Genomic DNA, 115343 nt, shown 5'->3' with positions numbered 1-115343 from the left:
ACCTCGGCGGCGTGCCATTCAGCCTGGCGTTCATCATCCTCAACTTGCCTTTCTACTGGCTTGCGTGGAAATACATGGGCAGGACGTTCACCTTCCGGACGTTTGTGGCCGTGCTGCTGCTTTCCGTCGAAGCCGACTTGCTGCCGCGCTGGCTCAGCTTCGCCACGCTCGATCCGACGCTTGCCGCGACACTGGGAGGCGCACTACTGGGCAACGGATTCCTGATCCTGTTCCGGCACAGGGCAAGCCTCGGTGGTGTGGGCATCCTTGCGCTCGTGCTTCAGGAACGGCTCAACTGGCGTGCTGGCCATATTCAGATGGCGGTGGATGCGGCGATCGTCGCAGCGGCACTGCTGACCGTTCCATGGCCGCGCGTCGCCCTCTCAATTCTCGGTGCCGTTGTCCTCAACTTCGTGCTGGCAACCAACCACCGGCCGGGACGCTACGTGGTCCAGTGACCATGGCTGGCGGATTCTCTCAGTCACCCGCCGGCGGGAGTGAGCCTTCCCACCGCTGCTCACTCCTGGTAGAGAGCGTCTGCTATCTCTTCACTGCCCGGATCCCAAGTCGCCGCTGTCGAGTGGGGCCATCTCCGGGAGGGATCCATTTGGCCGGCAAGGGACGGTGGCCGGCAGGTAGCGGCCGGCCGCTTCAACCCTTCGTTGTCATTCGCCCAGGGCTCAGTAGGCGACTTAACGCGCTCCGCTAACGACTGGTGAGCAGGTATGCGTCCGGGAGACAGGCGCCACCTCGAAAGGGTGATCGAGTTCATCGACCATTATCGCGAGGGCTGCGAGAGGTTCGTGTCTGCGCGCAGGGAGGCGCGCGTAGGCGCCCGCGCCTTTAACCCCGCATGTCAGCAGGACTCCGCCGCGGGCAATTGCAGGCGTAGCGCATCCATCCGCGCGTAGAAGTCGTTCACCTGCCGCTGTGCGTTGCATCGCATCGTCTCGTTGCGCGCCCTCAGGCTGGCCGCGTCTTCCTGCGCCCCGGTCTCGCCGACTTTGCGCGAGGTGTCCTGCACGAACTTGCACAGGGGATAGCGTGCCTCACCGAAGGCTCGCAGCGTGGCCTCCACGCCGACGTCGCGCGACAGCATTTCCGCCAGCAGCACCGCGTCTTCGAGCGCCATCGCGCCGCCTTGTCCCGTGAAAGGTGTGGAGGCGTGCGCGGCGTCACCGATCATGATCACACGGCCACGGTGCCAGGGCAGTGGGGCGGCGACCTCTTCCACGGCGGTGTAGAGCACTTTGGCGTCAGCCGAGAGCGCGTCCAGGAACTGGCGCGCCGGGCCGCCGAACTCCGCAAAGCGGGCTTGCATCATCGCCGGCCAATCGTCGCGCTCATACCATTGCCCGGCGGGCTCGGGCAGCGTGCCGAACAGGTACAGTTGGTCGTCGCTGATCGGCATGATGCCGAGCCGCTTGCCGGTACCCATCATCATGATCTTCGCGGTGAGGTCTTTCAGTCGCGCATGCACGCTGCGCCAGACGCCGAGTCCGGTATAGTCCGGCTCCAGCGGGCCTGCGACCAGGCGGCGGACTGACCGGCCAGTCGATGTACCTGGCCGGCGTCGTCCCGTCAGGCCAATTCCAACACCAGGTTGCGATAGATCTCCCGCGCCCCCTCCAGTTGTTCCAGTGCGATCGATTCATCGATGGTGTGCGCATCCTCCTCGCACCCCGGCCCCAGGCCGATGGTCGGAATACGGCGGCGTCCGGCGGACTCGGAGCCGTTTGTGCAAAACGCCCAGCTCCCGACCTGTGGTGAGCGGCCCGCCTGCGCGATCGCACGCACGGCGGCTTGCACGAGCGGGGCGCTGTCCGGCTGCTGCCATGCCGGTAGCCAGCGGGTCGGTCGCGCCGATTCGCCGGTAAAGGTTCGCACTTCGTCGGCTGACACCGCCAGCGAGAAGTTGTGCAGACCGGCGGCACGCAGGCAGGCGTCGATCTGACCGAGAACGTCCTCGCGCGTCTCGCCGTCGAGGGTACGGCGGTCGAAGCGAATGGTGGTGGAGGTCGGGATCATCGAGATCGATGGATAAGGCGACGAGACGATGTCCGTCGGCACCAGCAGCGCAGCGCCAAGCACCGGGTCGGTCGGCAGTTGCAGTCCTTCCAGCGCGGTTAGCGCGCGCGCGGCGGCGATCAGCGGATTGACACCGAGGTGGGGCGTCGCGGCATGCGCCGGTTTGCCGTGGAAAGTCAGCCCGATCTCGAGCCGGCCCTTTTGTCCCGTCTTGACCTGCAGTTTCGACGGTTCGCAGATGACCACCGCCGCGGGATCGCACCGGCCCAGCACCGACGCCAGCGCGTGCCCTTCGATGACTTCCTCCAGCACGCTGGCGGAAACCGCGATGCGCTTGCGCAGCGGCCGTGTCCGCGCTGCCGCCGCGACGCCGCAGATCGCCGCGGCGATGCCGCCCTTCATGTCGGTGCTGCCGCGCCCGTGCAGTCGACCGTCGTGGATCGTGCCGCCGAACGGGTCGAAGCGCCACTGACCGGTGACCGGCACGACGTCCATATGGCCGTCGAACAGCAGCGCCACGTCTGCATCCTCGGGGCCGATCAGCCCGAGCACGCTGCCGTTGCGATCCATCGTCACCGACGTGAAGCCGGCTTCGGACATGCGGCGCATCAGCAGCGCGGCGAGGTCGCCCTCCTGGCCCGAGAGGCTGGGAATGCGCACCATCTCGCGCGCCAGCGTGGCGACGTCACTGATATTGCATGCTTGATCGATCATGTCGGATTTCTCTTGTTGTCAGCGGTTGACCAGCGTGGCCGGCACACGGAGCACCAGCAGTGCGCCGATCACGGTGAAGGAGGCGAGGAAGTACATACCCCAGTCGGTCGAGCCGGTCAGGTCCTTGATCCAGCCGATCGCGTAGGGGCTGGCGAAGGCGGCGAGGCCGGCGAAGGCATTGATCGCCGCGATGCCGGCCGCCGCGCTGCGGCCTTCGAGGAATGCGGTCGGCAGGCTCCAGAACAGCGGCGAGCAGACCATGCAGCCCGCCGCAGCCACCGACAGCATCGCCACCGCGAGCGTGGGGTTGTGGCTGAACAGCGTGCTGAGCGCCAGCCCGGCGCCGCCGACGAGGAAAGGCACCACCATGTGCCAGCGCCGCTCGCGCGTCCGGTCCGAGTGGCGGCACACCAGGATCATCGACACCACCGCGAACGCGTTCGGGATCGCCGTCAGCAGTCCCACGTCCAGCAGCGAGACCACGCCTGTCGAGCGGATCACCGACGGAATCCAGAACGCCAGGCCCGACAGGCTGGAGACCGTGCAGTAGCAGATCAGCGCCATGTGGATCACGCGGCGGTCCCGGAACAGCTTCAGCAGCGACACGTGTTCGACCTTGGCCGCCTTTTCTGCCGCGATGTTGTGCGCAAGGCGGTGCTTCTCGGCTGCGCTCAGCCACTGCGCGTCGGCGATGCGGTCGTCGAGATACCACACCACGGCAAGCCCCAGCACGATCGATGGAATCGCCTCGAGCAGGAACATCCATTGCCAGCCGGCAAAGCCGTAGTGGTTGTGCATGCTCTCCATGATCCAGCCGGACAGCGGCCCGCCGAGGATGCCGGCCATCGGCACCGCGGTCATGAATACCGCGATGACCGCCCCGCGGCGGTGCGACGGGAACCAGTAGGTGAGGTACAGGATGATGCCGGGATAGAAGCCGGCCTCGGCGGCGCCGAGCAGGAAGCGCAGCACGTAGAACTGCGTCGGCGTTTTCGTCAGCGCCATGCAGGCCGAGATGCAGGCCCACAAGATCATGATGCGCGCCAGCGTCTTCTTCGCGCCGATGCGGTGCATCAGAACATTGCTGGGGACCTCGAACAGGAAGTAGCCGATGAAGAAGATGCCGGCGCCAAGACCGTACACCGTGTCGCTGAACTTCAACTGGTCCAGCATCTGGAGCTTGGCGAAGCCGACGTTGACGCGATCGAGGAAGGCAGCCACGTAGCAGGCCATCAGGAAAGGCAGCAGTCTCCAGGCCACCTTGCGGTACAGCGCGTGATCGTGCGCTGCCATCGTGTCCGTGGTCCCGGTGTTCGGGGTTGTGGCCGGGGTGCGCAGCGTCTGCGCGGAGTGCAGGGAATCGCTCACTATGTTCCTCCTTTGGATTTGGCGAGACAACAACGCCCCCTGCGGGCGCCCGGAAGCGCCTGCATCACGTTATTTTTTTATTCGCGAAGGGGGCGGGGAAGGGTGCCGGCTACGCGGCCACGGCTTGCGGCGGCGTGGCGCCCCGCTGGCTGGTGATGCGGCCGTAGGCCTCGGGGCGGCGGTGCCGGTCGAAGTTGAACGTCGTGGTCTTGTACGACTGGCACAGGTCAAGGTCGCAGCGCGCGATGGCCAGCTCGTCGCCCTTGGTCGAGCAGGCCGCGACGATCTCGCCGGACGGCGCGATGATGCAGGTGCCACCGATCATCTCGCAGCCTTCCTCCTTGCCGGCCTTTGCCACGCCGACCACCCACGTGCCATTCTGGTAGGCGCCGGCCTGCATCACCAGGTGGTTGTGGAACATCGACAGGTCGTCGTGTTCCGGCGCGGGCGGGTTGTGCACGGGCGTGTTGTAGCCGAGCAGGATCATTTCGGCGCCCTGCAGGCCCATCACGCGATAAGTTTCCGACCAGCGGCGGTCGTTGCACAGCGCCATGCCCATCACGCCGCCAAACGCCTGCCAGACGCCGAAGTCGTCGCCCGGCTCGAAGTAGCGCTTCTCGAGGTGCTGGAAGGCGCGCCACGGCTCATGCTGGTCGTGGCCGGGCAGATGCACCTTGCGGTACTTCCCGGCGATCCTGCCGTCGCGGCCGACGAGGATGGCAGTGTTGTAGCGGCGCTCGACGCCGCCCTCGACCGCCAGTTCCGCGTAGCCGAGGTAGAAGCCGATGCCGAGCCGCGCGGCGGTCTCGAACAGGATGCGGGTCTCGGGGCCGGGCATCTCGCGCTCGTAGAAGGCGTTGAGCTCCTCGGGGTCTTCCATGTACCAGCGCGGGAAGAACGTGGTCAGCGCCAGCTCGGGGAACACCACGAGGTGGCAGCCCATCTCGTGGGCGTGGTGCAGGTGGCCCAGCAAGCGGGCGACGACGTCGCGGCGCGAATCGCTGCGCTGGATGGGGCCGAGCTGGGCTGCGGCGACGTGGACGAAGCGGGACATGATGGGGTGTCTCCAGTTATGCGGTGAATGTCATGCGGCCAGCTCGAGCATCAGGTCGAGCAGCACGTCGGCGCCGGCCTGGATGTCGTGGTCGTGGGTCAGTTCGGCGACGTTGTGCGAAAGGCCGCCCACGCTCGGCACGAAGATCATGCCGGCGGGGCACATGCGGGCGAGCATCTGGGCGTCATGCCCGGCGCCGCTCGGCATGCGCCGCACGCTGTGGCCGTGGCGGCGCGCGATGGCCTCGACGCGGGCGACCATGCCTTCGTCGAACGCCACCGGTGCGAAGTCAGCCAGCGTACGTTGGGTGAGGCGCACGCCCTCGGCCTTCGCCATGTCCTGCGCATAGGCCAGCGTGCGCTGCACGGCCCCGGCAAGCACCGCGCCGTCGGTATTGCGCAGGTCGACCGTGAACACCGCGCGGTTCGGAATCACGTTGACCAGATTCGGGAAGAACTGCACCTGGCCGACCGTCGCGAGCTGCGCGCTGCCAAGTTCGCGCGACAGGTCCCGCACGAAGCAGGCGATCCGCGCGGCGACAAGGCCGGCGTCGTGGCGCAGCCGCATCGGCGTGGTGCCGGCATGGTTGGACGTGCCTTCGACGGTGAACTCGGTCCAGTGGATGCCTTGCACGCCGGTGACCGCGCCGATGGTGATGCCCTCATGCTCCAGCACCGGTCCCTGTTCCACGTGCAACTCGACAAAGGCATGGACGCGGTTGCGGCCCACCGGCGCCGGTCCGGCATAGCCGATCCGGGCGAGGTTCTCACCGACCGTGGTGCCGTCGATGCCCTTCGTATCCAACGCCTGCCGCAGCGGAAGGTCGCCCTGGAACACCAGGCTGCCCATCATGTCGGGGGCGAAGCGCGCGCCTTCCTCATTGGTGAAGAAGGCCGCTGCCAGCGGGCGACGCGTGACGATGCCGGCGTCGTCGAGCGCCGCCATGACCTCCAGGCCAGCGAGCACGCCGAGGTTGCCGTCGTAGCGGCCGCCGGTGCGGACGGTGTCGATGTGCGAGCCGGTCATCACGGGCGGGAGGTCTTCGCGGCCGGCACGTACGCCGACCACGTTGCCGATGCCGTCGATGCTGATCGACAAGCCCAGCTCGCGCATCCACGACACCACCAGGTCGCGCCCGGCGCCGTCCTCGTCGGTCAGGGCGAGCCTGCAGACGCCGCCGCCGTCGATGGCACCGACTTCGCCGAGCGCGGCGATCCGCCGCAGCAGGCGGGGCAGGTCGATTCGCGCCGTCTGTTCAAGGTCGAGGGTAGCGTTCACGCTGCCTTCCTCACGTCTTCCGGCAGGCGGCCGACGATGCGCTCGTAGAGTTCCACGTCGGTCGCGCCTTCGCTGCCGAACACCAGCACCCGGCTGGCAGCAGTCAGGCCGAGCGGTTCGCGCACGGCGGCATCGGCCATCGCGCCGAGGCAGCCGGCCAGCCCCGCGACCGCCGATTCGCCGGCCACGATGGGCGTATCGCCATAGCGGCCGTCGGCCAGGAGGCGCACGCTGTCGAGCGCGGAGGCATCGTCAATGGTCAGGAAGGCATGCGCGCCGGGATGCAGGACTTCCCACGCCAGCAGCGAGACTTCGCCGCAGGCGAGACCGGCCATCACCGTGTCGAGGTCGCCGTGGATCGCCACCGGCTTGCCGGCGCGCGCGCTTTCATACAGGCAGGCGGCCTTGTCCGGCTCGACCACGATAAAGCGCGGGCGCTTGTCGCCGAGTACTTCCCAGAAGTGCGCGCACACGGCGGCTGCGAGTCCACCCACGCCGCCCTGCAGGAAGACATGGGTCGGAAGCTGGCCGTCCGGCAACTGATGCAGCGCCTCGTCGGCCATCACCGCGTAGCCCTGCATCACGTCCTTCGGCACCTCCATATAGCCTTCGTAGGAAGTGTCGGACACCACGAAGCGGCCCAGCCGCGCCGCATCGTCGGCCGCCTGGCGCACCGAGTCGTCGTAGTTGCCGGCTGTGCGGGCCACCTGCGCGCCGTACTGCTCGATGGCCGCCTTGCGGCCTTCGCTGACGGTGGCGTGGACATAGATCACGCACTGGCAGCCGAAGCGCTGCGCGCCCCAGGCGACCGAGCGGCCGTGGTTGCCGTCGGTGGCGCAGGTCACGGTAATGTCGCGGACCACGTCGGCATAGCGGCCCGACAGGAGATCGTCTACCGACACGTCGCTCACGCCTAGCCGGCTGGCGATCTCGCGCAGCAGCAGGCGGCTGACCGCGTAGGCACCGCCCAGTGCCTTGAAGCTGCCCAGCCCGAAGCGGCCGCCTTCGTCCTTGTAGAGGATCTGGGCGACACCGGCGGCACGCGCGAGGCCGTCGAGGGCGACCAGTGGCGTCGGCGCGTAGCCCGGCCAGCGACGGATCTGCGCGGCCGCGCGGGTGAAGGCTTCGCCGCCGAGCACGGCTTGCTGGCGGGACCCGTAGGGGGCGCCGGGCGTGGCGGCCGGGTTCAGGGCGCACTGCAGCTTCAGGTTGGGGAGCGGATGATTCAAGACAGTCTCCTTGGTTGGGATCTAGCGATGGAGGTCGCCGTAGTGGTCATGGAGTGACTCGATTTCCTCGAGCCGCTCGCGCGCCGCGTCGCCGAGGACCAGCGCGAGGCATGTGCAAAGGTGGTTGATCAGGCTGACGGCGGCGACGTAGGAGTCGAATACCGCGGCGCCGTGGTTGACGCAGCGGAGCACTACGTCGGAGCGCGCCGGCAGATCCGTCGCGCTGGGGTCGGTCAGGATCACGACCTTGGCGCCGACGCGGTTGGCGTGGGCGACCATCGGCCACAGCAGCGTCACGCGTCGGCGGAAGTCCATCACCAGCAGCACGTCGCCGGCGCCCAGGTCCGCCAGGTCTTCGGCGAGGTTCAGGCCAGCGCCCGGCGCTAGCGTCACATGCGGCCGCAACTGGGTCAGTAACGCCCACGCGTATTGCGCAAGCACGCGGCCGTTGCGAAAGCCCGCGATGAAGACCCGCCGCGCATCGGCGAATATCGCGACGGCGCGCTCGACGTCGGCCGGATTCAGGCGGTCGAAGGTGTGGGCGAGGTTCTGCATGTCGTTGGCGAGGTGGCGCGCCAGCGGCGCCTGCTCGTCCGCTGGGGCCTGGACGCCGGCCAACTCATACAGCGGTGAGCCGCGGTCGGATTCGTCGCGCAGAAGGGACCGGACCTCGTTGAAATTCTCGTAGCCAAGGCGGCGGAAGAACCGTCCGGCCGTCGCCTTGGAAACGCCGGCCTTCTGCGCCAGCTCGGTTGCCGAGTAAGCCGCAAGGTTGCCGATGCACTCGAGGGTGACGGCGGCCAGGCGGCGCTCGCTTTCGGTGAGCTGGTCGTGGAGCGCGAGGATCTTGTCTTGCAACGATGGGGTCATGATTGGGTCCGGATGAAACTTCGGTTTCAGAAATATAGGTGAATGAAACTTTAGTGTCAAACAAAATTAAACGTGAAACTTTGGTTTCAGAGTATGCATTTTTACGCACATGACGTTGTGGGGGCGGGCTGGTGCACACAGCCGAGTAAGCATGTCTTAGAGAGGTTTGCACGCGCCGGTCAGGCGACCAGATCGCCGTTAGCGTCTGGGCGCAGTGCACCACGGCAAAGGTCCGGTAACAGAGAAACCGGGTGTGCGGGGTCTTGGTGATGACCGGCGGCTGGCCGTGCGCGAGAACGTGCGTGCAGTGGGCGCGAAAGCTATAGAATCCAAGGCATCTCTTTGGGGGAAGCCCATGTCATTACCCTGCACTGCCAGCTATCGAGAGGTCTCGCTTGGTCTCCGGTCGCGAGACGAGCGCGAGTTCATTCCGAAAGGCAATGCGCAATACGGGGGCAAGCGACAATGAGGGCTGAAATGCAGGGTGACTTGCTGGAGCGTACGGCCGCTTTCCACAAAGCGGCCGTCGCGTGCATCGGGAATTCGCAGCCGAGCGAAGATACGAGGGCGGTATCAGCCTATCAATGTGCGCTCATGTCGGTTGAGCATGCCACGGGGGCACTTGCCTTGCTCAGTATCGGCCTGCCGAACGCAGCAATGGCGCTGTTTCGTCCGCAGTTTGAGACATTGGTCCGGGGCGCCTGGCTTCTGGAAGCGGCTGACGAGAAGTGGGTTCTCCAGTATCACGAGCCACTGTCTCAGGATTCAGGGCGTGCAGCCGAAAAGGCGCCGGGGGTGAACGCCATGTTCGACCAGCTCCTCAAGCTGGGGGAGCCGCGAGTGCAGGATGTTATCGCCAATCTTGACCAGTATCGCGCGCTGGACTGGGGTGCACTACATAGCTTCACGCATGGCGGCATGCACCCAATGGCAAGATCCGGTGCCGGGTACACGGATGAACTTGTTGACAACGTCATCCGCAACGCGAACGTGCTGGTCTGCCTGGCGGCGCAGATGGCGGCGCTGGTATCCGCCGACCCACAGGCATGCATGGTGCCCGTGCGAAAGCTGCATGAGGACTTCCGGGACTGCATACCGCTTGCCTGAGACCTTACGTGGGTGGCTGGTGCTAGATGCGGGTGGCGGTAGTGGAGATCGTCGAAGCTGCGCTGTCACAGGCCCAATCGCAATAACAAGATATCGGCGCGGCCAGACAACTCTCTTTTGGTCATTGCAAAGTAATCAATACAACCGGGAGGTAAGGCGAGCGAGCCAACCGCGCAACTCATCTGCGCGAATATCTTGAAACTTCCCGCAGAGAACCAGGGCGAGATCCGACTGAAGCGTCCCGAACACGGCCGCTGCGTCGGACAAGGTAATGCCTGCGGCTCTCATACATACCGTAATGTCTTTCACGATTTCCGCCTTGAGCGGAATTTCCTCAGCGTCCGCGAAGCCAAGCTGCGCGTAGACATTGGTCGGCCCGTACTCGAATCGAAACATGTGGACCTCCTATGTTGTTGTTTTTGAACATGGCCATCGAGCGCGCTGTACCAATACAGTGCCGGCTGAGGGCAGGATTATTGGTGCATACATTCGATAAGACAATGGGGGAAACACTGAGACGCTTATGGCCACGGGTAGTTCACGGCGCCAAAGCGATTTCATCACCCCGTAACATTGAGCCAGGCAGCGCAGAGCATGGGCGACGGTGGAATGGGTCATGTCGCTTCCTGTGTGAGGGCCGCTGATCACCGCAGGGCAATGCCAGACGAGGCGATCACCGATGCGTATTTGGGCAGGTCGCGCGTGAGCGTGGCATCCAGTTCCTGCGCCGACGAGGCGACGACCACATAGCCCGCGTCTTCCAGTTGGCTGCGCGTAGCGGGGTCATGCAGGACCGCTGCCACATCGCGGTTGATGCGCTCGACCACGGCGGCCGGCGTTGCGGCGGGCGCAAGCAGGCCCTGCCAGCTCTCCACGGCAAAACCCGCCGCACCGGCTTCTGCCAGCGTGGGTACCTGCGGCAGCGCCTTGGAGCGGTAAGGCGTCGTGACCGCCAAGGCGGTGAGCTTGCCGGCGCGTACATAGTCTGTCACCGCCGCCAGCGTGATCAGCGTGGCGTCGATATGGCCGCCAAGCAGGTCGACAGTAGCCGGCGCGCCGCCGGGGTATGGGATGTAGTTGACTTTACTCAGCAGTCCCAAATATATGCGACAGATGGGGCATCAAAGAATGATCGAATGAGGGTGCGCTTTTTCTGCAGCCCACGCAGTTGTTGCTCGACGCGAATCTCCAGCTTCTCGCCGGTGCGCAGCGGATTGCGCGCCACGCCGGTGCGCTTGAGGTGACTCCATACCAGCTCGTCCGGATTGAGGTCCGGCGCGTAACCCGGCAGGAAGTGCAACGTTAATCTGCCGCCAGTGGATTCGACGTACTCGCGCACACTTGCCTTCTTATGGGCTGGCAAGCCGTCAATGACAAGATGCACCGGCTTGCGCCTGCCCCTCATCATCTTCCTGAGCAATTCGATGAACAGCTCCGCGGTGAGCGCGCCCTTGTACGTCGCGAACCAGAAGCCGCCCCGGGCGTTGACCGCCGAGGCTGCCGAGATCGATTGGCGCTGGCCGGGGCGCTCGATCACCGGACTCTGCCCTTTGAGCGCCCAAGTCTTGCCGTGCACCGTGTCGGCTCGAAACCCGGATTCATCCCAGAAGTAGATTTCCGCCCCACTACGTCGGGCCCTTGCTGCAAGGTCAGGATAGGTCTCACGCTGCCAGCGCTCAATCGCCTGCGGATCTCGCTGATAGGCGCGCTGCAGTGGTTTTTGTGGCGTCAGGCCCAAACGGGCCAGCAACCTCCCCACTGCGGTCAGACCCATGCGCACACCAAACTTTTGCTTAATCAAGGTGGCCACGATTTGCCGCGTCCACAGCCCGAAGTCCAATCCGAATTGCCGCGGGTCCCTGCCGTTAATCCAGCGTAGAACCTGGGCCTGCTGGTGCGCTGTGAGCTTGGGCGGTCGACCGGTGGCAGGCCGCGCTGCCAGTGCCCGCTCCCCATTGCCGCGCCCGCTGGCAGCCTTGAGCCATCGGTAGATCGAGGTGCGATTCATTCCCAGGGACTTCACTACCTCCGACGGCTTCTCGCCTTCCTTCACCCGGCGCAACGCCAGCAGCCGAAATTCTTCCTGCGTCGCGCGATCCAGTTGGCGGCCATCTCGTTTCATGGCTCATGAGACTACCGTCGATCCCATTCGTTCAATTTTTGTCGCCTTATTTTGGGACTGGTCAGTAATGCCGACCTGGCGCGAAAGCATTTCATGCGCGACGTGCGCGATGCCGCCATTGCCGGGTAGTCCCAGCGCCAGTTCGCCCGGCTTGCGGCGTGCCAGCGATACGTATTCCTGGAAGCTGCGCACGCCGAGATCAGGCCTGACCACCAGCACCTGCGGATTGACTACCGCCTTGGTGACGCCGCGGAAGGCGCGGCTGGTGTCATAGGGCAGGTTCTTGAACAGCGATGCATTGAGCGTTACGCCTTCGCCGCCGAGCAAGAGTACATGGCCGTCGGGTTTTGCCTTGGCTACCTGCGACGCGCCGATGGTGCCGCTGGCACCGACGACGTTGTCGACCACAACCGGCTGTTGCCATTTCTCGCTGAGCTTGGTGGCCAGCGTGCGCGCCAGCTTGTCGGCGCTGCCGCCGGGAGCGACCGGTACGACAATGCGTACCGGGCGCGAGGGATACACGGCGTCGGTGGCGAAGGCCTGCATGGAAGCGGCGGCCAGCGCGGCAGCGGAAAGACTCAGGGTGGCGCGAAGGAAGTTGCGGCGAAGCATCGTGATGGCCTGGAATGGGAAGCAGGCAGGCCGCCTGGCGCAAGTTTGCGCTGGGGCCTGCTCGGGACACCAGCATAAGAAGCCGGGCGCGCCGCACCAACGAATCTTTGAGCCTATGGATATGCGTTGATGCGGCTCGCGCTGAATTGCATGTCGATCCTTGGAAGCCTTCTTTTGCAGCGCTCGAGGGCGGCGTTACAGTCACCGCATGACCGAACAGAACCTATCCCCATCCGCGGTGCCGGGCAACGCTGTTGCCAGCCGGCGCCACGCGGCCGTGGCCGCCTTCCTCAACGAAGCCAGGCGCCTGCTGGACAGCGCGCCGCGGCGCGATCGCGAGACGCTGCAAGCGGTCGCAGGCGCGCTGGAGCGCCTGGGCCTGCAGCAAGACCTGTTCCCGCAGGCACACTTCCCGGTGACACCCGACAACCCGGCGCAGGTATATCGCTTGGCGGAAGACCTGGACGGGCGCTATGCGCTGTACGTGTCGGCCGGCTTGCCGGGCAAGGCGCAGCCGCCGCACGACCACACCATCTGGGCCATCATTGCCGGGATCCGCGGCAGCGAGCGCAACGTCTTCTACCGGCGCGAGCCGACGGCCAATCCGGCCCGCAACAAGCTGGTCGAGACCGGCAGCAGCGACGTGGTCGCGGGCACGTCGGTTACGCTGCTGCCAGAGGACGTGCACACCATCGAACTGACCGGCAGCGAGCACGGGCTGCACCTGCATTTCTATGGACTGGCGCTGGACCGGCTGAACGAACGCGTGGTGTTCGAGAGCACAGCGGGCGGGAGTTTCCGCCATTTCGGGCCGCCAGAACGCATCGCCCACGCGCTGATCGATCCGGTGGCGCTCAATGCCGCCCTCGCGGACGGTGAGGAAATTGCGTTGCTGGACGTACGCGAGACTGGTGTCTTCGTACGCGGCCACTTGCTGCGCGCGGCATCGGCGCCACTGTGGCGCCTGGAACTGCTGATCGACCGTCTGGTGCCGCGGCGCAACGCGCGCATCGTCCTGGCCGACAATGGCGAGGAGCGTGAGGGCCTGGCGCATGAGGCGGCCGCCAAGCTGGTGCGCCTTGGCTGGCGCAATGTGTCGGTCCTCGCCGGCGGCGTGGCGGGATGGGCCGAGGCGGGCTTCGAGGTTTTCAGCGGCAGCAATGTTCCCAGCAAGGCGTTCGGTGAAGTCATCGAACACCGCAAGCACACGCCTTGGATCAGCGCCGATGAACTGCAGCAGCGCATCGGGCGCGGCGACGACATCGTCGTCGTCGACAGCCGCACCACCGAAGAATTTGCCGATTTCAGTCTGCCCTTCGCGCACAGCCTGCCGGGCGCGGAGCTGGTGTACCGGATCGAGGAACTGGTTCCGCGTGCCGAGACGCTGGTGGTCGTCAACTGCGCCGGCCGCACGCGCAGCATCGTTGGCGCCCAGACGCTGATCGATGCCGGCCTGCCGAACCGCGTTGTCTCGCTCAAGGACGGCACCATGGCGTGGCTGCTTGCCGGCCGCGCGCTCGCCACAGGCCGCCATACCCCGCTGCCGGAGCCAAGCGAGGCGGCACGCGCCACAGCTCGCACCCGCGCCGAAGGCGTGGCCGCGCGCGCCGGCGTGCGCCGCATCGATGCGGATACGCTACAGCGCTTCGAGGCAGAAGCGGGCGAACGTACCTTGTATCGCTTCGATGTGCGCACCCGCGCGGAATACGAGGCTGGCCACCTGCCGGGCTGGCGCTGGGCACCCGGTGGCCAGCTGGTCCAGGCTACCGACGAGTACGCGGCCACGCGCCATGCGCGCGTGGTCCTGGCCGACTGGGATGGCGTGCGCGCGCTGACCACTGCTGCATGGCTGGCGCAGCTCGGCGCGCATGACGTGTTCGTGTACGCGCCGCCGCCGCACGCCGCGCTCGACACGGGGCCGGAACCGGTCCGCGTATTGTCGTCGCGACCGGCGGCGCGACAGGTGTCGGCCTTGCAAGCCGATTCGCTGCTCAAGGCAGGGCTGGCACATATCTTCGATGTCGAACGCCGCACCAGTTATGAGAAGCGCCACATCGCTGGCGCGCAGTTTGCCGTGCCGGGCAAGCTTGAGTCAATCCTTGACGGCCTGTCGCCGAAGGAGACGGTGCTGGTGACGTCGTCAGACGGCGTCCTGGCGCGTACGGTGGCGGCGGAGCTTGCGGCCCGCAGTGGACGCGATGTCAGAGCGCTGGCTGGCGGTACCCAGGCATGGGTGGCGGCGGGTCTGGCCACTGGCAGCGGGGCGCAAGGTGTGCTGACCGGGGACGATGACTACTGGTTCAGTCCTTACCAGCATAGCGATATCGCGCAGCGCAATGCCGGCTTCCAGGCCTACCTGGACTGGGAGGTGGGTCTGGTGGCGCAGCTTGAGCGTGAGGGTGATATTGGCATCCGGTTGGTGCCGGACGCGAACACTGCCGACGTGCCGGTTGTCGGCGAGCAGTCGAGGTCATAGGTCGCGGGCACTGGACGCAGCTGGCGCTGCGTCCTTAAGCCGCTCCTGCTACAAGCCAGGAATCCTTGCGAGCATCCCCTCTACCGACGTGGGGGAGAGGGGCGGAGGAGAGGGGCGGAGCATGAAGCGCGTCGGTATGCTTGCGCAAGCCTTCTCCCGACTTCATTCATCGGAAGGGCGTGGGCGCACAAACCGACAGCATCAGCTGACCGGTTCAGGAGTCCGGACACTGTCCGGCCCCTCGCCATCAAACGATAACCCGGTGAAATGCCTGATCCAGATCCACAATCAGATCCTGCGGATCCTCCAGGCCGACATGCAGTCGCACCACCGGCTCGTTCCCCTGCCATGCGCTATGCTCGCGCAGCCGTTCCGGCGCGGCAACCAGCGCAAGGCTCTCATAACCGCCCCATGACGCCCCCAGCGCAAACAGTCGCAGCGCGTCGACAAAGGCCGCGGCCTTGCTATCGGCATGGCGCAGCGTAAATGACACGAGCCCGCTGGCGCCACTGAAATCCCGCTGCCACAGCGCATGGCCGGGGTCATCCGGCAGCGCCGGATAAAACACACGTTCCACCTGCGGCTGCGTCTGCAGCCACTTCGCAATTTCCGTAGCATTGCGCTGATGCTGGGCCAGCCGCACTGGCAAGGTACGCAGGCCGCGCAATGCCAGGTAGGCGTCGTCGGCACCGATGGTCAGGCCCAGCGCTTCATGCGCCGTAGCGATTCGCTCGGCCAATGCCGCGCTGTCGACAATCACCGCGCCCTGCATCACATCGGAATGGCCGGCAATGTACTTGGTCGACGCCTGGATCGAGACGTTGGCGCCCAGCGTTAGCGGTTGCAGGAACCAGCCGCCGCTCCAGGTGTTGTCCACGGCGACCGGGATGTCATGTTCGCGCGCGATGCCGGCCAGCCGGGGCAGGTCCAGCACTTCATACAGCAGTGAGCTTGGGGATTCCAGGTAGACCAGCTTGGTCTGCGGCTGGATCAATGCAGCGAGATCGTCGCGACCGGGTGAAAAGTATTGCAGCGTGATGCCCAGCCGCTGTAGCAGCGTCTTGTCCACGCGCCTCAGCGGGGAGTAGACGCTGTCCGAGACTAGCGCATGATCGCCCGGCCCGAGCAGTCCCACCAGCACCAGCGTGATCGCGGACAGACCGGAAGGTGCGAGGAAGGCGCGATGGCCGCCTTCGAGCGTGCACAGCGCGTCTTCCAACGCCTGGTGGGTATCCAGGCCATGCCGCCCATACGAAGCCACGCGCTCGCCGGCCGCGCGGCGATGGTGGCGATCGTCCAGCTCGGCGTTGCTCGCGAAGCGCACGGTGCTGGTCCGGACCACGGGTACGTTGACCGGTCCGGCGCCATCGCGCAGCGACGGCGCGCCGGCGTGGAGCAGTCGAGTGTGCTTGCCGTCCACGCTCATGCCGCCACCTTGCTGGGCTGCATTTGGGTGGCGTTATAGTTCACGATTTCGCCGGTCTCCAACCGCACACCGTAGCGTCCGGTCAGAGTTTCCAGCGGTCGCCCATAGAGATGGAAGTGCAGCGTCGGGGTATCGCCGAGCACGTGGATGCTGTGGATGTCATCGGGCAGGAAGGCGATCGACGTACCTGGCTCGACCGTTAGCTCCTGCACCAGCTCGAGACGGGCGACGCCGGGCTCCTGGCCGTTGTCGGTGCGCCGGTAGACGCGGTTGTGCTCGCGGCCTTCCACGGCGACGATCACGGCCCAGGTGTCGTGGTTGTGCGGGATCGTGGTCTTGCCGGGGTTGATGGCATTCAGGTACAGGGCGATGCCGTCGTCGCCGTCGGCCGGGTTCAGGCGATAGCGCGTAGAGGCGCCGCTGCCTTCGGCGGCTGAGGGCGGTGGAAAGTCTTCATGTGTGAACAGCGTGCGCTGCGAGGCCAGCGCCAGCAGCCGCGTGGAAATCGATGCCAGTGTCTCACGGTCGGGCTGGGCGCCGGCGAGACGGCGGATCTCCGTCAGGGCCTCGGCAATCGCCTGGCGGCGCGCGGACTGGCGTTCTTGTGGTGTGGATTGGCTCATGGTGTCCGTCCTTCAATGGGCGAGTGGGGATGGGGCGGGAGAGAACGCGGCATCGAAGCCCGCCGGCAGGCGCGCTACGGCGCCCAGCGCGCGGCGCAGGAAGGCGCGCGTGCGCTCGTGCGTCGGTTGGCCGAAGATCTGTTCGGCGGGGCCGTGCTCGACGATCCGGCCTGCCTCGGTGAAATAGATCCGGTCGCTGATCTCGGCCGCGAATCGCATCTCGTGCGTGACCAGCACGCAGGTCATGCCGTCCTGCACCAGTTCGCGGATCACGGTTAAGACCTCGCCGACGGTCTCGGGATCGAGTGCGGAGGTGACCTCGTCGAACAGGATAAGCTCGGGCTGCATCGCCAGCGCGCGGGCGATGGCAACGCGCTGCTGCTGGCCGCCGGACAGTTCCCCGGGGTAGGCGCCGGCCTTTGCCGACAGCCCCACGCGCGCCAGCAGCGCATGCGCGTCGCGCTCGGCGTCGGCGCGTGGCCGGCCGATGACGCGGGTGGGAGCAATTACCAGGTTCTGCAGCACCGTCAGGTGCGGGAACAGGTTGTATTGCTGGAAGACAAAGCCCACTCGCTTGCGCAGCGCGATCAGCTCGCTTTCGCTGCGCAGCGCTGGCACATCGGTGTCGCCCACGCGGATCTCGCCGCGCTGTGGCCGCAGCAGGCCGGTGATGCAACGCAGGATCGTGCTCTTCCCGGACCCGGACGGCCCGATGATGGTAACGGCCTCGCCGCGCCGCACGTCGAGGTCGATGCCATTGAGCACGGCGTTGTCGCCGAAGCGTAGGTGCACGTCGCGCAGGCGTACCAGCGGGGCGGTGGCATGGATGTCGGGCGCGTGCGCATCGCTGCGCAGAAACGATTCAGTGGCGTTCATGGCGGCGCTCCAGCGCGCGGGTCGCACGCGCGATCGGGTAGCAATAGGCAAAAAAGAGGACCAGCAAGGTGAAATAGACCAGGATCGTGAAGTCGGTGCGTGCCACGGTGTTGCTGGCCACTTGCGCGGTGTCGACCACGTCGTGCACGCCTACCAGGGAGGCCAGAGACGTGCTCATGGTGATGCTGGCGTAGAGGTTCATCCATGGCGGCAGCATGCGCCGCAGGCACTGCGGCAGCACGATCAGGCGGAACACCTGGCGGCGCCGCAACGCGAGCGACTGCGCGGCTTCCCATTGCGCGCTGGGAATAGACTGGATGGCACCGCGGAAGATCTCGGCCACGTTGGCGCTGGCGGGCAGCGCCAGCCCGAGCACCACCTTGACCCAGTCCGGGAACGGCACGGTCCAGCGTAGCAGCGCAAGCTCGAACGGAAATACATAGGTGGTGAAATAGACCAGCACCAGTACTGGCGCATTGCGAAAGGCCTGGACCCAGAGACCTGCGGCGCCGCGCAGCACCCGATTCGGCGTCAGCAGCAGCGCGCCGATCACCAGGCCCACGGCGGTGCCCAGTGCCATCGCCAGCACGCTGATCTGGATGTTTGCCCACAAGCCGCGCAGCAGCGCGGGGGTCCAGGTCCACAGGCTGCGCAGTGCAGCCGGCGGTGGAACCACGAGCGTCCAGCAAACCAGCACCAGCAGCAAGGTGCCAAGGATCAGCGCCCAAGGCCCGCGCAGCCATGGTTGGGATCGGCCGCGGCCGTCATGCAGGGCGGTGTCACTGGCCATAACCGGGCATCCCTAAGCGAGCTTCGAGCCATCGGCCGGCCTTGCCGACCGGCCAGGTCAGCAAGCCAAACCAGGCAAGGATCAGCAACAGCAGTTCCAGCACGTTGTCCCGCTGGGTCCAGATCATGATGGATTCGTAGGTGACGTCGCCCACCGCGATCGCCGACGCGACCGCGGTCATCTTCACCAGGTCGACCAGGTTGTTGACCAGCGCGGGCAACGCAAAGCGCACCGCCAGCGGCAACTCGACGCGCCACAGCAACTGGCGCCGCGAGAAGCCCAGGGAGCGTGCCGCTTCCAGCGTCACGCGCGGCACCGCCTCGATGCCGGCGCGCAGTGCCTCCGCGTGAAATACCGCCTTATGCAGCCCGACCACCAGCACCACCCAGAAAAAGGGCGTGAGCGGGTTGCCCACGCCGCGGCTGTCCAGGTGCTGGGTGATCAGCATGTTCAGTACCAGGAAGGCGCAGTAGAGCTGGACCAGCGTGGGCGTGTTGCGCGTCAGTTCTACGAAGGCGCGCGCCGGTGCTACCAGAGCTCGCTGGCCACTGGTCAGCATCGCCGCAATGACCACGCCGGCCAGTAGGCTGCATGGAATGGTGAGCAGGCAAAGTTGCAGCGTGACGACCAACCCGCGCAGGAACGCGGCGCGCTCGCCTGGGTCGAGCACGAAGGCGTAGTTCAATCCCAGTGCCTTGAGTGCAGCAATCAGTCCGGGTAACCAATGTTCGGTCATGCCTCAGGAGGGATTCTTGAAACGCGACTGCAACTCCACCAATACCGGCTGCGGTGGCGTTATGCCCAGGCGCTTCTCAGTGGAAATCAGCCAGCCTGAGCGGTGCCATTCCTGCACCACCTTGTCGACCACCGCGATAATGTCGGTTTCGCCCTTGCGGGCCCACACCACCGACGGTGCGGGCAGAATCTCGGCGGCGATCGGGGCAGCGTAGTCGGCCCACTCCGGGTTGCTGCGCAACAGCGGGTGGATGAGCGTGGCGTCATGCACGGCCGCCACGCACTGGCCGCCGCGGAATGCCAGCAGCGATTCCGCGGCGGTCTTGTAACCGCGCACCTGCGCGCCGTACTGGTCTTGCAAGGGCTTGATATAGCTGCTGCCCTGCGAGGCACACACCGGCTTGCCGCGCAGGTCCTCCCACTGGCGGATACCGGTGCGCTTGAGCACGGCGGCGGTGCCGCCGACGCGGTAGAACGGCGTCGGCGCGTAGCTGAGCAGCTCGGCGCGCTCAGGGTTCAGTTCCATCGACGCGATAAGCAGGTCGACCTTGCCCTGCTGCAGGAACTGCACGCGGTTGGAAGGCTGCACATGGACCAGCTCGACCTCCGCACCGATGCGCTTGGCGAGGTCGCGTGCCAGTTCGGGGTTCCAGCCAACGAGCTGTTGCGTGGCGGGATCGATCGAGCCGAACGGGCCGCCGCTGGCGGCCACGCCGATGGTGACTTTGCCCCGCTGCTTAATGCGATCGAGCGTGGCGTCTGCCCAGGCGGTGTTCAGGCCGATGACGGAAAGTGCCATCGTGGCAAGCAGGCGGCGTGGGACGGTAATAGACATGAAGGCGAAGTAGGGAGCCGGAAAGGAGGAACGATGCTAGCGCGGCAGGGGCGCCGGTCCAACGAAGGCTTGCGGATATCGATATGGGTTTCTTTCGCTCCAGCGTGGCGTAGCGTTCCCTATCCTGTGAGGCCGTTGCTGGCGCTCTTCGAGTGCGCCTCGGTGGTGCGTGCGCAAACCCGTATATGGACGTGATCGCCGTGCGCTAGTCGGACAAGAATGCGCTGTGGGTGTCCGCGATGGGTGACGGCCTGGCAGTCCGAGGAATGCGCAAGTTCATCCAGGCCAAGTACAGGGCTTGGCGATCCCTCTGACCCGGTGCGCGCCGAGCCGCACTCAACCAGGGCTTCGCGCAACGCGAGCGAAGCTTTGCGCATGCCGATATGCGATCGCTGCGTCTATGCACATGCAAAATCGGCAGTTCGCCGGCACGATGCCTCACCGTACGATGCCGGCTGGCCGTCCCCCAACAGCGATCCGATACATGGCGGCCGAAGCACCGACGATACCCATGCCTTCCCTAAAGCTCCCCGCCTGGCCCCGCGCCTTCGCCTCTCTTCTGGTCGCTTTCTCCGTGGCCCCCGTCTATGCCGAGTCGAGCTTCCCGCAAAAACCCATTACTTATGTGGTGCCGTACACGCCGGGTGGCACGAACGACAACGTCGCGCGAATCATTACCAAGCGGCTTTCCGAGAAGACCGGGCAGCCGGTGGTGATCGAATACAAGCCCGGTGCCGGTGGGACGCTGGGCGCGGGCTTTGTCGCGGCGGCTGCCCCAGACGGCTACACGCTGCTCAGCACCTCGATCGGGAATCTGGCCATCGCCCCGCAGCTGATGCAGGTGAAGTTCGACCCGTTCACCGACCTGGTTCCGGTCTCCTATATCGGTAACTCGCTGGCAACCGTGGCGGTCAACCCGGCGGTGCCAGCGCAAACGCTGCTGCAGCTGATCGCTTACGCGCGCGCCCATCCCGGCACGCTGACGTACTCCAGCTCGGGCAACGGCACGCCCGGCCATCTTGCGGGCGAACTGCTCAAGCGCGTTGCGAATATCGACATCCGCCATGTCCCGTACAAAGGCAGTGCGCCAGCGGTGGCTGATGTGGTGGCCGGTCACGTCGATATCGTCTTCGATCCGCTGAGCGCGTCGTACATCAAGGCCGGCAAGCTTCGCGCGCTGGCTTACTTCGGGGGCGCCAAGGCACAGGGGCTGCCGAATGTGCCGTCGATCCGCGAAGCCGGCGTCAAGGGCTGGGAAGACGCGCTGGCCGGTGCCTTCTTTATCAGTGCGCCCAAGGGCGTGGCGCCGGAGGTGCTGGTCCAATTGCGCCGCCTGATTGGCGAGATTCTGAAGGAACCCGACACCATCGCTGCACTCAACCGCGTGCAGGTGGACGTGCAGCCGCTGACGCCGGAGCAGGCCTCGCAACGGATTCGCCAGGTCCACGACATTGCAGCGCGCGTGGTCAAGGACGGCGCGCTGCAACCCAACTAAGCGCCTGCCATTCCTGTTGTCTATTCATCCTAGCGTTTCCCCATGAAGCTTGGCCTGTTCCTGCTAGCCGCCGGCCACCACGCCGCCGGCTGGCGCTATCCCGACGCTGAATCCGGCACTGAAAACATCGACTTGGTGGTGCGCATGGCGCAGGCGGCCGAGCGCGCAAAATTCGACATGGTGTTCTTCGGCGACCGTCTGATCACATCCGCCGACGCGCACCCGTCGATGATCACGCGCCCGGACCCGCTGGCGATGCTGGCGGCATTGTCGATGGTGACCTCGCATATCGGCCTGGCCGGTACTGCATCGACTACGTACAGCGAGCCGTTTAACCTGGCGCGCACGTTGGCCACCGTCGACAAGCTGTCGCGCGGCCGCGCCGCCTGGAATATCGTCACCACCTTTGCCGACGGCTCGGTCAACTTCAGCCGCAGCCGGCACCCGGATCATGCCCAGCGCTATGAGATTGCCGATGAGTTCGTCACGGTGGTCAAGGGTCTGTGGCGCTCATGGGATGGCAATCCCTATGTGCAGGACAAGCGGGCTGGCATCTATGTCGATGTGGCGAAAATGCATGCGCTTAGTCATCAGGGCAGGCATTTCTCGGTGGCGGGGCCGCTGAACGTCACCGGCAGCGAGCAGGGCCATCCGGTGCTGATCCAGGCCGGCTCCTCCGGACCGGGCCAGGCGCTGGCGGCCCGCCATGCCGAGGTGGTGTTTACCGCCCAACAGGACCTGGAAGCGGCGCGTGATTTTGCCCAAGGGCTGAAGGCACAGGTCAGAGGGCAGGGCCGCAACCCGGCACATTGCCTGATCATGCCCGGGTTGATGCCGATCATCGGGCGCACCGAAGCCGAGGCGCACGACAAGCTCGCAACATTGCAGTCCTTTACCGACCAGTCCAATGCTCTGGCCATCCTGAGCGAGCAACTGGCCGTCGATGTTTCGGGCTACGACCTCGACAGGCCGCTGCCTCCGCTGGCGCCCGAGGAGGTGGTGCACAGCCGCAGCGCGCTGCTGTTGAAGCTCGCCGAGGAGCGCGGGCTGACGTTGCGCCAGCTCTATCATCTGGTAGCCAGCGCCCGCGGCCACCAGATCGTGGTCGGGACTGCGGAACAGGTTGCGCAACACATGATAGACTGGGTCGCCAGTGGTGCTGCAGACGGGTTCAACATCATGCCGGCGTACTTCCCCGGTGGCTTCGAAGATTTCACGGGCGAGGTTGTGCCGATCCTCCAGGCGCGCGGTGCCTTCCGGCGCGAGTATGAGGCTGACACACTGCGCGGTAATCTTGGTCTGCCGGTGCCGCCCGGCGCTGCCCTCACGGCATCCTCATGAGCGGCGGGCTCTGGGGCGCGTTGCGCTCGAGCGCGACAGTTCGTCGCGGCCTGGAGCGCACTCGCTGCTAAGCCAAGCCTCCTGCAAACCAACAGCAACTCGTCTGGCTTCTAAAACTCGCGTCGCGACACGCCACCTGCCGGGATCAGCGGGCACCGCTCGCAGATGTAACGGTCCTCGGCAGCGGCTGCGCGCGGGGAATCAGTCTGGGGCGACAGCCACACGTACCTGCTTCAATGCCTGGAACGGTTCCAACTGCGTTGCCGTGGCCGCCGCGTCGGTGATCAGCGTCCATGCGCGGTCTAGCGGCGTCCAGTGCTGCTGCTGTGCCCGGCCGAGCTTGGTGGCGTCGGCAAGCACGAAGATATCTGCCGCCTGGCGGATGATGCACTCCTTCAGGTAGGCCTGCTCCGCGCTGGCTTCGCACAATCCCACGCCCGCGACCACGCCGTCCGCGCCGAGGAACGCTTTGTCGACACTGATGCGCGACAGCGCCACCTGGGCCAGCGGGCCGAAGGTCCCCATGCTGGAAGGACGCACGTCGCCGCCGATCAAGGTCACGCGGATGCCGGGCAGGCCGGTCAGAGCGGTGACGGCCAGCAGGTTGGTGGTGTAGACATGGAGGTCCTCGCGCGCCCCCAGCTGCCGTGCCAGCGCAGCGGCGGTGGTGCCGCTGTCGAGCAACACGGCGTCGCCGTCCTGCACGAAGCTCGCCGCCATGCGGGCGATGGATTCCTTCTGCTCACGCTGCAGCGACTTGCGTTCCTCGAGCGAGGCCTCGGGCTCGTGGCCACCCACCTGCATCAGCGCGGCGGCACCGCCGTAGGTCCGCACAATGCGGCCTTCGCGGGCCAGCGCGGTCAGGTCGCGGCGCACCGTGGCCACGGAAACCCCAAGACTGCCAGTCAACTGTTCGACATTGGCGACCTCGCCCGAGAGCACGAGTTCGAGAATGGCGCGGCGGCGGTCGGCGGCGTTCATGGCTGGCGAAATCAAAATTGGGGATCCTCAACGATCCCCGATCTTACAGGAGCCGGCAGCCCCGGCGTGCGCCGATGGCTCAGGCGCGGCGCGTGGCCAGCTCGGCGCCCTGGCGCAGCGCCTCAAGCAGGCTGCGTTCGTCGGCGATCCCCTTGCCGGCGATGTCGAACGCGGTGCCGTGATCTACCGACGTGCGGATGACCGGCAGGCCCACCGTGATATTGACGCCGGCCTCCAGGCCGAGCACTTTGACCGGCCCGTGGCCCTGGTCGTGGTACATCGCCACCACCAGATCGAAGTCACCGCGGCCGGCGCGATAGAACAGCGTGTCGGCGGGCAGCGGACCTTCCACGTCCCAGCCGCGCGCGCGCAAGGCCTCGACCGCCGGGATGATCTTTTCCTCCTCCTCGCCGTGGCCGAACAGGCCGTTTTCGCCGGCGTGCGGATTGATGCCGCACACGCCGATGCGCGGCGATGCAATGCCAGCGCGCTGCAGCGTCTGATGGCCGCGCTCGATCGTGCGCTGGACCAGGCTCGGCTCGATCTTGCGGATGGCGTCGAGCAGGCCGATGTGCGTGGTGACGTGAATCACGCGCAGCTGCGGCGCCACCAGCATCATCGACACCTCTGGGGTGCCGGTCAGATACGCCAGCATTTCCGTATGGCCGGGAAACTTGTGACCACCCGCGTGCAGGGCTTCCTTGTTCAGCGGCGCTGTGCAGATCGCACTGATCTTCTCGTCGCGGGTCAGTGCCACCGCGCGCTCGATGTAGCGGAAGGCGGCATCGCCGGCGACGGCGGACAGCTTGCCGAAGGGCAGGTCTTCCGGGATCAGGCCCAGGTCGATGCAGTCGATGGTGCCGGGCTCGAAGCGCGCTTCCTCCGGGGCCTGGATGGCGCGCACCTTAAGCGGGGAGCCGACGAGCCGGCCGGCCAGTGCCAGCCGGCGCGCGTCGCCGATGACGAGCGGGCGGCATTGCGCACGAACGCTGTCATGCGCGAGGCTCTTGACGATGACTTCGGGGCCGATGCCTGTGGCATCGCCCATGGTGATACCGATGACGGGGAGGTAGTCGCTCATTTATGTGTCTCTTGTCGAGTGTGGCGCGGCGCGCCGTCAGGCTGACGGCGCGCGGGATTCAGTCATAGCCTGCCACGCAAGCCACAGGGCGGTCTCGGAGCCGAATGCGCCGGCCTTGGTAGCAACGCGGCGCGCGGGCACGCCGGGCAGCGCAGGCGTGTCGGACAACGGCACACCGGGCTCGACTTCGCGCCGCAGTGTCAGGGCGCCGATGCCGGCCGCCGAGAGCATGGCCCGAGCCGTCTCGCCGCCGGTGGCAATCAGGCCGCGCGCATGCTGGAAACCGGGCAGGGACAACTGCGCCAGCGCGGCGCTCAGGCGCGGCCCTTCGCCCGGGTCGAACGCGTCGTCGTGACCAATGCTGACCAGCAGGTCGCCGCCTGCCCGCAGGCATTCGGTAATCGATTGCTGCGCGGCGTCCCACTCAGCGTGGCCTGCACCTTCGCGCAGGATCCGCGGCGGGACCACCATCGATGGCATCCCGGTGCGTTCGCGCAGGCACGCGGCCTGTCGCCCGGAGATGCCCGAGAGGCTGCCGACCAGCGTCAGGACAGGGCCGCCCTCAGGGGCAGGCAGCGGCTGCGGCGCACCGCCCTCGAACAGGCATTGTGCAGCCAGCGCACGAGCCAGGCCGCCCGAGCCGACCCAGAATGCGGGGACGTCGAGCTGCGCCGTGGCCGCGGCCAGCGCCGCCAGGTCTTGCTCCGTCTGCGCATCGCAGACGACGGCCTGCACGCTTTCGCGCGCCAGTCCGGCGATGGTTAGCCGCAGGGCCGCGTCACCCGCGCGCACCGCATCCAGTGGCAACAGGGTTGACCGCAGCCCCTGCGCGGCCAGCAGCGCGACAAGGTCGGCACGTCCGGTAAGCCCTTCCAGGCGCCAGATGTCGGAGTCTTCCAGCGGCTGGCCGTTCACGAACATGCAGCCGCCGGCCGTGGTGCGGCCAGTGGCCGGGAAGGCCGGCGCGACGATGGCGAGGCCTGCCAGCGGCGGCAGCGCGGCGGTTTCGACAGCCCAGTTGCCTCGCAACGTGGAATCGATCTTCTTGTATAGCCGCCGCCTGTCGCCCTGGCCGCGATGCCAGGCTTCGAGATTGCGCGCCGCCGCCTCCTTGGGCGCCATGCGGCGGCTGTCGACGTCGCAAGCCACTACGTCGGCCGGCGACAGGTCGGCGCCCGCGGGCGCCGCCTCCAGCGTTACGACGGTGCGGGCGCCTGACATGGCGAAGCCGATCGCACAATCGGCGGCGCCGGAAAGATCGTCGGCAATGATGAGCCAGCTCATACGGCGGTCCTCACTGCCGCCTCGGCCCCCTTGCCCGCCACGCGGCGGGCGACCCAGGCGGTCACCAATGGCGTCAGGACGGCGGTGACCACCACGCAGGCGGCCACCAGGATCGTGGCGCTCCTGGCCGATTCGGCGTAGACCGGATTGGCCGCCGCGACCAGCGTCGGCACGGCGGCGGCATTGCCGGCGGTGCTGGCGGCCGCGACGCCTGCCACGCCCGTGCCGCCGGAGAGGCGGTCCGCGAAGTAAAGCGCGCAGCCGGTGACGGCCACCACGGCGAGGCCAAGTCCGAGGCCTAGCATGCCCGCCTGCCAAACCTTGTGCAGGTCCAGGCCGGCGCCGAGCGCCAGCGCGAAAAAGGGGATCATTACCGGCACGGCCTTGCCCAGGAAATTGCGCATCTCCCGATCCAGGTTGCCCAGCAGCATGCCCAGCATCAGCGGAAGGATGCTGCCGACCATCGTCGGCCACGGGAACGCGGACAGGCCGGCCACGCCTAGCGTCACCATCGTCAGGAAGGGACCGGACTCCAGCGACATGATGCTGTAGGCGCCCACGTCCTCAGGCTTGCCGTACTGGCCCATCAGGGCCATGTACAGGCCGCCGTTGGTGTCGTTCATCGCGGCCACCACGGCAAGCGTCGACAGGCCGGCGAACATGCCGGCACTGATTGGCGCCTCGCCCAGGAAGTGTCCCATGATCACGCCCAGCACCATGGCGGTGCCGACCTTGGTGCCGAACAGCACGCCGCCCTTCTTGAGGATGTATGGCGTGGCCTTGATGTTGATGCTGGCGCCCATGCAGACATAGAACACCGCGAGGATGGGCAGGGCGCCGGTAAAGAGCGCACCGGTGAACGATCCGAAGAACTTCGGCCCTTCCGGCGCGAACGTGGCAACGAGCGAACCGATCAGCAGCGGCACGATCATCATGCCGCCGGGCACGCGCTCGACGGCGCGCTTGATGGAAATCTGCATGTCTGTCTCCTGCCGCTGGGTGCGGCCATTGTATGTTTCGATCAAACACATGATCGAATCGATCATGTGTTGACAGGAGTGTAGATCAGCAAATTAGATTTGACCACTTCAATCATCAAGGTGATTGAAGTGGTCAAATTTGTGCGAGAGGCGGGCGAGGAGTCTGTTGCCCAGAGGAATAGCGGCGCTCATATCGCTCAAGTGGTGTTGAGCCGACAAGGATGAACTTGAGGTAGCAAGAGCTGCACGTTGCTGGAGCGGCTACTGCCGAGGCGGCGCTTGCGCGCCAGTTGCCAGCAGAATCGCCGCATGGCGCCGGGCGAGCGTGCGGACCGTAGGCAAAAGAAAGCCCGCTCAGAGAGCGGGCATGAACCCTTTAGGAGAAAGGGAGGAGACGGGCGTAAGTATAAACCCTTACGCGAACTCTTGCAGAGTGACGCATTGTCGTGAATCGGCATGCCGATATCGCCGCGATGCCTACGATTCCGCCGTGTCGCGTCCGGTTATCGGCACCGGGATGGCACTGATTTGGTCGCTCCGGTGCATTTCTATGTTCTCGCCAGCGGGTGCCTTTCGCTGACGACCCTCGTCAATGGGGGGTGCCCTTGTTCCAGTACCGTAGAATCGCTCGCGTCCCTTGTCCCGTCCCTGAACGTCATTAGATGCGAATTGGTCGCCCCGTCCCCGCTGCTCCTCAGCCCAGTTGCGACTACTGCGGTGCCAAGGCGCGTCTCGCTATCGCAGGCGATGAAGCGTATCCCTATCTCGAAGACTATGGTCCTGTGTGGCTTTGTTCGCCGTGTGAGGCATGGATAGGGGTCCGGGCACGTAGCAAGCGCCATGTGCCGCTTGGGCGGTTGGCCAACGCCGCGTTGCGTGATGCGAAAAGCCGCCTGCACGATGCGCTCGAGCCGCTGGTAGCCGCAAAAATGCGGCGCGATGGTGTGAATGCCTTCGAGGCCCGCGGCAAAGCAATGAAATGGGTGATTGCATCGTTAGGTTTGGAGGTCGAAACCCCGAGCATCCATGCGCTGTCGCTCGAACAATGCGAGCAGGCGATCCGTTACATCGCGGACTTCCGGGCGTCTCGCCGGCGCGATCCGCCGGCTTCCTAACCAAATGGCTCGGATTGGTCTCTCTATGGCCTCCGGCGTCAGCACGGCCACGCCTGGTGAAGACTGCGGCATTGAGTACGCGCAACCCCCTCTTACGCGCCAACAAGCGATTCCTTGATCTATACAGATTCGCCTTGCGATGAAACGGCTAGTACCGCTGCACAGAGGTTATGACAGTTTGGCTGGGTTGTAAGACAGGCAAGCAGTTGTGGTCAACGAGCAGTTCGATGGTGCGAGCGATGCCTGCTTGGCGGCGGATCAATCCATTGCGTTCGAGGTTGAGCACCATTTGATGGACGGAAGGAGCCGTGACGGCGAAGAAGCGCTGCATGTCGCGCTCGGCCGGAGAGCGGCCGTTTATCAAGCTGTAGGCCCATATGAAGGCGAGATACTGACCTTGCTTGTCGGTGAAGCTCGGACAGGCTGAGCGCTCGCCAGACAATGGAAGCGATTTCTGATTCATTCGGAACCCCCGCAGTCGAAGGAGGCCCCCCAGAAGGAGGCCATCCGAATGAATTTACGCTATCGAGTCGAGCTCGACCAATCCGAGCGTGAGGCGCTTGCTGCCATGCTAAGCGGCGGCAAGCATGCGGCACGCAAGCTCAAGCGAGCGCAAATCCTCCTTGCAGCGCATGCAGGCCAGGATGACGCGAGCATTGCAGCCACCGTGGCGGTTGGCGAATCCACGGTGTACCGCACCAAGCGCCGCTTCGTGGAGATGGGTCTGGAAGCGGCGCTGAACGAACAGCCTCGACCCGGGGCGCAGCGCAAGCTCAGCGGCAAGGAAGAGGCGCTGCTGATTGCCACCGCCTGCACCAACCCGCCACCGGGACGTGCGCGCTGGACGCTGGAATTGCTCGCCGACACGCTCGTCAAACTGACCGAGCACGAAGAGCTATCGCGCGAGACGGTACGCCGGCGCCTGGCCGAGAACGATCTGAAGCCCTGGCGCAAGGACATGTGGTGCATTCCCAAGATCGACGCGGAGTACGTTGCACGCATGGAAGACGTGGCGTCCTGGCCGACCGTCTGCGCCGGCTGGTGGAGGCCGGTGTCCTGACCACCCGACCCGCATCGGATGGCAGTGCATATCAGGAATATGTGCTGACAGCAAAGGGGGAAAGCCTGTTCCCCATCGTGGTGGCGCTGCGGCAATGGGGTGAACGCTATTTGTTCAAGCGCGGCGAGCGGCACTCTCAGTTGGTGGAGAAGCGCACCGGCAAGGCGGTGCCTTCCATGCTGCCCCGAACGGATGACGGCGGCGTGCTTGCGCCGGGCGAAGCCGAAGTGCGCAAGCCGTGATGACGAACGGCTGTCAGGCTTGATGCCCGCTCATCGGTTCACGGCTGCGACGGATGAAGGATCGTCATTGATGGCAACATCCACTCGCCACGAGCGCACGCGGCAAGACCATTGAACAGCGTCGTGAACAGGTCGGAGACAAGACCCGGTTTGCTAACCGACTGATCAACGCACTCAAGCAGTACTATCCTCAAGCCCTGGAGTGGTTCGAGGACATCGACTCAGTTCACACCTGTTGGCAGCCCTTGCCTCGCTACTGCCACTACGTTGCGATCATCGACGCAATCACTGCCTCGACCTGAGTCCGCCGAGGCAGTGGATCGACCGCGCCGTAGCCTTGCGTGCTCAGCGCCGCGGCAGGGCTGGCGACCCGCGCGGCATCGACCAGTAGGGTCACCGTGAGCGGCCTGCGCTGCCTCAATCGGCCGTGATGTTGTTTGCCTTCACTACGTCGCCCCACATCTTGTAGTGGGTGCGGGTCAGGGTTCCGAGCTGCTCCGGCGTGCCTCCGCCCGGCTCGTCACCGCGGTCGACGATGCCCTTGACGACGTTTGGATCCTTCAGCGCCGAATTCATGGCGCTGTTGGCTTTCTTGACGATGTCAGGGCTCAGGCCAGGCGGCCCATACAGGCCAATGAAGGAGATGATGGTGAAGTCCTTGATGCCGCTCTCGGTGGCCGTCGGCACATCCGGGATCATCGCCACGCGCTTTGCTCCGGTGACCATCAGCGGCCGCAGCTGGCCCGACTTGATGAAAGGCGCGACGACCGAAGTCGCATCGAACATCGCATCCAGGCGTCCAGCCATCAGGTCGATCATCGCCGGGCTGCTGCCCTTGTAAGGCACATGGTTCATTTTCGGGCCGCCCATGCGCTCGCGCAGCAGTTCCATCGTGACATGCGGCAACGCACCGGTGCCACCCGATCCGTAGTCAACGGTCTTGCCCGCCTTGTCCCGCGCCTTGACCTCCTCGACGAATTGCGCGTAGGTCTTGATGGGCGAGCTGGCAGGCACGACAAGGACCAGCGGGGACTGCAGCAGCACGCCGATCGGCGTCAGCTTCTGCGGGTCGACGATGCCGAGCTTGGTGTAGACGTGCGGCATGATCGTCATCGAGCCGTTGCCCACCAGCAGCTTGTTGCCGTCTGGCGGCGCTCGCATTACCTCTACCGATGCGATGTTGCCGTTCACGCCGGCCTTGTTGTCGATCACCACGGGCTGGCCGAGCGAGCTCTGTAAGCCATTGAGCAAGGCACGTCCTGCGAAGTCGGTCTGCCCCCCGGGCGGGAATCCAACCAACAGGGTAACCGGCTTGGTCGGCCAGGTGGTCTGTGCCCAGGCGGCCGTCGCTGTCAACGCGCCAAGACCGAGCGCAGCGAGGCCCAGGATTAGCGCTGAACGGCGCGAAGTCGCGAGAGAGTTCTTGATGATTTCCATGACAGGTCTCCAATTATGTTTTTTAGACAGGGCTGCAGTCTCACGGCTCTTCAGGCCATCTTCTCCATCGCTTCCCACAGCCCGTTGATGTAGACCGCACCCAGTGCGCGGTCATAGAGGCCATAACCTGGCTTGCCGGTCTCGCCCCAGATCATGCGGCCGTGATCGGGGCGAAAATAGCCCTGGAAGCCGACGTCATGGTACGCCTTGACGATCGCTGCGATGTCCAGCGAACCGCAGCTCGACAAGTGGGCGGTTTCTTCAAAATCGCCTTCCGGGGTGACCTTGACGTTGCGGATGTGGGCGAAGTGGATGCGTCCCATGCCGCCGAACTCACGCACCAGCGCCTCGACGTTATTCTGCGGGCCGGCGCCGAGCGAGCCTGAGCACAACGTCAGGCCGTTCGCCGGCGTGTCGACGATCTTGAGGATGCGCGCCAGATCGTCTCGGTTCTTGACGATGCGCGGCAGCCCGAAGATGGGGCGCGGCGGATCATCCGGATGGATGGCCATCTTGATCCCGCACTCCTGCGCAACCGGAATGACCGCGCGCAGGAAATGCTCCAGATGCTCCCAGAGCCTGTCTTCGTCGATCCCGCGATATTCGCCCAGGAGCGCCTGCAACTGGTCGGGCTGGTAGCTGGAATCCCAGCCGGGCAGGGCGATGCCTTGGCTGACGTCTATCTGTTCGACTTCCCTGGTGCTGAACGCCAGGCAGGTCGAGCCGTCATCGAGCTTTTTGGACAGTTCCGTGCGGGTCCAATCGAACACCGGCATGAAGTTGTAGCAGATGACTTCGATGCCGGCGGCGGCCAGGTTCCGGATGTTCTGCTGGTAATTGGCGATTAATCGCTCGCGCGTCGGCTTGCCGAGCTTGATGTCTTCATGGACCGGGACCGATTCGACTACTTTGAACTGCAAGCCTGCCGCCTCGATGGTGGACTTGAGCGCCAGGATCTTGTCCAGTGGCCATACCTCACCGACGGGTTCGTCGTAGATGGCAGACACGATGTGGGTCATGCCGGGGATCTGCCGGATGTACTCAAGACTGATCGGGTCGGACGTTCCGTACCAGCGGAAGGACATCTTCATGGGGGCTTCCTTGGGTCGACTCTGTTGATGAAGGAAGGGCGGCTCAAGCGACCCGCTTTGCGTTCCGAGGAGACGATCGACAACATGCCGAGCGTGAGTGCCAGTGGTGAACCACATTGGTTCACCAATTATGAACCGGTTGCCCAATTTTGCCCTCATGGTTTACCATGGGGCACATCAGGCACTGCGCGGCCAAGCCAGCCGACCGCCATAGCATCAGCCTGCGACACGAGTCCCGATATGTTCTCGCGCGGGTGGCCAACGGTTACGAAATGTGCGGCTACCGCCGCCCCCACGATGCGAAACACCACAAGCGAGCTTGCACCACCTCCGAAGATTGAGAATTCGCCTGGTGCCAGCGATCGCTCCTACCTGAGCCTGGCCGGTCAAGTGCATGCACTGATCGCATCCGGGGAGTTTTCTGCGGGCACGAGGCTTCCGTCCGAACGCAACCTGGCCGAGCGATTCAGCGTGAGCCGCACATTGGTGCGTGAGGCAATCATTGCGCTCGAGGTCCAGGGAGTGGTAGAGGTGCGCGTCGGCTCGGGCATTTACGTATGCGCGGCAGCGGCTGCGCCCGCTCCTGACCCGTTCGAACTGCCCTGGCGGCCGGGCCCGATCGAAACGCTGCGTGCCCGGGTGTTGATCGAGTCAGAAATAGCCGGATTGGCGGCAAGCGAACGCAAGGACAGCGACCTTGACCGGATGTTCTCGGCGCTGAGTCTCATGCGCGAGCATATGCACGACAAGCAAGCCAATGAGGCAGCAGACCGCCAATTCCACCTTTGCCTTGCAGAATCCACCGGCAACAAGGTCTTGCTGCATATGGTCACTGCGCTGTGGGACAGCGCGCGCAGCGATCCCTTATGGGACAAGATCGAGGAACACTTTCACACCGCGGAACTGCGGGTCGCGTCGCAAGAGGACCACCAACGGATCTTCGCCGCTGTGATGGCCCGTGACGGCGTGGCGGCGCGTGCAGCCATGCGAACCCACCTGGAGCGGGTGATCAGCGAGTTCACTCAGGCTTGGCGCTGATCCATAGTTCTTGCTGTCTGCCGCTCACCAGATCAGACTCAGCGCTCATTGGTAGCTTATCGACGGCAGGCGGAAACACGCGCCAGCAGCCGTCATCGTGTCGAAAGAAGAATAGTGCGCGCAAACTGCCCGGTTGCGAGGTCTCAACGTATACGTAACGTCGCCGGCCTGATTGGGTGCGGCTAAATTCCACTACGTGGACCGACGTCGTGGAGCCCGGTGCGAGCCACTTTTCGACCTGGAAACGCAGTGACCGCTCGTTCGTGCTTTTCATTTCCCCCTCCATTACCCGGCTCTTTATGCTTGCAGCGCCCCTGTGGCTCGGTAGCTGCAGAATCACCGGAGTGCACCGCTGCAATGTGATGTGTTTCATGGTGCACGTCGCATCGCAGCAAACTCTTGAGAAAGCACTTTAACTCTATGCCACAAAGGGGCGTCCCTGCGTACCCCTTGGCGTAATAGCAACAGCGGAAAGCGGGGATAGCGGGGTGGCTGCATGCGACGCTAATGTATTAGTCCTGATGCAGCGCAGTATGTGCGTCCGCCCCCAAGGAATCGCGTTACGTTCCAATGGGGAAACGACGGAGATTTGCAAAAGGTTGACCCCGGGCCGGGCTGTCAGCAGCATGCGCGTTTCGTCGGTCGGATCCAGTCCACGCCGCCACCCTGAACTGGCCTCCAATGGGTCGCGCAGGTCGTCGGCGTAGCTCCTATTGGAAGCGTGGCGTGGCGTGGCGTGGCGTATTCATCATACCGGACGAATGCTGATCGATCCCTGTCGCGACAGTTTTTCAGGCGGCATTGGTCTTGCGCCCCACGCTCCGGATCAGTTGCGTGACGCGCCCCATGTACAGGTCGAACACCTGGCTCGCCTGCGCCTGGCTGTCGATCGGCTGTGCCACGGTACGCCCCTCTGATTCCAGCTTCGCGCGGATCTCGGGCTTGTTCAGCGCTTCGCCGATCGCCTTGCGCAGCACCGCCACGCGGTCCGCGGGCGTGCCGTGCTTGACGAAGTAGCCGCCGCTGATTGCGTATTCGAAGTCAGGTACCTGCCGGCTCTGCGTGATCCGCGGGATGTGCTGAAGGGCTGGGGGTAGTGTCCTGGAGAAGCAGGTCAGTATTCTTAGTCGGCCCTGTTGCTGCATGGCGTCGAAGCTGGACTGGTAGGGCAGGATGGCAAAGTCCACTTCGCCACCGGCAAGGCCCTGCAGTGCCGGCGCGCCACCTTTGTAGGGCACGTGCAGGAAGGGTGTGCCGATGCGCGCGCCAAGCGCATCGCCCATCAGATGATAGATCGAGTCGATGCCCACTGTGGCATAGGTCAGCGGCTTGCCCTTGCTCTGCCTGGCATAGTCGAGGAATTTGTCCAGCGTGTCGGCGGCTATGCCGTTCCTGACCAGCAGCACGATGTTGGCATCGCTGATGGGCGCGGCCAGTATGAAGTCCTGTGGCTTGTAGCGCGCCGCCGGATTGAGCATGGGGGCGAGGAAGACCTCGTTGATCGAGCCGTGGAAGAAGGTGTAGCCATCGGCTGCTGCGCCGAGCACCTTGTTGGCGCCGATCAGGCCGGTGCCGCCACCGTAGTTCTCGACGATCACCTGCTGCCTGACGCTCTTGCTGATGGATTCCCCGAAGATGCGAGCGGAGGTGTCGCTGGCCCCGCCGGCAGGGTAGGGCACCACCAGCGACAAGGGTTTGGTGGGGAAGCTCTCTGCGGCAAGCGCCGGCAGGCTGGCGAGCGCGGAGCTGCCGGCGGCAAGGCCGGCGTATTGCAGGAAGCGGCGGCGGTTCAGTGAAGGCATGGATGTCCCCTCTAATCGTTGTTCAAACCAGGTAGCTTTGCGCCAGATGGGCCCAGAAGGCGGCGCCCACAGGCAGTGCCTTGTCGTTAAAGTCGTACAAGGGGTTGTGCACCATGCAGCCGCCATCCTCGCCCAGGCCGTTGCCGAGCCGGATGTAGGCGCCGGGCCGGTGCTCCAGCATGTAAGCGAAATCCTCGCTGCCCATCACCGGTGGGCGCTCCACGACGTTTTCGGCGCCGAGTAGACGGATGGCGGCTTGGCGCGCGTACTCGGTCTGCTCGGCATGGTTGACCAGCACCGGGTACTTGCGTTCGTAGACGACCTCGGCCTCCAGCCGGAAGCTCTGCGCCTGCGCGGCCACGAACTCCCCGATGCGCTCTTCGACCAGCGTGCGCACCTTTGGGTCGAGCGTGCGCACGCCGATCTTGATCAGCGCGCTTTCGGGCACGACGTTGTAGGTGGCGCCGGCCTGGATCGAGCCTACCGTAATGACAGCCGACCTGAGCGCGTCGATCTCGCGGCTGACGATGGATTGCAGGCCCATCACGATGCTGGCCGCGCATTGCATGGGATCGATGCCGTGATGCGGCATCGCGCCATGGGCGCCGCGGCCGCGCAGCGTGACCGTGGCGCGGTCGAACGAGGCCATGGCCGGCCCGGAGATGACCCCAATCTGGCCAACGGGCAGGCCGGGGGAATTGTGCAGCGCGTAGACCTCGTCGCAGGGGAATCGCTCGAACAAGCCGTCCTCCAGCATGCGCAGCGCGCCGCCTTCGTTCTCCTCGGCCGGCTGGAAAATCAAATTCAGCGTGCCGTTGAAATCCACTGACTCGGCCAGATACCTGGCTGCGCACAGCAGGATGGCCGTGTGGCCGTCATGGCCGCACGCGTGCATCTTTCCCGCGATGGTGCTGGCATAGTGCAGACCGGTCTTCTCATGGATGGGCAGCGCGTCCATGTCGGCTCGGATGCCTAGTGCGTTGCTCCCTTGCCCCTTCCGGAGCGAGCCCACCACGCCGGTCGTGCCCAGGCCGCGATGCACCCGGTAGCCCCATGCCGCCAACTGCTCGGCGACCAAGTCGCTGGTTTGACGTTCCTCGAACGCCAGCTCTGGATGCGCATGGATTCTCCTGCGGATTTCGACGAACTCTGGCGAGATGGCGTGGACGGAATGCCGGAGGTCGGCGAGTAGGGACTGGGTCATGGTTATCTCGGGGCGTATTCCTTCCCTCATTTTCCACGCGGGCGCTTGCTGCATCCATGACAATGATTGGCGTGAAACGTTGTATAAATGACAACATTACGGAAACTGCGCGGCGCTTCACTCATGGACGCCGGTGCAAGAAATAGGAGGAAGACATGGACGATGTGCTGGACCGGCGACGGGCGCTTTGCCTGTTGCAGATCATTGAAACCGGTACGGTGCGCGGTGCGGCTGAGGTGCTGGAATTGGACCCTTCGGTGGTGAGCCGCGCCGTGGCCAAGCTGGAGCAGGATACCGGCCTGACCTTGCTGGAGCGGCGGGGCCGGGGCGTGGTGGCTACCGATGCGGGGCGTCTGTTGGCCCTGTTTGCCCGGCGCCAGCAGGACCTGAACGAAACCTTCCTGGCCGAGGTCAATAACCTGAAGAACGCGCAGCGTGGCCATGTGGAACTGGTCTTTGGCGAGGGCTTTGTCGACCTGGTGCTCGAGCCTGTGCTGCAAGGCTTCTTGCATAAGCACCCCGACGTGACCTACAGCATCCAGGTGGCAGGCACCGACGAGACGGTCCGGCAGATCCTGGAAGATCAGGCGCATATCGGTTTCGTCTTCCAGCCGCCCAATGACGTGCGCCTGCGTTCGCACTACTCTCGGCTGTCGCCCATCCGCGTGCATGTACGCAAGGACCATCCGCTGGCGCGCCGGCGACGCGCGCTGACGCTGGCCGACCTGGCGCCGCATCAGGGTGCGGCCCTGGCGGAATCTTTCGGCGTGCGCAAGCATATCCAGGCGGCGGAGCTGGAAGAGCACATCACGCTGAAGCAGATGCTCGTCACCAACTCGTTCAAGGTGCTATGGGAATTTGCGGCGATGGGGCTGGGCTACATCATGACCCCGCGCTCGGTGCCGCTGAAGGGGCCCCAGTTCAAACAGCTGGTTTCGCTGCCGCTGGCCAATCCCATTCTCAACAACAGCCGCAGTCACGTCATCACCCGCGCCGGGCGGCCCCTGTCACCGGTGGCGGACAGCATGCTGCGTCATGTGATCAAGGCCTTTCCGCTGGTGTGAGGTCAGCAACAGCCGGCAATGTCGAATGTTGCTCGAGATGCAACATTCCGGCCTCTAGCCGTCATGGTTGCGCAGGAGCGGCTTCAAGCTTGCGTGGCGCCCCTCGGGGGGCAGCATCGCACTGCGCCACAGGTCTGGAAAAAATGCAATTAATCGCCAGGAGGCAAGATCGTCGAGCTGTTCTGGACCTTCGGGGGCGGGACGGCCCTGACTACTCCGGCACCGCCATCGCTTTTCACAGGATATCGACCGTTTTGTACCGGATTCGCAAAACCTGGGGTTTGTGACGCCGGGTTTGAGCGAGGCCGCGCAGAGGATCACGGGCGACTATGTCGAGCAAGGGAGTTTTGTGAAGCTGTCGCTAGCACACCAATAGACTCGGCCATCGTCGGCGCAACTTGAAGCGTCGGCATTCCATCACCTTATCCTGGCGGTTGAGAGCGCAGCGCTGTCGGTTCAATGCCGAACATGCGCTTATGCGTCCGAGTAAGATGAGCCGAATCCGCAAATCCTGCCTCATGCGCGGCGTCCGTCCAGGATGCGCCGGACATGGCCGCCTCGATTGCCAGATTGATGCGCAGCCATAGAAGGTACGCTCTGAAGGAGCTACCTGTCTCGGCCACGAACAGATGCCGAAAACGACTTTCCGACAGGGCGACCGCTGAGGCTACGTCACTCAGTGTGAGGGGATTCCGTATGTTTGCGCGGATATATTCCAGGGCCCGGCTAAGACGCGGGTCCAAGTCTTTGCCCTTGTCAGGTCTAGTCGCGGTCCCACACAACTCTGCGATGGCCGACGATGCAGCCTCGACCATGTCCTCGGCCAGCCGTCTCGACTGTAAGGCTTCGACCAGCAATTTGGCAGCCGCGCGGGCACTTTCGGCCGGAAGTTCAAGGACGGCATTGGAACCGAAGCGTGCTGTGAGCGCGCGCCCGGCCCTGCTTTCGGGTTCCACGAACAGGTGTGCCATGGTGGCGGCGCCATCAACTTCGAACTGGTGCGTGCATTCACTGGGGACGATGGCACCTTCGTAGTCAGTCCAGGCACCGTCGGCTTCGGTGCGGAAGCGGAACCTACCTTTCAACGCTACGACCAGTTGATGGGCATGGTGCTCATGCCACTGCGTTCTGCCCTGACCTTCACCTATCCAGAGGCTGCCGCCTTGCCAGAAGTAGACGCGGCCCGTGGACGTGACGGCCGAGAAACGACCGCGCCCGATAGACGGTTGTACCGAATCCCCATGTATTGCAGCCACGACGCTACCTCCTCAACTCAGCCGTTTCGTTCAAGTTCCTTCCGTCCGCGGCCCCGACAATCGCTCTCATACTAGCAATCTTGAGACGCACGATGAACCGCTCTGCCTTCGCCATTCGAATTCGCCCCTATGTCCAGGCAGAACTCGACGCCGCCGCGGCGCACGAAGCGCGGGACGAGCCAGGCGCGGCGTTCACTCACCTCGAGCGCGCCCACATCCTTGGGCAGGAATCCACTGGGAATACGTCCGCACACACTGGGCGATTTTCCGCTGGGCGCTTCGCCAGAACATTGCGGGCGAAGCCTTCGGCCAAGCCTGGCGAACCCTCGCCGCTGTGCTGACTACCTGGCTGGGTTGGCTGCCCATCGGAAATACCGGCGGCGCCAACGTCAGCGGCTTCAAGGCCATGCCGGTTCCGGCAGACCTGCAGCGCCTCATCGACGCCGCCCGCGCAGTGCCCTAGCGACACACGGCTCAGCCGTCAAAGACGCCACCCAACTCGCAACAGCCTCGTCAGGTGCCTCATCGCGGCACCCGGGCTTTACCTGCACCATCGTTGCTACAAAGGATTCAACCATGTTCAGACTGTCAGCCCCCACTGCGCTCGTCACAATCGCGTTCACCTTTCTCACCGCGGCCTGCGGCACCCCACCAGCGAACCTTGACCTTTCGCTGCAGCAGCCTAGCTCGGGAGGCAAGTTCATGGTGCGCATGGTCCCCCCGGTTTCGGGCCCCGCTGTAAATCAGATGCACGCTTGGCAGGTGCACTTGGGGACACTCGATGGGAAACCCGTGTCGCGAGCCACCATTGGCTTCGACGGGGGCATGCCGCAGCACGGTCACGGCTTTCCTACCAAGCCCCGCATCACTCGCGAGGTAGCGCCTGGCGTCTACGCGCTCGAGGGCATGAAGTTCAGCATGACCGGCTGGTGGGATATGCGTCTGGCAATTCAGGCCGATGATGTGGCCGACGGAGCCGTGTTTAACGTCATCGTCGACGACTCCGGAATTCAGCGCTAAGTGTCTTGGTTCAAGGCGACAGTTTCATGAGCCAGCTTCACAAATTCAGGCTACCTGGGTCCTGGCGGGCGAGCGAGTGCAGAAGGCTGGCGGGCGCGCTGGCTGCTGTGTTCGTGGCCTTGGCGGTGCTTCCCTTGCTCATCGGCCTCGGACGAGCTGCCGGCGCCCCGGACCTTGACTCGTGGTCGAAGGAAGAACGGGCGGTCTTAGCCTCGATGAGCCTGAAGAAGCTTCCGGCTCCGCCGCCCGACCCGTCGAACGCCGTGGCAGATAAGCCAGAAGCGATCGCGCTCGGCAAGCGGTTGTTCGCGGATGCACGCCTGTCTCGCAACGGCGCGGTGTCGTGCGCCAGCTGCCATGCGCCTGACCGCCAGTTCCAGGACGACCTGCCCGTTGGAAAGGGCATCGGAGTCGGAAAGCGCCGCACCATGCCAGTCGCGGCGACGGCGTACAGCCCGTTCCTGTTCTGGGACGGCCGCAAGGACAGCCAGTGGTCTCAAGCGTTGGGCCCGTTGGAGGATGGCGTCGAGCACGGCGGCAACCGCGTCCAGTTCGCCCGGGTCGTGCGAACGCACTACCAGCGGGAGTATGAGTCGCTGTTCGGCGCCCTCCCGAACCTGCAGGACCTGCCTGCCGACGCGAGTCCGCTTGGCAGCGCAACCGAGAAGCAGGCCTGGTTTCGGCTGACAAGCGAGCAACGCGATGCTGTCAACCGCGTCTTCGCCAACCTCGGGAAGGCCATCGCGGCATACGAGCGGACAGTGACCTACGGCGAGTCCCGCTTCGACCGATATGTTGAAGCGGTTCTCATAGGTGACCGCGCGGGCCAGCAAACGTTATCGAGCCAGGAGGTCAACGGCCTTCGTCTGTTTATCGGCAAGGCTCAATGCGCGACGTGCCACAACGGCCCGCTCCTGACCGACCAGGCCTTCCACAACACGGGCGTCCCGACCAGAGAGCCAGCACGGCCAGACCGCGGCCGCGCTCCTGCCACAGCCACGGTTCTGGCGGACGAGTTCAATTGCCTGAGCCGCTACAGCGACGCGCTGCCGCAAGTCTGCCAGGAGCTGAGCTTCATGGCGACCGACGAACCGGACTTGGAAGGCGCCTTCAAGACTCCTGGCTTGCGCAACGTAGCGCTACGGGCTCCGTACATGCACGCGGGCCAACTCGCGACCCTGGACGAGGTAGTGACGCACTACGTACGTTCGCCAGCAGCGGCTGTTGGCCACTCCGAGTTGGCCAAGGGCGGCAGGAGGGTCCGCTTGACGGAGCAGGGGATGCGAGACGTTGTCGCGTTCCTGCGAACCCTATCGGGTCCCATCATGGAGCGTCCTTCTCGATAAGAAGCGAGAGGATTGCTCAGTCATTTCAACCGCGTTGCACTGGTGAACATCGACTGCCCGCGGTTCGGTGTTGCCGGAGCAATCGAGGGGGCGCTGCGGCGCATAGCGCCGGGATCAGTTAGTGCCAGTTCCGGAGACCCTGCGGATCTCTTCTGCCACGATCGCGATCAGTGTGTCTGCGGCAGTGCTCAGTGGCCGCTGCGGATGGCTGACGCACACCAGATGCCGCACGATACGCGGCGCAAGGATCTGGTGCATGCGCAGGCGGCCCTCATCTACGGCGCCTTGCACCACGATGCGTGGCAGCACGGTGGCAAGGCGCGTGGCCTCGACAAACTGGACGATCGTGCCAAGGATGTCGATTTCGAATTTTGGTTGCAGCGTGACGTCGCCTGACACCGGCTGCGGCGTGAGCGGCGCGGCGTGACGCAAGGCGTCGATCGAAATTGCGCCAGGTGTCGGTCCACGCAAGTGAATCTGCCCCCTCGTCGTTGTTGGGGTCAAGTTTGGAAAATATCAGAACCCATAGGGAACCGTCGCCCACTCCTTCAGCACCTGGTAGTCCCACTCTGGCATCACAATTCGACCGTCCTCCGCGGCTTCTAGGATCGGATCGCCGATCCAGGCGCTAAGTCGGTTCCCTTGGAGCATGAAAAAAAACCACGCGAACGGATGGCCAGCCTTCACGTCGAAGCGAAGCAGCTCATTCCAGAGGCCAAACACAGTTCTGCCGCCTTTGTGCTCAATCCTGGGCAGCCGCTTGGTCGTCGTCCAGGCCGGAATCACGCTTAGATTCCGCTCACCGGTATCCGGGTTCATGTAGTCGGAGATCTCGAACACCCAGTGGCTGGATAGTTCGGCACCGCTACGTCCGGCACTTGATCGGTCCCAGTCGGCGAAGAACCGGGCCAGCCGTGACTTGTTGCGCCGCAGCTCCGGAAACTTTTCAAATATGCCGGAAAGGCGAACCTCACCGGATTCCATATCCTTGATGCGCAGCACCTTCTGCTCCACCGCGCGCTTCCTTGCATCATGGAGTGTTGCCTCTAGCCTCAGCACGTCTGCCAAGTTTGCCACGCTGTCCAGCGCATATAACGGGTCACCGTACGGGGCAGGATCGCTGAAGGGATAGCCCGCGCAGCGATCGAGCCGGCGCAGATCACCTTCGCTGGTAGGCACATTCCAATTGGAATCAGAAAATAATGGCCGTTCGACTTTCATCTGGATTTGTCTGATCACCAATTGCAGGAATGCGGCGGATCCCTCACCGTAGGGCGCTATGAGGCGGATCATGACGATGTCGGCGCCCGTCAGACGCAGAGTCGACCCTTTGTGCTTGTTCCAGACGGCGCGCCAATCGCCGTCGGCTGTAGTCAGTTCTCCATCGATCCAGTCGCTGTACCGGCCGAGTGACGTACCATCGGGCGCGAGCACCAGGTTGTGCTCGGCCATGCGGGACGATCCATTTCGTTCGTTTCCTAGCCGAACCGTATCCAGGCCAGCGGACCTACGCAGCGCTGTAATCAGGTGTTTGTGGCCATGAGATACCTCAGCCACGGCCACAACGGTCTCCAGGAGATCTCTGGAAAGGTCGGGTACGGTCTTCATGGTTCACCTCGTATGCAGTCGCGTCGCACTGAACATTGGCGCTTGCTAGTGCTATCTCCCGCGCCCCAGTTGCGGCGCCGCAGGCAGGAGAGAGGCTTGACACAGACCTGATATGTGTTGTTGGCCGCCGCACCGTCCCCAAGCGTCAGCTGATGACACGACAATCCCCTTCGTCTGGAAGTGAGCTGAAGCGGAAAGGGTACCAAGGCATCATTCAGGTGGCTGTCCCATATCAAATAACAAAAAAGGAACCCTCGGCGCCAGGGGGTTCCCAAGGGTAGTAAACGCGAGGCGAAAACACCTGCCCCGCGCATTCAATGCTGGCCGACAATGATTGAATCGGCATCCGCCGGAGTGTCTACACCGCTGTCCCAATAAGTGTGTTTCAACGGCGAAACGGCAGCTCCCGGGCCGACAGAGATGGTGTCGCCTTAGTTGTGAATGTGGCACTGACCCGGCCGCTGGAGTTCGTCCAGCGTTGGCGTACGCGACCGAGTCCGGCTCAGGGTGGGCGGTTGCCTCCGCGAGGGCGCGCTCCCGATCCAGCCGATTAATCAAGCGTTGCCGTTTGGACCTCGTCGCCGCGCAGGGGCCGGTACCCATCGAAGCCGCTGCGCGGTACCTTGGTAAAGCGCGCGTTGAAGTCGGCGATAAAGGTCGGTGGGTGAGACGCCCGCCTCTCCGGCGAGTGGGAGAGAGAAGGGCCGACTGTAGGACACTCAGCCTGGCCTCACTCGGTTGGAGCACGAAAATCCGCCCATTTGAGTAAACGCGTGCCGCAGATCCTGTGCATTTGCGATTTCTCCTGGTGCTGGAAAGGAGATGCGGTGCCCACTGCCGTCGCTTCCGCATCAAGAGAAATGGCAAAAAGCTTGTCTGAAAATCGTCCCGTCCGGGTTCGCCTAGGTGGGCAGCCGGCTTCGACCGAGCCGTGTGCCGAATATGTCACTGGAAAACAGCCGGAACATGGCCTTCGTTGTGTCGTCTATACTTGACACGAGATCGGAGATATCGCCATGAACCCCGCACTCCTGGGCAGCGCAATTCAACGCAAGCGGATCGCCCTTGGCCTGACCCAACAGCAACTGGCCGACATGGCCAAGCTGTCGCGTCAGTCGCTCAACGGCATAGAGCATGGCACCGTTAATGCGACGCTCCAGTCGCTCGGGCGGCTGATGGACGTGCTCGGCCTGGCGCTCGACATACAGGATCCTGAAGCCAGTCGTCTGGCCAAAGGCGCGCCGACCCGCGCGCTGTGGATGGCTGCGAAAGGTGCCAACGTGAGCTACACGGGAGAACTCACAGCAGGGGAACTCGAGCGCGCCCTGTCCACTGGCGAGGTGCCGTCGGAGTATCGCCCGCAAATTGCACAAATTCTGGATGAGGCGCCGCTGCAGCTCGTCACCAAGGTAGTGGCCGAGGTGGCGGCGAAGCAGCAACGGAATCCGGCCGACATCTGGAAGAACCTCCGACGCCTCGCGCAGTCATTGATGGCCACACGCGGGGGCCTGTGGGCATGAAGGTTGAGCCCCATGGCGATGTCTGGGAAAGCCTGTTCCCGCATGCCTTCACGCTGATGGAGGAGGTCAGAAAGCACGGGGGCATCGAGCCGTTCTGGACCTTCGGGGAGGGACGGTCCTGATGCTCCGGTGCCGCCATCGCTTTTCACGTGATATCGACCTCTTTGTACCGGATCCGCAATACTTGGGGTTCGTGACGCCGCGTTTGAGCGAGGCCGCGGAAAGCATCACGAGCGACTATGTCGAGCAAGGGCCGGTATGGCGCTAAGCAAGTTCGGCTTCTGACTGCTATCTGGTCGTGCGCCGATTACCAGGGGGGCGCTAAGCGACGACAAGAGGCTCCGCTACCTCATGCGAAACATCGTGCAATACGACGCGACCACGCCCCGCCTGCTTGGCCGCATAGAGTGCCCCGTCGGCAAAGCGATACGCAGTTTCGAAATCCCGTGCCGGCGGCAATCCGCAAAGGCCGATACTCACGGACACACCACTGCCGTCAGGCATGCGGATCGATTCAGCCTGAATGCGGATTCGCTCGGCCAGTTCAATGGCGTCGCTGCCGTCCACATTGCGCAGCACGATCGCAAACTCATCCCCGCCAAGGCGCCCGACCAGATCGCTCCCGCGTGTGTTGTGCCGCAGGACCTGGCCGATGCTTGCCAGCACGTTGTCGCCCTGGAGGTGACCGAACGTGTCGTTGATAGCCTTGAAGTCGTCCACGTCCAATAGCAGGAAAGTCATTGCCCTGTTCGCGCTGGCGGCCTCTGCGACGGCTTTCGGGGCCTGAATCTCGAAATACGATCGGGACATGACGCCCGTTTGCAGGTCGAAATTCGCCCGCCGTTCAATATCCTGATTGGCCGCGCGCAGGCGCTGCTCGTTGCGACTCTGGATTAAATAGAGCACGCCGCAGGTACGTAGGAAGGCGGCGAACACCGCGGTGAACGTTTGTAGGGGTAGCCACGTGTCCTGCTGCCAGGAGATCACCGTATCCATATGGCGCAGCACATAGACCATGCGGCCGAAGAGCGCGGCGCCGACCAGGAAGATTGCGAAAAGCAGCAGTCCCTGAACCATGCGAAGTCCGGGACCTCGCAGGCTCAGCACATATGCCAGGAAGAGTGTGATCTGTATAAGAAATGCAGCGGAAAACCCGATGACGCGCTGGGCGTAGGTCCATCCGTCAGTCCAGGTGACGATCCAGGCCAGGAAGATCAGCCCGGAGATGACCCAACGCAAGGCCAGCCCGGGCCAGATCGATTCGCGTCGAAACACCCGCAAGCCGGCTTCTATCGTGGGGACATTGCAGAAAATCAGCAAATTGGATCCCGCCAGGATGAGCCACGGTGGCAGCGTGCCCCATGAGAGCAGCAGCAGCGATGCGATTGAAAGCTGCAAACCATCGAAGATCCACCAGCCAAGCCCCTTGTCGGCTCGACCGGCCCGCCAGCAGCTTGCCAGGATGCCCGCCAGCAGCCCATGGGAAGCGAAGGCAAAGAAATAGCTGGTGCTGATATCCAGGGAGATCATTAAATCGGCATTCATGCGGGTGCCTGTGTCGCACTTGGGTGTGCTGCAGTCGAATCGGTATGCCTTCGCAAGCGACTCATGCCCCTTGCCGCAAACCAGCGGCAGCGATTCTACGTCTGAACGCGTTCTATTTGTAACGGAGGAACTGGGACTTCCTAAGTCGCAGAGCAGTTCAGCAGTTCGAGGCAGATTGCCTGCAATGGTCAAACGGGGCTCGCCAGGATTCGCGAAAGAATCCGGCGCAGCTCCGCTAAGCGGCTGATTTGACTAGAAAAATCGATCGATGGATCGAGTGGCGTGCCAACTCAAGGATTTGCCGGAACGCGGGCACCCGTCACGGACCAGCTCGGCCTGCGCCTGCAGGGCGGCATCAGGACAGCATGGCCATATCGGCTGTTGCAAGATAGCGCCAACCACGTGTTCGCATTCGCGCTGCGGCACTTCCCGACCTAATATAGGCCATGCCATCGGCGGCACGGGGGCTTCCTATGATGATCGATCCGCCAGTCTTGCCATGTTGACGCGCAGAGCCTTCCTGCTCGGCGGTGCGGGCGCCGCCGGTGTGCTGGTGATTGGATGGGCTTGGCTGCCGCCGCGCCAGCGCCTGGTGGGCGGCGAGCCGCTGGCAGTGCGCGACGGGCAATTCGCGCTGAACGGCTGGGTCAAGGTGGCGTCCGACAACACCGTCACGGTGGTGATGAACAAGGCCGAGATGGGGCAGGGCGTGCATACCGGCGCGGCGATGCTGCTGGCCGAGGAGATGGAGGCCGACTGGTCGCAGATCCGCGTCGAGCCGTCTCCCGTCGACAACCTGTACAACAACATCGAGGGCGTGGTCGCCAACTTGCCGTTCCGGCCGGACGATAAAGGGTGGCCCAGACACGCCGCGGAATGGTTTACGCGCAAGGGTGTGCGCGAGGTTGGTATGATGTTCACCGGCGGCTCTACAAGCATCAGGGACCTGTGGAATCCGATGCGCGAGGCCGGCGCCGCAGCCCGCATGATGCTGTGCGCGGCAGCGGCGAAGCAGTGGGACGTCAAGGCCGAGGAATGCCGCGCGCAGGGCGGCAAGGTGGTGCACCCGTCGGGACGCAGTGCCACCTTCGGCGAACTGGCCGCGGCAGCCGCGCGCGAGGGTTTGCCACGCAAGGTCGAACTGAAGGACCCGGCCAGCTTCAGGCTCATCGGCACCCGCACGGCGCGCCTTGATTCCCCTGCCAAGCTCCACGGCACGGCCAGCTTCGGTATCGACGTGGTAGCGGACGCGATGGTTTACGCCAGCGTGCAGATGTGTCCGGTGCTGGGCGGCAAGCTGCAGGGATTCCCCCCCGACGACGTGAAGAAGTTGCCCGGCGTGCTCGACCTCGTCGCGCTGCCTCCGTTCCCGGGCGGCAGCGGCGGGGTGGCGGTGATCGCCAGCGATGCGTGGATTGCCATGCAGGCGGTGGAAAAGGTCCAGTGCAAGTGGGACGCCGGGGAGGCGCAGAACCTGTCGAGTGCCGGTATCCGCGACACGCTGGTGAAGGCGCTCGACGCCTCCAACCCGCGCGTCTGGTACGAGCATGGTGACGGGCGCGCCATGAAGCAGGGCAAGCCCGCCATCCAGGTCTTGTACTCGGCGCCATATCTCGCTCACGCCGCGCTGGAGCCGGTCAACTGCACGGTACTGGTCCAGGAGGACCGCGCCATCGTGTGGGCCGCCACGCAGATGCCCGGGCTGGCTCGTCGCTGTGTAGCGAAGACGCTCAACCTGGACGCCGGTAAGGTCGAACTACGCCAGCAATCCATCGGCGGTGCATTCGGGCGCCGGCTCGAAGTCGACTTCATTTGCCAGGCGGCCGCCATCGCCGCGAAGCGCAAGGGCGTGCCGGTGCAGACAATCTGGTCGCGCCCCGAGGACATGCGGCATGACTTCTACCGTCCGGCCAGCGTGTCGCGCTTTGAGGCGTGGCTTGACGGGAACCGCAAGGTCATTGCCGTGCGCAATATCTCGGCCAGCCAGTCAGTGCTGGAGAGCACCGCGAAACGCAATTTCGGCCTGCCCGACATCTTTGTGTCGCGGCTGGACAAGTCCACGGTGGAAGGCGCCTTCGACCAGGCCTATGACTGGCCAGACATGTGGGTTGGCCACCAGACCGTGGACCTCGCCATCCCCGTGGGCTACTGGCGCTCGGTGGGGCACTCGCACCACGCCTTCTTCATGGAGAGCCTCGTCGACGAGCTGGCGGTGACGGTCGGGGTGGACCCGCTCGATTACCGCATGAGCCTGCTCAAGGATGATCGCCAGCGCGCGGTGCTGGAGCAGGTAAGAAGTATGTCGGCCTGGGGCCAGCCTTTGCGCAAGAAGCCTGGCATGGTGAAGGTGGGGCGCGGCGTGGCCCTGCACGAGTCGTTCGGCAGTGTGGTGGCGCAGGTGGCCGAGGTGTCGGTGGACAACGCGGGGCAGGTCCGCGTGGATCGCGTCTTCTGCGCCATCGATTGCGGCATGCCGGTCAACCCGACCCTGATCGAGCAGCAGGTAGAGGGCGGTATCGTGTTCGGGCTGTCGGCGGCGCTGTGGCAGAAGATCACGCTGGAGCGAGGCAAGGTGCAGGAGGACTACTACACCGCCTTTCCGGCCATCCGCCTGCGAGACTGCCCGGACATCCAGGTGCAGGTGATGCCTTCGATGCGCCCGCCACAGGGCGTGGGCGAGTCCACCACGCCGCCCATCGCGCCGGCGGTGGCGAACGCCTTGTTCAATGCCACCGGCGAGCGCTTGCGCGACCTGCCGCTGCTGAAAACCCTGCCGCCTTCCGGAGCCTGCGATGTCAAACAATCAGATCAGTGTCAACGGTAAGAGCATCGAAATCCGCTCTGACGGCTGCACGCCGCTGTTGTGGGTGCTGCGCTGCGAGCTGAAGCTGACGGGCACTAAGTTCGGGTGCGGCGTGGGGGTGTGTGGTGCCTGCGCGGTGCATGTCAACGGCAAGATGCTGCTGTCGTGCCAGCACCAGGCGAGCGAGATGGAAGGAAAGAAGATCGTCACCATCGAAGGACTCGACGGCCCCGAGGCAAGCGCCCTGCGGACGGCCTGGCTGAAGCACGAGGTCGTGCAGTGTGGCTACTGCCAGAGCGCGCAACTGATGGCGGCGAGCGCGCTGCTCAAGCGCACACGGAATCCGAAGGAGACGGAGATCGTCGACCAGATGAGCTGCGTGATCTGCCGGTGCGGCACGTATACGCGGATCAGGCGGGCGATTGCGGAAGCGGTGGGGATGTTGAGGGGGTGAGGGGCATTGGAAATGGCCGGCATCGCGCCGACATGCGCACGTGCCCCAGTCATATGTTGACGAGCTGGAAGTCTTAGGGGGAAGGCGATGAAGCATTCCGGGTCTGCGCCAGAGTCACCATATCCGGGCGGGTCGCAACCTGCGGCCCATGCTGCCGGCTCCGCGACGATCCCTGCCGCGTCTGCTGCAATCGGGCGCGTGGAGCTCTACACGCAAAGATCCATGGTGAACTGGCTGAGCCCGCTACAGCTTCCGTTCACCGCCATGCGCGTTGCCGTGGCGATGGCAGTCGGCGCCTTTGCAGACCAGCGCATGGTGCAAGCTGCACTCACCACACTGAATCCAAATCCACCGCTCCCGGTACCGGCTGACGAGCACGGCGGTGTCTGGGTCGACTATCTGGCCGACACAGGCGACGGTTGGGACTCGACATACTCCATGGCGTTGTGCGTCAGTCACGAGGTGACGCTACGCGAGCAAGGCGTGACGTTGCCGCGGTCAAAGGTGCTGTTGCTGGGCGGCGACCAGGTGTATCCGACGCCTGCCCATGATGGCTATCGGACTCGCTTCGTCGATCCTTTTCGTGCGGCGCTCCCTGCGCCAGTCGAGGCCGCGCGCCCCGAATACAGCGACCAACCGATCAAGTTGCCGGATGCGCCGTGGATGGTCGCCACGCCCGGAAATCACGACTGGTACGATGGCTTGCGCGGCTTCGCCCGGCTGTTCTGCAGTGGCAAGCCCGTGGGCGGCTGGGAGACGCACCAGCGCACGGGCTACTATGCCTTGCAGTTGCCCGGCGGCTGGTGGATCTGGGGCCTGGATTTGCAACTGGAGTCGGAAATTGACCGGCCGCAGCGCGAGTACTTCCAGAAGATGTGCACGGCGTTGCAGCGCGGTGACCGCGTGGTATTGTGCGCGCCCGAGGCGAGTTGGGTTGACGAGATGGAGCGCGTGCGCCGTGGGGAACGGCGGACCGCGCCGTCGATCGAGACCAAGACGCCGCGCTTTCGAAGCCTGAGCGAGATCGAGGGGATGCTGGGCGATCGGCTCGCACTTGTGCTGGCCGGCAACTCGCACCATTACGCGCACTACGTGCCACGAGCGGGTACGGCGGGGCCGCATCGCATCACCTGCGGAGGTGGCGGCGCATTTCTTCACGGCACGCATCTGCTGCCAGATCCACCGAGGCCTATCGTCGTGGGCCCGGCTAAACAGTCCTACGAGTTGAAGTCCGCGTATCCGGAAAAGGCGATCTCCCGGAAATTGCGCAATCGCGCGTGGCAACTGCCTGCGCGGAACCTCTCGTTCTGTGCGCTGCTGGCGATCCTGTACTTGCTGTTCGTTTGGATCATTCAAAGCGCGAGCCTGGTATCCGTGCCAGGGCGCGATTACCGCAGCTTCGTGCAAAAACTGGCCGGCCTCGAAGTGACATTCGGGAATATCGGCGAGGTTTATCACGAACTGTTCCGGGTCATGGCGCACAGTCCGGCGTCAGTGGTGTTCGCAGCGACCATTGTCTTTTGTAGTGCTGCGCTGTCGACCAGAGATGTCAGGCGCGGCGTCCGGCTGGCGTGCGTTGTCGGCGCATTGCACGGGCTGCTGCACCTGGCACTGGCTGTCGCGCTGCTATGGCTCATCACGCGCCTCAACATCCAAGGCTTTGGCGCGGACAATCCGCCAAACATCCTGGTGTTCCTCGTTGAGGCCATGCTGCTGGGTGGGGCCCTCGGCGGCCTGCTGTTTGGCGTGTGGATGGTATTGGGCAACGCCTTGTGGCGTCTGCACCCCGAGGAGGTGTTCTCCTCCCAGCGCATCGCCGATCACAAGTGCTTCCTGCGGATGCGGTTCGACGGAGCGCAATTGACGATCTACCCGCTCAAGCTGGAGAAGGTTTGCCGATATTGGAAGCTAGGTGAGGGCGTCAGGCGACTGGCGAAGATCAACAACACCTGGCGCGTACGGGCCCTGCCCGGCGCAGCCGGCCCGCGGTTCGTCCCGGCAGACGGTCAGGTATCGCCGCCGGAGGCGGTGCAGATGATTGAGGAGAAGGCAATCATCATCCAACGATAGGGAGCGTCATGATGAGTGATGCGCTTGCCTACGATGTCGTCGTCATTGGCAGCGGCTTCGGTGGTGCGGTCTCGGCCTGCAGGCTCGCGAAGGCCGGCCGCAAAGTGCTGGTGCTGGAGCGCGGCCGGCGCTGGAGCCCGGCGACCTATCCGCGCGACGAGAGTGACGCGTGGTTGTGGAACCAGGAGCGCGCACATCGCTTCAATGGGTGGGCCGATATCCGGACATTCTCTGATGTATGGGTCATCGCCGGGGCCGGTGTCGGTGGCGGCTCGCTGATCTACGCCAACGTTTCCGTGGAAGCCAAGCCGGAAGCCTTCGAGCACGGCTGGCCGAAAGAGGTTACCTATGCCGACCTGCAGCCCCACTACGAGCAGGTCGGGCGCATGCTCGCAGTGAGCGAAGTTCCGGATAACCAGTTGAGCGAGCGGGCCCGGCTATTGCGCGAGGGGGCGGAAGCATGCGGATGGGGCGGGCGCTTCCGCAAACTGCCGCTTGCAGTGTCATTTTCCGAGCATTGGGACCCCACACGGCAAGACGCCCGCGATGACCGTCATTCCGAGAAATTCCTGAATCAGCATGGCAGGTGGCAGGGCACTTGTGTCCATTGCGGCAACTGCGACGTTGGGTGCCAGGTATCGGCCAGGAATACGCTGGACCTGAATTACCTGGCGGTGGCTGAAGACAATGGCGCCGAGATTCGTCCATTGCACCTGGTGGACAGGCTCGAGCCGCTGCAGCAGGGCTGGCGGGTATGCTTCAGGAAAATCGACCCGGAAGACCGAACGACGAGCCCCGGCGAAGTCACGGCCGCCAGGGTGATCCTGGCCGCCGGCTCTATCGGCAGCACCGAGCTTCTGCTGCGCTGTCGGGATGAGCATCGCACTCTGCCCCGGCTTTCACCTCGGTTGGGATTTGGCTGGGCCCACAATGGCGACTTCGTGACGCCAGCCTTCTATGACGACAGGACGGTCTCCCCTTCTCATGGCGTGACCATCTCCGCCGCGATCGACCTGCTAGACCACAGCGGCCCGAACGGACAGGCGCTCTTCGTGGAGGACGGTGGAATCCCGAACCTCGCAGGCAACTTCATTCGACGCCACTTGAAGAAAGCGCGTTCCCGCAAGCTGCGCGCTGTTTGGAAGGAGGTCGGAGGACTGTTTGACGACGGCGATCCGATTGAGCGAATGATGCCCTGGTTCGGGCAAGGCGTGGACCCGGGCGATGGCCAGTTGAGGCTGGGCCGCATGTGGTACGCACCGTGGCGTCGTGTGCTGCGGCTCGACTGGTCCTATCAGGCATCGGTGGCCGTCATCGATGCCATGATTGCAGCGCATACGCAGCTCTCGGAAGCAACTGGCGGGGATCCGTGGGTGCCGCTCACCTGGCGACGATGGCACAACCTGATCACACCGCACCCGCTGGGAGGCTGCAACATGGGCACCTCCGCCGCGGACGGAGTCGTCGATGCATGGGGCAGGGCATTTGGCTACAAAGGACTGTATGTCATGGACGGTGCGATCGTCCCGCGTCCGCTCGGCCTGAACCCTTCGCGTACCATCGCCGCGCTCGCGGAGCGTAACGTGGTCATGCTCTTGCGCGAGCAAGATTAACTCTCGGCCCCGTCACCGCCCGGCCGCTCTATGCTTGAGTGGGAGTGAAGGCCAACCATGCACCATCGACACCTTCAGCCCGGCACGCTGTGGCCGGCTATCTTGCAACGGACGGCGCACGCCCTGCAGAGCGGGAGATCGCGCCTGGCATGCAAGGGGCACCATTGGCTGGTCTTTCGCTCGCTATTTGGGGTCATGGTATTTTTGTTGCGAAATCTGGCGGTAGCCGACTGGCGAGCCGTTTGCAGCAAAGGCTACGTGGTCACCGCCATTGTCTGCGTCGAGCATCTTGCAAGTCATTGATCGGCATGGATTGTTAGAGCCAAACCGCCAGTTTTCGCATCAAGCCGGACTGATGCGCGACCACCGGCAAGCGGTCCGCACGAGCCTTGGGTTTGGCTGGCTTCGGGCCCTGGTGCCGCACAGGCTGGCCCGAAGCCATCTCCCCTTTCTGGCAGGAGCGGGAGGTCAGCGTGATAGCGTCGTGCCTCCCAGCAGCGCCGCCACGAAGCTGTTGTGGAAAATTCCCGCCGGATCGCAGCTTCGGCGGTAGGCGTCAAAGGCCTTGGTTCGCGCGCTGCGGCGCTGGGCGAGATCCTTCAGGAAGGCCGGGTTGAATGGTGGGGAGAACGTTCCGGCAGCTTGGCCCGGGTCGTAGAAGCCGAACATCTTGCCGGTGTGGGGCATTCCTCCCAGGGCAACCCAGGCACGCTCGATGTCGGCGAAAAAATGGAGCAAGCGGTCGGGGTACTCGGACGCCGCGACGGCTGGCACGTACCCGATCAGGTCCAGATTGACGAAGGTCGCATCAGGGGCTTCGGTGTAGGTTCCAGCCAATGCGGTGTCGCCGCCGCGGACGAAGCGGAATTCCATCGGTGCGACCACCAGGAAGTCGGTGGATCGCTGGAGACGATCCATCACCGCATTCAGGCCCTGCCAGGCCTTGCCCAGTCCCGCGTCGTCGAGCGCCGGCAGTTCGACAAAATAGGACATGAAGATGACGCGGGACGCCTTAGTCAGCCATAGGTCGGAGTAGACCGCCGCTGCCTGATCGAAGAGCGTTTCCACCGTCAGGTATCCCGTATCGATGATCGTGCTTGCAGCAGTGGTGATGCCGGCATACTGCGCCGCGATCAGGGGAGGCTCGATGATGGGCTCCATCGGTATCAGATAGGGAGCGCCAAAGATATCCTCTCCCGCCAGGGTGCACGCATCTGGCACGCTTGGGGTCAGGTTCGGCGTCTTGGTCAGTGGGGACGCGTCCACGTCCCACCACAGGACGAGGAAGTTGTTGCTGTACGGGTTGAAGAAGGATTCTACGCGGTCATGGCTCGTGAGCAGTGGCTTGAACTGGGCGATGAAGGTCGTCTCGTCGGCACAGGTAATCTGGTTGTTCTTGCCCGAACGCAGCGTCGTGGCCCATGGGCGTGGCATCACATCCACGGTGACCGAGGTGACGACGCCCAGCGCACCGAGCGAGACGCGGGCGAACTGCAAGGGCGACCAACCATCCACTGCCGGAGTCCGTGCGTCGATGGTCTTCAGCTCGCCATCCGGACCCATGATGTCGAACGCCGAGACCGTTTCCGCGAAGATCGGCGCGTTGATTGTCGCGCCGTGCACGTCGACCGCCGTCATGCCGCCAAGGCTGAAGAAACCGCCGGCGGTAACCGTCTTGAGCATCATATTGTTGGCGGTGAGGAACGCATCCAGTTCGTCCTCGCGGACGCCGGCATTCACCGTGACCGTACCGGCCGATGGCTGCAGCACGATGGACTGACTGCCGCCGGCACCCAGGTCCTTGTAGCAGGAAAGGTCGATCAGCCACTGCTGGGGCGTGGGGGCGAGGCGATTGTCATCGGCGACCAGCGGCGGCTGTGCGTGCCGCTGGCCGGAAACGCGCACCGTCGCGCCGGCCTGCATGGCCTGGCGTACGATGTCTTGCAGTTCAGCTCGGCTCGTCGGGGAGAAGTAGTATTCGCCATCGATCGTCATCGCATGGACGATGTTCTGCGCCCAGTTCTTCCACGGCAGGGGCTGAACACTGAAGTCCAAGGTCGTGCCCGTGACTTCGTAAGCGGCTAGCCTATCGTTATTCGCCGCTTGCACCAAGGGGGTTCCCCGGATACTTTTTCCCAGAACCGCGGAAACGTAAGGCGCCACCCCTATCGCATCCGCCGGGACGCCGATCGACGCAAGCGGAGGACTGACCTTGTACAGGCCGTTGTCGAAGTTCCCACTATTCCAGTCGGAAGTATGCCAACTCCCTTTCGAATCAAACCATTGAATCGAAAAGTTCATCTTAAAAATGCCATTGTTAAGGCAACCGATTCTATTGACTTGTCTCATGGCAGTTTCTCCGGCGATGGTTTGGGAACTTGACCATCGGGCCAGGGGAGGCCCGGCGCCGACCTCCTGCTGGCGATGGATCGTAGGACGGTTGACGCCGGGCCTCGCGGGGCGGGTCTGCCGCCTACTCAATCAAATTGATGGCAAATCCGATGAAAGTCGTCCCGACCGCGTCATAGGTTGCGATCTGATCGTTCGCCGCGAACGCAAGGAACGGCGTGCCCTGACCGGACGTCCCGGCCACCGCATGCCCGTAGGGAGTCACCGCCAGCGCATCGGCCGGGACGCCGATGGTATCAAGCGGGGGCGTTGTCCTGGATTGCGCCACAGGGTAATTGCCGCTGTTCCACTCGGTGGTATTCCACTTGCCGTCGCTACTAAGCCATTGGACTGAGAAATTGAATACGTACGCGCCCTTGTTGTTGACGGTAATCTTCTGGACCGGTCTCATGGTGCCTCCCGCTACGAAAAATGTATTAAACAAAAAACGCTATATGCCACTGCCTGGTGGTGCGGGTATCTATGTCTTTTCTTGCATGATTCTCTCCTTTGGATTTCCGGCGCTGAAACGTTGTTGAGCAAGATCAAGGATGGAGGGGCATTTTTTCCGGGATCTGCCCTGGGGCGCCGGCGAGCGGGCAGTGCATCCGTGACACTGCCGCCAATCACGATCACGCCGCGGGCGCGGTGCGTGACGTCCGGTGCGGGCAAAGCGCGCATGTTGCCTCCGACAGAAGCCTGGGAGAGAGTCTGGAAAGCGCCTTTCGGCAGATGAAGCGACGGCTATCGCACGTGCAAGTCGGCGCGATCGTTGCACTCGATGACCCCTTGCCGCGTCTTGAAATGCTAGTGTCTATGGCGCGGTAGGGAAGTAGAAGATGCTTAAGTCTTACTTGCGTGGGGCGCAAGTCTGCTGCTGCCGATCAGTGAATCGCGAGCTACGCGCGGGAAGGCGTTTGCGAAATCCGGGGGCACTCCGACCTGAGCGTCGCGTATGAATATGCGATTGGAACAGCAATAGCGACTGGTCCAAGAGCGCTGGGACAGAATGGCTTGCGGCTGGCGCGAGCTTGCTTTTAAAAGTCCCCACCGTTCTTTTGCCATATGCATCCAACTACATCCTGAATCCAGCGCATTCGGATGCGAGTGGGGTTAGGGTCGTTGAAGCCAAGCGAGTCGACCACGCCAAACCGGCGGACTCAGGCCGCGCAGCGCAATTCGGAGTTGAAGGAAGGCGATTGCCGGCTGAGGATCGGATGCCATGCGCACATTCTAGTGTAGCGTTCTGTTCTTGATGGAACTTATATGAATTCGGCGTCTCCAATGCCCTACTGCGATACAGCGTGGAGAGAGCGAGTGCGAGTTGCCCCCGAGATCATGTTGACCGACGAGGAGCGAACCAAGTTGACGAGGCTGGTTCGGTCGAAGCTCACGAGCGTGAGGCTGGCGCAGCGCGCGCGCATTGTGCTGCTGGCCGCCAACGGATTGCAGAACAAGGACATCGCCGAGCAGTTGGGAGTCGGACGCGTGCAGGTCTCGCGTTGGCGTGAGCGGTATGCGCAATCGGGGCTGGCCGGTATCGAACGCGACTTGCCGCGCGGTGCGCCGCCGGTGAAGGTGGACACGGCGCGGCTGGTGGAGCTGACCACTCAAACGAAGCCCGTGGCGGCCACGCACTGGAGCACGCGCAAGATGGCCGCCGAGTTGGGCGTGAGCGCCAGCACCGTCATGCGCCATTGGCACGCCCACGGGTTGAAGCCGCACATCGTGCGCGGCTTCAAGGTCTCGCGCGATCCGCGGTTCGTCGAGAAGCTTGAAGACATCGTTGGCCTCTACATGTCGCCACCCGAGCACGCGCTGGTGCTGTGCTGCGATGAGAAGAGCCAGGTGCAGGCGCTGGATCGCACGCAGCCCGGCTTGCCGTTGAAGAAGGGACGTGCGGCCACCATGACGCACGACTACAAGCGCAACGGCACGACCACGCTGTTTGCCGCGCTCAACGTGCTCGATGGCCAGGTCATCGCCCAGTGCCAGCAGCGCCACCGCCATACCGAGTGGCTGAAGTTCCTGCGCAAGATCGACCGCGAGACGCCCAAGGACAAAACGCTGCATCTGATCGCCGACAACTACGCCACCCACAAGCATCCTGCGGTGCAAGACTGGCTGGCCAAGCATCCGCGCTTCAACATGCACTTCACGCCCACCTCGGCGTCATGGCTGAACATGGTCGAGCGGTTCTTTCGCGACATCACGACCGAGCGACTTCGCCGCGGCGTATTCACCAGCGTGCCGGAACTGGTCGACGCCATCAACGAGTACATCGCTCACCACAACACCAACCCCAAGCCGTTCATCTGGACCAAGAGCGCTCGCGACATCCTACAGAAGGTCATTCGCGCCAACCGCCGCTTAAGTTCCAAACAGAATGGAACATTGCACTAGTGGTACCTGGGCCGCCCGGCGGCATCACTGACCAACTGGGCCGGCTGGTGGCCGCCAGGCTGACGAGCAGTTTTGGCGTCAAGGTCATCGTGGATAACCGCCCGGGGGCCGGCGGCAACGTGGCAAGCGAGATCGTTGCGCGGGCCGAGCCCGACGGCTACACGATCCTGCTGGGCACCCAGGGCACCATGGCGACCAACCAATATCTGTACAAATCGCTGCGCTTCGACCCGGCGAAGGATTTCGTCGCGGTACATGGACTGATGTCGGTGCCGAACATCCTGGTGGTCAACGGCCGTTTGCCATATCAATCCGTCAAAGAGCTGGTGACGTTTGCCAAAGCGCATCCCGGCAAGCTGACCGTGTCATCCGCGGGCAACGGCACGGGCACACACCTGGCAGCCGAACTGTTCCAGGCCCAGGCCGGCGTGAAGTTCGTGCACATCCCGTACAAGGGCAGTGCACCCTCGATCAACGACCTGATCGGCGGACAGGTTGATATGACGTTCGACTACCCGGTGTCGACGCTGGCGCAAGTCCAGGCCGGCAAGCTCCGCGCGCTCGCCGTGACAGGGCCCACGCGTCTGCCGCTGCTGCCGCAGGTGCCAACCATCGCCGAGGCCGGCTATCCCGATGCGCAGTCCACCTCCTGGATCGGGCTGTTTTTCCCAGCCCGCACGTCGACGCCGATCGTCAAGACATGGCAGGATCAGGTGGGGCGTGTGCTGCAAGACGGCTCGGCGATTGAGGCGATCAGCAAGATGGGGGCCATGCCGCTGCCACTAAGCGGCGAGCGGTTTGCCAGCTTTGTGCAGGCGGAGCGCATCAAATGGAAATCCACGATTGAGCGTTCTGGGGCAACTATGGATTGAAGGCGAGGGGTCAGCTTGAATTTGAGATCCGCAGTCTGATGACATACTGCGCTGAAGCGCGCCTTTACATAAAGAACTGCCTGCTGTGAAACTCGACGGTGATGGCGACGGCATTCCGTGAGACACCACCTCTGCAGTGCAGTTACTTGCCTGGCGCTTCTTGTGGCTAGACCCGTCATGGAACCTCACCTCCGCGCGCAGCGCGTCGGCAATGACGTGGTAGCTGGTGTGGATGATGCTGCTTTCGGTCACGACCACGCGGAGCCGACGTGGCGGGCTTCGCGCTTGCCGCCTGGCCCGGTCTTGCCGCCAGGCGGTTCGTTCTTGCCGAGTTCGTCGCGCGGGGTGGGGCGGGATGGTGGGGAAGATTTCGGGCGTGTGGCACGGAGATCACGGCTGGCCTGCGGCGCGGACGCCGCTCGAGACCCATCCGTAGATCGTTACCCGTTTCATTGCTGGCCCCGAGGTCCCGTCCCGCCGTGGAAAATGCAGTACCATCGTCTTACCCACGCGCCAAGGAGCAGGGCATGCAGTTTCTCTGGCCGCAAATGCTCTGGCTGCTGCTCTCGCTCCCCCTGCTGGCAGCCGCTTACCTGTACCTGATTGCGCGGCGCAAGAAAATCGCCCTGTTGTATGCCAGTCTTGCGCTGCCGCGCGCCGCGCTGGGTCGCAACCAACGACTGCGTCGTCACATCCCGCCGTTGCTCTTCCTGCTCGCGCTGGGCGCGGCCCTGCTGGCTTGCGCCCGTCCTACCGCGACCATCACGCTGCCGTCCGACACCATCACCCTGGTACTGGCCATGGATACCTCCCGCAGCATGGAGGGGACCGACGTCGCGCCCACCCGGATCAGCGCCGCCCAGCAGGCTGCGCGGGATCTCATCGTCGGGCTGCCGGCCAGCGTGCGCCTGGGCATTGTCTCTTTTGCCGCCACGGCGACCGTGGTGCTGCCCCCCACCGACAACCGGCAGGACATGCTCGACGCGATCGATCGCTTCCAGCTCCAGCGCGGCACGGCGACCGGCAGCGGACTGATCCAGGCGCTGGCGGTGTTGTTCCCCGACGATGGCATCGACCTGGAAGCGATCCTCTTCAGCGGCGAGTCGCTCGCACCCGGGCCCGGCGGCAGATCGCTGACAGAGGCCGCCGCGGCGGACGCCGTCCGCAAGCGCGAGCAGGAGCGGCCGGCGGCGCAGCCCGGCTCTTACCGGCACGGTGCGGTGATCCTGCTCAGCGATGGTCGCCGCACCACCGGCCCCGACCCTCTGGACGCCGCGCGTATGGCCGCCCAGCGCGGCGTGCGCGTCTATACCGTGGGCTTCGGTACGCCGCAGGACGCGGGTGCGGCAGTGTCGAGCCTGTCTTACTACATGCAGCTGGATGAAACCGCCTTGCGCGCGGTCGCGACGCTCACTGACGGCGAGTACTTCCAGGCTGGCTCGGCCGCGGACCTGACGCAGGTGTATCGCAAGCTGAGTGCCCGCTTCGCGCTCGAGCGCAGGGAAATCGAGATCAGTGCCTTGCTGGCGGCGGCCTCGGTCCTGCTGCTGGTGGCGGCGTGCGGGCTGTCGCTGCTGTGGTTCCGGAGGTGAACTGAAGCGCAGGCGACCGGTTCGGCACCCGCTTCGCGAACCGTCCTGTTGCCTCCGACATGGGTGCAGGGACACGCCTGCACACATCCATACGTTGAGCCCGCTTCCTCAGCGCACATGCCAGCGCGCATGGTCCGACCTGCCGGCAGGCAGGGGATGGGCACATGGCTCGATGGGCGCACGCGGCACGGTCGCCGCCATTTGCGCAAAGCGCACGATCTTGCTTGACTTACGCCACGGCAGCCATGCGGCTCCGAAATGCGGCAGCAAAGTCTGCGGCATTGCCGATGTGTTCACGCATGCGTTGTTCAGCGAGGTCCGGATCGCGCGCTTCGAGTGCATCAATAATTCCCTCAAGCTCGGCGACTGCGTCCTTCATACGCAACGGTGGCGACGGGGTCATCTTCTTGAGCCAACGAAGCTTGTCTAGCAAGTTAAGCAGGCTCTCGGTCATCAGGCCATTGCCAGCGGTACGGTAAATGGTCGAGTGAAACATTGCATCCAGCTCGTTGAACTCGTCGAACACATCTTCCTCGAAATCCGAATCGCCCTGGGGCATGAACCGCCGGAAGGCTACCCTGAGTTTGCGCAGTGTCTCATCAGTGATGCGCGTTGCGGCGTGGCGGGTGACGTAGGTTTCGAGTAACAGGCGGTACTCGAAGATCTCGTGAATCTCCTGTTCGGTCAGGGACCGCACGTAAGTTCCACTCTGAGGACTCACTGCGATCCAGCCATCATTCTTAAGCTGCGCAAAAGCCGTGCGTATCGGCGAGCGGCCGCAACCTAGCTCGTCGGCGAGTCGGGCCTCAGACAGCTTCTCGCCTGGCGGATAGTGCAGGCTAATGATGCGCTGCTTGATTTCCTTGTAGACGAGAGTCGCGACCGCGGAGCTTTCCGGGATCTTCAACTCGTTGCCGATTTTCACTTGCATCTCCTGGTTGGCAAGCGTTTCGCTGCAGTGTGAAATTGTATCAAGGTAGTTGTCCAGTTTAGCGCACGCACGATTCCCCGGTGCCGGTCCTTTGTGCATATTACACCGCTTTAGTGCCTAGAAAACATTCTAGTTGACTAGTTTGGTAATTGATCTAGGATAGTAACGCCCCCACGTAGAGGAGAAACCTTATGTCCTTCAGTCGTGTCGTCCGCGGTCTGGCGTTGGCCGCCGGGCTGCTGTCCTCGGTTGCTCAAGCCCAATATCCAGACAAGCCGATACGCTTTATCGTGCCGTTCCCACCGGGAGGTGCGGTCGATGTCCTCGGTCGTGTGTCCGCCAAGTTGATCAGTGACGCGACCCATCAGTCCGTGGTGGTGGATAACGTTGCCGGCGCGGGCGGCGCCATTGGTTCCAAGATCGCCGCACAAGCAAATCCGGACGGATACACCTTGCTGATGGGCTCCACAAGTTCGTTGTCCATCAATCCGCTCTATCAGAAGGTGGGCTACGACCCGGTGAAGGACTTCACGCCGATTGCGTTGGTCGCCTCGGTGCCGCATGTGCTGGTCGTCGATCCGGCACTGCCAGTGAACACCCTTCAGGAGTTCATCGCATATGCCAAGGCGAGGCCCGGCAAGCTGAACTTCGCTTCGTCAGGCCCTGGCACGCCTCATCATGTAGCAGGCGAGATGCTCAACCAGCTCGCAGGGGTCAATCTGGTACACGTTCCTTACAAGGGTACGGCGCCAGCATTGGTGGACGTGATGAGCGGTCAAGTGTCGGTGATGTCCGTCGAGATCCTGGCCGCAGCTCCCCAAGTGCTGGCGGGGAAGGTGCGAGCTATTGGCATCGCCGCCGACCAACGCAGTCCACTACTACCTAACGTACCAACGACGGGCGAAGCGGGCCTGAAGGGATTCGAGGTGACTTCGTGGTACGGCGTTGTGGCACCGGCTGGCATTCCGGCGACTGTGGCTAAAAGGCTGTCGGCAGCAGTGTCGCAAGGCCTGACGTCCCCGGAGGCAGTCGAAAAGCTGAAGACGCTTGGGGCCAGGCCAGTGGGTGGTACGCCAGACCAGTTCCATACATTCCTGCAAAGTGAAAATCAGAAGTGGGGCAAGGTCATGACCGCTTCCAACATTTCGAACAAGTAGACCTTTTGCTGCAGGCGCTCGCGTACCTGCTGCGCGGGCTGCAGCGAGTCCGCCAACATCCCGTGTTGCCGCTTGACTCCTAAACCCCAGTACCTATTCTCATAATTATACTGGTCGACTAGTTCTCCAGATGGTGCAAAAAGCTCAAACAAGCTACTCAGAGCGCAGCTCAAAAACCGAGGATGACAGATGACTCTCGACATTTTTTCGCCCGAACATTACGCCGCCACCCGCCTGCCGCTGCATGAAGGTTCGCCCCTGCCGGGCTGGTGCTATACGTCGCCCGAGTGGTATCAGCGGGAAGTTGACACGATGTTCCGCAAGGATTGGCTTTGCGTAGGTCGTGTGGAGCAGGTGGCCGAGCCGGGCAGCTACTTCTCCATTGAAGTCCTGGATCATCCGCTGATCGTCGTGCGCGACGAAAACAACGAAGTCCGTGTCCATTCGGCACTGTGCCGGCACCGGGGCGCCATCATCACCGAGAGCGCAGGCAAGTGTCGCGCCTTCACGTGTCCGTACCACAGCTGGACCTACGCTCCGAGCGGCAAACTGCTTGGCACGCCAGGTACTCCGCCGCCGATGGCTGGCGTCGCCGGCTTCAAGGCATCGGAGCACGGTCTGCGGTCGATCCGCAGCGGCATCTGGGCCGGCTTCATCTTCATTACGTTCAATGCGGACGCCGAGCCGCTGATGACCTGGCTGGGTGATTTGCCGGCATACATGGCCAGCCACAAGCTCGATGAAATGCAATGGACGCACCGCGACGAGTATGTCGTCGACTGCAACTGGAAGGTGTGGCTCGAAAACGCCTTCGAGAACTACCACGTCCCGACCATTCACCGGAAGCACGTCGATCCCAAGAATCCGCAGAACTGGCAGTTCGAGAAGACCCAAGGTCCGTGGGAAGCGATGTACAGCAGGCGAAGCATCGTTGCTTACTCCGGGCTGCCTGAGGTCCCGGGGATTGATGCGGACAAGGCGAACTGCCTCTTTCACATCTGGGTGCAGCCGACTCTGCAGATCATCGTGACTTCGTCCTACATGAAGTTCCGACAGTACTTCCCCGAGGGTCCGGAGAAACTCCGGCTGTACGAAAACTGGACATTCCCCCGCAGTACCGTGGAGCGCGCCGATTTCGACGAGATCGTCGGGCCGGCGTACTACGAGAAATACTCACAGGTCGTCATCGAGGACCTGAGCATCAATCCTAACGTGCAGAAGGCAATGCGTACCGGCGCCTACGAACCTGGCCGCTTCTCGCTCGAAGAATACATCGTGCACCGCATTGCCAACCACGTTCTCGATCGCGTCGTTGGGCCCGACTCCGAATCCTCGCGCCAGAACCGTGAAGGTCCTGCATTGAAGGCTGCTTGAGCAACGCATCTCGCCCAACTCTCGGAGAAATATCTATGTTGTCCACCGCAATGAGCCGCCAATATTCGGAGGCGGATCCGCTTCACGTCCACATCGAGAACTCGCGCACGATGATGCCGGTGTTCACCGTGCGACCCGACCAATACGAGGCGGCACTGTCGCGTCATCCGGACGTCGCGAAGCGCATCCGCACGACGTGGGGCAGTGATCAGGACATCTATCAGGCTGCGATGCAGACCGCCGATGCGATGATCACTTATCGGTTTCCGTACAAATCGCTGGGCAGCGACGCCAGGCGATTGAAACTGCTGCAGATCCTGGGCGCTGGCGTGGACTACCTGCTGCCACTGGACTGGGTGCCGATGGGCATTCAAGTGCTGACTAACAGTGGTGCTCACCTTCCCAAAGCCGCGCAGTCCGGCCTGATGGCGCTCCTGATGGTCAATGCGCGGATGCCGGCGCTCATGTGGAACCACCGTCGGCATGCCTGGGACCGTCAGTTCACGTCCGCCCTGAATGGCAAGACGGTGCTGATCGTGGGCGTGGGCTCAATTGGTGGGGGCATCGCAGAGCTCGCCAGGCAGTTCGGTATGCATGTCATCGGCATCCGCCGCAGCGGTGCGGCCCACCCTCATGTCGACAGCATGCATAAGCCGGAGGAGCTCCATACACTTCTGCCGCAGGCCGACTTCGTGCTCCTGAACACGGCTCTTACGGATGAAACGCGTTTCCTGATCGGTGCCGACGAAATCGAACGCATGCGTACCGGCGCTGGCCTGATCAACATGTCTCGCGGGGGCCTGATTGACCCGGCTGCGCTGGATGTGGCGCTACGGGCCGGAAAGCTTAGTGGCGCCATGATTGACGTAACCTATCCAGAGCCGCCGCCCGCCGATTGGCGTTACTGGGAAACGCCCAACCTGGTGATCACTCCCCATGTGCTGTCCGATGACATCGAGCACTACATTCCCCATACGCTGGATCTGTTCTTCAGCAATATTCGGCGCCACTTCAATGGCGAGCCGCTGACCAACCTGGTCGATGTGTCGCGCAGCTACTGATAGGAGTCAATATCATGAGTCAGGCTACCGACGAGCTTCGCCTGGTCAAGGTCGCGGCGAAGCACGAGGTCGCGACCGACATTGTGCAGTTCGACCTATGTGCTGCGGACGGTCGGCCCCTGCCGCCGTTTGCCGCCGGCGCGCACATCGATGTGCATACGCCGTCTGGTCTCGTGAGACAGTATTCCCTGTGCGGATTGCCAGGCAATACCGAGCGGTACAAGATCGCAGTCAAGCATGAGCGGGGCGGTCGTGGCGGTTCCGCTAGCTTGCACGGCAATGTCGAGGTGGGCAGTGCGTTGGGCATTTCCGCACCACGCAATCATTTCCCGCTTGCCGATGATGCGGCGCACACGATATTCGTGGCGGGCGGCATCGGCATCACGCCCATCCTCGCGATGATCTCGAGCTTAGAGCTGGCCGGAAAGTCCTGGGAACTGCACTACTGTGCGCGATCGGAAAGGCATGCTGCGTACCATGCAGAACTGATGGAGCGCCATCCGGACAGCGTCACCGAGTACTTCAGCGAGACACCCACCTTTCCGGTACAGGAGGTCGTCAGCAAGATGGCGGCATCGCGGGCGAACGTACATCTGTATTGCTGTGGTCCGGCCGGACTGATGCATGCCGTAGAAGCCGCGACGCCTGAGACCATCGCGTCGCGTGTGCATTTCGAATGGTTCGCCGCGCCGCAAGGCGCTGGCACGCCCAATGAACCATTTGAGATCCAACTCGCGTCGAACGGGAAGGTGTTTCCCGTATCCGCGGAGGAGACGGCGCTGGAGGTGCTACGCGCCCATGGCATCGACATCCCGAGCAGTTGTGAGGAGGGGGTATGTGGCACCTGCGAAGTTCGCGTGCTGTCAGGATGCATTGAGCATCGCGACGTGCTCCTCAGTGAGGCAGAACGCCAAAGCAACAAATGCATGATGACTTGCGTGTCCCGCGGCCAGCGCGAGCGCATTGTCCTCGACCTTTAGACCGGCCGACTGGAGAAATGATGGAATCCACCACACCAAACGAGTACATTCCCTCGCTGCGCCGCGTCGGTCATACGGTCTATGTAGGTATGCAACTGCCCGTCTCCGCAAGCGGCGAGATCGACATTGCCGAACAGACCGACCAGGTCTTCCGCAGTCTTGTTGCGCGCCTCGAAGAGGCGGGCGGCAGCATGGCGGACCTTACCAAGCTCCATACGTACTACTTGTTTGAGGGAGATGGGGCAGCCATTACTGAGTATTGGGAGCGTATGACGGCAGTGCGCCTGCGGCATCTCGTCAATCCCGGGCCGGCGGCTACTGCGCTGCGTGTCCAAGGGGTAGGGCGAGAACAAGCACTGATCGCAGTCGACGGCATTGCAGAACTCAGCAGCGACAAGGAGCGCATCATGCCTGAGCATGCGTGGGACTGGAGTATTCCGACGCCGTTCTCACAGGGCTGGCGCGTGGGCGAAAAGGTGTACGTCGGCGGTCAGATATCGGCGGACCGGCAGGGCCGTACGATCGCCCCGGGCAGTGTGGTCGAGCAAACGAAGAACACGCTCGAATACATCGAGCATGTTTTGCGCGACGCGCAGACGAACTGGTCCAATGTGTGCGCATTGAAAATAGCGTACAAGCATGGGACTGACCCCGAGGCATCCCGGCAGCTCGGCGAGCAGATACTTGCGGAAGTCGTGCGTCGCCTCCCGGCACATAAGCCCGCTATCACGATCATCGGTGTCGACCTGTTATACGAAGGTCTGCTGCTTGAGATTGACGCGGTTGCGTCCAAGGACATCGGTCTGCCGATCTGGCCAGAGATCGAATCTTCGCCGCAGACGACTACCCGGACCTCCTCACCCGGATGGCTCAGCGGTGGCGAGTTGCACGTTGGCGCTCAGGCAAATCCGGATGCCATTGATCTGGGGACGCAGCTCGAGGGGGCGCTGTCACAGGTCGCGGCAGTGCTGCGAGCGGCAGGTGGTTCCGTTACGGATCTTGTCAAGCTCAACGTGTTCCTGTTGCCGGGCGAATCTGCCGACGCGGTCCAGCAGATGCTCAAGCAATTCCTTGCGCCGGGCCGTACCGTAGTCAGCATCGTCCAGGTCGCCGGCTTCCTGCTTGACGGCCAGCGTGTGCAGGTTGATGGTGTGGCCTTACTGGAGGAGGGGGCATGATCGATGCTGTCAGCCTTACCCAGGAACTGGTTAGGATTCCGTCAGTCAATCCGCCTGGCGACGAAGAGCGCTGCGCACGCTATCTTGCAGGGTTGCTGGCCGACGCCGGCTTTAGTGTGGAACTGGATGTCTTCGGTCCGCAACGATTCAACCTGGTAGCAGCGCTGCACGGCAAAGGCGACGGCAAGCCGCTCGGGTTCACCGGGCACCTCGACACCGTGCCCCTCGGTGCGGCGCGGTGGGCGCGCGACCCCTTTAGCGCCGAGATCATTGATGGCAAGCTGTTCGGCCGCGGCAGCAGCGACATGAAGGCCGGCATTGCCGCGTTCGTCGTTGCGTGCTGGCAGGCGCGCGAAGCGCTTCGCGAAGGTAACGGTGTGCGCCTGCTACTGACCGGCGGGGAAGAAACTGGATGTGATGGTGCGCGTGCGCTCGCCGCCAATGGAAAGGCTGGGCAGCCGCTCTCTCTCCTCATCGTTGGCGAGCCTACGGCCAACTACCCGTGCATCGGACACAAAGGCGCCCTTTGGCTTGAGGGCGTTGCGCTCGGAAAGACCGCACACGGTTCGATGCCAGAAAAGGGCGAAAATGCGATCTACAAGGCCACGCGAGCCATCGAGACATTGCGCGAGATGCGGTTGGAAGACCATCATCCGCTCATGGGCCGGGCAACGCTGAACGTTGGTACGTTCCACGCCGGCCTTAACATCAACTCCGTTCCGGACCGGGCGACGTTCACCGTCGACCTGCGGACTGTACCCGGTATGGAGCACGATTGCCTGTGCAGAAAACTCAGAAGCCTGTTGGGTAACGGCATAGCGGTTGATCCGCTTGTCGACGTGCCACCCCTGCATTCTGAAGCCGGGGATCCGGCCATTGCTGCAGTGTTCGGCATCTGCGCGCAGTATCACGATGCACCGCTATTCCCGCGTACCGTTCCTTTCTTCACAGATGGCAGCACGCTACGTCCACTTACAGGTGACCCTCCGACCGTAATTCTTGGGCCAGGCGAGCCGGCAATGGCGCATCAAACCGACGAGTACTGTCATACCGCTCGCATCGACCAAGCGGTCGGCATCTACCAATCAATCATCGAGGCCCGGTGCTGAACACTGGATAGCAGTATGGCCAGCGGACCGCTCACGCCCTGGTCGTGCCGGCTTCTGGCTGAGTCCCGCAATGACAACCAATTTCTGGAGAGTGAGACATGAGCAGGCGGAACTTTGGATTCATGGGCCTCGGTAGCGGACGCGAGCCGGCGCGCTGGCGACAGAGCCCTTGCAGATTGAGCAGATGAATCAGAGATTTGGCCTCGTGCGTCGGTGGCTTCATATGAACCTTGGTCCGCGTCGCAGGGTTGACAGCAGCGATTCGCGCGCCCGTGCGCTCAATGCGCACTTCCTTGGTCGGCGCGCAGAACCGGTCCACGAGTGTACCTGCTCAAGCGACGGACAGCCTGAGGGGGGCTGCCCAATGGTACGCACGAATGCGCGCCTCATTCGCTCCCGGTCAGAAAAACCCACTTCGTGCGCAATCACGTCCAGCGAGACATGCGGATCGCGCTTACCTTGCTAACTTCGTTATTCGCGTTCGGCGGGTTCCTGATGGTCTACACGTATGCGGGCGTGGTGCTGGAGCCCGTGACGCGCGGCGACGAACGCATTCTCGCGGGGATGTTCCTGTTGTGGGGCGTCGCCGCGACGGTCGGGAACCTGCTGTCCGGCCGCCTCGTGGACCGGTTCGAGAGCCGCAACATTATCAATGCGATGCAATGGGTCGCCATCATCAATTTCTGTGCGCTGCCGTGGACCGATGCGCATGCGTCCAGCGCTGTCATCGCGCTGGCCATCTGGGGGATATGCGGATGGGGGCTCATCGTTCCGCAACAGCACCGACTCGTGCAACTGTCGCCGCATGTGGCGCCGCTGCTGCTCGCCCTGAACAATACGGCCCTACATCGGACTTGCCTGCTCGGGCGTGCTTGGCGGTGTAGTGCTCCGGTCGACAGGCGGGCAGTATCTGAGTCTCATCGCGGCCGCGTTGATTGCGATGGCTTTCGTTCTCGTCGCGGCCGCACATCGTTGCATGGAGCGGCCGCGTATGCAGCATCGCGCGACGGCCAGCCGCGAGACCGCGCCTGTCTGATTCGTCGACGCCGCCTCGCTCTCAAGCGCCGTTACAACCAACGCTTATGGCGCGCGTTGGCGGTTCGCGCTCACGCCCAGCGGGCCCTGCTGTTCGACGTGGACAATGCCATTTAGAACCTGAACCAAACAGGTGCGGACGACCGGGCGCGGCTGACGTTGATTCGCTGCCACCACAACCTGCTGAGGCAGTGGGGCGAAACCTGAACGCAAGCCTCGGTCGGTCAGCGAGTCGAGTTTGCGCCCCCCCGAGATGTGAACGAGGCCTCACCGGTGCCTGACCCGGCCGCGCCGTGCGACCCCGGCTCGTAGCAACGCTCACAGCGACTTCAGATACTCGGCCAGGTCGGCAATATCCTGGCTGCTCAGCCCCAGTCCCTGCTTCGTGTTGTAGGTCTTCACGACATCCGACAAAGTCGCCGCAGACCCATCATGAAAATAGGGGGCGTGTTGCCACACGCCCTTTAGTGGCGTGGTCCGGTATTGCTTGGTCGCGGAGCGTGAGGCGTAGCTTGGGGTTTCCGGCTCGGCCATAGAGTCGGCAGGCGGATGCAGGACCGAGTTGGCATCTGTAAATGCCGGGCCACTATGGCACGTGGCGCATCGGCCCGCCCCTTCGAAAACAATCTTACCTCGCAATGCCGCCGCGGAGTCGAAACTGCCTGCCGGCGCCGGTGGAGCGCCCAGGGATAGCTGGTACGCTTGCAGGGCCGGAAGCTTACTAAACACAGCGTCTTAAATAATGCAGCATAGCCGTCGTAGTACCTCGTTTGGTCTCTTCCATTGCTGGAAGCAGGCGTCGACTGCCGAGAGAACTTCTACGAGGGTGGCGAAGTACCGGTTATGTAACCCCAGGCGGCGTGTCAGTTTCCATACCCGTTCGATAGGCGCCAGTTGCGGGCTGTATGGTGGCAGGAACAACAACGTCATGTGCCGCTTGTATTTGTGCAGCAACGGTTTGAGCAGGACGGCATGGTGGTACTTTGCGTTGTCCAGGACCACGACGATGCGCTTGCCGCGACGTCGATGGCGCAGTAGTTGGCGAAGAAAGGATGCAAACGTTTCTGCGTTGAAGACAGGGCATACCTGCCAGACGAAGCGACCCGTGCTCAGACTGACGGCGCCAAAACATGCCACCGACTTTCGCGTCGGCGCATGCATCAACACCGGATCGCGGATCTCCGGGGCCACCCACATGCGACAGCGCGATCCGTGTTGCTGGAAATGGCATTCGTCCAGGCTCCATAACTCAATGTCGTCGCGCTTTGCCAGTCGCCGCAGTTTTTTTTACCGTCGCCACGCGAACGGGATCAGACTGGGCAACCTGCGGGCGCGGCTTGCGCAGCCGGAAACCCATCTGGCGAAACAGCCTCTGGCACTGCCGCACGCCCAGCTTGATGCCATAGCGCTGACGCAAGTGCTCCGATAGAACGGGCCCATCCCACAGGCCCGCTTCAAATCCGAAGTCGCGTGGTGTCTTGCGCAGATCCGCCTCGATGCGACGCCATTGCGAGTCATTCAACGCACGCGGGCGACCGGGCCGTTCACCTTCCCGCAATCCGTCGAAACCGCCCCGCTCGAAACGTCGGACCCATCGCTGAACTGTCGTGGCTGCTTGACCGAACATCTGGCCCACTTCAGTGCACGAGTAACCGCTGCTGACCAGTAGCACCCCGTGCAGGCGGTGGTCATACCGCGACTCCTCGCTTCGCTCGATCTCCTGTCGAATCGCCAACTGCATTATCTGTGCGTCTGCAATCTCGAGTCTGCGCATGGCTGCCTCTCCATTAGAGTAACCACGCAATCATACATGCTGCAATACTTATGTCGTCATGTTTAGTAAGGAGATCTTCCGATCCATGCGTGATGGAAAGATTCAGCCGTGGCTCGGATACGGAGCCAAGGCCGCCCATTTCGGCCACGGCGACATAACGGTTCCAGTACATGAGGTCTTCGCCATCGCCGGTATAGGTAATGCGATGAATGCCGTCCAGCCCGAAGGCGGGAGGTATCACGACCGGCTTGCTGAGGCCGTCGACATTGTTCCGGGGGTCGAACTTGCCTGCGCCCCAGGCATTGAGGACCGTCTTCATGGCGTCGTCAACGGCGGGCGACAGCGCGATGATGGCGCCGGGATTCAGATCGCGATTGGGCCATCCGTCCAGTCGCTTGCCGATGCCCGGCGCGAACGAGTTGTCCACCGTCGAATGGCATAGCGCGCAGGTAATGCCGACCCGAGTGAGCTTGTCCACCCCATTGACCGTCTCGACGGTCCCCTTGATGCCGACGACCGCGTTCAGTTTCAGCAGCGCCACCGTCGTGGCCGGACTATTGAGGTCGATCGTGCCATTGCGGATTCCATTCACGACCGCCTCGGGCAAGGCCTCGGCGTCCACCTTAAGCCCGACTGACATTGCGGTCACGGGATCCACCGCGCTGGCGATAACCTCGTGCATCTTCAGGTTATCGGTCCACTGCACTTCGTCCCCGAAGGTATCGAAGCGGAAGATCTGCTTGCCCTGCTCGACGAGGGCATTCTGGGCCGCTGCCGTGCCGGCTGCGTCAGCTCCTCCGCCTCCAGAGCCGCCGCCGCATGCCGTGACTGCCGCCACCACGATCGCCGTTGTTATTGCATTCACCAGACCGCGTCGAGGCATCCCCTCCATCGCCGGATGCCGCAGCGGCACAGGCTGCATTTGCGTTTCAGGTATCAGCGCGGAGGGTTGCTTCTTCATGATCGACGTCCTTGTCAGGATGAGATGGGGCAATTGACATGGAGGCAACCGACATGTCTCCGACGGCAGTCGCTCGAAAGTATCCGTTGCATATGTCTTTAGACGCTGGCGGACGCGCAAAGGTGACACGAGGCCCGAGCCACATTGCGATTGGATGTGACGGGTGCGTTCGCCTATGATTGCTGACGTGTGGTTCGACCCGAGGCCCGGGATCGCAGCCGGCTACCGTCCGTGCCCCAGTCCTCTGTCACCTTTTCGCAGATGCGCGCGTCTAATGATCAGGAACGGGAGCGACATCTCCAATATGGACACAAACCGGAATGCCAGACCGCCCATGCCGTCTGCCGTCGATACCCACACGGATGCTGACCTGGTCGCCAGCGCCCGTGCCGGCGCCGCGTCCGCTTTCGAGGTCATCATGCGGCGTAACAACCGCCTGTTGTTCCGGACTGCGCGGGGCTTGGTCCCGGACGATGCCGAAGCCCAGGATGTGGTGCAGGAAACCTACTTGCGCGCCTTTACCAGCCTGGATTCGTTTCGCTGCGAGGCGGCGCTGAGCACCTGGCTGGCGCGCATTGCCATCAATGTCGCCCTGACAGCGCAGCGCAAGCGAGGCCGGCTCGTCCAGTTGCAAGTCCGGGCTGAGGAAGAAGACCTTCCCGGCGAACCTTCGCAGGAGAACGTGATGTCCTTCCGCACTTCTGAAGACGAATCACCTGAAGCCATGGCCGAACGCGGTCAGGTGCGGGAGCTCTTGCAGGCTGCGGTCGAAAAGTTGCCGGCTATCTACCGGTGCGTTTTCATTCTTCGGGCCGTCGAAGACATGAGCGTAGAGGAAACGGCTTATTGCCTTGGCGTAGGCGGTGACGTGGTCAAGACGCGCTTCCTCCGGGCCCGCACAATGCTGCGCGAATCCTTGGCTGAAGAGGTAAAGCCTTATCTAAAAAGCACATTCAGCTTTGCGGGCCCACGCTGCGACGCGGTGGTCAATCACGTGCTCACCGCCCTTCGCGTGCGCGGACTGCTCCGTCCGCATTGACGACCATTCACCGCGAGAAGTTTCACGGTGGTCTGTCCACATATTTGACGAAAAGGAAAATCATGAAAATCGCGAACCTCCTACTATCCAGCGCTTTCCTCTTCGCGGGGCAGGTAGCAGTGGCCCAAGACGCCGCCCCCAACGACGCCCAGATTGCCTCCATTGTGGTAACTGCGAATCAGGTCGATATCGATGCAGGCAAGCTCGCCCAATCCAAGGGCTCCAACAAGGACGTCAAGGCATTCGGCAAACAGATGGTTACAGACCATACCGGTGTCAACAAATCGGCCAGCGCCCTTGTCAAGAAACTGAAAGTGACGCCCGAGGACAACCCGACCAGTCAAAGCCTCAAATCGGGCGGTGAGAAAAATGTCCAGAAACTGAAAGGCCTCAAGGGAGCGGAGTTCGATAGCGCCTACATCGACAACGAGGTCAAGTATCACCAGGCCGTACTCGATGCCATGGATAAAACGTTGATTCCCAGCGCCAAGAACGAAGAGCTGAAGGCACTGCTGGTCAAGGTGCGGCCGGCCTTCGTCGCACACCTGGAGCATGCCAAGCAGATCCAGACAGCCCTTGCCCAGAAGTAACTGTGCCTACCGACCATGCGTAATCGATCGGCTACGTTGCTTTTGACGATGGGATTGCTGTTCGCCGGCCAGGTGGGGAGCGCAAACGCCGGGCCGGCGTCCCATACGGTAACGATGGACAGCATACGGTTTGATCCGCAGGAACTGACCGTCAAGGCGGGCGATACGGTCGTGTGGATCAACAAGGACCCCTTCCCACACACTGTGACGGCACAAGCCGGTGACTTCGACTCAAAGACAATCGCGACCGGGAAGTCATGGAAATATCGGGCCACCAAGGCCGGGGTCTTTCCCTATGTGTGTACCCTGCATCCAACGATGAAGGGGACGCTGCGGGTTGAGTAGACCGGGGTGCCGCGAGCCGCCGTGGGCCTGCTGATTTCGTAGCAAGCAGGCAGGGCGGCGCCAATCGGCGCGGAGGCCTCCGCTGCGGACGCACGGAGCGCGATAACGGGTCTTACCGCGATTCGTCAGAACGCAGTTGTCCCGCGCGCCACCCACGTTTCGCCCCTCCGGATCTCTGCTCGGCCTGACGGAATATTGTCGAGAGACCGCTCCTGCCGCAACGGCTTAAATCCTCCCCGGTTAGCATCTGTTTCTGTATTGCAGGTCGCGGACGTTGCGATGTTGCTGCTTCAAGTTGTCAAGCCATTGCGGGCTGTTCGGTTGTCGCATGGCAGATTCGAGTGATCGCGCTTGGCTCGCCAGCGATGCGTCGCAAGACGATGGAGAGAGAGACTGACCTCTATTAGGTAGGCACTGGTGCGGTTATACTCCGCGCTTTACAACTAACGGGTAATCGACATGGTCGCAGCAACTAAAACAACGACTCAGGTAAGTGCAGTTACCAAGAGGAAGCCTGCCGCAAAGAAGGTGGCCGTGCCAACAAAGAAGGCGAGCGTACTCGCACGTGAGGCTCAGGCAGCGAAGAAGCGCTTGCTGAAGCTGCGCGCCGACACGAAGAAGGCCATCGAGGCGGCAAAGCGCGAGGTTGCGCAGGCGGTGGAAGCCGCAAAGTTCGCGGTCCGCTTTGAAAAGCAAGCCGCGAAGGACAAGCTCGCAGCGAAGAAGGCCAAGGCTGCAGGTACCAGGAAGGCAACGGGCAACAAAGCGGCTACCACGAAATCGCCGACGAAGAAGACCGCGCCCATTAGTAAGGCGGCGGCGAAAGCTGCCCCGAAGACGGCCGCAGTGAAATCCGTGCCGAAGAAACGTGTTTCGGCAAAGAAAGCAGCGCCGACTGTAGCGACAGCTGAAGCGTCGGCGTAATCCTTGCCTCGGCTGGCGTGGATTGTCTTCGCCAGCCGGCCGAATGATGGCAATAGTGCACCGCTGGTGCCCAAAACGGATAGACCGGGAAGGCCAGGGTCCCAGAGGCTTGGCGCTGACGGCTTTTCCCCTTCCAGCTTATCGGGCCTCTAGCTCATGCCTGGTTAGAGCAGCGGACTACTCCGTTGGTGCCGTGTTCGACTCACGGGAGGCCCACCATTCCCGCCAGGCTTACAAAACTCTGTCCTTCATGTCGCGTTCGTCGCCGGACGGCAACGTTAGCCTCTCTTGATTTTACGTTTGTCTACTGCTTGCCGCTGACTGCTTCTGGCACCCACGTGTCATGCCGCTCGTCGCGCGCCATGGCATCTTACAGCGGAGCTTCATGCTGCCAAGCGTGCCCGTTTCTGCGTGCCAGGATTTAGGGGCGGACGATGGTCATTCATGGGTGAGGATCTCTTTTCTTGGCGCCCCACTTGCCGCCTATAGCCAGTCATTCGTTAATTCAGGCATTCGTTGGCCTGAAAGAATTATTAGCTTCTCTCTGAGGAGTGGAGAACGAATACCTTGCGGGCCGACTTTAGAATGCGTATAAGTCAAAGGTGACTGGAAAATTGGAGGCAACGATGGCGACGTATCAAGAACTGATGGCGCGGAAGCAAGCGTTGGAAGTACAGATCGAAGAGGCCCGCGCGAACGAAGTCGCGAGCGTCATCGAGCAGATTCGCGGCCTGATGACTCAGTATGGTCTGTCTCCGGAAGACATCGCGCCGCGCCGCCGTCGGGGCCGCCCCGCCGGTGCCGCATCCGCCCCCGTGGAAAAGGAGCCGCTGCCACCAAAGTATCTGGATCCCAAGACCGGAAAAACGTGGTCGGGACGCGGCCGCGCGCCGGCTTGGCTGGGCAAGCGGCCCGAGCGCTTCCTCATTCCGCAGGAATAACCGGTCGCCCAGCGTCTTTCGAGGACGCCGGCGACCCGATCGAGGTGCAGGCGCGGTAATTTTCACGAGCCCACATGAGGCATGCGTGGCGTCGACTGAAATTGCTGATCGCGGGGCGACCGCCACGCGGACGGTCAACGTTGTCTCGATACGGTGGCGCAAAAAAAGGCTCTCAAACCGGTGGAAGAGAGCCTTTGAACGTCCAAGAAGAAATCGGGTAACCACGATGAGTTGCCCATGTTCAGTATCCGCCAAGGCACCTGGGCGCGCAATCTGCCCGCCACCTACGACGGGGCGCGGCGGATCCCAAAAAAATGAGCCCGCTCTTGCTGCCGGCCGCCTCAACCGTCCCGGTAAGGTCTGCCAATGCAGGGTATGGTGAAGTAAGCACCACTTAATACAGACATCGGCGCGGATATTGCGCCAACGGCCATGTCGCGCTGCAGATGCTCAGTCATTTCGACATGCCGCTGACGCCGCGCTTTCTCGCGGTAGCGCCGATCAGCCACGTCACCGGCACCAATTTCGTACCGACACTGCTGCGCGGCGGCACAGTCCACCTGATGGCGCGCTTCATCCGGAGGAGATGGCCGCCACCATCGCACGCGAACGCATCAACGCGACGATGATGGTGCCGACCATGGTCTCTGGGCTGCTGGACCATCCTCGCTTGGATGCCTTTGACCTGTCTTCGCTGGAAACGCTGCTGTACGCTGGCGCGCCAATGTCGCGCCAGCGCCTGATCGAAGGTATCGAGCACGTGGGACCGGTGTTCTGCCAGCTATATGGCCAGTCCGAATGCTCGCTGATCACCGCGCTGCGCAAGGTAGACCATGACCTTTCGCAGCCTGCGCTGATGGATGCCTGCGGCTTCCCGCTGGCCGGCAGCGAGGTCCGCCTGCTCGACGAGAACAACCGCGAAGTGGCGCCCGGCCAGCCCGGCGAGATCTGCGTGCGCAGCCCCGCCGCGATGAGCGGCTACTGGCGCCAGCCGGAACTGACTGAGCAGGCCTTTGCCGGCGGCTGGCTCCATACCGGCAACATTGCCGTCGCCGATGCGTGCGGGCGGCTGTATATCGTCGACAGCAAGAAGGACATGATCGTCAGCGGCGGCTTCAACGTGTATCCGCGTGAAGTCGAGGATGCGCTGGCCACGCATCCGGCCGTCAGCATGGGCGCCGTGATCGGCGTGCCCGATCCCAAGTGGGGCGAGGCGGTGACCGCCTTCGTGGTGTTGCGCGCGGGCAAGTCAGCCACGCCGGAGGAACTGATCCACCACGTCAAAGCGCTCAAGGGCAGCGTCAACACGCCCAAGCGCGTGGAGATCGTCAATGCCCTGCCGCTGACCGCGCTGGGCAAGCTCGACAAGAAAGCCCTGCGCGCCCGCCACTGGAGCGACCAGGGCCGCAATGTCGCCTGATCCAGCATTCCCTTTCTTCGCTTCCGTCCGCATCGATATGAACGCTACTACTGCCTACGGCCAACGCCTGCCGCAGTCGATCGCCCGGCGCCTGGCGGCGTCGGCCTGTTATCAGCGCAGGTGCTGGGCTGCGACCTGGCGTACATGGGCACCAAGTTCATCGCCACGCGCGAAAGCATGGTCGTCGACGGCTACAAGGACATGCTGATCGGCAGCGAACTGGACGATGTGCTGCTGTCGCGCGCTTTTACAGGACTGGAGACCAACACGTTGCGCCCCTCGCTTGTGGCCAGCGGGCTCGACCCGGCTAACCTGCCGACTGACATGACCGAGGAGCGCGTCAATGCGCTGTACGGCAGCCGGGGCGCGGCGGACATCAAGCGCTGGCGCGATATCTGGAGCGCGGGGCACTCAGTGTCCGGCGTCGGCCAGATCGAATCGGTGGGTGAGTTGGTGGCGCGCACGCGGCAGGAATTCCACGCGGCACGTGAGGCGGCGTACCAGGCGTTGGCGCCGGCGGCTTGCGGCTGACGCGATTTGCGAGGCGGGCGCGGCGATGTGTCGCGCCGCGCCTTCAACCCTTTTGGCGGTAACGCACGGCGTCAACAACACCGAATTTCAACGGAAGGACTGACGGCGGCGTGCGCGAGGTAAAAGCACACTCACAGATCCGATCGATGTTGGCCGGGGACGCGGCTTACTTCGTCGGTTATCGGCGCTGGACGTTCTGTAGTCGTTGTGTCGTCCCGGTCCTCAAGCACTGCAATATCCCAGCAGGATATGAATAGGGCAGCGATGAGGGGGCCAATCACAAAGCCATTGATGCCAAAGACGGACATTCCGCCCACCGTCGAAATCAGCACGACCCAGTCTGGTAACTTCGTGTCCTTGCCAACGAGGATCGGGCGCACTACGTTATCCACTACGCCGATTACCAAGGTGCCGAAGATAAGCAGCACAATCCCCTTCCAGAAGGGGCCTGCCAGCAGAAAATAGACGGCGACTGGCCCCCACACGAGCGCAGCACCGATGGCGGGCAAAAGCGAGAGGAACGCCATCAGCGTGCCCCAAAGCAAAACCCCATTGATTCCTAGCATCATGAACGCCACGCCACCGAGGAACCCTTGGGCGGCGGCCACCGCGACGTTACCTTTGACCGTGGCGCGGATCACGGTGGTGAACCGGCTGAGCAACCTGCGAGCGTGCGCATCATCAAGTGGTACCGCCACGCGAATGCGGCGAGAGAGTATGGTGCCGTCGCGCAGCAGAAAAAAGACCAGATACAGCATGATGCCGAAGCCGATGGCAAACTGAAGCGTGTTCTGGCCAATCGTAACCGCCTGTGTCGCCATGAACTGGCTGATTCGGGCTGCGCCTTCGGTTAGTTTCGCCTGCAATCCCGCCACGTCTGCTAACCCGACCTGGTCGAGCCAGTTCTGCACCGAGTGTGGGAGAGCCCGCACAGCCGTCCGGAAATACAGAGCGAAATCCCATTGGCCGGTCTTGATCTGGTTGTAGGCGAACGCAGCTTCCTGTGCGAGCGCGGCAGCCATCAAACCTACCGGAAGAATGACCATCAGAACGCAGAACAAGAGGGTCGTCAGCGCCGCAAGATTCGGCCGGTTGCCGAACCTGACCGTCAACTTGCGCTGCAGCGGCTGGAAGATGACCGCAAGAATCGTACCCCAAAAAATCGCACTGAAGAAAGGAAGCAGGATCCAGACGAACGCAACCGAGACCGTGAACAGCAGAATGTAGAAGCCTTTCAAGTTACGCATATTGTTGTCCATTGTGTCGGGGGCAAGCCGGTGTTTGCTCTGTCAGGAGTACGATGTGCGGGCAGCGCCGAGGCTCGGCGTGCTCACTCCTAGCGGTTGTGTAAATGGACCCAGCAGCACGGCGTTGGCCGGGAAAAATGCAACACAGAAGGGGCCGCCAGGACCTCTACCCGATCAATCTGCTACTTTATATATGGTCTACCGGTTGGGCCGGGCACTCTGCAAGTTCTTGTATTAGTCGCGGGAGCCGCAAGGAGAAAAACACCCCGTCGGCCTTCTTGTGCCGGCGGGGTGAAACGCGCGGCGTTCCGGGGAGGAAGATCAATTGCGCCGCGCGTTTTCAGCCTAAGTGCTTCGCATCACGCACTCTCTGGTGTTATGTGCGGGACCGCACAGAGTCTTTTCTGCTGGCGTGAAATGGAGCAGCGCAAAGTCGTTAGCCGCATGTTGCCGAAGCGCACGGGTGCGGCTCGCGCTGCGACTTGCCAGTCCTCGGCCCGCGGACGGCGGCGAGACCACCATCCAGGTGCTTGAAGGGGATTTGGCGTAAAGGGCAATCCAAGAGCTATATGCGGGCCCATGAACGGCTCGGGCCGCCAGGCTCGGCCGAGCACCCATGCCGCTAAACGCTGCGAAATTCACGCCGACAAGCTTTACAGCTTGTTCCCGGCATCAGGAGGGCGCGAGGCCATGTGCTGCGGCGAGGTCGTTGTAGAACTCGTGGCCCTCGCTCATCAACGCCGCAACCACCGGATGCCGGCAGTAGGCCGGTCGTCAGGCTTGCAGCGGCTCTCAGCGTCCATCGCTCACAGCTAACCGATCTGGCGCAGCGCCTCGGTGTTGACCTCGTTTTTTGAGCTTGGCTTTCGTGCAGACTATTTGTGCCTGACGGACGTGGACAAGCTGTCGATAACTGCCCTGGCCGACGATAGTGCAAGGTCGATGGCAGCGTGGGGTGTGGGCGCATGATGCGGCAGAAGCGCCGGCACCAGCCTTAGTGAGCCACTGCCCGCGCTGACCTGAGTAACGGTCGCTGTTGCGAGGAAGGTTGGCTGTGCCGCGCCGGGGTCGAGGGCATCTTCGGATGAGCGGCGTACAATTGCCGACACCTTGAAGCCCTTATAGATCGAGTTATTCTGAGACATGTTGGTCTCCTTTCAGCAATCAGCATACGCTGTTCGCTGCACGGCGTCCGATTTTCAATAGCGTTGGGACGCGACACGCAGGTGCCATCGTCTGCGAGCGCAGCCAGCAAGACATTGGGCGAGTACCTCAGCAAGAGCCTTGCTGCACGAGTGTTGTACTGACAGCATTGCCCGCGCACGCCCCCCCAGCGCGATTACGGCCGAGACGGTCGGCTTCGTCAAACTTTACTTTCCGGTCTTCCTGCTGGGTGGGGTATTCGGCAAGACGATCGAGCTCTCCGGCATTTCCAAGTCCATCCTTCTTCTTGATGTTCGTCACCTACCGCAGCTTCAGCGTGATCTTGCTCGCGCCGGTCGCCGCGTTCGGCGCCGTGCTGCTGACCGACTCGGCCTTGAAGGAACCCGCGGGCGGCGACCAGCTCGGTGCTCATCCAGGTAGTGGGTCGATGCAAAAGTGACAAAAGAGGCTCTTTCAAATTCTTTTCAAAAACGCTTGCAAGCCAGGCATGGAGGCATTACTATTCGCCCCCCCCCCCGTTCGCAAAGCACCGCGCAACGGAGGTGGGAAAAGACTTGCAAGGGAGTTGCAAGGATTAACTCGAGAGAGCGTGCTTTCCAGAATAAGGAATTTCTCGAAAACAGTTGCTTTATCGCAGAAAACTCTTTAAGATCTCTCTTCTTCGCTGCTGACAAAGCAGCGACGCGACAAGCAAAGCGAATCGCGACAGGCTCTTTAACAAACAAACACCGATAAGTGTGGGCGCTTGATAACGGATGCGGAAGACTTCGGTCTTTTAGCTTGCAAGTTATAAAGTGCTCGCACAGCAAAACGTGACTGGATCTTCGGATCTGGTCAGTCAGTTTTCTGAGAGTGAGCGACCGCTCGAAAGAGCGAGGGCCCGCGAGGGTCCACACAGAGATTGAACTGAAGAGTTTGATCCTGGCTCAGATTGAACGCTGGCGGCATGCCTTACACATGCAAGTCGAACGGCAGCACGGGCTTCGGCCTGGTGGCGAGTGGCGAACGGGTGAGTAATACATCGGAACGTGCCCTGTAGTGGGGGATAACTAGTCGAAAGATTAGCTAATACCGCATACGACCTGAGGGTGAAAGCGGGGGACCGCAAGGCCTCGCGCTACAGGAGCGGCCGATGTCTGATTAGCTAGTTGGTGGGGTAAGAGCCTACCAAGGCGACGATCAGTAGCTGGTCTGAGAGGACGATCAGCCACACTGGGACTGAGACACGGCCCAGACTCCTACGGGAGGCAGCAGTGGGGAATTTTGGACAATGGGGGCAACCCTGATCCAGCAATGCCGCGTGTGTGAAGAAGGCCTTCGGGTTGTAAAGCACTTTTGTCCGGAAAGAAATGGCCTGGGTGAATACCCCGGGTCGATGACGGTACCGGAAGAATAAGCACCGGCTAACTACGTGCCAGCAGCCGCGGTAATACGTAGGGTGCGAGCGTTAATCGGAATTACTGGGCGTAAAGCGTGCGCAGGCGGTTTTGTAAGACAGGCGTGAAATCCCCGAGCTTAACTTGGGAATGGCGCTTGTGACTGCAAGGCTAGAGTATGTCAGAGGGGGGTAGAATTCCACGTGTAGCAGTGAAATGCGTAGAGATGTGGAGGAATACCGATGGCGAAGGCAGCCCCCTGGGACGTCACTGACGCTCATGCACGAAAGCGTGGGGAGCAAACAGGATTAGATACCCTGGTAGTCCACGCCCTAAACGATGTCAACTAGTTGTTGGGGATTCATTTCTTCAGTAACGTAGCTAACGCGTGAAGTTGACCGCCTGGGGAGTACGGTCGCAAGATTAAAACTCAAAGGAATTGACGGGGACCCGCACAAGCGGTGGATGATGTGGATTAATTCGATGCAACGCGAAAAACCTTACCTACCCTTGACATGCCACTAACGAAGCAGAGATGCATTAGGTGCCCGAAAGGGAAAGTGGACACAGGTGCTGCATGGCTGTCGTCAGCTCGTGTCGTGAGATGTTGGGTTAAGTCCCGCAACGAGCGCAACCCTTGTCTTTAGTTGCTACGCAAGAGCACTCTAGAGAGACTGCCGGTGACAAACCGGAGGAAGGTGGGGATGACGTCAAGTCCTCATGGCCCTTATGGGTAGGGCTTCACACGTCATACAATGGTGCGTACAGAGGGTTGCCAACCCGCGAGGGGGAGCCAATCCCAGAAAACGCATCGTAGTCCGGATCGTAGTCTGCAACTCGACTACGTGAAGCTGGAATCGCTAGTAATCGCGGATCAGCATGCCGCGGTGAATACGTTCCCGGGTCTTGTACACACCGCCCGTCACACCATGGGAGTGGGTTTTGCCAGAAGTAGTTAGCCTAACCGCAAGGAGGGCGATTACCACGGCAGGGTTCATGACTGGGGTGAAGTCGTAACAAGGTAGCCGTATCGGAAGGTGCGGCTGGATCACCTCCTTTCAGAGCGTGCATCCGAAGTTGAGCGTTCACACTTATCGGTAGTTTGTGGTTAAGGCCAGGCTGGTTGGCCAAATGGAAGCACTCGGCGAACGAGTGCTTCCATTTGGCATTGCCAAGCGATCTAACGATCGGCTGTTCTTTAACAATATGGGATGTAGTAAAGGTGTCGCGCGAGCGTTGATGAGACGCTGCAGTACCAACGCGATACCGGGTTGTGATTGTATCAACCAAAATGTATTTAAGTGATCGAAAGATGACTTGGAATACGGCACAAATGCGAGAACTCATCCTGTAGCGAGGTCTTCGAGCGATCGAGACACACTCGTTATAGGGTCAAGCGAACAAGTGCATGTGGTGGATGCCTTGGCGATCACAGGCGATGAAGGACGCGGTAGCCTGCGAAAAGCTTCGGGGAGCTGGCAAACAAGCTTTGATCCGGAGATGTCCGAATGGGGAAACCCGGCCCGTATGGGTCATCCCACACTGAATTCATAGGTGTGGGAAGCGAACGCGGCGAACTGAAACATCTAAGTAGCTGCAGGAACAGAAATCAACCGAGATTCCCAAAGTAGTGGCGAACGAAATGGGAACAGCCTTGTACTCTTTAGCAGCATTGTTAGCAGAACGGGATGGAAAGCCCGGCCCTAGCAGGTGATAGCCCTGTATGCGAAAACAGCGTTGTGGAACTAGGTGTACGACAAGTAGGGCGGGACACGTGAAATCCTGTCTGAAGATGGGGGGACCATCCTCCAAGGCTAAATACTCGTGATCGACCGATAGTGAACCAGTACCGTGAGGGAAAGGCGAAAAGAACCCCGGGAGGGGAGTGAAATAGATCCTGAAACCGCATGCATACAAACAGTCGGAGCCCTTTCGGGGGTGACGGCGTACCTTTTGTATAATGGGTCAGCGACTTACATTCAGTGGCAAGCTTAACCGATTAGGGAAGGCGTAGCGAAAGCGAGTCCGAACAGGGCGTTGAGTCGCTGGGTGTAGACCCGAAACCAGATGATCTATCCATGGCCAGGTTGAAGGTGCGGTAACACGTACTGGAGGACCGAACCCACTAACGTTGAAAAGTTAGGGGATGAGCTGTGGATAGGGGTGAAAGGCTAAACAAATCTGGAAATAGCTGGTTCTCTCCGAAAACTATTTAGGTAGTGCCTCGTGTGTCACCTTCGGGGGTAGAGCACTGTCATGGTTGGGGGGTCTATTGCTGATTACCCCGCCATAGCAAACTCCGAATACCGAAGAGTGCAATCACGGGAGACAGACATCGGGTGCTAACGTCCGGTGTCAAGAGGGAAACAACCCAGACCGCCAGCTAAGGTCCCCAAGATTGGCTAAGTGGGAAACGAAGTGGGAAGGCTAAAACAGTCAGGAGGTTGGCTTAGAAGCAGCCACCCTTTAAAGAAAGCGTAATAGCTCACTGATCGAGTCGTCCTGCGCGGAAGATGTAACGGGGCTAAGCCAGTCACCGAAGCTGCGGACGCACGCAAGTGCGTGGTAGGAGAGCGTTCTGTAAGCCTGTGAAGGTGTCTTGTAAAGGATGCTGGAGGTATCAGAAGTGCGAATGCTGACATGAGTAGCGATAAAGGGGGTGAAAGGCCCCCTCGCCGTAAGCCCAAGGTTTCCTACGCAACGTTCATCGGCGTAGGGTGAGTCGGCCCCTAAGGCGAGGCAGAGATGCGTAGCTGATGGGAAGCAGGTTAATATTCCTGCACCGTCGTATGATGCGATGGGGGGACGGATCGCGGAAGGTTGTCCGGGTGTTGGAAGTCCCGGTCCCTGCATTGGAGAAGGCGCTCAGGCAAATCCGGGCGCGGAATTCAAGGATGCGGGGCGAGCGGCCTAGTGCTGCGAAGCAATTGGAAGTGGTTCCAAGAAAAGCCTCTAAGCTTCAGTCATACGAGACCGTACCGCAAACCGACACAGGTGGGCGAGATGAGTATTCTAAGGCGCTTGAGAGAACTCGGGAGAAGGAACTCGGCAAATTGGTACCGTAACTTCGGGATAAGGTACGCCCTGGTAGCTTGACTGGCCTGCGCCAGAAGGGTGACGGGGTTGCAATAAAATGGTGGCTGCGACTGTTTAATAAAAACACAGCACTCTGCAAACACGAAAGTGGACGTATAGGGTGTGACGCCTGCCCGGTGCCGGAAGATTAAATGATGGGGTGCAAGCTCTTGATTGAAGTCCCGGTAAACGGCGGCCGTAACTATAACGGTCCTAAGGTAGCGAAATTCCTTGTCGGGTAAGTTCCGACCTGCACGAATGGCGTAACGATGGCCACACTGTCTCCTCCCGAGACTCAGCGAAGTTGAAGTGTTTGTGATGATGCAATCTCCCCGCGGCTAGACGGAAAGACCCCATGAACCTTTACTGTAGCTTTGCATTGGACTTTGAACCGATCTGTGTAGGATAGGTGGGAGGCTTTGAAGCGTGGACGCTAGTTCACGTGGAGCCGTCCTTGAAATACCACCCTGGTTTGTTTGAGGTTCTAACCTTGGCCCGTGAATCCGGGTCGGGGACAGTGCATGGTAGGCAGTTTGACTGGGGCGGTCTCCTCCCAAAGTGTAACGGAGGAGTTCGAAGGTACGCTTGGTACGGTCGGACATCGTACCTAAAGTGCAATGGCAAAAGCGTGCTTAACTGCGAGACCGACAAGTCGAGCAGGTGCGAAAGCAGGACATAGTGATCCGGTGGTTCTGAATGGAAGGGCCATCGCTCAACGGATAAAAGGTACTCTGGGGATAACAGGCTGATACCGCCCAAGAGTTCATATCGACGGCGGTGTTTGGCACCTCGATGTCGGCTCATCTCATCCTGGGGCTGTAGCCGGTCCCAAGGGTATGGCTGTTCGCCATTTAAAGAGGTACGTGAGCTGGGTTTAAAACGTCGTGAGACAGTTTGGTCCCTATCTGCCGTGGGCGTTGGAATCTTGACGGGGGCTGCTCCTAGTACGAGAGGACCGGAGTGGACGTACCGCTGGTGTACCTGTTGTCTCGCCAGAGGCATCGCAGGGTAGCTATGTACGGAAGAGATAACCGCTGAAAGCATCTAAGCGGGAAACTCGCCTGAAGATGAGGATTCCCTGGAGGCTTGACCTCCTTGAAGGGTCGTTCGAGACCAGGACGTTGATAGGCTGGGTGTGGAAGCGCAGTAATGCGTTAAGCTAACCAGTACTAATTGCCCGTAAGGCTTGATCCTATAACCAGTGTGTTTTACCTGGTGGGTGTGATCGCGACTGTGCCGAAACAGTTGACACAAGACGCACAACCCCAACTACATCCCTATTCGCAGCGTTGGCCTCAACCCCAGCGTTGCAACCCCTTATGCCTGGTGACCATAGCGAGTTGGAACCACCCCTTCCCATCCCGAACAGGTCCGTGAAACGACTCCGCGCCGATGATAGTGCGGATTACCCGTGTGAAAGTAGGTCATCGCCAGGCTCTTATACCGCAAAACCCCTCGACAGCTGATGCTGCGAGGGGTTTTGTCTTTGGCGGTTCGGAAGCGTTTGCCGACTTGGAGAATGGCGCAGCACCGCCGCACCCTGCTATTGGCCGGTGCGCAGCGCCAGCTCCATGGCAATCTACAGCGTAAGCGTCCGCCCACCCGTCGTGCAAGAGGAAGAGGGCGTGCCAAACCAGTGTTTGCGCCACCTGCGGTGCGCCGCTAGCCTGCAAGGGTCACCATCGGCTGGTCTTTCGACACAGCGTTCGGGAGCTGTCGATTGACAGTCCCGGGCTGTATCCCTGTTGGGTAATCGGTGTTGCGACAACTCCCGGGCGCCTGCCATGGCCCTTGTGATAGCGGGCATATCCCCTTCTCAAAGAAAATGGGCCGTGATCCGCCGGCCTAAACTTCCTTCGTGTCGAATATGAGCATGTCAACGCCGGCTTGGGCAAAATTGGCCACGTCAGCTGCTGCTGCGGCACCCTCGGGCGAAGCCATTGCCTGCTGGAGCGCCACCGGCGAATCGAAGCTCAGCACCGCAACCAGGTGAAACGGCGAATCGCCGCCCGGGCTTGCAACCGGACCGCTGCTGACCTCGTAGCGTCGCAGGCCGGGGATCTTCTTGGCGATCGGAACATGGGTCGAGAAGTAATATGAATCGAAGGCTGCCGTGTCCGCAGGCTTCTTGTATAGCACCACTAGCTTTGCCATCGCGATTTCTCCAAACGTGAGTGAGTAGAGCCTGAGCTTGCTAGAGCATCTACCCTACAGCGTGTGAACCCCATTTCTGTCAGGACACGCATCGTCCAGTGCGCTCGATGCATAACGGTACAAAACCGTGGTTCGCAGCGGGTTCCGGCGTCGCTTGACAGGGGCATGGCTTGGGGCACGCGCTGTGGAACGCGACGGCGTCACGTCCATTCGCCTGACCGCCGCTTCCGCGACAACTACCAGATCCCGATCATGCAGTATTGCTCAGCTTAACGTTGGCACACGCGCAGGACCGAACGAGGAATACCTTATCAGCAACGTCGGGACGACTGAGGCCTTTTGAGCAGGCCTGGCAAGCCCTGCAGGTTGCCGTCCCGCGCGGTGTGTAAGGTGTGGCCCAACGACGCCGGGAGAGACTCCCTACAAGCGATTGATCAGTACAGCCATCGATGCAACCGGCTAGCAGCCCGCCCGTTGCCCTGCACACCGGCCAGTCTTTGGTATTTTGCTTACGAGGGCGCGAGCTGGGTTCGTGCAAGCTCGCTCACCCTGGTATGGGATTGTCGTGCTAGCCACAGATATTACGGCCGCTGTGGCGAGCGACGCTCCGTTTGGTCTTCGGCACAAGCTGGCTGACTCTTACCGAATGCGGCGCACGGCTTCGAGCATGGAATGCCCCTGACTTGTCAGGCGGGGGTAGGCATCGCCGCTATCATGACCATGCTCCAGCGTGACCAGCTTGTGAACCAACAAGGTGTCCAATTGCTCGGGCTCGAGGTCGTCGATATCCTGCGCGTCGCCAAGCAGCAATAGCGCGGCGATTTCATGGGGGCTTAGCATGTCGGTCTCCTTTGTCGTGGTTGGAAAAACGAACTACGACTGCTGCCCCGAGCCCGATTCCACAGTGGACCGTGACGACGGCAATGGGTGCATCGGTGCGAGGAGCGCTGGGAGCGTACACCGAACGGCCACAATAGACTCCTTTGTCGCCTGCATCAAGCCCGATATATGCGGCAATGCAGCAGAGTGAAGCAGCGCCTGAGTACCGGAAGGTTGGTTGACGCGAGGCTACTGGCAGAATTGCGTGGCGCCGCGGGGAGCGGAACAGGCATACCAGGCCAAACATTCTCGTGACGACTGATCTGCTGTTTTGGCCGAGGGCGGCCACGGGCGGGACAGCCGCTGAAGCGACGCAAGGCTGCACTGAATTGCGCCGCGCCAGTTCCGTCGCGGCAATGAGCGCCCTGGCCTGATTTCGCCATAGGCTGCCGGGCTGCAGCTGTGCGAGCCCAACCCACGGCTTGCTCGCCATAGATCTCCCAGCCGAGAGTGAGGTTGCATTTACGATGGGCACCGGTAATCCCTAGTCGTAGTTCATCAGGGCCTTCTGACCATCCGAGATGACGGGGGTGCACTTGATCTTATGCGGCCCCGCCTCTAATTTCTCTCCCTGTTCTCCGTCTCTTCGGAAAGATGACTAGAACATGCTCACGGCTATTGGCCCCGAAGCGCGGCCGATGTCCCTCGTGGAGGATGCAAGTCTTAACCACTGAAATCCGCGTGGCATGCCTCGCCCCCAGCCCTGACGCCTTACTTATATTGGTGCCTCATCAGACCAATGCGCGGATAGGTCCGGAGTTACGTCTCAAGATACGACTGCCGAACCCGATTGGGGCGAAGCTGGTTGACGACCTGTGCTATTTGACGGCGTTATGCGCTTCGTTTGCGATCCCGCGTAGCGCTTGAAACCGGCCAATGCTCTTGCCTTATCCACTGCACTAAGCAACTAAAGGGTTCACGGCACACCAAGTTTCTACTGAAGCGCTAGAGTGGCGGACCGGATGCGCCTGATACCTGAACGTAGCGCACACTCAAGCTCTGTTGTGCATTCGAGTAGTGTATAAACTATTATGAATTTCAATGTTCGTTACCCAAAGGAAGACACAGCATGCCTTCATACAAGGAACTCATTGCACAAAAAGAAGCACTCGAGGCGCAACTGCACGAGGCGCGTGCCAACGAAGTCGCCGGCGTTATCGAGCAGATTCAAACCTGGATGGCTGAGTATGACCTGACGGTTGACGACATCACCAAACGCCGTCGCGGCCGTCCGGCCGGCAGCGGTGCCGCAAAGCCAAAATCCGAACTGCCTCCGAAGTATCGGGACCCCAAAACGGGTAAGACCTGGTCAGGTCGCGGTCGGGCACCGGCGTGGCTTGGAAAGAATCCGAACAGGTTCTTGATTGCTGAGGAGTGAGCTTCGGCGGGCGTTACTGAGGCCCAACCAGAATGCTATATCCCGAACCCCGGCACGCATAGCGGCGGGGTTTTTTTGCAAGCGAAGCGAAGTAAGAGAGGTCCCGACGAAACTCCGCACATGCAAACGCCAAGGGTAGGGCGGAGAGTATATCGTCCCAAAAAGTCTCTGGGCCTGCCAGACAGCATCATCCTCAGCCGTCAGTAGACGAACATCGGAATGGGGTCAAAGTCGAAATGTGCTGCTGCGTACATGGCATTGCACGCCCATACTTCTTCCCCGTCCTTATAAAAGGTTACCCATTTGCCATCGCTGATGCATTTGGCTCCGGGGAAGACCTCATCATGGCCGTTTGGACCGTCCAGCGGAAAGGGCGCGTGTGGCGTGGCCCAGTAGTGGCCGTTCGGTAAAGCCGTGATCGATTTTCGGGACATTCTCTTCAGCAACGCAACGCGGTATAAGTCAACGCACCATCCAACCCGCCGCGGCGGAACGGATTGTGTCAACCCTGCAACGGCGTGACTCCGTAACGAGACATCCTCGTGTAGTCTCACGGCAAATCGCCTCATGCTTTAGATGCAATTTCGCCATGGCGCAATACCTCCAGATTGCAGTTCGAGCCTTCAGCGTCAGCGCCATCATTGTGATCGTCGCCATTGTCTCCCGGCAAGTCTATCTGTGGGTCTCGGCTGAGGCTGGCATTGCCGACGCTGAGAAGGATCGCACGCCAACGTTGTTGATCCGGTGCGAGGCCATGCACAGCCGCCTGCAGAATCGGCATATTTCCGAAGACGCTGCGAGTGCTGACGAGGCGCCGCGTGCCCGGTGTATGGAGTCCTGAACTCGCAGCAATCCTAACCCCTGTGCAATTCCCCCCTGCGACGCCGCAGAGCAAAATAATCGAAGAAGCACATTTCGCAGCTGGATGCTGCTTAGAGCATTTTTTGCGTCCTGATGGTGCCGCAGGCGCAGGCAATGGTAGTCACGATGGCTTCCGAAGCAACTTGTACGAGATGCAAGCCAATGTCACCGGGTCAATTCGATGATGCGTGCTGCTGCTTCGGTCATGCGGTGAAACGTTGTGGCCGCGTGCTGGCCGCGATGTAGAGCGGGTGCTTTGGACTGCCGTCCTTGTTCAGGCCGAGGTGATAGAGCAGCTTTCCTCGCCCGCGCATGCGGATCATCCGCAGCACCTCTGCTGCACGCGCCGGCGCCGCCTTGTGGGCGCCCCAGGCGCAGATCACGAGTGAGCAACGGTCCAGCGTATCCATGACGGCGCAGTTGGCGGTGTCCTCGTGCCCGATCGGCTCCGGATGTGTCAGCAGGCCGTCCGGATCGGTAGAGCGCAACGGGAACAGGTTGACCACCTCTAGCCGGCCGTACTTGCCAGCCAGCGCGCGCTGCAGGCACCGGGTGATCGTCGGGTCGTTGACCTGATGGTCAGCGGTCGACGGGTTCAGCATGATGAAGCCCAGGGCCGGGCGGCTGCAGTCCCACTCGCGCCAGAGCCGGTACCGGTACTGCTCGCAGTCCGAGACGATGCAGCCGGCCTCGCCATCGAGTGTCTGGGTGGTCAGATGCTTCATGCTACGATTTCCCTTCCAGATCGGAGGTCGTCATGACAATTGAAAGCTACCAGGGATACACCGTCCGCGGCTTTGCAAAGCAGCTTGGCGATGGATCCTTCGAGGCAGCCGGTGCAGTTGAAAAGGCTGGTCGCGTCGTGGAAGGCTCTGATCCCTTGGGGTATTACCCCTCGTTTGAGCGTGCTACGGCAGCCGGGATCGCTTGGGCGAAGGCCTGGGTTGACGATCACGGCTGAACCCTCCGAAATTCCACCACCCACACCCGCGGATTGGCCTTTCACGTGCCCGCGGGCACGGTGGATTACTTCCGCGTTGGATCCGGCGGCGGAGAAATGGTATCGGTCTCCAGCCAGGGTGGACGGGCATCGCGTTTGTTTGCCCGGATCGACGAGGTGGTAGCACCCGGGCAGGCCGACGTGGAGAGGCTCGTTGCCTGGCACAGGAGTGTGGCGTGACGATTGCGGGCTGAGGCCCGTGCCGCCACGGCCATCCCAGATGACCCGAATAACTCACGCGGGCTTGGTCCGCGTGCCATCCCCGGACACCAGCAGCGGCAGCAACGCATCCCGCTTCTCCAGCAGGTGCCGCTTCAAGATCGACGCCAACCGTTTCCCGTCCCGCGCCTCCAGCGCCTTGATCATGTCTTCATGATCGTCGATCGCCTGGTCCCACTTGCCGCTTTGCTGGTTGGAACGCAGGCGCATGGCGTGCAGGCGTCGATTGATCGACTGATAGGTCTGCCGCAACGCTGAATTGCGCGCCGCTTCGTTGATGCGGTCGTGGATCTGCTGGTTGCGGCTGTAGTACCCAGGCAGGTCGTTCTGTGCGCGGCAGACCAGCATCGCGTAGTGCAAGGCCTTGATCTCCGCCAGCTCGGTGGGCGAGATGCGCTCGCAGGCTAGTTCGCCCGAGAAGGCTTCCAGGCCGCTCATCAGCTCGAAGTTCTCCCACACTTCTGACTCGCTCATGCGTGAAATGCTCGCGCCGCGGTTGGGGGACAGGTCGACCAGGCCCTCTGCCGCAAGCACCTTGAACGCCTCTCGCAAGGGTGTGCGGGAAATACCCAGCCGTTCACATAACTCACGTTCATTCAGCTTGGTGCCGGGGGCAAGGATGCCTTCCACCACGAACTTGCGCAGGTGCTCGACCACTGCGTCATGCAGTCTTGGGCGGGCCAGTCTCGGCAGCGCGGGGGCGGGCTCGGGCGTGTCGATCTCGCCCATGTAGCATGAATTTTGCATTCAATATCCTCTTTGCGGTTTGTAGCGATTCTATTGCACCTTCCTTTCTTCGCTAAATATCGGGGTAAATACCAAGAATTGGAGCAAAATTTCGGCTTTTACCTCCTAAGTCCGGCTGCTATAGTAGATTGCATTCAAAATTCATTATTCAACAAGGAGGCGCTACTTCCATGATCCATCTCGACTTCCACCCCGCTGGCCGCCACTTCCTGCAGATCCCCGGACCGAGCCCGGTGCCGGACCGGATCCTGCGTGCGATGAGCTATCCGACCATCGACCACCGCGGCCCGGAGTTCGGCGCGCTGGGCCGCAGGGTGCTGGCCGACATCAAGAAGATCTTCAAGACCCAGCACCCGGTGATCATCTATCCGGCCTCGGGCACGGGTGCCTGGGAAGCCGCGTTGACCAATACGCTCAGCCCCGGCGATCACGTCCTGATGTTTGAAACGGGTCACTTCGCGACCCTGTGGAAGAAGATGGCCGAAGCGCTGGGCCTGAAGCCGGAGTTCCTGGGCCTGCCGGGTATCGAAGGGTGGCGCCGGGGTGTGCAGGCAGACATCATCGAAGCCCGTCTGCGCCAGGACACCGGCCATGCCATCAAGGCGGTGTGCGTGGTGCACAACGAGACCTCGACGGGTGTGACCTCGGATATCGCTTCGGTGCGCAGGGCCATCGACGCCGCCGGCCACCCGGCGCTGCTGCTGGTGGACACGATCTCCGGGCTGGCTTCGGCCGATTACCGGCACGATGAGTGGGGCGTGGATGTCACCGTTTCGGGCTCGCAGAAGGGCCTGATGCTGCCGCCGGGGATCAGCTTCAACGCGCTCTCGCCCAAGGCGATTGCCGCCAGCCAGACGGCCAGGCTGCCGCGCGCGTTCTGGGGCTGGGCGGAGATCCTCGAGGCCAACAAGAACGGTTACTGGCCGTACACCCCGAACACGAACCTGCTCTACGGACTGTCCGAGGCGCTCGACATGATCCTGGGCGAGGGCCTGGAGAACGTCTTCGCCCGCCACCAGCGCCTGGCTGAAGCCACACGCCGCGCGGTGCGCGCATGGGGACTGGAGATCCAGTGCGCGGATCCGTCCGTGTACAGCCCGGTGCTGACCGGCGTGATGATGCCGGACGGCGTCGATGCCGATGCGGTCCGCAAGGTCATCTACGAGCGCTTCGACATGTCGCTCGGCCAGGCACTTGGCAAGATGCGCGGCCGCATGTTCCGCATCGGCCATCTCGGCGATTGCAACGACCTGACCCTGATGGCAACCCTCGCCGGTTGCGAGATGGGGCTCAAGCTGGCCGGCGTCCCGGTCGCCGGCAATGGCGTCGCGGCGGCAATGGAATACCTGGCATCGCACGCCGACACGCCGATCCTCAAGGCCGCGGCCTGAGCGGCGAACAGAAAGGCCTGGCGCCGACCGCCTCGCCGCCGGCCTTTCACCCAGACAGCACGTCAAATCGAATTGCCAGCCCGACCATGAACACGACCGTCCGGCACAACCCTGCCCGCCAGCCCGACCTGGCCCAATCCCTTGTTTCCGCGTGGACGGCCGGCCTCAGCTTTGCCGGGCTGCCAGCAGGAGCCGCGCCTGCCAGCGTGGCGCAGGCCTATGACGTGCAGGCGCGCGTCGTGTCCTTGCGCGGCGGGCCATCGGCGGCTGGAAGGTCGGCGCCAAGTCCCTGACTGCGCCGATGCAAGGCGCGCCGTTGCCGGAGGACTGCGTCTATTTCACGCCGACGTGGCTGCCGCTTGACGGGTATCGGCATCTGGGCCGCGCCGATCGGCGCATCGCCGGACTGCCGCCGGTCGAGTTGAACCTTGAGTAAAGCCGCTGCCGCGTCGCGGGCATGCAGAAAAAACGCTTGTTTGAACCCCATGAACACATCTTCCTCCTCCCTGCTGGTCAAGCCGATCCACTTGGTGCCTTCGCAGAGCCGCGCCACCTCGCCGCTGTCCGCGCTGCTGCGCAAGGAGCTGCGCGGCGATGTGCTGTTCGACCGGGCTGGCCGGGGGCGCTATGCCACCGACGCGTCGATCTACCAGATCATGCCGATCGGCGTGGTGGTCCCGCGCGACCAGGCTGACCTGCTGCGCGCGCTCGATATCGCCCGCGACCAGCGGGTACCAGTGCTGGCGCGCGGCGCCGGCACCAGCCAGTGCGGCCAGACCGTGGGTGAAGCGCTGGTGATCGACAACAGCAAGTGGCTCAACAACGTCATCGCGTTCGACGCCTCGGCCCGCACAGTCACCGTGGAGCCGGGCATCGTGCTCGACCACCTCAATGCGTGGCTCAAGCCGCATGGCCTGTGGTTCCCGGTCGACGTGTCCACCGGTGCCCAATGCACCATCGGCGGCATGACCGGCAACAACTCGTGCGGTTCGCGCTCGATCGCCTACGGCAACATGGTGCACAACGTGCTGGCCATCGATGCGGTGCTGGCCGATGGCAGCGAATGCCACTTTGGCTCGCTGGCCAGGCCGGTGGCGGCCGGGCGCGCGGAAGGCATCCTGCGCGGGCTCAAACGCATCGCCAGGCGCGAGCGCGACGAGATTGCCGAGCGCATGCCCAAGGTGCTGCGCCGCGTGGCCGGCTACAACATCGACCTGTTCGACTGCCAGAACCCGCTGGCCTATACCGACGACGGTCATGCCAACCTGTCGCATATCCTGGTGGGTTCGGAAGGCACGCTGGCCTACAGCCGCCAGATCACGCTGAAGCTCTCGCCGCTGCCGGCGCACAAGGTGCTGGGCGTGGTGAACTTCCCGACCTTCTACCAGGCGATGGACATGACGCAGCACATCGTCAAGCTGCGTCCGGTCGCAGTGGAACTGGTCGACCGCACCATGATCGACCTGTCGATGGAGAACCCGGCGTTCCGGCCCGTGGTCGAGCAGGCGCTGGCCGGCGATCCCCAGGCCATCCTGCTGGTGGAGTTCGCCGGCGAAGACCTGCAGGCGCTGCGCAAGCAGCTCGAGCAGCTTGCCGAACTGATGAGCGACCTGGGCCTGCCGGATTCGGTGGTCAAGATGCCGGATGCCAAGGCGCAGAAAGCGCTGTGGGACGTGCGCAAGGCCGGGCTCAACATCATGATGAGCATGAAGGGCGACGGCAAGCCGGTGTCGTTCATCGAGGACTGCGCCGTGCCGCTGGAGCACCTGGCCGAGTACACCCGGCGGCTGACGGAAGTTTTCCACAAGCACGAAACCGAGGGCACCTGGTACGCCCACGCCAGCGTTGGCACGCTGCACGTGCGCCCGATCCTGGACATGCGGCGCGACGGTGCGGTGCGCATGCGCGAGATCGCCGAAGAGGCGGCCGAACTGGTGCGCGAGTACAAGGGTGCCTACTCTGGCGAGCACGGCGATGGCCTGTGCCGCGGCGAATGGGTGGCATGGCAGTATGGCCCGCGCATCAACGCCGCCTTCAGCGAGATCAAGGCGCTCTTCGATCCCGACAACCGGTTCAATCCGGACAAGATCGTCCGGCCGCCCAGGATGGATGCGCGCGAGAACTTCCGCTTTGCTCCGGGCTATGCCGCGCTGTCGCTCGCGCCCGCGCTTGACTGGTCCACGTGGAACGTCCGGCGCGATCCGATGACGGGCGAGGAGACGGCGCCCGGGACCGGCACCGACAGGGCCACGCACGGCCTGGCATCGGCGGTGGAGATGTGCAACAACAACGGCCACTGCCGCAAGTTCGATGCCGGCACCATGTGCCCGAGCTATCGCGTGACCAAGGACGAGCAGCACGTGACGCGGGGTCGCGCCAACACGCTGCGGCTGGCGGTGTCCGGCCAGCTCGGGCCGGAAGGGCTCGCCAGTCCGGAAGTAAAGGAAGTGCTGGACCTGTGCGTCTCGTGCAAGGGCTGCAAGCGCGACTGCCCGACCGGCGTCGATATGGCGAAGTTCAAGATCGAGGCGCGCCATGCCTGGGCGAAGCAGCACGGCATCAGCCTGCGCGAGCGCATGGTGGCGTTCATGCCGCGCTACGCGCCCATCGCCAGCCGCGTGTCGGGCCTGCTGGCGCTGGCCGACGGCATTCCCGGGGTCTCTGGCTGGATGAAGCGCGCGATGGGCTTTGCCGCGGAGCGGTCGCTGCCGCGTTTCAGCAAGCCCTTCCTGTCAGCCGGCCTCAGCGCTGGCAAGAAGGCGGGCGGCCGGGAAGTGCTGCTCTTTGTCGATACCTTCAGCAACTACCTGGAGCCTGACAACGCGCGCGCCGCGCAGGCGGTGCTGGAAGCCGCCGGCTATACCGTGCACTTCAACACCCGTGAAGGCGAACGGCCGCTTTGCTGTGGCCGTACCTTCCTGGCGGCGGGCCTGATCGACCAGGCCAAGGAAGAGGCGCGGCGCATGCTCGACGCGTTCCGCCCGTTCGTGGCGCGTGGCGTTCCGGTGGTCGGGCTGGAGCCATCCTGCCTGCTGTCGTTGCGCGATGAATTCCTCAGCTATGGCTATGGTGAAGAGGCCAGGCAGCTAGCCAGCCTGGCCCTTCTGTTCGAGGAGTTCCTGGTGCGGGAGCGCGATGCGGGCCGCCTGGAGCTGCCCTTGCAGCCGCTGCAGGCCACCGAAGCGGTGGTGCACGGGCACTGCCACCAGAAGGCCTTCGATGCCTTCACGCCGGTGCAGACCGTGCTGGGATGGATTCCGGGCCTGAAGGTGTCGCCCGTCGAATCCTCCTGTTGCGGCATGGCCGGCAGCTTCGGCTACGAAGCCGAGCATTTCGAGGCATCGAAGGCCATGGCTGAGTTGTCGCTGCTGCCCGCGGTGCGCAAACGCGCGGCCGATGCGATCGTGGTTGCGGACGGCACCAGTTGCCGGCACCAGATCCTGGATGGCGCCGACACCGAGGCCATGCACGTGGCGCGCGTGCTGGAGATGGCCCTTGCCGGAAGCCGCCGTGCCTGAGGCCATGCGCGATCGTGCGCGGTTGCGGCCGCCCGCGGCGGCAAGCATCGGCGACCGCCTGGAGGACGTGGGCTCGCCGGCACTGCTTGTCGACCTCGATGCCTTCGACCATAACCTGGCGCAAATGCAGGCCCTTGCCGACGCCGGCGGCGTCGCTTTGCGTCCCCATGCCAAGGCACACAAGTCCGTCGCCATCGCGAAGCGGCAGCTCGCGGCAGGTGCCGTGGGCATCTGCTGCCAGAAGCTGAGCGAGGCCTATCCGTTCGCGGCCGCCGGCATACCGGGCATCCACATCAGCAATGAGTTGGTGGGCGCGGACAAGCTCGCCATGGCCGTGGAGCTGGCCCGGCACGTGGACTTGAGCCTCTGCGTGGATGACGTGCGGCAGGTGCGCGCGATGGCCGCTGCTGCGCAGGCAGGCGGTGTGCGCATCACCGTGCTGCCGGAGGTCGACGTGGGCCACCGCCGCTGCGGCGTGAACAGCACCGACGCGCTCACCCGGCTGGCTGATGCCATCGGCGAAGCGCCCTCGCTGCGTTTCGGCGGCCTGCAGGCGTACCACGGCGGCGCGCAGCATGTGCCGGTCTGGGCGCAGCGCAGGCAGGGCGCGCAGCGCGCGGCGGAAGTGGTTGGCGGCTACGTGCGGCATCTTGGGGCGCGGGGCATCCCGTGCCCGGTGGTCACCGGCGGCGGCACGGGCACGGCGGAGTTCGATAGCCAGAGCGGTGTCTATACCGAGATCCAGCCGGGGACATACCTGTTCCTGGACGGGCACTACGGCGCCAGCGAGTGGCTCGGGCGCTTCCAGCCAAGGCACAGCCTCTTCCTGTCAGCCACCGTCATGAGCACCGCGCGGCCCGGCGTGGTGGTCTGCGACGCTGGGCTGAAGTCGGTCGCCGTGGACTCCGGCCTGCCACGCCTGTGGTCCCGGGACAGCAGCGGTTGGCTGCGCTATGTGGCGGCCAACGATGAACACGGCGTCTTCGAAGTGCTGAACGGAGACAGCCAGGAATGGCTTGGCAACAAACTGATGCTCGTTCCCGGCCACTGCGACCCGACCGCGAACCTGCATGCGCAGTACGTGTGCTTTCGTGCCGGGCATGTCGTTGACTTGTGGGAGATCGAAGCGCGTGGCCTGAGCCGCTGACGCAGGATTTGCAGTCGCTGACCCGTGGCGCGAGGCCTGCGCCAGATCCATAGAAAAGCCGCAATCAAGCGGAACCGAGTAGTTAAGCCAAAGGAGACAAAGAATGCAACGCAAGATCGTCAGGAAGACCCTCGCGGCGGTGGTTGGCGCCACGGCCTGCCTCAGTGCCAGCGCCTGGGCCTGGGAACCGGCCAAGCCGGTCGAGATCGTGGTGCCATTCAGCGCAGGCGGCGCGTCGGACCAGATGGCCCGGTCGATCCAGGGCATCATCGCCAAGCACAAGCTGATGAGCCAGCCGGTGATCGTGCTGAACAAGGCCGGCGCGAGCGGGGCCGAAGGGCTGATGGATACCAAGGCTTCGCAGGGCAATCCGCACAAGCTGCTGGTGACCTCGTCGGCGCTCTATACGGTGCCGATGGTCAGCCACCTGCCGTTCAGCTGGCGCGACCTCACGCCGGTGGCGATGGTCGCCCAGGACGAGTTCGTGCTATGGACCAATGCCGCGGCACCGTACAAGTCCGTGGCCCAGTTCATCGACGCCTCCAAGGCGAACGCCGGCAAGATCAAGGTCGGCGGTACCAGCTCCAAGCGTGAAGACCAGATCATCAGCTCGCTGATCCAGAAGAAGACTGGCACCAGGTTTATCTACGTGCCGTACAAGGGCGGCGGCGAAGCGGCGACGCAGCTCTCCGGCCAGCACATCGACGCGAACGTGAACAACCCCTCGGAATCGATCGGCCAGTGGCGCGCCGGCGAGCACCGGGCGCTGTGCGTGTTTGCCCCGGAGCGCATGGCCTACAGCGTCAAGGTCACGCAGACCGAGAGCTGGCACGACGTGCCGACTTGCAAGGAGCAGGGCCTCGACGTGCAATACCAGATGCTGCGCGTCTTCATGCTGCCGGGCGGCGTCACCCCCGAGCAGCAGAAGTACTACGTCGACCTGATGCAGAAAATTGTCGCAACGCCGGAATGGAAGGAATACCTGGAGAAGAATGCGTTGAAGAACGAATTCCTGACAGGCAAGGCACTCACCGACTTCCTGGCGAAGGACGAGAACGTGCACCGGGACATCATCAAAGAGGCTGGCTTCGTCGCATCGCGCTGACATTCGCGAGGCTCCGCCGCATGCGGCGGAGCCGGTGGCCTAAAGTACGTGGGGGAAAAACATGGATTCACACCAGGTGGAGGTGCACGCGGGCGGCGGCATCTCGGTGAAAGCAGTGGAATTGGTGGTTGCGCTATGCCTGCTGGCGAGCGCGCTCGTGGTGATCTGGAGCAACTACAGTATCGGGGCGGGGTGGGCACCGGACGGTCCGGAGGCCGGCTATTTCCCGATGCGCGTCGGGATCATCGTGCTGATCTGCAGCGTGCTGGTTGCCGTGCAAGCCTTGCGCACGGATGGCGAGGCGGTCTTCGCCACGTGGCAGCAGCTGCGCCAGGTCAGCGTCATCCTGGGGCCGCTGACGGTGTACGTCGGCATGATCGGCCTGCTGGGCATCTACGTGGCGTCGGCGATCTTCATCGTCGGGTTCATGGTCTGGGTCGGTAAGTCGAGCTGGCTTAAGGCCTTGCTGATCGGCGTCGGCATCAACGTCATGCTTTTCTGGATCTTCGAGATCCAGTTCCGTGTGCCGCTACCCAAGGGGCCCCTCGAGGCTGCACTGGGCTACTAAGGAGCAGGCAATGGATGAAATGAATGCATTGATGGGCGGATTCGCTGTCGCCCTGTCCTGGCAGAACGTCGGCCTGATGTTCGTCGGCATCCTGCTGGGTATCGTGGTGGGCGTGCTGCCCGGGCTGGGCGGCCCGAACGGCGTGGCGATCCTGCTACCACTGACGTTCTCGATGGATCCGGTGTCCGCCATCATCATGCTGTCCTGCATCTACTGGGGCGCATTGTTCGGCGGGGCGATCACCTCGATCCTCTTCAATATCCCGGGCGAGGCGTGGTCGGTGGCCACGACCTTCGACGGCTATCCGATGGCGCAGCGTGGCGAAGCCGGCAAGGCCCTGACCTCGGCCTTCACCGGCTCCTGCCTGGGCGCGCTGGCCGGGGTGCTGCTGATTACCTTCCTGGCGCCGATGGTGGCGAAGTTCGCCCTGCGCTTCGGCCCGCCGGAGTTCTTCGCGGTGTACCTGCTGACGTTCTGCAGCTTCGTCGGCATGGGCAAGGAGTCCAAGCCGAAGATCCTGATCGCGATGTGCCTGGGCTTTGTGCTTGCGGCGGTGGGCATGGATACCGTGTCCGGTACGCTGCGCATGACGTTCGGCTCCACCGAGATGCTGCGCGGATTCGACTTCCTGGTGGCCGTGATCGGGCTCTTTGGCATCAGCGAGATCTTGATGACCATGGAAGAAGGCGTTGCCTTCCGCGGCAAGCAGGCGCGTATCGACCTGAAGGTGGTGCTGAAGACCTGGGCCGAGCTGCCGCGATACTGGATGACCGTGATCCGGTCATCGGTGATTGGCTGCTGGCTCGGCATCACCCCGGGCGGCGCCACGGCGGCTTCGTTCATGGGCTATGGCGTGGCCAAGCGCATGGCAAAGGATCCCGATTCGTTCGGCAAGGGCAACGTCGAAGGCGTGGTGGCGCCCGAAACCGCCGCGCACGCCGCCGGCACCAGCGCGCTGCTGCCGATGCTGGCACTGGGCATCCCGGGCTCGGCTACCGCCGCGGTCCTGCTGGGCGGACTGATGATCTGGGGTCTGCAACCGGGCCCGCTGCTGTTCGCCGAGCAAGGGCCATTCGTCTGGGGCCTGATCGCCAGCATGTACCTGGGCAATATCGTCGGGCTGATCGTCGTGCTGTCCACGGTGCCGCTCTTTGCGGCGATCCTGCGCATTCCGTTCTCGATCATCGCGCCGCTGATCCTGGTGATCTGCGCGATCGGCGCCTATACGGTCAACGGTGCACTGTTCGACGTCTGGCTGATGCTGATTTTCGGCGTCGTGGGCTACATCCTGAAGAAGCTCGACTATCCGCTTGCGCCAATGGTGCTGGCCCTGGTCCTTGGCGACCGCGCGGAAGACGCGTTCCGCCAGACCATGCTGGTGTCGTCCGGCGAGATTGGCATCTTCTGGTCGAACGGCCTGGTGGGAACGATCATGAGCCTGGCGCTCTTCGTGCTCGTGTGGCCGCTGGTGAGCGACCTGCGCATGCGTGCGCGGGCCAGGCGGCCGGCTTGAGTCCTGGGGAGAGTCAGGCGACCTGACCGGTGAATGAGCTTGTGTTGCCCGCGCATGGATCGCATGCGCGGGCATTTTTTTCGGGCCATGCCGTCGATGTGGCAGCAAATGTCGCTTGCGCCAGTCGCGAACGCGCACCTACGATGTTTTGTGTCTCCCTGGCGCCAACGTGGGCAGGCCAGCGCTCGGCGCGCCGGGAGCGGCCATATCCGGAGAGGCGTGCATTATCATGAGAGCCCTTGAGTTGCGGCAGCTATGGTAAGCGGTACTGACAAAATGACTTTCTGAGTTGGCGCCAGCAGCTGATGCAGCAGCACGATCGCCGGGGGGGCAGTTGCACTGCTGGGCGACGCTTTGGGCCAAAGGCCATTGGTGACGGTGCCGTTGCTTTTTGCGTTCCACCAGCATGGCGATTTCCCAGGCGGAGATCGCCGAAACGAGCTGGGGATATGAGCTACCGGGTCGGTGCCTATTTTCACACACGCGTTATTGTGGCCTGTCGCGCCGGCGGATCGCCAAGGCGACAGGTGTGAGTGTTGGCGCCGTGTCGCAATACGCGGGGTTGGTGGCCCAGGGCGAGGGCAAGGCCAAGCTGGAAGCCTAGGCTGTCACCGACTGGCTTGTGGCCTCCAGGTGCAGCACCACGCCACCAGCGGGGTGACGGTGGTGGACGGCGGCGCAAGGCCGGCGGTCCGGCGCAGACCGCGAAGGATGAATAGGACAATGAACAGGGGGGCGCCTGCCGCCGCTCTAAACCCGGATGACCGCAGTGACGACGACGGTAGCGATGACAGAAGGAAGTGAGCGGGCGAAGGCGATCCGCTGGATCCAGGCCCAGTTGGCCGAGTACGGGTTGACCATGGAGGAACTGGAGGCGGCGGGGTGCTTTGATCCGCCGCCGGGGAACGGCACCGATTGGGATAGCGGATTTCCCCCAAATCAGAAAATCCACCGAACATTGAAGGGATTCCGACCAGTGGTGCGACAGTCCTTCGGTAGAACGTGGTGGGGCGAGCAATGGCTCAATGCCCTGACACACATCGACTACGACAATCGTCTGCCGCGCGGGCGGACCTACGCGAACAAAGGGGCGGTCAAGGATCTTGTCGTCAGGGCCGGGACGATCCACGCCCAGGTACAGGGCTCCCGGCCACGTCCCTACCAGGTGACGATCACAGTGCCGCCGCTTTCCGCCAAGGATTCCGCACGGCTTCTGGACGCCATCGCCGCCGAGCCCACCGTGATCGCCCGGATGCTCAACCGGGAACTGGATCCGTCGGTGCTGGACCACGCGCGCAATCTTGGGATTTCCGTCTTCCCCGCCCGGTGGAAGGACCTCGATATGCAATGCTCCTGCCCCGATTGGGCCGTGCCTTGCAAGCACCTGGCTGCTGTGATTTACCTCCTGAGCCGGGAAATCGACGGCAATCCGTTCCTGGTGTTCTCGTTGCGAGGGGTTGACCTCGCGAAAGCCTTGAAATCGCGCGACATCCACCTGGAGCCGGCAGCTGGGGCTGTCCTGCCCACATTAACCGAACTGCTGCCGACAAACGCAGAGACACTGGCTGATGCGGGGGATCTTGCTGCGCTTGATCAGCTTGATCTGTCCGGGATTCCGGACCTGTCCGGTCCACTGCTGCACGTGCTGCCGGCCCAACCCACGTTCTTTCCCAACGGAGATTTTCGTGAGACATTGCGGCGTGTGCTGGCACGAGTGGGCAAGGCGGCGCGACAAGCAATGGATGCCGGCGCCGGCGACGCACAGAGTGTCACGTTCTCCGGTGATGATCGGCTGGCGATTGTACTGGACGCAAGATTGCACGCTTCGGTGTTCGGCACGAAGGACGTCACCACCATCGATGCGCTGGAAACGGCATTGGCCCAGGTGAATGTAAGCAATTTGCCAGACTTGCAGCCCGAGGTTGCCGCGCTGTTCCACGTCCGACTGATGGCGCTGCAGTTGATCGCGCGTGGCGCGGTGGTCCCCCAAATCCTCTTGGAGGGTACCGACACTGTCGTGCTGCGCTGGATTCCGGCCACGCTCGATGGAGTCGTAGGTGACCTCATGCAGCGCCTTGCCGCTGCCTTGCCATCTGGCATGGTCAAGACGGGAAAGGGAAGGAAGCGGACTGTCCTCACCCGGGAGGCCCAGGCAACATTCCTCTTTTCCCTGTTTCTGAATCATTTCATTCACGCATGGGCGGATGGCGCCAGCGAAAAGCCCCTCGGGAATAAGACGCTGGCCTTGTTCTTCTGCACCGGCCGAGCCTGCTACGACGGTCCCGGTGAAGGGGAAATCGCCGCCGGCATTCACACCTGGCTATCCCGATACCATCTGGCACACCGAGAACATGCACCGGTGCTGTGCCTCGAAGAGGCGAAAGCGGGCCATTTCGGGCTGACACTCGCAATCGAGCACCGATCGGCTGCACTGGGGGAGCCAGTACCACTGGCTGCGATCCTGACCGATCGGTCCTGGTCGAAGGCCCGTTTTGGCATTCTGCAGACCATCGCGCTATTGGCTGAGTTCCTCCCACCGCTCAATGCCTATATCAGGGCTGGCGCGAAGGCCCCTATCGAGATTGCCGCGAATGAGCTGCCGGCCTTGCTGTTTGACACGCTTCCGGTAATTCGCGTGCTCGGGATTCGCGCGCTGTTACCGAAGGCGCTCGACCGTCTGCTGCGACCCCGCCTGTCGATGCAGATCAAGGGTACGGCGACCGATACGGTGGGTTTTTTTGGCGCCGACGATGTTCTTGCCTTCGACTGGAAAGTAGCCGTTGGTAATCATCTGCTCACGCGCGCCGAGTTTGAAAGGCTGGTGAAGGATGCCGCAGACGTTGTACGTTTCAAAGGGGCGTACGTCTATCTGGATCCAAAAGAGATCGAGCGCCTGCGTGCCCAACTGCTTAATCCATCGGTGCCTTCCGGCGCTGAACTGTTGCGCGTCGCCCTCGCGGGCGAATTCGCCGGCACGACCGTGGGCCTGGATGCCAAGGCCCGCAAGATCATTCAAGATTTGGTGGAAGCGGGCACGGTCCCGTTGCCTCGCGGCATCAATGCCACCCTACGCCCTTATCAGCAGCGGGGTTATGCCTGGCTTTATCGCAACGCGCGCATCGGTTTAGGCAGCGTGATCGCAGATGACATGGGGTTGGGCAAAACACTGCAGGTCATCGCTACGCTGCAAAAGCTCAAGGAGGATGGTGCGCTTGACGACGCCAAGGCCCTGGTAATCGTGCCGACCAGTTTGTTGACCAATTGGCAGAAGGAAATTGAGCGTTTTGCCCCCAACCTGGAGGTTGGCATCTTCCACGGCAGCAAGCGTGAACTCGCGATGATTCGGCCCGATGTCCTGCTGACGACCTACGGCATCGCGCGTACGGCTGCTGCTTCCCTCCATGCCCTGGCATGGCGCATCGTCGTCGTGGATGAGGCCCAGAACATCAAGAACCCGGCTGCTGCCCAGACCAAGGCCGTAAAGGCGATCCCGGCCACCAGCTTTATTGCCATGAGTGGGACGCCGGTGGAGAACCGCTTGTCCGAGTATTGGAGCATCCTGGACTTTGCCAACCGGGGCTATCTGGGAAACCTCAACCAGTTCGCGCGGGAATATGCGATGCCTATTCAGATCCAGCGCGATCAGCATGTCGTGCAGCGCTTCAAGCGGGTCACGGCCCCGTTCCTGCTGCGACGCCTGAAGGCCGACAAGGCTATCATCAGCGATCTGCCCGACAAGATCGAGCAGGATCAATACTGCACGCTGACCAAGGCCCAGACGGCGCTGTATCAATCGGTGGTGCAGGAAGGATTGCGAGTCATCTCGGGTGAATCCGACACCTTCAAGCGCCAAGGCCTGGTGCTGCAGATGATTCTGGCATTGAAGCAGATCTGTAATCATCCGGCGCAGTATTTGAAACAGGGACAGGCCGACGCGGCGGCGTCTGGCAAAGCGGAGCGTTTCTTCGAGCTCATCGACGATATCCACGCCAGCCACGAAAAGGTGCTGGTATTCACCCAGTTCCGCGAGATGGGAAACCTGCTCTGCAGTTGGCTGCGACAGCGATATGGCCGCGATCCGCTATTTCTGCATGGCGGTGTCGCGCGAACCAGTCGAGATGCGATGGTCGAGCGATTTCAAAACGACCGTACCGAGCGTGTTTTTATCTTGTCGCTCAAAGCCGGCGGGACAGGGCTAAATCTGACCGCGGCCTCCAACGTCATCCACTACGATCTATGGTGGAATCCAGCGGTGGAAGCGCAGGCAACGGACCGAGCCTATCGCATTGGCCAACAGCGCAACGTTCAGGTCCACCGATTCATCACTCGCGCTACGTTTGAAGAGCGGATCAATGACATGATTCGCGCCAAGCGGGAACTGGCCGACTTGGCAGTCGGCACGGGCGAACAGTGGATCGGTAATCTTAGCGGGGACGAGCTCAAGACGCTGTTCAGCTTGGCAGAAAGCTGAGTTAGAAATGCTTGGTGAGGTTGGCCGCAGTCGCATCTGTCGTCGGGCGATGCCGGGCATCCAAGCCGCAAGGCGTTCGAAGGACGTGCGGCAGAAGTGGCCAACGCCAGGCTGGCCGAGGTTGTGGCGGAAGCCAAGGCAGCAGGCGTCACATGCCAGACCGAAATGACGATCTCGATGCCGTACCAGGGGATCATCGATGCGGTGACCAAGCATGGATGTGACGTCATCTTCATGGCGTCGCACGGACGACGCGGGCTGGAAAGCCTGCTGGTCGGCAGTGAAACCAACGGGTGCTGACGCACTGCCCGGTGTTGGTCTATCGCTGACGAACTGGCGTGCGAGTGCGAAGCGCTACACTCGCACGCTATGCCGGCAGGCTTTCGGGGCCGTCGCGAGACCGCAATTCCGGCCATTCCTGGGAGTGGATTGAGGTCGAGCAGCACAAAAAGGTTCGGGCCCGGCCAAAGCAGCATTGACTTTCTCCCGGGCATAAACTGGAAGGAGGGGCCGCAGTGTGTTTTGGCGCCCAGCGTTTCTGTTAGCCGCCGGGCAGACTCCCGAGCGTCCCGGGTGCCGGCTGCGCAGCGATAGCCACGCCACGCGGAAGCTGCCGTCTTAAATGCCATGAGTTACATTCGCGCACCGTTCACCGACGATCAGGTCCAGAGGCTCAACGAGAACCAGGTTGGCCTCGGCGGCCCGGTTCTGCGCGCCTTCATCTGCAGGAACAGCGCCGATCATCGCCACGGAGTCGAAGGTGGCGCCCCTGGCATCCTGATTGCCACCAAATACGGCTGGGTTTGCCCACACTGCAATTACAAAAGGGACTGGGCATTCGCAATCATGGCGACCCGGTTGACTCGCCCGCCGACCGCCATCCAATCCTTTGTCTATACGACGCCCTCAATCGAGAAGGCCAACATCCTCCTCGATCAATATGAACGGCTTGCGGCAACCGAGCGCCCCGGCGCGGCCGTGATGGTCGCCTGCATCAAGAATCGCATCGAGGAAATGTCGCTCCCCGGATTCGGCGCTATCGAGCTCAGCGAGATCCCCACTGACGCGGTGGTGAGACGATCAGAAGGACGTAATTACCGGATCGTCTCGGGACAGTCACATCTCCAAGCCGCCCTGCGCCTGACCGGCCGCGCGCTGGTGACGGATGCTGTCACCCATGAGCAGTTACACGTCCATGACATCGACGGCAAACTGTTTGCCATTTCGTCCGATGCCCAGGCAGTGCTGGACTCAGAAACACTTACGGCGATCGAACACGCCAAAGCCGACCCGCGCACGAGACGCGCGTGACGCGACAGTTCCTGCTTGATCTGGCTAAGACGGTCAAGGAGGTCGGTTTCGGCGAGGCTGCGCAAGCTCGAACCGCCTTCGCTTGCCGTGTAGCTCAGGTGTAGTACGACGTCGGCGATCGTGCCGTAATCGAACTGCGCCAATGCCGGTTTGCTCATTTCGCACCGCCGGGTGCTGATGGCGCCCGTGCCTTCGAACGGCAGATATCGTTCATCGCGGAAATTGAGGTCAAACATGCCGCCGTCCTTCTGGGCGGTCGAGATGGCGATCGATTGAATGCTGCCGAGGTTGTAGACAAAGCGTTCGTCGTTGTTTGGGTCTTCGCTATAACCGGTGAGTGCGAGATTGTCAGGCCTGGGGTTCTTGCGGTATTTGTTGCTCGTCAGCGATAGTTTCGCGGCGATAGATGTCTGCGGCCCCGCAACACAAGGCATGCTGATGCTAACCGTCTTGATGCGACGGAAGTACTGCCCAGGATGGTCGAGATCGAACAGCGCTTCGGGCACGTTAAAGTCGCAGCTGCCCGTGGTTCTGAATTTGACCAGTGCCAGCGGGTCGAGCGAGGCGAGCGAAATTTTTCACGACGACTACCGCGCTGACGCTGAGCACATTTGCTCTGCGCGAGCACGAGGGCTTCGTCTACGTGTACGACCTAAATGCCTGGTGGCGGCACGATATCCGAGTCGAGCGGCGCACGCTGGAGCAGCATCCTGAGGTGCGGCGACGCTGTGTGGCGGGATCTGGCGCTCGTCCGCCAGAGGACGTCGGCGGGCTGGAGAGGTACTTGGAGGTTAGAGAAAAACGGAGCGAATGGGAACTCCTGAATCGGCTCGAATCCCTACGCGAGCGTGCTATCGAATTGGACGAGCTACGCGATGAAGTCGACGAGTGACTGACTTGCCAGATCCAGCAGCAGTTCATTGGCGGCCGCGCAGTCTTCAAAACTTAAAATTTCTCCCTCTGCCGCTGCCGCACTTAAATACCATGGTCTGCCAGGCCATGTAATACCCACCAGGTTTTTTGCACGAGCGCAGCACCCCCAACGGGCGTCCCCTCGTCCTTGATGTCGGCGTTGACCATGGCAATGAGGCGCTCTAGCGCATCGCTCATTTCACTGCTGCCTGCTTGCAGAATGTTGTATTCCATTGACGTGACTCGTGTTTCGCCGCGTCCAGCCGTGTGGGGCGCCTGGGGCTCCAAATTTTCCCTATGGGCGTTCTCGTTTGCTACCGCTACTCGGCACTCTCTGCAAAAGCGCCCCTCGACATGCCGTTACAGTCACTACCAGTGCGAATCCGCACAGAGGCGCCACATGCCGAGACCGGCACAATGGGCCAAATTGCGGCATAGCGCAGTGGCAACGCGCGGGTACGCCCCCCGAGGCCGGTGGTTCGATTCCATCTGCCGCAACCAACTCATTCATCTGCGACGGCGACGAAGCGAGCGAGGCTTCATTTGGATCCTCCCAAAGCTCCGGTAGCCGCGCCCGATAACGCAGTTCACTTTCGACATACCCACTGACAAGACGACGAAAGCCCTTACCTTGTCGGGACTGAGCATCAATCCTTTACGCCGAGCGGATCCTCATCGAGGGCGCTGCGCAAGTGAACAGTCCCGTCTCACGCAGCGGGCGCTTTGAACGTGGTTTAGCGAGATACAGCAAAGGCAGAGGCGGCGACCCACAAAGTGCTCATGCCGTTCCGCGCCGGCGCTTGCTCCAACGTCTGCTTCTGAACGATCCTAGTCCCGCAGTCAAACGGCCGGCCTTGGCCGACAGCGGTCCATTTGGGTTGTGGCCACTCACCGCTTATGGCCGGAGTCGTTGCTTCGCTGGTGTAACACTTACTCATAAGTCAGGAATTTAGCGGACAAATGATCTATGCTTGAGCAATAGACATTGAGGGGAGCGTTCATGAAACGGGACGGTCGTAGTCTGGCTCACAATACGCTTGAAGAAATGCGCATCCTAGCGGTGCAACGCATGGCAGAGGGAGAGCATCCGGATGATGTCGCTGCATCGTTCGGGATGAATCGGTCGTGGGCATACAAGGTTCGCGCCCAGGCGCACGGCCGAGGTGTACGGGCGCTGCGCTCGACCAAAGGCACGGGTCGCCCCCGTGCGCTCACGTCTGCGCAGGAGCAGCGGGTGCTGCGATGGATCAACGGCAAGAATCCGATGCAGTATGGGTTCGATTTCGGCCTCTGGACACGCAACCTGGTTCGCGAACTGGTACAGCAAAAATTCGACGTGAAGCTGAGCCTGGCATCGATCGGTGCGATGCTGGCACGCCTAAACCTAACGCCGCAAAAGCCACTGCAGCGCGCCTACCAGCGCGATCCGGAAGCAATTGATCGCTGGCAGCACGACACGTATCCGGCTATTGCCAGGCAGGCTCGTGAGCAGAAGGCGGATATCTTCTTTTGGGATGAATCGGGCTTTCGAGCTGACTCGGTGCATGGCAAGACCTGGGCGCCGCGCGGCGAAACGCCGATTGTCGAGCGACCGGGCCAGCGGCAAAGCATGAGCGCGGCGTCCGCCGTCAATTCAAAGGGGGCCTTCTGGTTTGCTACGTACGAAGGCGGGCTCAGCGGCGAGTTGTTTGTCACGCTGCTCAAGAAGCTGATGCTCAATCGAAAGAAGGCAGTACATCTGATCGTAGACGGATTGCCAGCGCACAAGAAAGCCATCGTCAAAGCCTACGTCGCCAGTACGCAGGGCAAACTGACCTTGCATTTCCTGCCCGGTTACGCACCTGACCTAAATCCAGATGAATTGGTGTGGAGTCACGTGAAGCGCAACGGCGTCGCGCGACGTCCTTTGCAAAAAGGCGAAGAGCTGGGCCCGCGAGTTCACGAGCAGCTTGCAAAAATTCGACGCAACCCGAAGCTCGTGCGCTCGTTTTTCAGGCACCCATCTGTCCGCTATATTTCTGACCTATGAGTAATATGCTCTTGTAGACCCGCCATCGTGCAGCAGATTCACGCCAGTCATGTGGTCGGAGAAGGGAGATAACAAGACCTCGACCGCCATGGCCACCTCTTCCGGGCTTCCATATTTGCGCAAGGGAATGTTCGAGGTTTCCTCGGCTAACCGTTCAGGGAAGGTCATGCCAGCCTTTGTGGCTCGCTGCTCGATCGATGCCACATAGTCCGGGGTCAGCGTGCCTCCGAGGGAGAGGGTATTGACGTGAATCCCTCTCTCGCCCATTGCGAAAGCAAGCGTCTTGGCCTGGGCCAGCCAGGCACAACGCAGGACATTGCTGGTGGCATAGTTTCCAAGGGCTTGCACGGAGGTGATGGCGGAAATGATGACAATTTTTGCCCGGCGTCCTTGGGAGGGTTCCGGCCGCATTGTAGAGATCGCGCTCTTGAGGAGTTCGAGGGGGCCGATAAAGTGGCCCTGGAACAATTGGCGCCACGTGTCCGCCGGAGGCTGGCATTCGCCGGTGGGCCGCATCTGCGGTGGCATCAGTACGACGCCGTCGAGGACGGTTCCGTCCGCCGCAAGCTCATGGGAAAAGGATGCGACAGAGGCATCGCTGGACATGTCGACGGAGAGCCAGCGATATGAATGGCAGCCTTGCCTCTCGAGCCTCGCGCAGGCGGCTTGCAGCTTGCTAATGTCGCGCGCGGCAAGAATCAGCGAATAACCCGCATGCGCCAGCCGTGAGCAGACAGCGCTCCCGATGCTGCCGGTAGCCCCCGTCACCAGGACTACTTTGCTTGTCTCGGACATGCCGATCTCCCTCGATAGGCTGGTGATATCCAGCCACGCCTACAGCAGCACGCCGGACAGGGCGATTGGCAGACATTCGGCGGACATTGCGAACTGGGCGGGAACGCCCGGCGCCACCTGTGTCCGTTAGTTATAGTGCACGCGACGTGTCGCCGGTGGACGGCCTGCCTCGCCTCGCGGCCTTTTCTGACGAACGTCCAGGTAACCGTTACCCAGCGGCCGAGCCGGCGGATCGGGAGTCCGCCGCAAATGACGCCGAGAATGCCAGGTCTTCGGCGCTCAATGAGCGGCCGGAGCCGACAACTGCCGTTGGGCTTTGCACCCTAGGCCAGCCTAGCCCCGGCCGCAAAGCAGTCTTCCTTGTTGCGTTTTTCACTAGTTCTTTACCAGAGCCGCTGCACCCCGTGCGATGCGGGCGGACGCTATGCCGGACAACGGGGCTTCTAACCTTGACCGGCATGTGTCAGCCTTAATGCGACCGCCCTGGAGAATCTGAGGGCAGCCGCGCCGCCCTGGCCGGCGGTCGCTGCAGACGCGCGTCAGGGCACGATAACGGGCGTTATGGCAGCTATCGAGGCCAATTGAGACCTCTAGTGTTCGCGAACTGAGGACAAGAGCTACAGTAGATCGCTTTCGTGGGCAATCATGTGCAGCTTCGAATGAAAGATGGATGCAAGCGTGCTCTGCCTGGCGAACGAGAGTGAAGATGAGTCATTCGCAGATGCTACCCAATTGCGACCGGCATGCTAGGGATCAGCGCGCTCTTGCAGACTTGAACTCTTTATTCTCTTTGGGCGCCGTCGTGCCTACTAATATATCCCTATACCTCCTGGCCCACGGTACGTACACCAAATCAAGCTGACTCGCGATGATCAGTGAGGGGAGTGAATGTACTTGCTTCCCCGTCGATCTGTTTGCGCAAGGCCGCGAAACGCTCGTGTACATTTTCTCCAAAGAGGGGATCGGAGCAAGCCGGAACAGTGGCCGCGACCTCTGCCCAATCCTCTTCGGTCAGTAGGCGCGCGGCACGGGGCATGACCTGTTTCTCCTCAGTGGAGAGATGATTGCGATAGTAAGCAAGGTACATGGCTGCAGCGGCTTCCAAAGCCGTTCGCGACGTTATGACATCTCTTTCTGCTTCACGAAGCCGGCTGAGCAACTCTTCGCCTACCGCTGCAATCACACGATGCTCTTGCAGAAGCCGGCTAACCACAATGCGCATGGCGGGGTCGCGTTCAACGAGCAGGGCGTATGCAACATCCTCCCGAGGATGGTGAACGCAATCGCCATATTTCCGCATGTAATCGATGATCATGCCCATCAAACCGTAGTTTGGCTGCTCTTCCTGGTAAAACGCGCACACCTGCCTCTCTAGCAGGTCGAGTAGGCAGGCGAAATTGATATGGTCGGTATGCCAGACGGCAAGTGGGTTGGTCATGGCGACCTCCAGGGAGACTGGTCGAGTGGACCGTTGAGTCCGGATCCTATCGGACTTGCGAGATCCTATTGACACCATAGTCTCCCTTCACCATGTGGGGCTGATACAGATCAATAAGACTCCAGATGGAATGACGACGCGCAGCGAACTGTCGAGCTTGTCATTTGAACCTTCACGCATTAGGCGTGGCATTTTTCACGAAGCAGGTGCCTGTAGACCCTGCCCACGCTGGTCCACTCGATCGCATCGACCAAAGCATTCGTTTAGGTACTGCCTACCCTCGAGATTGCTCCGCAGCAGACGACGCCACGCAAGTTCTCCTGGATCTCGGCGGGTCCGGCCGACTGTCCCGGCGGCTGCCGATCGAGGCGACCGCGCCAAAGCGGGGGGCGGGTGGATGAGGCTATAATTTCACGATCATGAAGTTATGTCTTACTAAGGCGCCTTTGGAAGGTGCAAAGCATGGGCCGCAAAGTCAGTTCATGCTTCAATATCGGCTGGGCCGATGCGACAGGCATTTCATTGGAACTGGTGTACTTGCAGCGCCGTAGCGCCTCGGTCGGCACCCACAGTCGCCCGCGCTGTTCTGCCAAAATCAGGTCATCGCGATTCTGCTGGCAGGTTAAATGATGACCAACGGACAACGCGGAGGCGGTGCAAAGCGCTTCGGAACCGGGCGGATCGTGTTGTGGCGCGGCGGCAGTGTCTGGCTCGGCCATGCGGAGGAGAAAACCGGGTCCCATGCGCATCACGCCATCCAGGTGACGCTCGCGCTATCCGGTGGGGCGATGCGTATCCAGACTCCCGGGAAAGACTGGGCTGCCTATACGGCGGCGATCATTTGCGCCCACCAACCGCACGCCTTCGAGGCTCGGTGCGAACTTGTTGCGCTCATTTTCATCCCGCACTTTCAAGCGTATGTTCGGCGTGCTGGCCGGCGGGATCAGCGTCCAGCGCGTCTAGGCGAACTTAGCCGTTTCGTTCAAGCCGCCCGTCTTCAGTGGTCGCACACTGGCGTCTCGTTTCCAACAGAAAGGAGCATTGCCATGAATACCACGACCCAATCCCCCTGCGATTGCGCTGCTTGCCCCGGCGCCGGCTGCGACTGCGGTTGCCAGACAACCGCTGAGCAAAATCCGTGCGCCTGCGGAACTGGATGCACCTGCGGGCCGCATTGCCAGTGCGGAACTGGATGCGCCTGCGCTCCCGCGAAGGCCGAATAGTGCTCGAAGCGCCTCTGTAAAGTCCTCATTCCCAAACCGACGCCATGAGACGGGCCCATGCGGGGCATGGGCCGCCCTGCGGCATCTTCAGCATTCCCGATTGGGCGAACGAAAATCTGCTATCAAGGATCGACACGCCTCGAAAGCCTGCTCTCATACTCTCATTCATTGGCATTCTTTCCCTGGTTGCGTGCATGCCGCCGGCGTCGCGAGCGCGATCGCATGCACGCGATTCACATACCGTCACCTGAGGACGAGGCATCGCGCCAGTTGATGCGCGAGCGAGGGCAACTGCAGGAGGAAGTCCTGCAGCACCCCGACCGGATGCGCAAGTTCCTGGCCACGCTCGGCTGCTGGGATGCGGTTGATCACCGGGCCTTCGCCGACCGGCTCGAGCGCGAGGAGGTGCGCTGTCACGACGGTGCGCCGTTACCGCGCGAGTTGCGTGAGCGGTTACTGCGCGAGTGCGAACGGCTGGCACTCGTCGAACAGCAACTTGCCGCGCTGGAGAAGACGCGACAGACAAACGTACCAGCACCCGCGCGCCAGCGTTGCGATGCGCTGGCGCGCCTGAAGGGGATTGGCGAAGTGGGCGCTTCGCGCCTTGCCCTCGAGCTGTTCTGGCGGGAGTTCAACAACCGCCGCGAAATCGGTGCGTGCGTCGGCCTGGTGCCCCAGCCGTACGACAGCGGCGAGAGTCGGGTATCAGCAAACAAGGCAACCGATGGGTACGCACGCAGCTTATCGAGACCGCCTGGCAGTGGCTGCGCTATCAGCCCGGAAGTGTGCTGACGTAGTGGTTCAACCAGCGCTCCCAAGGTACGGGCCCCAATCGTCGGGCACGGCGGATCGCCATCGTCGCGGTGGCGCGGCGACTGGTAATTGCGCTATGGCGCTACCTGAAGGATGGCGTAATTCCTGATGGTGCACAGATGAAACCGGCTTGAGCCCATATTGCAGGCGATAGTAGATAGTGAAGGCGCGACAATCGGATCACTTACTGTTGCCGTGGTTGAAGTGGACATGCCCGTCCGCCCCCATGCGTCGCTACTACCCGACCAGGTGCACTGGGTCGACCAGGAGTCCGGCGAGATCATGAGCAAACGTCTTAAGCGAGCAGTCTTTCTGGAGCATTTTGCCAATCGCGAACCTTGCCTAATCGGCATGGAAGCCTGCGGCGGCTCGCAGCACTGGGCGCGGCGCCTTGTCGCAATGGGGCACCAAGTGAAGCTGATGCCCGCCAAATTCGTCAAGGCCTTCAACATTGGCAACAAGAACGACCCGGCCGATGCGCGTGCAATCTGGCTAGCGGTGCAGCAGCCCGGAAAGTCGGTGGCAGTGAAAACTGAAGGGCAGCAGGCCGTGCTGGCACTGCACCGGATGCGGCAACAACTGGTCAAGTTCCGCACGATGCAGATCAACAATCTGCGCGGTCTGCTGACTGAGTATGGCGAAGTGATGGGCCTGGGCCGCACTGCGCTGGACAAGGCGATGCCGGTTGTGCTGGCACGGGTCGCCGAACGCCTGCCGGCCGTGCTGATCGACACGCTGCGAGAGCGGTGGAACGGTCTGGGGAAGCTCGACGAGCAGATCGCCGGGATCGAGCGACGGCTGCGACAATGGATGCGAGAGGATAAGGCTGTCAAGGCGATTATCGACATCCCGGGCATCGGCGTGCTGACAGCGACCGCAGCGGTGGCGACGATGGGAGACCCCAAGTCATTCAGATCGGGGCGCGAGTTTGCAGCCTGGCTCGGTTTGGTACCCAGACAAACGGGTTCCGGCGGCAGGGTGCTCTTGCTGGGGATCAGCAAGAGAGGGGATACGTATCTGCGCACGCTGTAGATTCACGGCGCTCGCGGTGTGTTGTACAACGCGAAGGATCCCGGGCAATGGGTCGAGCGCATCGGAAAACGACGACCACCGAACGTTGTACTCGTAGCCTTGGCTAACAATATGGCTCGTATAATCTGGGCGATCCTTTCCCATGATCGGCACTACGAGAAGGATTTCGTAAGCGTGAAACCCACATGAACGGCGTGCGCCGAGCAGAACACAATAACCGTCTGCATCGCGAGGGACATGTTGAAGCGGTTGCGTTGGCGATTGAGTGTGATGACTAATCAGGTCGGACCGTGACTTGCTAAACCTGTATATGACAAAGAGCTTCGAGCTCTTACGGGAAATGAGGTGCGAGTCAGCGAATTTCATCGGGGCCAGGCGCGTAGGAGCGCCAACGCACAGGCCGTATGTATATAAGCAATCCATCTCCTGCGCGCCGTAGAGCAAGTCATTTGGCAAAGAGGGGGGGCCATGTATAAAGCTGCAACCCAACCTAGTCAGGTCAGAGCGCACAAAGGCCCTCGCAAACGGGAGACAGAGTCATATCAGCTTGGTCTCCGAGTCAAACTTCGGACTAGCGAAACACGAAAACCGGGATCCGGCAATGCGTCAGGACTTTCTGGGTTTCACTGCCGATCAGTAGCCCCTGCAGGCCGGCTCGGCCATGCGACGCCATGACAATGAGGTCACAGTTACGTTCCTCCACGGTCCGGATGATCGCCTCATAGGGGTGATTGTGGGTAACGCTGATCGTCTCGCATGCCACCTCCGCTTCATGTGCC

The 115343-nt window shown here is 62.5% G+C and carries 93 protein-coding genes, 2 tRNA genes, 3 rRNA genes and 12 pseudogenes (2 of these 110 running past the window's edge); 59 read left to right on the top strand and 51 right to left on the bottom strand.

The features are described 5' to 3' along the window. A protein-coding gene (locus AC10V3_RS40170; RefSeq protein ID WP_022540018.1) for a YitT family protein crosses the window boundary here: on the top strand, positions 1–458 show its 3' portion. The gene continues 148 nt to the left of window position 1, outside the view; 458 of the gene's 606 nt are visible here — the last part of the coding sequence; its start codon lies beyond the left edge, outside the window; it ends in the stop codon at positions 456–458. A gap of 398 nt (positions 459–856) precedes the next feature. Here the strand turns inward: AC10V3_RS40170 and AC10V3_RS40165 are convergent, their stop codons facing one another. The 7 genes from AC10V3_RS40165 to AC10V3_RS40135 all read right to left on the bottom strand — a co-directional run bounded on the left by AC10V3_RS40165 (position 857) and on the right by AC10V3_RS40135 (position 8541). Then, entirely contained in the window at positions 857–1444 is a 588-nt protein-coding gene (locus tag AC10V3_RS40165; RefSeq protein WP_349607088.1) for an FAD-dependent monooxygenase, read from the bottom strand. 137 nt (positions 1445–1581) lie between these two features. After that, positions 1582–2742: a YgeY family selenium metabolism-linked hydrolase gene (locus tag AC10V3_RS40160; protein ID WP_022540020.1), complete on the bottom strand. Its 1161-nt coding sequence runs from the start codon at positions 2740–2742 to the stop codon at positions 1582–1584. Between the two features lie 18 nt (positions 2743–2760). Further along, complete coding sequence (locus AC10V3_RS40155) at positions 2761–4035, bottom strand: MFS transporter (protein WP_051370076.1); 1275 nt, start codon at positions 4033–4035, stop codon at positions 2761–2763. A gap of 184 nt (positions 4036–4219) precedes the next feature. Continuing rightward, complete coding sequence (locus AC10V3_RS40150) at positions 4220–5164, bottom strand: N-carbamoyl-D-amino-acid hydrolase (protein ID WP_022540022.1); 945 nt, start codon at positions 5162–5164, stop codon at positions 4220–4222. A 30-nt stretch (positions 5165–5194) separates the two neighbouring features. Beyond that, complete coding sequence (locus tag AC10V3_RS40145) at positions 5195–6442, bottom strand: M20 family metallo-hydrolase (protein ID WP_022540023.1); 1248 nt, start codon at positions 6440–6442, stop codon at positions 5195–5197. Continuing rightward, positions 6439–7671, bottom strand: coding sequence for a diaminopropionate ammonia-lyase (locus AC10V3_RS40140; RefSeq protein ID WP_022540024.1), 1233 nt, complete (start codon positions 7669–7671; stop codon positions 6439–6441). Before AC10V3_RS40140 ends, AC10V3_RS40145 begins: the two co-directional genes overlap by 4 nt. A 21-nt stretch (positions 7672–7692) precedes the next feature. Further along, on the bottom strand, positions 7693–8541 hold the full coding sequence (locus tag AC10V3_RS40135) for a MurR/RpiR family transcriptional regulator (protein WP_041682277.1): 849 nt from the start codon (positions 8539–8541) through the stop codon (positions 7693–7695). 477 nt (positions 8542–9018) lie between these two features. On the opposite strand from AC10V3_RS40135, the gene AC10V3_RS40130 reads away from it, so the two are divergent. Further along, on the top strand, positions 9019–9648 hold the full coding sequence (locus tag AC10V3_RS40130) for a DUF6988 family protein (protein ID WP_041682278.1): 630 nt from the start codon (positions 9019–9021) through the stop codon (positions 9646–9648). A gap of 135 nt (positions 9649–9783) precedes the next feature. On the opposite strand, the gene AC10V3_RS40125 is transcribed toward AC10V3_RS40130, so the two are convergent. From AC10V3_RS40125 to AC10V3_RS40110, 4 genes and pseudogenes are all read right to left on the bottom strand, one after another. Next, positions 9784–10044: an XRE family transcriptional regulator gene (locus tag AC10V3_RS40125; RefSeq protein WP_022540027.1), complete on the bottom strand. Its 261-nt coding sequence runs from the start codon at positions 10042–10044 to the stop codon at positions 9784–9786. A 248-nt stretch (positions 10045–10292) separates the two neighbouring features. Beyond that, positions 10293–10736 (bottom strand): annotated as a pseudogene (locus tag AC10V3_RS40120) (Bug family tripartite tricarboxylate transporter substrate binding protein); the annotation flags it as partial. Further along, positions 10736–11770, bottom strand: coding sequence for an IS630 family transposase (locus AC10V3_RS40115; protein ID WP_022535114.1), 1035 nt, complete (start codon positions 11768–11770; stop codon positions 10736–10738). The gene AC10V3_RS40115 and the pseudogene AC10V3_RS40120, both read right to left, overlap by 1 nt. 69 nt (positions 11771–11839) lie before the next feature. Then, positions 11840–12382: pseudogene (locus AC10V3_RS40110) on the bottom strand (tripartite tricarboxylate transporter substrate-binding protein); the annotation flags it as partial. Between the two features lie 208 nt (positions 12383–12590). Between AC10V3_RS40110 and AC10V3_RS40105 the strand changes: the two are divergent. Then, on the top strand, positions 12591–14858 hold the full coding sequence (locus AC10V3_RS40105) for a rhodanese-like domain-containing protein (RefSeq protein ID WP_022540030.1): 2268 nt from the start codon (positions 12591–12593) through the stop codon (positions 14856–14858). A 247-nt stretch (positions 14859–15105) separates the two neighbouring features. On the opposite strand, the gene metC is transcribed toward AC10V3_RS40105, so the two are convergent. From metC to AC10V3_RS40075, 6 genes are read right to left on the bottom strand one after another with little or no spacing between them, the layout of a single operon-like run. Beyond that, the gene (metC, locus tag AC10V3_RS40100; protein ID WP_022540031.1) at positions 15106–16284 is read right to left on the bottom strand and encodes a cystathionine beta-lyase; all 1179 of its coding nucleotides are present in this window, start codon (positions 16282–16284) and stop codon (positions 15106–15108) included. Then, a complete protein-coding gene (locus tag AC10V3_RS40095) occupies positions 16281–16907 on the bottom strand; it encodes a cysteine dioxygenase family protein (protein WP_022540032.1) in 627 nt (208 codons plus the stop codon). Before AC10V3_RS40095 ends, metC begins: the two co-directional genes overlap by 4 nt. Positions 16908–16919: 12 nt before the next feature. Further along, positions 16920–17783 carry an amino acid ABC transporter ATP-binding protein gene (locus AC10V3_RS40090; protein WP_022540033.1) on the bottom strand — a complete coding sequence of 288 codons (864 nt, stop codon included), beginning with the start codon at positions 17781–17783 and terminating at the stop codon, positions 16920–16922. Then, positions 17770–18573 carry an amino acid ABC transporter permease gene (locus AC10V3_RS40085; protein WP_022540034.1) on the bottom strand — a complete coding sequence of 268 codons (804 nt, stop codon included), beginning with the start codon at positions 18571–18573 and terminating at the stop codon, positions 17770–17772. Before AC10V3_RS40085 ends, AC10V3_RS40090 begins: the two co-directional genes overlap by 14 nt. Continuing rightward, positions 18563–19309, bottom strand: a complete 747-nt coding sequence (locus AC10V3_RS40080) for an amino acid ABC transporter permease (protein WP_022540035.1) — start codon at positions 19307–19309, stop codon at positions 18563–18565. Before AC10V3_RS40080 ends, AC10V3_RS40085 begins: the two co-directional genes overlap by 11 nt. A 3-nt stretch (positions 19310–19312) precedes the next feature. Next, on the bottom strand, positions 19313–20107 hold the full coding sequence (locus AC10V3_RS40075; RefSeq protein WP_349607104.1) for a transporter substrate-binding domain-containing protein: 795 nt from the start codon (positions 20105–20107) through the stop codon (positions 19313–19315). Between the two features lie 547 nt (positions 20108–20654). On the opposite strand from AC10V3_RS40075, the gene AC10V3_RS40070 reads away from it, so the two are divergent. Together AC10V3_RS40070 and AC10V3_RS40065 are read left to right on the top strand one after the other, a co-directional pair. Next, on the top strand, positions 20655–21638 hold the full coding sequence (locus AC10V3_RS40070) for a Bug family tripartite tricarboxylate transporter substrate binding protein (protein ID WP_022540037.1): 984 nt from the start codon (positions 20655–20657) through the stop codon (positions 21636–21638). A gap of 42 nt (positions 21639–21680) precedes the next feature. Continuing rightward, positions 21681–22979 (top strand): LLM class flavin-dependent oxidoreductase, encoded by a 1299-nt coding sequence (locus tag AC10V3_RS40065; protein WP_022540038.1) that lies wholly within the window; start codon positions 21681–21683, stop codon positions 22977–22979. A gap of 201 nt (positions 22980–23180) precedes the next feature. Here AC10V3_RS40065 and AC10V3_RS40060 read toward each other — a convergent pair whose 3' ends face one another. The 4 genes from AC10V3_RS40060 to AC10V3_RS40045 form a co-directional block, all read right to left on the bottom strand. Further along, on the bottom strand, positions 23181–23960 hold the full coding sequence (locus tag AC10V3_RS40060) for a DeoR/GlpR family DNA-binding transcription regulator (RefSeq protein WP_022540039.1): 780 nt from the start codon (positions 23958–23960) through the stop codon (positions 23181–23183). A gap of 79 nt (positions 23961–24039) precedes the next feature. Then, complete coding sequence (gene pdxA, locus AC10V3_RS40055; protein WP_022540040.1) at positions 24040–25041, bottom strand: 4-hydroxythreonine-4-phosphate dehydrogenase PdxA; 1002 nt, start codon at positions 25039–25041, stop codon at positions 24040–24042. Positions 25042–25077: 36 nt separating this feature from the next. Next, positions 25078–26325 (bottom strand): D-threonate kinase, encoded by a 1248-nt coding sequence (gene dtnK, locus AC10V3_RS40050; RefSeq protein WP_022540041.1) that lies wholly within the window; start codon positions 26323–26325, stop codon positions 25078–25080. Continuing rightward, complete coding sequence (locus AC10V3_RS40045; RefSeq protein ID WP_022540042.1) at positions 26322–27305, bottom strand: 2-keto-3-deoxygluconate permease; 984 nt, start codon at positions 27303–27305, stop codon at positions 26322–26324. Before AC10V3_RS40045 ends, dtnK begins: the two co-directional genes overlap by 4 nt. Before the next feature lie 662 nt (positions 27306–27967). Here AC10V3_RS40045 and AC10V3_RS40040 point away from each other — a divergent pair. Then, the gene (locus tag AC10V3_RS40040) at positions 27968–28420 is read left to right on the top strand and encodes a zinc-finger-containing protein (protein ID WP_022540043.1); all 453 of its coding nucleotides are present in this window, start codon (positions 27968–27970) and stop codon (positions 28418–28420) included. Between the two features lie 148 nt (positions 28421–28568). Here AC10V3_RS40040 and AC10V3_RS40035 read toward each other — a convergent pair whose 3' ends face one another. Further along, positions 28569–28883 (bottom strand): LexA family protein, encoded by a 315-nt coding sequence (locus tag AC10V3_RS40035; protein ID WP_022540044.1) that lies wholly within the window; start codon positions 28881–28883, stop codon positions 28569–28571. Between the two features lie 48 nt (positions 28884–28931). On the opposite strand from AC10V3_RS40035, the pseudogene AC10V3_RS40030 reads away from it, so the two are divergent. Together AC10V3_RS40030 and AC10V3_RS40025 are read left to right on the top strand one after the other, a co-directional pair. Beyond that, a pseudogene (locus tag AC10V3_RS40030) lies at positions 28932–29432 on the top strand (helix-turn-helix domain-containing protein); the annotation flags it as partial. After that, positions 29429–29722 (top strand): annotated as a pseudogene (locus tag AC10V3_RS40025) (winged helix-turn-helix transcriptional regulator); the annotation flags it as partial. The pseudogenes AC10V3_RS40030 and AC10V3_RS40025, both read left to right, overlap by 4 nt. A 417-nt stretch (positions 29723–30139) precedes the next feature. On the opposite strand, the gene AC10V3_RS40020 reads toward AC10V3_RS40025, so the two are convergent. After that, positions 30140–31159 (bottom strand): Bug family tripartite tricarboxylate transporter substrate binding protein, encoded by a 1020-nt coding sequence (locus AC10V3_RS40020; protein WP_022540048.1) that lies wholly within the window; start codon positions 31157–31159, stop codon positions 30140–30142. A 50-nt stretch (positions 31160–31209) separates the two neighbouring features. Further along, positions 31210–32250 (bottom strand): mannonate dehydratase, encoded by a 1041-nt coding sequence (gene uxuA, locus AC10V3_RS40015; RefSeq protein WP_022540049.1) that lies wholly within the window; start codon positions 32248–32250, stop codon positions 31210–31212. A 297-nt stretch (positions 32251–32547) separates the two neighbouring features. Here uxuA and AC10V3_RS40010 point away from each other — a divergent pair, with 297 nt between their 5' ends. Next, positions 32548–33288 (top strand): FadR/GntR family transcriptional regulator, encoded by a 741-nt coding sequence (locus AC10V3_RS40010; RefSeq protein ID WP_041682279.1) that lies wholly within the window; start codon positions 32548–32550, stop codon positions 33286–33288. Here AC10V3_RS40010 and AC10V3_RS40005 read toward each other — a convergent pair. From AC10V3_RS40005 to AC10V3_RS39995, 3 genes are all read right to left on the bottom strand, one after another. Continuing rightward, positions 33269–33562 carry a hypothetical protein gene (locus AC10V3_RS40005; RefSeq protein ID WP_490924395.1) on the bottom strand — a complete coding sequence of 98 codons (294 nt, stop codon included), beginning with the start codon at positions 33560–33562 and terminating at the stop codon, positions 33269–33271. The two genes, AC10V3_RS40010 and AC10V3_RS40005, sit on opposite strands and share 20 nt — an antisense overlap. 517 nt (positions 33563–34079) lie before the next feature. After that, a complete protein-coding gene (locus AC10V3_RS40000) occupies positions 34080–35090 on the bottom strand; it encodes a tripartite tricarboxylate transporter substrate binding protein (RefSeq protein ID WP_022540052.1) in 1011 nt (336 codons plus the stop codon). A 22-nt stretch (positions 35091–35112) separates the two neighbouring features. Beyond that, the gene (locus AC10V3_RS39995) at positions 35113–36294 is read right to left on the bottom strand and encodes a M20 aminoacylase family protein (protein WP_022540053.1); all 1182 of its coding nucleotides are present in this window, start codon (positions 36292–36294) and stop codon (positions 35113–35115) included. Between the two features lie 155 nt (positions 36295–36449). Between AC10V3_RS39995 and AC10V3_RS39990 the strand changes: the two genes are divergently transcribed. Then, positions 36450–37358: a LysR family transcriptional regulator gene (locus tag AC10V3_RS39990; protein WP_022540054.1), complete on the top strand. Its 909-nt coding sequence runs from the start codon at positions 36450–36452 to the stop codon at positions 37356–37358. A 422-nt stretch (positions 37359–37780) separates the two neighbouring features. Here AC10V3_RS39990 and AC10V3_RS39985 read toward each other — a convergent pair whose 3' ends face one another. Further along, positions 37781–38614 (bottom strand): helix-turn-helix transcriptional regulator, encoded by an 834-nt coding sequence (locus AC10V3_RS39985; protein WP_022540055.1) that lies wholly within the window; start codon positions 38612–38614, stop codon positions 37781–37783. Between the two features lie 92 nt (positions 38615–38706). On the opposite strand from AC10V3_RS39985, the pseudogene AC10V3_RS39980 reads away from it, so the two are divergent. The 3 genes and pseudogenes from AC10V3_RS39980 to AC10V3_RS39970 all read left to right on the top strand — a co-directional run bounded on the left by AC10V3_RS39980 (position 38707) and on the right by AC10V3_RS39970 (position 40980). Beyond that, positions 38707–39077, top strand: a pseudogene (locus tag AC10V3_RS39980) (DUF3703 domain-containing protein). 113 nt (positions 39078–39190) lie between these two features. Continuing rightward, the gene (locus AC10V3_RS39975; RefSeq protein ID WP_022540058.1) at positions 39191–39634 is read left to right on the top strand and encodes a FixH family protein; all 444 of its coding nucleotides are present in this window, start codon (positions 39191–39193) and stop codon (positions 39632–39634) included. Between the two features lie 26 nt (positions 39635–39660). Next, the gene (locus AC10V3_RS39970; RefSeq protein ID WP_022540059.1) at positions 39661–40980 is read left to right on the top strand and encodes a cytochrome-c peroxidase; all 1320 of its coding nucleotides are present in this window, start codon (positions 39661–39663) and stop codon (positions 40978–40980) included. Between the two features lie 114 nt (positions 40981–41094). Here AC10V3_RS39970 and AC10V3_RS39965 read toward each other — a convergent pair. Together AC10V3_RS39965 and AC10V3_RS39960 are read right to left on the bottom strand one after the other, a co-directional pair. After that, positions 41095–41370: pseudogene (locus AC10V3_RS39965) on the bottom strand (LysR family transcriptional regulator substrate-binding protein); the annotation flags it as partial. Between the two features lie 126 nt (positions 41371–41496). Next, complete coding sequence (locus tag AC10V3_RS39960) at positions 41497–42588, bottom strand: hypothetical protein (RefSeq protein WP_022540061.1); 1092 nt, start codon at positions 42586–42588, stop codon at positions 41497–41499. 1016 nt (positions 42589–43604) lie between these two features. Here AC10V3_RS39960 and AC10V3_RS39955 point away from each other — a divergent pair. Together AC10V3_RS39955 and AC10V3_RS39950 are read left to right on the top strand one after the other, a co-directional pair. Next, positions 43605–44108, top strand: a complete 504-nt coding sequence (locus AC10V3_RS39955) for a helix-turn-helix domain-containing protein (RefSeq protein ID WP_022540062.1) — start codon at positions 43605–43607, stop codon at positions 44106–44108. Continuing rightward, positions 44105–44358 (top strand): annotated as a pseudogene (locus AC10V3_RS39950) (nucleotidyl transferase AbiEii/AbiGii toxin family protein); the annotation flags it as partial. The gene AC10V3_RS39955 and the pseudogene AC10V3_RS39950, both read left to right, overlap by 4 nt. Before the next feature lie 71 nt (positions 44359–44429). Here the strand turns inward: AC10V3_RS39950 and AC10V3_RS39945 are convergent. Next, the gene (locus tag AC10V3_RS39945; RefSeq protein ID WP_022540064.1) at positions 44430–45653 is read right to left on the bottom strand and encodes a GGDEF domain-containing protein; all 1224 of its coding nucleotides are present in this window, start codon (positions 45651–45653) and stop codon (positions 44430–44432) included. A 499-nt stretch (positions 45654–46152) separates the two neighbouring features. Here AC10V3_RS39945 and AC10V3_RS39940 point away from each other — a divergent pair, with 499 nt between their 5' ends. The 4 genes from AC10V3_RS39940 to AC10V3_RS39925 all read left to right on the top strand — a co-directional run bounded on the left by AC10V3_RS39940 (position 46153) and on the right by AC10V3_RS39925 (position 52593). Beyond that, positions 46153–48477 (top strand): xanthine dehydrogenase family protein molybdopterin-binding subunit, encoded by a 2325-nt coding sequence (locus AC10V3_RS39940; protein ID WP_022540065.1) that lies wholly within the window; start codon positions 46153–46155, stop codon positions 48475–48477. Further along, positions 48446–48910 (top strand): (2Fe-2S)-binding protein, encoded by a 465-nt coding sequence (locus tag AC10V3_RS39935; RefSeq protein WP_022540066.1) that lies wholly within the window; start codon positions 48446–48448, stop codon positions 48908–48910. Before AC10V3_RS39940 ends, AC10V3_RS39935 begins: the two co-directional genes overlap by 32 nt. Before the next feature lie 222 nt (positions 48911–49132). Next, positions 49133–50980, top strand: a complete 1848-nt coding sequence (locus tag AC10V3_RS39930; protein ID WP_490924394.1) for a preprotein translocase subunit YajC — start codon at positions 49133–49135, stop codon at positions 50978–50980. A gap of 8 nt (positions 50981–50988) precedes the next feature. Beyond that, entirely contained in the window at positions 50989–52593 is a 1605-nt protein-coding gene (locus AC10V3_RS39925) for a GMC oxidoreductase (protein ID WP_022540068.1), read from the top strand. Between the two features lie 468 nt (positions 52594–53061). Here the strand turns inward: AC10V3_RS39925 and AC10V3_RS39920 are convergent, their stop codons facing one another. Together AC10V3_RS39920 and AC10V3_RS39915 are read right to left on the bottom strand one after the other, a co-directional pair. Further along, positions 53062–54942, bottom strand: coding sequence for an FAD-binding protein (locus AC10V3_RS39920; protein ID WP_041682281.1), 1881 nt, complete (start codon positions 54940–54942; stop codon positions 53062–53064). Positions 54943–55066: 124 nt separating this feature from the next. After that, positions 55067–55393: a hypothetical protein gene (locus tag AC10V3_RS39915; protein WP_022540070.1), complete on the bottom strand. Its 327-nt coding sequence runs from the start codon at positions 55391–55393 to the stop codon at positions 55067–55069. Between the two features lie 905 nt (positions 55394–56298). Here AC10V3_RS39915 and AC10V3_RS39910 point away from each other — a divergent pair. The 3 genes from AC10V3_RS39910 (at position 56299) to AC10V3_RS39900 (ending at position 59848) form a co-directional block, all read left to right on the top strand. After that, on the top strand, positions 56299–57384 hold the full coding sequence (locus AC10V3_RS39910; protein WP_041682282.1) for an IS630 family transposase: 1086 nt from the start codon (positions 56299–56301) through the stop codon (positions 57382–57384). A gap of 47 nt (positions 57385–57431) precedes the next feature. Beyond that, a complete protein-coding gene (locus AC10V3_RS39905) occupies positions 57432–58256 on the top strand; it encodes a Bug family tripartite tricarboxylate transporter substrate binding protein (RefSeq protein ID WP_490924393.1) in 825 nt (274 codons plus the stop codon). 527 nt (positions 58257–58783) lie between these two features. After that, on the top strand, positions 58784–59848 hold the full coding sequence (locus tag AC10V3_RS39900; RefSeq protein WP_022540073.1) for a VWA domain-containing protein: 1065 nt from the start codon (positions 58784–58786) through the stop codon (positions 59846–59848). 229 nt (positions 59849–60077) lie between these two features. Here the strand turns inward: AC10V3_RS39900 and AC10V3_RS39895 are convergent, their stop codons facing one another. Beyond that, positions 60078–60773, bottom strand: coding sequence for a GntR family transcriptional regulator (locus AC10V3_RS39895; RefSeq protein WP_041682284.1), 696 nt, complete (start codon positions 60771–60773; stop codon positions 60078–60080). 197 nt (positions 60774–60970) lie between these two features. Here AC10V3_RS39895 and AC10V3_RS39890 point away from each other — a divergent pair, with 197 nt between their 5' ends. The 8 genes and pseudogenes from AC10V3_RS39890 to AC10V3_RS39855 all read left to right on the top strand — a co-directional run bounded on the left by AC10V3_RS39890 (position 60971) and on the right by AC10V3_RS39855 (position 68880). After that, a complete protein-coding gene (locus AC10V3_RS39890; RefSeq protein ID WP_022540075.1) occupies positions 60971–61936 on the top strand; it encodes a Bug family tripartite tricarboxylate transporter substrate binding protein in 966 nt (321 codons plus the stop codon). A gap of 189 nt (positions 61937–62125) precedes the next feature. After that, positions 62126–63310, top strand: coding sequence for an aromatic ring-hydroxylating oxygenase subunit alpha (locus AC10V3_RS39885; RefSeq protein WP_022540076.1), 1185 nt, complete (start codon positions 62126–62128; stop codon positions 63308–63310). A gap of 35 nt (positions 63311–63345) precedes the next feature. Beyond that, positions 63346–64371 carry an NAD(P)-dependent oxidoreductase gene (locus AC10V3_RS39880; protein ID WP_490924392.1) on the top strand — a complete coding sequence of 342 codons (1026 nt, stop codon included), beginning with the start codon at positions 63346–63348 and terminating at the stop codon, positions 64369–64371. A 14-nt stretch (positions 64372–64385) separates the two neighbouring features. Next, entirely contained in the window at positions 64386–65351 is a 966-nt protein-coding gene (locus AC10V3_RS39875; protein ID WP_022540078.1) for a PDR/VanB family oxidoreductase, read from the top strand. A 17-nt stretch (positions 65352–65368) separates the two neighbouring features. Continuing rightward, positions 65369–66529, top strand: coding sequence for a RidA family protein (locus AC10V3_RS39870; protein ID WP_022540079.1), 1161 nt, complete (start codon positions 65369–65371; stop codon positions 66527–66529). Continuing rightward, on the top strand, positions 66526–67638 hold the full coding sequence (locus AC10V3_RS39865; RefSeq protein WP_022540080.1) for a M20 family metallopeptidase: 1113 nt from the start codon (positions 66526–66528) through the stop codon (positions 67636–67638). Before AC10V3_RS39870 ends, AC10V3_RS39865 begins: the two co-directional genes overlap by 4 nt. Before the next feature lie 435 nt (positions 67639–68073). Further along, positions 68074–68674: pseudogene (locus AC10V3_RS39860) on the top strand (MFS transporter); the annotation flags it as partial. Between the two features lie 119 nt (positions 68675–68793). Next, positions 68794–68880, top strand: coding sequence for a hypothetical protein (locus AC10V3_RS39855; protein WP_374063827.1), 87 nt, complete (start codon positions 68794–68796; stop codon positions 68878–68880). Between the two features lie 111 nt (positions 68881–68991). Here AC10V3_RS39855 and AC10V3_RS39850 read toward each other — a convergent pair whose 3' ends face one another. From AC10V3_RS39850 to AC10V3_RS39835, 4 genes are read right to left on the bottom strand one after another with little or no spacing between them, the layout of a single operon-like run. Continuing rightward, positions 68992–69402, bottom strand: a complete 411-nt coding sequence (locus AC10V3_RS39850; RefSeq protein ID WP_490924391.1) for a c-type cytochrome — start codon at positions 69400–69402, stop codon at positions 68992–68994. A gap of 6 nt (positions 69403–69408) precedes the next feature. After that, complete coding sequence (locus AC10V3_RS39845) at positions 69409–69912, bottom strand: IS630 family transposase (protein WP_490924655.1); 504 nt, start codon at positions 69910–69912, stop codon at positions 69409–69411. A gap of 10 nt (positions 69913–69922) precedes the next feature. Further along, positions 69923–70447 carry an IS630 family transposase gene (locus AC10V3_RS39840; protein ID WP_490924390.1) on the bottom strand — a complete coding sequence of 175 codons (525 nt, stop codon included), beginning with the start codon at positions 70445–70447 and terminating at the stop codon, positions 69923–69925. 13 nt (positions 70448–70460) lie between these two features. Beyond that, positions 70461–71408: a hypothetical protein gene (locus tag AC10V3_RS39835; protein WP_490924389.1), complete on the bottom strand. Its 948-nt coding sequence runs from the start codon at positions 71406–71408 to the stop codon at positions 70461–70463. A gap of 334 nt (positions 71409–71742) precedes the next feature. Between AC10V3_RS39835 and AC10V3_RS39830 the strand changes: the two genes are divergently transcribed. The 8 genes from AC10V3_RS39830 (at position 71743) to AC10V3_RS39795 (ending at position 77198) form a co-directional block, all read left to right on the top strand. Beyond that, positions 71743–72447 carry an RNA polymerase sigma factor gene (locus tag AC10V3_RS39830; protein ID WP_041682365.1) on the top strand — a complete coding sequence of 235 codons (705 nt, stop codon included), beginning with the start codon at positions 71743–71745 and terminating at the stop codon, positions 72445–72447. A gap of 62 nt (positions 72448–72509) precedes the next feature. Beyond that, complete coding sequence (locus tag AC10V3_RS39825) at positions 72510–73037, top strand: DUF4142 domain-containing protein (protein ID WP_022540084.1); 528 nt, start codon at positions 72510–72512, stop codon at positions 73035–73037. Positions 73038–73052: 15 nt separating this feature from the next. Next, positions 73053–73382, top strand: a complete 330-nt coding sequence (locus tag AC10V3_RS39820) for a cupredoxin domain-containing protein (RefSeq protein ID WP_041682286.1) — start codon at positions 73053–73055, stop codon at positions 73380–73382. 459 nt (positions 73383–73841) lie between these two features. Beyond that, positions 73842–74306 (top strand): fumarate hydratase, encoded by a 465-nt coding sequence (locus AC10V3_RS39815; RefSeq protein WP_490924388.1) that lies wholly within the window; start codon positions 73842–73844, stop codon positions 74304–74306. A gap of 143 nt (positions 74307–74449) precedes the next feature. After that, positions 74450–74525 (top strand) — tRNA-OTHER (locus AC10V3_RS39810). Between the two features lie 407 nt (positions 74526–74932). Continuing rightward, complete coding sequence (locus AC10V3_RS39805; RefSeq protein WP_022540086.1) at positions 74933–75247, top strand: H-NS histone family protein; 315 nt, start codon at positions 74933–74935, stop codon at positions 75245–75247. Positions 75248–75833: 586 nt separating this feature from the next. Beyond that, positions 75834–76667: an AMP-binding protein gene (locus AC10V3_RS39800; RefSeq protein WP_022540087.1), complete on the top strand. Its 834-nt coding sequence runs from the start codon at positions 75834–75836 to the stop codon at positions 76665–76667. Positions 76668–76787: 120 nt separating this feature from the next. Beyond that, entirely contained in the window at positions 76788–77198 is a 411-nt protein-coding gene (locus AC10V3_RS39795; RefSeq protein ID WP_022540088.1) for an NAD(P)H-dependent flavin oxidoreductase, read from the top strand. Positions 77199–77329: 131 nt separating this feature from the next. Here the strand turns inward: AC10V3_RS39795 and AC10V3_RS39790 are convergent, their stop codons facing one another. Both AC10V3_RS39790 and AC10V3_RS39785 read right to left on the bottom strand, forming a co-directional pair. Continuing rightward, positions 77330–78457 (bottom strand): AI-2E family transporter, encoded by a 1128-nt coding sequence (locus tag AC10V3_RS39790; protein ID WP_022540089.1) that lies wholly within the window; start codon positions 78455–78457, stop codon positions 77330–77332. An 863-nt stretch (positions 78458–79320) separates the two neighbouring features. Beyond that, the gene (locus AC10V3_RS39785) at positions 79321–79590 is read right to left on the bottom strand and encodes a hypothetical protein (RefSeq protein ID WP_022540090.1); all 270 of its coding nucleotides are present in this window, start codon (positions 79588–79590) and stop codon (positions 79321–79323) included. A gap of 305 nt (positions 79591–79895) precedes the next feature. On the opposite strand from AC10V3_RS39785, the gene AC10V3_RS39780 reads away from it, so the two are divergent. The 4 genes from AC10V3_RS39780 to rrf all read left to right on the top strand — a co-directional run bounded on the left by AC10V3_RS39780 (position 79896) and on the right by rrf (position 85496). Then, positions 79896–80048, top strand: a complete 153-nt coding sequence (locus AC10V3_RS39780; RefSeq protein ID WP_490924690.1) for a hypothetical protein — start codon at positions 79896–79898, stop codon at positions 80046–80048. A gap of 464 nt (positions 80049–80512) precedes the next feature. Next, positions 80513–82044, top strand: a 16S ribosomal RNA gene (locus AC10V3_RS39775). 331 nt (positions 82045–82375) lie between these two features. Next, positions 82376–85254: ribosomal RNA gene (locus tag AC10V3_RS39770) — 23S ribosomal RNA — on the top strand. 128 nt (positions 85255–85382) lie between these two features. After that, positions 85383–85496: ribosomal RNA gene (rrf, locus tag AC10V3_RS39765) — 5S ribosomal RNA — on the top strand. The 16S, 23S and 5S rRNA genes sit together here, the layout of an rRNA operon. Before the next feature lie 409 nt (positions 85497–85905). Here rrf and AC10V3_RS39760 read toward each other — a convergent pair. After that, entirely contained in the window at positions 85906–86214 is a 309-nt protein-coding gene (locus tag AC10V3_RS39760; RefSeq protein ID WP_022540092.1) for an EthD family reductase, read from the bottom strand. Positions 86215–86853: 639 nt separating this feature from the next. Next, entirely contained in the window at positions 86854–87054 is a 201-nt protein-coding gene (locus AC10V3_RS39755; RefSeq protein WP_022540093.1) for a hypothetical protein, read from the bottom strand. A 1108-nt stretch (positions 87055–88162) separates the two neighbouring features. On the opposite strand from AC10V3_RS39755, the gene AC10V3_RS39750 reads away from it, so the two are divergent. Continuing rightward, positions 88163–88471, top strand: a complete 309-nt coding sequence (locus AC10V3_RS39750; protein WP_490924387.1) for an H-NS histone family protein — start codon at positions 88163–88165, stop codon at positions 88469–88471. Positions 88472–88671: 200 nt separating this feature from the next. On the opposite strand, the gene AC10V3_RS39745 is transcribed toward AC10V3_RS39750, so the two are convergent. Then, entirely contained in the window at positions 88672–88905 is a 234-nt protein-coding gene (locus AC10V3_RS39745) for a hypothetical protein (RefSeq protein WP_454753658.1), read from the bottom strand. Positions 88906–89060: 155 nt separating this feature from the next. Here AC10V3_RS39745 and AC10V3_RS39740 point away from each other — a divergent pair, with 155 nt between their 5' ends. After that, positions 89061–89312: a hypothetical protein gene (locus AC10V3_RS39740; protein ID WP_490924386.1), complete on the top strand. Its 252-nt coding sequence runs from the start codon at positions 89061–89063 to the stop codon at positions 89310–89312. A 223-nt stretch (positions 89313–89535) separates the two neighbouring features. Here the strand turns inward: AC10V3_RS39740 and AC10V3_RS39735 are convergent, their stop codons facing one another. Continuing rightward, the gene (locus AC10V3_RS39735; RefSeq protein WP_022540096.1) at positions 89536–90057 is read right to left on the bottom strand and encodes a DUF1643 domain-containing protein; all 522 of its coding nucleotides are present in this window, start codon (positions 90055–90057) and stop codon (positions 89536–89538) included. A 32-nt stretch (positions 90058–90089) separates the two neighbouring features. On the opposite strand from AC10V3_RS39735, the gene AC10V3_RS39730 reads away from it, so the two are divergent. After that, positions 90090–90293 (top strand): hypothetical protein, encoded by a 204-nt coding sequence (locus AC10V3_RS39730; RefSeq protein ID WP_022540097.1) that lies wholly within the window; start codon positions 90090–90092, stop codon positions 90291–90293. A gap of 273 nt (positions 90294–90566) precedes the next feature. Here AC10V3_RS39730 and AC10V3_RS39725 read toward each other — a convergent pair whose 3' ends face one another. Further along, the gene (locus AC10V3_RS39725) at positions 90567–91298 is read right to left on the bottom strand and encodes a GntR family transcriptional regulator (RefSeq protein ID WP_022540098.1); all 732 of its coding nucleotides are present in this window, start codon (positions 91296–91298) and stop codon (positions 90567–90569) included. A gap of 170 nt (positions 91299–91468) precedes the next feature. Between AC10V3_RS39725 and AC10V3_RS39720 the strand changes: the two genes are divergently transcribed. After that, entirely contained in the window at positions 91469–92689 is a 1221-nt protein-coding gene (locus tag AC10V3_RS39720) for a pyridoxal-phosphate-dependent aminotransferase family protein (protein ID WP_022540099.1), read from the top strand. A gap of 217 nt (positions 92690–92906) precedes the next feature. Here AC10V3_RS39720 and AC10V3_RS39715 read toward each other — a convergent pair whose 3' ends face one another. Next, on the bottom strand, positions 92907–93176 hold the full coding sequence (locus tag AC10V3_RS39715) for a hypothetical protein (protein ID WP_349604925.1): 270 nt from the start codon (positions 93174–93176) through the stop codon (positions 92907–92909). Between AC10V3_RS39715 and AC10V3_RS39710 the strand changes: the two genes are divergently transcribed. From AC10V3_RS39710 to AC10V3_RS39675, 8 genes and pseudogenes are all read left to right on the top strand, one after another. Further along, the gene (locus AC10V3_RS39710) at positions 93175–96207 is read left to right on the top strand and encodes an FAD-binding and (Fe-S)-binding domain-containing protein (protein WP_022540101.1); all 3033 of its coding nucleotides are present in this window, start codon (positions 93175–93177) and stop codon (positions 96205–96207) included. The genes AC10V3_RS39715 and AC10V3_RS39710 overlap by 2 nt on opposite strands. A gap of 4 nt (positions 96208–96211) precedes the next feature. Beyond that, positions 96212–97354 (top strand): DSD1 family PLP-dependent enzyme, encoded by a 1143-nt coding sequence (locus AC10V3_RS39705; RefSeq protein ID WP_041682368.1) that lies wholly within the window; start codon positions 96212–96214, stop codon positions 97352–97354. A 103-nt stretch (positions 97355–97457) separates the two neighbouring features. Next, entirely contained in the window at positions 97458–98459 is a 1002-nt protein-coding gene (locus AC10V3_RS39700) for a Bug family tripartite tricarboxylate transporter substrate binding protein (RefSeq protein WP_022540103.1), read from the top strand. A gap of 61 nt (positions 98460–98520) precedes the next feature. Further along, on the top strand, positions 98521–99027 hold the full coding sequence (locus AC10V3_RS39695; RefSeq protein ID WP_022540104.1) for a tripartite tricarboxylate transporter TctB family protein: 507 nt from the start codon (positions 98521–98523) through the stop codon (positions 99025–99027). 10 nt (positions 99028–99037) lie between these two features. After that, positions 99038–100540: a tripartite tricarboxylate transporter permease gene (locus AC10V3_RS39690; RefSeq protein WP_022540105.1), complete on the top strand. Its 1503-nt coding sequence runs from the start codon at positions 99038–99040 to the stop codon at positions 100538–100540. 769 nt (positions 100541–101309) lie between these two features. Continuing rightward, positions 101310–105011 carry an SNF2-related protein gene (locus tag AC10V3_RS39685; RefSeq protein ID WP_349604922.1) on the top strand — a complete coding sequence of 1234 codons (3702 nt, stop codon included), beginning with the start codon at positions 101310–101312 and terminating at the stop codon, positions 105009–105011. Between the two features lie 75 nt (positions 105012–105086). Next, positions 105087–105340 (top strand): annotated as a pseudogene (locus AC10V3_RS39680) (universal stress protein); the annotation flags it as partial. Positions 105341–105638: 298 nt separating this feature from the next. Beyond that, on the top strand, positions 105639–106322 hold the full coding sequence (locus tag AC10V3_RS39675; RefSeq protein WP_349604921.1) for a hypothetical protein: 684 nt from the start codon (positions 105639–105641) through the stop codon (positions 106320–106322). A gap of 143 nt (positions 106323–106465) precedes the next feature. Here the strand turns inward: AC10V3_RS39675 and AC10V3_RS39670 are convergent. Beyond that, positions 106466–106867 (bottom strand): annotated as a pseudogene (locus AC10V3_RS39670) (Tc toxin subunit A-related protein); the annotation flags it as partial. Here AC10V3_RS39670 and AC10V3_RS39665 point away from each other — a divergent pair. Further along, on the top strand, positions 106867–107214 hold the full coding sequence (locus tag AC10V3_RS39665) for an IS1096 element passenger TnpR family protein (RefSeq protein ID WP_349604919.1): 348 nt from the start codon (positions 106867–106869) through the stop codon (positions 107212–107214). The pseudogene AC10V3_RS39670 and the gene AC10V3_RS39665 sit on opposite strands and share 1 nt — an antisense overlap. 83 nt (positions 107215–107297) lie before the next feature. Here AC10V3_RS39665 and AC10V3_RS39660 read toward each other — a convergent pair whose 3' ends face one another. Further along, on the bottom strand, positions 107298–107468 hold the full coding sequence (locus tag AC10V3_RS39660; RefSeq protein ID WP_349604917.1) for a hypothetical protein: 171 nt from the start codon (positions 107466–107468) through the stop codon (positions 107298–107300). A 194-nt stretch (positions 107469–107662) separates the two neighbouring features. Here AC10V3_RS39660 and AC10V3_RS39655 point away from each other — a divergent pair. Beyond that, positions 107663–107735 (top strand) — tRNA-OTHER (locus AC10V3_RS39655). A gap of 499 nt (positions 107736–108234) precedes the next feature. Next, positions 108235–109263, top strand: coding sequence for an IS630 family transposase (locus tag AC10V3_RS39650; protein ID WP_374063751.1), 1029 nt, complete (start codon positions 108235–108237; stop codon positions 109261–109263). On the opposite strand, the gene AC10V3_RS39645 is transcribed toward AC10V3_RS39650, so the two are convergent. Next, positions 109258–110058, bottom strand: coding sequence for an SDR family oxidoreductase (locus AC10V3_RS39645; protein ID WP_490924385.1), 801 nt, complete (start codon positions 110056–110058; stop codon positions 109258–109260). The two genes, AC10V3_RS39650 and AC10V3_RS39645, sit on opposite strands and share 6 nt — an antisense overlap. An 853-nt stretch (positions 110059–110911) precedes the next feature. Next, positions 110912–111496, bottom strand: coding sequence for a hemerythrin domain-containing protein (locus AC10V3_RS39640; RefSeq protein WP_349605393.1), 585 nt, complete (start codon positions 111494–111496; stop codon positions 110912–110914). A 1433-nt stretch (positions 111497–112929) separates the two neighbouring features. Here AC10V3_RS39640 and AC10V3_RS39635 point away from each other — a divergent pair. Next, positions 112930–113666 (top strand): annotated as a pseudogene (locus AC10V3_RS39635) (transposase); the annotation flags it as partial. Between the two features lie 76 nt (positions 113667–113742). Next, positions 113743–114753 (top strand): annotated as a pseudogene (locus AC10V3_RS39630) (IS110 family RNA-guided transposase). Between the two features lie 382 nt (positions 114754–115135). On the opposite strand, the gene AC10V3_RS39625 reads toward AC10V3_RS39630, so the two are convergent. Then, positions 115136–115343: the end of a universal stress protein gene (locus tag AC10V3_RS39625; RefSeq protein ID WP_349605391.1), read on the bottom strand. 230 nt of this gene lie beyond the right edge of the window; 208 of the gene's 438 nt are visible here — the last part of the coding sequence; the start codon falls outside the window, past its right edge; it ends in the stop codon at positions 115136–115138.

The organism is Cupriavidus sp. PB-02, from assembly GCF_058252315.1.
The sequence above is the reverse complement of the archived record's forward strand: the minus strand, read 5'-3'. Positions and strand labels throughout refer to the sequence as shown.

Excerpts from the sequence above, each read along its gene's own strand:
- AC10V3_RS39715 (WP_349604925.1), bottom strand. The coding sequence starts at position 93,176 with ATGGGGTTCAAACAAGCGTTTTTTCTGCATGCCCGCGACGCGGCAGCG.
- AC10V3_RS40005 (WP_490924395.1), bottom strand. The coding sequence starts at position 33,562 with ATGAAAAGCACGAACGAGCGGTCACTGCGTTTCCAGGTCGAAAAGTGG.
- AC10V3_RS39945 (WP_022540064.1), bottom strand. The coding sequence starts at position 45,653 with ATGAATGCCGATTTAATGATCTCCCTGGATATCAGCACCAGCTATTTC.
- AC10V3_RS40160 (WP_022540020.1), bottom strand. The coding sequence starts at position 2,742 with ATGATCGATCAAGCATGCAATATCAGTGACGTCGCCACGCTGGCGCGC.
- AC10V3_RS40040 (WP_022540043.1), top strand. The coding sequence starts at position 27,968 with ATGCGAATTGGTCGCCCCGTCCCCGCTGCTCCTCAGCCCAGTTGCGAC.
- AC10V3_RS39755 (WP_022540093.1), bottom strand. The coding sequence starts at position 87,054 with ATGCTAAGCCCCCATGAAATCGCCGCGCTATTGCTGCTTGGCGACGCG.
- AC10V3_RS39640 (WP_349605393.1), bottom strand. The coding sequence starts at position 111,496 with ATGACCAACCCACTTGCCGTCTGGCATACCGACCATATCAATTTCGCC.
- AC10V3_RS39675 (WP_349604921.1), top strand. The coding sequence starts at position 105,639 with ATGAGTTACATTCGCGCACCGTTCACCGACGATCAGGTCCAGAGGCTC.
- AC10V3_RS39995 (WP_022540053.1), bottom strand. The coding sequence starts at position 36,294 with ATGACCCAGTCCCTACTCGCCGACCTCCGGCATTCCGTCCACGCCATC.
- AC10V3_RS40065 (WP_022540038.1), top strand. The coding sequence starts at position 21,681 with ATGAAGCTTGGCCTGTTCCTGCTAGCCGCCGGCCACCACGCCGCCGGC.
- AC10V3_RS39830 (WP_041682365.1), top strand. The coding sequence starts at position 71,743 with ATGCCGTCTGCCGTCGATACCCACACGGATGCTGACCTGGTCGCCAGC.
- AC10V3_RS39960 (WP_022540061.1), bottom strand. The coding sequence starts at position 42,588 with ATGAAGACCGTACCCGACCTTTCCAGAGATCTCCTGGAGACCGTTGTG.
- AC10V3_RS40045 (WP_022540042.1), bottom strand. The coding sequence starts at position 27,305 with ATGCAGATTTCCATCAAGCGCGCCGTCGAGCGCGTGCCCGGCGGCATG.
- AC10V3_RS39700 (WP_022540103.1), top strand. The coding sequence starts at position 97,458 with ATGCAACGCAAGATCGTCAGGAAGACCCTCGCGGCGGTGGTTGGCGCC.
- AC10V3_RS40010 (WP_041682279.1), top strand. The coding sequence starts at position 32,548 with ATGCGAAACACCACAAGCGAGCTTGCACCACCTCCGAAGATTGAGAAT.
- AC10V3_RS39800 (WP_022540087.1), top strand. The coding sequence starts at position 75,834 with ATGGCCGCCACCATCGCACGCGAACGCATCAACGCGACGATGATGGTG.
- AC10V3_RS40060 (WP_022540039.1), bottom strand. The coding sequence starts at position 23,960 with ATGAACGCCGCCGACCGCCGCCGCGCCATTCTCGAACTCGTGCTCTCG.
- AC10V3_RS39880 (WP_490924392.1), top strand. The coding sequence starts at position 63,346 with ATGTTGTCCACCGCAATGAGCCGCCAATATTCGGAGGCGGATCCGCTT.
- AC10V3_RS39875 (WP_022540078.1), top strand. The coding sequence starts at position 64,386 with ATGAGTCAGGCTACCGACGAGCTTCGCCTGGTCAAGGTCGCGGCGAAG.
- AC10V3_RS39750 (WP_490924387.1), top strand. The coding sequence starts at position 88,163 with ATGCCTTCATACAAGGAACTCATTGCACAAAAAGAAGCACTCGAGGCG.
- pdxA (WP_022540040.1), bottom strand. The coding sequence starts at position 25,041 with ATGAGCGACTACCTCCCCGTCATCGGTATCACCATGGGCGATGCCACA.
- dtnK (WP_022540041.1), bottom strand. The coding sequence starts at position 26,325 with ATGAGCTGGCTCATCATTGCCGACGATCTTTCCGGCGCCGCCGATTGT.
- AC10V3_RS40105 (WP_022540030.1), top strand. The coding sequence starts at position 12,591 with ATGACCGAACAGAACCTATCCCCATCCGCGGTGCCGGGCAACGCTGTT.
- AC10V3_RS40125 (WP_022540027.1), bottom strand. The coding sequence starts at position 10,044 with ATGTTTCGATTCGAGTACGGGCCGACCAATGTCTACGCGCAGCTTGGC.
- AC10V3_RS39930 (WP_490924394.1), top strand. The coding sequence starts at position 49,133 with ATGGTGAACTGGCTGAGCCCGCTACAGCTTCCGTTCACCGCCATGCGC.
- AC10V3_RS39660 (WP_349604917.1), bottom strand. The coding sequence starts at position 107,468 with ATGGAATACAACATTCTGCAAGCAGGCAGCAGTGAAATGAGCGATGCG.
- AC10V3_RS40135 (WP_041682277.1), bottom strand. The coding sequence starts at position 8,541 with ATGACCCCATCGTTGCAAGACAAGATCCTCGCGCTCCACGACCAGCTC.
- AC10V3_RS39710 (WP_022540101.1), top strand. The coding sequence starts at position 93,175 with ATGAACACATCTTCCTCCTCCCTGCTGGTCAAGCCGATCCACTTGGTG.
- AC10V3_RS39790 (WP_022540089.1), bottom strand. The coding sequence starts at position 78,457 with ATGGACAACAATATGCGTAACTTGAAAGGCTTCTACATTCTGCTGTTC.
- uxuA (WP_022540049.1), bottom strand. The coding sequence starts at position 32,250 with ATGAAGATGTCCTTCCGCTGGTACGGAACGTCCGACCCGATCAGTCTT.
- AC10V3_RS39935 (WP_022540066.1), top strand. The coding sequence starts at position 48,446 with ATGTCAAACAATCAGATCAGTGTCAACGGTAAGAGCATCGAAATCCGC.
- AC10V3_RS39740 (WP_490924386.1), top strand. The coding sequence starts at position 89,061 with ATGGCGCAATACCTCCAGATTGCAGTTCGAGCCTTCAGCGTCAGCGCC.
- AC10V3_RS39915 (WP_022540070.1), bottom strand. The coding sequence starts at position 55,393 with ATGAGACCGGTCCAGAAGATTACCGTCAACAACAAGGGCGCGTACGTA.
- AC10V3_RS39975 (WP_022540058.1), top strand. The coding sequence starts at position 39,191 with ATGTTCAGACTGTCAGCCCCCACTGCGCTCGTCACAATCGCGTTCACC.
- AC10V3_RS39825 (WP_022540084.1), top strand. The coding sequence starts at position 72,510 with ATGAAAATCGCGAACCTCCTACTATCCAGCGCTTTCCTCTTCGCGGGG.
- AC10V3_RS39870 (WP_022540079.1), top strand. The coding sequence starts at position 65,369 with ATGATGGAATCCACCACACCAAACGAGTACATTCCCTCGCTGCGCCGC.
- AC10V3_RS39865 (WP_022540080.1), top strand. The coding sequence starts at position 66,526 with ATGATCGATGCTGTCAGCCTTACCCAGGAACTGGTTAGGATTCCGTCA.
- AC10V3_RS40165 (WP_349607088.1), bottom strand. The coding sequence starts at position 1,444 with ATGATGATGGGTACCGGCAAGCGGCTCGGCATCATGCCGATCAGCGAC.
- AC10V3_RS40115 (WP_022535114.1), bottom strand. The coding sequence starts at position 11,770 with ATGAAACGAGATGGCCGCCAACTGGATCGCGCGACGCAGGAAGAATTT.
- AC10V3_RS39815 (WP_490924388.1), top strand. The coding sequence starts at position 73,842 with ATGGTCGCAGCAACTAAAACAACGACTCAGGTAAGTGCAGTTACCAAG.
- AC10V3_RS40000 (WP_022540052.1), bottom strand. The coding sequence starts at position 35,090 with ATGCCTTCACTGAACCGCCGCCGCTTCCTGCAATACGCCGGCCTTGCC.
- AC10V3_RS39745 (WP_454753658.1), bottom strand. The coding sequence starts at position 88,905 with ATGTCCCGAAAATCGATCACGGCTTTACCGAACGGCCACTACTGGGCC.
- metC (WP_022540031.1), bottom strand. The coding sequence starts at position 16,284 with ATGAGCGTGGACGGCAAGCACACTCGACTGCTCCACGCCGGCGCGCCG.
- AC10V3_RS40080 (WP_022540035.1), bottom strand. The coding sequence starts at position 19,309 with ATGACCGAACATTGGTTACCCGGACTGATTGCTGCACTCAAGGCACTG.
- AC10V3_RS39900 (WP_022540073.1), top strand. The coding sequence starts at position 58,784 with ATGCAGTTTCTCTGGCCGCAAATGCTCTGGCTGCTGCTCTCGCTCCCC.
- AC10V3_RS40020 (WP_022540048.1), bottom strand. The coding sequence starts at position 31,159 with ATGGAAATCATCAAGAACTCTCTCGCGACTTCGCGCCGTTCAGCGCTA.
- AC10V3_RS39650 (WP_374063751.1), top strand. The coding sequence starts at position 108,235 with ATGAAACGGGACGGTCGTAGTCTGGCTCACAATACGCTTGAAGAAATG.
- AC10V3_RS39730 (WP_022540097.1), top strand. The coding sequence starts at position 90,090 with ATGACAATTGAAAGCTACCAGGGATACACCGTCCGCGGCTTTGCAAAG.
- AC10V3_RS40130 (WP_041682278.1), top strand. The coding sequence starts at position 9,019 with ATGCAGGGTGACTTGCTGGAGCGTACGGCCGCTTTCCACAAAGCGGCC.
- AC10V3_RS39805 (WP_022540086.1), top strand. The coding sequence starts at position 74,933 with ATGGCGACGTATCAAGAACTGATGGCGCGGAAGCAAGCGTTGGAAGTA.
- AC10V3_RS40090 (WP_022540033.1), bottom strand. The coding sequence starts at position 17,783 with ATGAACGCCACTGAATCGTTTCTGCGCAGCGATGCGCACGCGCCCGAC.
- AC10V3_RS39760 (WP_022540092.1), bottom strand. The coding sequence starts at position 86,214 with ATGGCAAAGCTAGTGGTGCTATACAAGAAGCCTGCGGACACGGCAGCC.
- AC10V3_RS40150 (WP_022540022.1), bottom strand. The coding sequence starts at position 5,164 with ATGTCCCGCTTCGTCCACGTCGCCGCAGCCCAGCTCGGCCCCATCCAG.
- AC10V3_RS40155 (WP_051370076.1), bottom strand. The coding sequence starts at position 4,035 with ATGGCAGCGCACGATCACGCGCTGTACCGCAAGGTGGCCTGGAGACTG.
- AC10V3_RS39835 (WP_490924389.1), bottom strand. The coding sequence starts at position 71,408 with ATGAAGAAGCAACCCTCCGCGCTGATACCTGAAACGCAAATGCAGCCT.
- AC10V3_RS39705 (WP_041682368.1), top strand. The coding sequence starts at position 96,212 with ATGCGCGATCGTGCGCGGTTGCGGCCGCCCGCGGCGGCAAGCATCGGC.
- AC10V3_RS40085 (WP_022540034.1), bottom strand. The coding sequence starts at position 18,573 with ATGGCCAGTGACACCGCCCTGCATGACGGCCGCGGCCGATCCCAACCA.
- AC10V3_RS39725 (WP_022540098.1), bottom strand. The coding sequence starts at position 91,298 with ATGCAAAATTCATGCTACATGGGCGAGATCGACACGCCCGAGCCCGCC.
- AC10V3_RS39925 (WP_022540068.1), top strand. The coding sequence starts at position 50,989 with ATGATGAGTGATGCGCTTGCCTACGATGTCGTCGTCATTGGCAGCGGC.
- AC10V3_RS40070 (WP_022540037.1), top strand. The coding sequence starts at position 20,655 with ATGCCTTCCCTAAAGCTCCCCGCCTGGCCCCGCGCCTTCGCCTCTCTT.
- AC10V3_RS39690 (WP_022540105.1), top strand. The coding sequence starts at position 99,038 with ATGGATGAAATGAATGCATTGATGGGCGGATTCGCTGTCGCCCTGTCC.
- AC10V3_RS39955 (WP_022540062.1), top strand. The coding sequence starts at position 43,605 with ATGAACCCCGCACTCCTGGGCAGCGCAATTCAACGCAAGCGGATCGCC.
- AC10V3_RS39940 (WP_022540065.1), top strand. The coding sequence starts at position 46,153 with ATGTTGACGCGCAGAGCCTTCCTGCTCGGCGGTGCGGGCGCCGCCGGT.
- AC10V3_RS39820 (WP_041682286.1), top strand. The coding sequence starts at position 73,053 with ATGCGTAATCGATCGGCTACGTTGCTTTTGACGATGGGATTGCTGTTC.
- AC10V3_RS39970 (WP_022540059.1), top strand. The coding sequence starts at position 39,661 with ATGAGCCAGCTTCACAAATTCAGGCTACCTGGGTCCTGGCGGGCGAGC.
- AC10V3_RS39840 (WP_490924390.1), bottom strand. The coding sequence starts at position 70,447 with ATGCGCAGACTCGAGATTGCAGACGCACAGATAATGCAGTTGGCGATT.
- AC10V3_RS39785 (WP_022540090.1), bottom strand. The coding sequence starts at position 79,590 with ATGTCTCAGAATAACTCGATCTATAAGGGCTTCAAGGTGTCGGCAATT.
- AC10V3_RS40095 (WP_022540032.1), bottom strand. The coding sequence starts at position 16,907 with ATGAGCCAATCCACACCACAAGAACGCCAGTCCGCGCGCCGCCAGGCG.
- AC10V3_RS39645 (WP_490924385.1), bottom strand. The coding sequence starts at position 110,058 with ATGTCCGAGACAAGCAAAGTAGTCCTGGTGACGGGGGCTACCGGCAGC.
- AC10V3_RS39720 (WP_022540099.1), top strand. The coding sequence starts at position 91,469 with ATGATCCATCTCGACTTCCACCCCGCTGGCCGCCACTTCCTGCAGATC.
- AC10V3_RS39695 (WP_022540104.1), top strand. The coding sequence starts at position 98,521 with ATGGATTCACACCAGGTGGAGGTGCACGCGGGCGGCGGCATCTCGGTG.
- AC10V3_RS39920 (WP_041682281.1), bottom strand. The coding sequence starts at position 54,942 with ATGAGACAAGTCAATAGAATCGGTTGCCTTAACAATGGCATTTTTAAG.
- AC10V3_RS39885 (WP_022540076.1), top strand. The coding sequence starts at position 62,126 with ATGACTCTCGACATTTTTTCGCCCGAACATTACGCCGCCACCCGCCTG.
- AC10V3_RS39890 (WP_022540075.1), top strand. The coding sequence starts at position 60,971 with ATGTCCTTCAGTCGTGTCGTCCGCGGTCTGGCGTTGGCCGCCGGGCTG.
- AC10V3_RS39735 (WP_022540096.1), bottom strand. The coding sequence starts at position 90,057 with ATGAAGCATCTGACCACCCAGACACTCGATGGCGAGGCCGGCTGCATC.
- AC10V3_RS40075 (WP_349607104.1), bottom strand. The coding sequence starts at position 20,107 with ATGGCACTTTCCGTCATCGGCCTGAACACCGCCTGGGCAGACGCCACG.
- AC10V3_RS39990 (WP_022540054.1), top strand. The coding sequence starts at position 36,450 with ATGGACGATGTGCTGGACCGGCGACGGGCGCTTTGCCTGTTGCAGATC.
- AC10V3_RS40035 (WP_022540044.1), bottom strand. The coding sequence starts at position 28,883 with ATGAATCAGAAATCGCTTCCATTGTCTGGCGAGCGCTCAGCCTGTCCG.